Origin of the sequence: Variovorax rhizosphaerae (genome assembly GCF_037889975.1) — a bacterium.
Taxonomy (GTDB): Bacteria; Pseudomonadota; Gammaproteobacteria; order Burkholderiales; family Burkholderiaceae_C; genus Variovorax; species Variovorax rhizosphaerae.
Window position 1 is genome coordinate 56,644 of the sequence record NZ_JBBKZT010000004.1, and the last position, 112,695, is coordinate 169,338.

At 65.6% G+C, this 112,695-nt stretch carries 104 protein-coding genes (2 of these 104 cut by a window edge); 51 read left to right on the top strand and 53 right to left on the bottom strand.

From position 1 onward, the window contains the following. The 7 genes from WKW82_RS09475 to WKW82_RS09505 form a co-directional block, all read right to left on the bottom strand. Window positions 1-112: the start of a phenylacetate--CoA ligase family protein gene (locus WKW82_RS09475; protein WP_340342032.1), read on the bottom strand. Its footprint begins 1,133 nt before the window's first position; only the first 112 of its 1,245 coding nucleotides appear in the window; its start codon is at window positions 110-112; its stop codon lies beyond the left edge, outside the window. 30 nt (window positions 113-142) lie between these two features. Next, a complete protein-coding gene (locus tag WKW82_RS09480; protein ID WP_340342033.1) occupies window positions 143-955 on the bottom strand; it encodes an ABC transporter ATP-binding protein in 813 nt (270 codons plus the stop codon). Window positions 956-957: 2 nt separating this feature from the next. Continuing rightward, the gene (locus WKW82_RS09485) at window positions 958-2,274 is read right to left on the bottom strand and encodes an ABC transporter substrate-binding protein (protein ID WP_340342034.1); all 1,317 of its coding nucleotides are present in this window, start codon (window positions 2,272-2,274) and stop codon (window positions 958-960) included. Window positions 2,275-2,317: 43 nt separating this feature from the next. After that, window positions 2,318-3,382, bottom strand: coding sequence for a branched-chain amino acid ABC transporter permease (locus WKW82_RS09490; protein WP_340342035.1), 1,065 nt, complete (start codon window positions 3,380-3,382; stop codon window positions 2,318-2,320). 140 nt (window positions 3,383-3,522) lie between these two features. Further along, the gene (locus tag WKW82_RS09495) at window positions 3,523-4,452 is read right to left on the bottom strand and encodes a branched-chain amino acid ABC transporter permease (protein ID WP_340342036.1); all 930 of its coding nucleotides are present in this window, start codon (window positions 4,450-4,452) and stop codon (window positions 3,523-3,525) included. A 168-nt stretch (window positions 4,453-4,620) separates the two neighbouring features. After that, a complete protein-coding gene (locus WKW82_RS09500) occupies window positions 4,621-5,406 on the bottom strand; it encodes an ABC transporter ATP-binding protein (RefSeq protein ID WP_340342037.1) in 786 nt (261 codons plus the stop codon). Continuing rightward, the gene (locus WKW82_RS09505) at window positions 5,403-7,370 is read right to left on the bottom strand and encodes an AMP-dependent synthetase/ligase (protein WP_340342038.1); all 1,968 of its coding nucleotides are present in this window, start codon (window positions 7,368-7,370) and stop codon (window positions 5,403-5,405) included. The genes WKW82_RS09500 and WKW82_RS09505 overlap by 4 nt, the downstream gene beginning before the upstream one ends. A gap of 275 nt (window positions 7,371-7,645) precedes the next feature. Between WKW82_RS09505 and WKW82_RS09510 the strand changes: the two genes are divergently transcribed. From WKW82_RS09510 to WKW82_RS09550, 9 genes are all read left to right on the top strand, one after another. Further along, a complete protein-coding gene (locus WKW82_RS09510; RefSeq protein ID WP_340342039.1) occupies window positions 7,646-8,395 on the top strand; it encodes a Crp/Fnr family transcriptional regulator in 750 nt (249 codons plus the stop codon). Between the two features lie 27 nt (window positions 8,396-8,422). Continuing rightward, window positions 8,423-9,625, top strand: coding sequence for a PDDEXK nuclease domain-containing protein (locus tag WKW82_RS09515; RefSeq protein ID WP_340342040.1), 1,203 nt, complete (start codon window positions 8,423-8,425; stop codon window positions 9,623-9,625). A 2-nt stretch (window positions 9,626-9,627) separates the two neighbouring features. Beyond that, the gene (locus WKW82_RS09520) at window positions 9,628-10,236 is read left to right on the top strand and encodes a hypothetical protein (RefSeq protein ID WP_340342041.1); all 609 of its coding nucleotides are present in this window, start codon (window positions 9,628-9,630) and stop codon (window positions 10,234-10,236) included. Between the two features lie 377 nt (window positions 10,237-10,613). After that, the gene (locus WKW82_RS09525; protein WP_340342042.1) at window positions 10,614-11,036 is read left to right on the top strand and encodes a hypothetical protein; all 423 of its coding nucleotides are present in this window, start codon (window positions 10,614-10,616) and stop codon (window positions 11,034-11,036) included. 39 nt (window positions 11,037-11,075) lie between these two features. Beyond that, window positions 11,076-11,333, top strand: a complete 258-nt coding sequence (locus WKW82_RS09530; protein WP_340342043.1) for a hypothetical protein — start codon at window positions 11,076-11,078, stop codon at window positions 11,331-11,333. A gap of 180 nt (window positions 11,334-11,513) precedes the next feature. Further along, window positions 11,514-12,416: an SDR family oxidoreductase gene (locus tag WKW82_RS09535; protein WP_340342044.1), complete on the top strand. Its 903-nt coding sequence runs from the start codon at window positions 11,514-11,516 to the stop codon at window positions 12,414-12,416. Window positions 12,417-12,500: 84 nt separating this feature from the next. Then, window positions 12,501-13,658: a Fic family protein gene (locus WKW82_RS09540; RefSeq protein WP_340342045.1), complete on the top strand. Its 1,158-nt coding sequence runs from the start codon at window positions 12,501-12,503 to the stop codon at window positions 13,656-13,658. Window positions 13,659-13,975: 317 nt separating this feature from the next. Next, entirely contained in the window at window positions 13,976-14,581 is a 606-nt protein-coding gene (locus tag WKW82_RS09545; RefSeq protein ID WP_340342046.1) for a hypothetical protein, read from the top strand. Window positions 14,582-14,700: 119 nt separating this feature from the next. Then, window positions 14,701-14,925 (top strand): hypothetical protein, encoded by a 225-nt coding sequence (locus tag WKW82_RS09550; protein ID WP_340342047.1) that lies wholly within the window; start codon window positions 14,701-14,703, stop codon window positions 14,923-14,925. 459 nt (window positions 14,926-15,384) lie between these two features. Here WKW82_RS09550 and WKW82_RS09555 read toward each other — a convergent pair whose 3' ends face one another. Genes WKW82_RS09555 through WKW82_RS09575 form a run of 5 tightly spaced genes read right to left on the bottom strand, consistent with a single transcriptional unit; the run spans window position 15,385 to window position 20,005 of the window. After that, on the bottom strand, window positions 15,385-16,596 hold the full coding sequence (locus tag WKW82_RS09555) for an ABC transporter substrate-binding protein (protein WP_422823451.1): 1,212 nt from the start codon (window positions 16,594-16,596) through the stop codon (window positions 15,385-15,387). Beyond that, entirely contained in the window at window positions 16,593-17,624 is a 1,032-nt protein-coding gene (locus WKW82_RS09560; RefSeq protein WP_340342048.1) for a branched-chain amino acid ABC transporter permease, read from the bottom strand. The genes WKW82_RS09555 and WKW82_RS09560 overlap by 4 nt, the downstream gene beginning before the upstream one ends. Continuing rightward, a complete protein-coding gene (locus WKW82_RS09565) occupies window positions 17,621-18,493 on the bottom strand; it encodes a branched-chain amino acid ABC transporter permease (RefSeq protein WP_340342049.1) in 873 nt (290 codons plus the stop codon). Before WKW82_RS09565 ends, WKW82_RS09560 begins: the two co-directional genes overlap by 4 nt. Continuing rightward, on the bottom strand, window positions 18,493-19,209 hold the full coding sequence (locus WKW82_RS09570) for an ABC transporter ATP-binding protein (protein WP_340342050.1): 717 nt from the start codon (window positions 19,207-19,209) through the stop codon (window positions 18,493-18,495). The genes WKW82_RS09565 and WKW82_RS09570 overlap by 1 nt, the downstream gene beginning before the upstream one ends. Continuing rightward, window positions 19,193-20,005 carry an ABC transporter ATP-binding protein gene (locus WKW82_RS09575; protein ID WP_422823452.1) on the bottom strand — a complete coding sequence of 271 codons (813 nt, stop codon included), beginning with the start codon at window positions 20,003-20,005 and terminating at the stop codon, window positions 19,193-19,195. The genes WKW82_RS09570 and WKW82_RS09575 overlap by 17 nt, the downstream gene beginning before the upstream one ends. A 56-nt stretch (window positions 20,006-20,061) precedes the next feature. On the opposite strand from WKW82_RS09575, the gene WKW82_RS09580 reads away from it, so the two are divergent. Continuing rightward, window positions 20,062-20,373, top strand: a complete 312-nt coding sequence (locus WKW82_RS09580) for a hypothetical protein (RefSeq protein ID WP_340342051.1) — start codon at window positions 20,062-20,064, stop codon at window positions 20,371-20,373. Between the two features lie 86 nt (window positions 20,374-20,459). On the opposite strand, the gene WKW82_RS09585 is transcribed toward WKW82_RS09580, so the two are convergent. From WKW82_RS09585 to WKW82_RS09600, 4 genes are all read right to left on the bottom strand, one after another. Next, entirely contained in the window at window positions 20,460-21,599 is a 1,140-nt protein-coding gene (locus WKW82_RS09585; protein WP_340342052.1) for a hypothetical protein, read from the bottom strand. A gap of 350 nt (window positions 21,600-21,949) precedes the next feature. Beyond that, window positions 21,950-23,770 carry an ATP-dependent DNA helicase gene (locus WKW82_RS09590; RefSeq protein WP_340342053.1) on the bottom strand — a complete coding sequence of 607 codons (1,821 nt, stop codon included), beginning with the start codon at window positions 23,768-23,770 and terminating at the stop codon, window positions 21,950-21,952. A gap of 206 nt (window positions 23,771-23,976) precedes the next feature. Continuing rightward, complete coding sequence (locus WKW82_RS09595) at window positions 23,977-25,494, bottom strand: FAD-dependent oxidoreductase (RefSeq protein WP_340342054.1); 1,518 nt, start codon at window positions 25,492-25,494, stop codon at window positions 23,977-23,979. A 49-nt stretch (window positions 25,495-25,543) separates the two neighbouring features. Continuing rightward, entirely contained in the window at window positions 25,544-26,203 is a 660-nt protein-coding gene (locus tag WKW82_RS09600; RefSeq protein WP_340342055.1) for a hypothetical protein, read from the bottom strand. A 291-nt stretch (window positions 26,204-26,494) separates the two neighbouring features. Here WKW82_RS09600 and kdpF point away from each other — a divergent pair, with 291 nt between their 5' ends. From kdpF to WKW82_RS09675, 15 genes are all read left to right on the top strand, one after another. Then, complete coding sequence (gene kdpF, locus WKW82_RS09605) at window positions 26,495-26,593, top strand: K(+)-transporting ATPase subunit F (protein ID WP_340342056.1); 99 nt, start codon at window positions 26,495-26,497, stop codon at window positions 26,591-26,593. A gap of 1 nt (window position 26,594) precedes the next feature. Then, the gene (kdpA, locus tag WKW82_RS09610) at window positions 26,595-28,397 is read left to right on the top strand and encodes a potassium-transporting ATPase subunit KdpA (protein ID WP_340342057.1); all 1,803 of its coding nucleotides are present in this window, start codon (window positions 26,595-26,597) and stop codon (window positions 28,395-28,397) included. A 4-nt stretch (window positions 28,398-28,401) separates the two neighbouring features. After that, a complete protein-coding gene (gene kdpB / locus WKW82_RS09615; protein ID WP_422823453.1) occupies window positions 28,402-30,684 on the top strand; it encodes a potassium-transporting ATPase subunit KdpB in 2,283 nt (760 codons plus the stop codon). Between the two features lie 19 nt (window positions 30,685-30,703). Next, window positions 30,704-31,279, top strand: a complete 576-nt coding sequence (gene kdpC, locus WKW82_RS09620; protein WP_340342058.1) for a potassium-transporting ATPase subunit KdpC — start codon at window positions 30,704-30,706, stop codon at window positions 31,277-31,279. A 251-nt stretch (window positions 31,280-31,530) separates the two neighbouring features. Next, complete coding sequence (locus WKW82_RS09625; RefSeq protein ID WP_340342059.1) at window positions 31,531-34,254, top strand: DUF4118 domain-containing protein; 2,724 nt, start codon at window positions 31,531-31,533, stop codon at window positions 34,252-34,254. A 4-nt stretch (window positions 34,255-34,258) separates the two neighbouring features. After that, entirely contained in the window at window positions 34,259-34,954 is a 696-nt protein-coding gene (kdpE, locus tag WKW82_RS09630; protein WP_340342060.1) for a two-component system response regulator KdpE, read from the top strand. A gap of 119 nt (window positions 34,955-35,073) precedes the next feature. Beyond that, a complete protein-coding gene (locus WKW82_RS09635) occupies window positions 35,074-36,315 on the top strand; it encodes an MGDG synthase family glycosyltransferase (protein ID WP_340342061.1) in 1,242 nt (413 codons plus the stop codon). Between the two features lie 85 nt (window positions 36,316-36,400). Then, window positions 36,401-37,012 carry a GspH/FimT family pseudopilin gene (locus WKW82_RS09640; protein WP_340342062.1) on the top strand — a complete coding sequence of 204 codons (612 nt, stop codon included), beginning with the start codon at window positions 36,401-36,403 and terminating at the stop codon, window positions 37,010-37,012. Beyond that, window positions 37,009-37,593, top strand: coding sequence for a type IV pilus modification protein PilV (gene pilV / locus WKW82_RS09645; protein ID WP_340342063.1), 585 nt, complete (start codon window positions 37,009-37,011; stop codon window positions 37,591-37,593). The genes WKW82_RS09640 and pilV overlap by 4 nt, the downstream gene beginning before the upstream one ends. Before the next feature lie 10 nt (window positions 37,594-37,603). Then, on the top strand, window positions 37,604-38,380 hold the full coding sequence (locus WKW82_RS09650) for a PilW family protein (protein WP_340342064.1): 777 nt from the start codon (window positions 37,604-37,606) through the stop codon (window positions 38,378-38,380). Next, on the top strand, window positions 38,377-38,982 hold the full coding sequence (locus WKW82_RS09655; protein WP_340342065.1) for a pilus assembly PilX family protein: 606 nt from the start codon (window positions 38,377-38,379) through the stop codon (window positions 38,980-38,982). Before WKW82_RS09650 ends, WKW82_RS09655 begins: the two co-directional genes overlap by 4 nt. Continuing rightward, window positions 38,979-42,296 carry a pilus assembly protein gene (locus tag WKW82_RS09660; RefSeq protein WP_340342066.1) on the top strand — a complete coding sequence of 1,106 codons (3,318 nt, stop codon included), beginning with the start codon at window positions 38,979-38,981 and terminating at the stop codon, window positions 42,294-42,296. Before WKW82_RS09655 ends, WKW82_RS09660 begins: the two co-directional genes overlap by 4 nt. Window positions 42,297-42,354: 58 nt before the next feature. Then, a complete protein-coding gene (locus tag WKW82_RS09665; RefSeq protein ID WP_340342067.1) occupies window positions 42,355-42,843 on the top strand; it encodes a type IV pilin protein in 489 nt (162 codons plus the stop codon). 47 nt (window positions 42,844-42,890) lie between these two features. Next, window positions 42,891-43,322, top strand: a complete 432-nt coding sequence (locus WKW82_RS09670) for a hypothetical protein (protein WP_340342068.1) — start codon at window positions 42,891-42,893, stop codon at window positions 43,320-43,322. Then, the gene (locus tag WKW82_RS09675; protein WP_340342069.1) at window positions 43,319-43,891 is read left to right on the top strand and encodes a tyrosine-protein phosphatase; all 573 of its coding nucleotides are present in this window, start codon (window positions 43,319-43,321) and stop codon (window positions 43,889-43,891) included. The genes WKW82_RS09670 and WKW82_RS09675 overlap by 4 nt, the downstream gene beginning before the upstream one ends. Window positions 43,892-43,945: 54 nt before the next feature. On the opposite strand, the gene WKW82_RS09680 is transcribed toward WKW82_RS09675, so the two are convergent. After that, the gene (locus WKW82_RS09680; RefSeq protein WP_340342070.1) at window positions 43,946-44,263 is read right to left on the bottom strand and encodes a plasmid stabilization protein; all 318 of its coding nucleotides are present in this window, start codon (window positions 44,261-44,263) and stop codon (window positions 43,946-43,948) included. Window positions 44,264-44,477: 214 nt separating this feature from the next. Between WKW82_RS09680 and WKW82_RS09685 the strand changes: the two genes are divergently transcribed. The 4 genes from WKW82_RS09685 (at window position 44,478) to WKW82_RS09700 (ending at window position 47,932) form a co-directional block, all read left to right on the top strand. Further along, window positions 44,478-45,290 (top strand): pseudouridine synthase, encoded by an 813-nt coding sequence (locus WKW82_RS09685; protein WP_340342071.1) that lies wholly within the window; start codon window positions 44,478-44,480, stop codon window positions 45,288-45,290. A gap of 165 nt (window positions 45,291-45,455) precedes the next feature. Next, entirely contained in the window at window positions 45,456-46,118 is a 663-nt protein-coding gene (locus tag WKW82_RS09690; RefSeq protein ID WP_340342072.1) for a response regulator, read from the top strand. Continuing rightward, the gene (locus WKW82_RS09695; protein WP_340342073.1) at window positions 46,115-47,494 is read left to right on the top strand and encodes a sensor histidine kinase; all 1,380 of its coding nucleotides are present in this window, start codon (window positions 46,115-46,117) and stop codon (window positions 47,492-47,494) included. Before WKW82_RS09690 ends, WKW82_RS09695 begins: the two co-directional genes overlap by 4 nt. Before the next feature lie 63 nt (window positions 47,495-47,557). Beyond that, complete coding sequence (locus WKW82_RS09700) at window positions 47,558-47,932, top strand: hypothetical protein (protein ID WP_340342074.1); 375 nt, start codon at window positions 47,558-47,560, stop codon at window positions 47,930-47,932. 118 nt (window positions 47,933-48,050) lie between these two features. On the opposite strand, the gene aqpZ is transcribed toward WKW82_RS09700, so the two are convergent. Continuing rightward, a complete protein-coding gene (gene aqpZ, locus WKW82_RS09705; protein ID WP_340342075.1) occupies window positions 48,051-48,749 on the bottom strand; it encodes an aquaporin Z in 699 nt (232 codons plus the stop codon). Window positions 48,750-49,095: 346 nt separating this feature from the next. Between aqpZ and WKW82_RS09710 the strand changes: the two genes are divergently transcribed. After that, on the top strand, window positions 49,096-50,070 hold the full coding sequence (locus tag WKW82_RS09710) for an ABC transporter substrate-binding protein (protein ID WP_340342076.1): 975 nt from the start codon (window positions 49,096-49,098) through the stop codon (window positions 50,068-50,070). 25 nt (window positions 50,071-50,095) lie between these two features. On the opposite strand, the gene WKW82_RS09715 is transcribed toward WKW82_RS09710, so the two are convergent. From WKW82_RS09715 to WKW82_RS09740, 6 genes are read right to left on the bottom strand one after another with little or no spacing between them, the layout of a single operon-like run. Beyond that, on the bottom strand, window positions 50,096-52,183 hold the full coding sequence (locus WKW82_RS09715) for an SdrD B-like domain-containing protein (protein WP_340342077.1): 2,088 nt from the start codon (window positions 52,181-52,183) through the stop codon (window positions 50,096-50,098). Next, on the bottom strand, window positions 52,180-53,004 hold the full coding sequence (locus tag WKW82_RS09720) for a fimbrial biogenesis chaperone (protein ID WP_340342078.1): 825 nt from the start codon (window positions 53,002-53,004) through the stop codon (window positions 52,180-52,182). Before WKW82_RS09720 ends, WKW82_RS09715 begins: the two co-directional genes overlap by 4 nt. After that, entirely contained in the window at window positions 53,001-53,468 is a 468-nt protein-coding gene (locus tag WKW82_RS09725) for a hypothetical protein (RefSeq protein WP_340342079.1), read from the bottom strand. The genes WKW82_RS09720 and WKW82_RS09725 overlap by 4 nt, the downstream gene beginning before the upstream one ends. Beyond that, window positions 53,465-54,121 carry a hypothetical protein gene (locus WKW82_RS09730; RefSeq protein ID WP_340342080.1) on the bottom strand — a complete coding sequence of 219 codons (657 nt, stop codon included), beginning with the start codon at window positions 54,119-54,121 and terminating at the stop codon, window positions 53,465-53,467. Before WKW82_RS09730 ends, WKW82_RS09725 begins: the two co-directional genes overlap by 4 nt. A gap of 33 nt (window positions 54,122-54,154) precedes the next feature. Further along, the gene (locus tag WKW82_RS09735) at window positions 54,155-54,805 is read right to left on the bottom strand and encodes a hypothetical protein (RefSeq protein ID WP_340342081.1); all 651 of its coding nucleotides are present in this window, start codon (window positions 54,803-54,805) and stop codon (window positions 54,155-54,157) included. A 20-nt stretch (window positions 54,806-54,825) separates the two neighbouring features. Beyond that, window positions 54,826-55,470, bottom strand: coding sequence for a hypothetical protein (locus tag WKW82_RS09740; RefSeq protein WP_340342082.1), 645 nt, complete (start codon window positions 55,468-55,470; stop codon window positions 54,826-54,828). 285 nt (window positions 55,471-55,755) lie between these two features. On the opposite strand from WKW82_RS09740, the gene htpG reads away from it, so the two are divergent. After that, on the top strand, window positions 55,756-57,801 hold the full coding sequence (htpG, locus tag WKW82_RS09745; protein ID WP_340342083.1) for a molecular chaperone HtpG: 2,046 nt from the start codon (window positions 55,756-55,758) through the stop codon (window positions 57,799-57,801). Window positions 57,802-57,922: 121 nt separating this feature from the next. Continuing rightward, the gene (locus tag WKW82_RS09750) at window positions 57,923-58,321 is read left to right on the top strand and encodes a hypothetical protein (protein ID WP_340342084.1); all 399 of its coding nucleotides are present in this window, start codon (window positions 57,923-57,925) and stop codon (window positions 58,319-58,321) included. 72 nt (window positions 58,322-58,393) lie between these two features. On the opposite strand, the gene WKW82_RS09755 is transcribed toward WKW82_RS09750, so the two are convergent. The 5 genes from WKW82_RS09755 to WKW82_RS09775 form a co-directional block, all read right to left on the bottom strand. Next, entirely contained in the window at window positions 58,394-59,410 is a 1,017-nt protein-coding gene (locus WKW82_RS09755; RefSeq protein WP_340342085.1) for a glycosyltransferase family 2 protein, read from the bottom strand. Between the two features lie 158 nt (window positions 59,411-59,568). Beyond that, window positions 59,569-62,343 carry a M16 family metallopeptidase gene (locus tag WKW82_RS09760; RefSeq protein ID WP_340342086.1) on the bottom strand — a complete coding sequence of 925 codons (2,775 nt, stop codon included), beginning with the start codon at window positions 62,341-62,343 and terminating at the stop codon, window positions 59,569-59,571. Between the two features lie 168 nt (window positions 62,344-62,511). Next, window positions 62,512-63,660, bottom strand: a complete 1,149-nt coding sequence (locus WKW82_RS09765) for a CaiB/BaiF CoA transferase family protein (protein WP_340342087.1) — start codon at window positions 63,658-63,660, stop codon at window positions 62,512-62,514. A 68-nt stretch (window positions 63,661-63,728) separates the two neighbouring features. Then, a complete protein-coding gene (locus tag WKW82_RS09770; RefSeq protein ID WP_340342088.1) occupies window positions 63,729-64,709 on the bottom strand; it encodes a Bug family tripartite tricarboxylate transporter substrate binding protein in 981 nt (326 codons plus the stop codon). 31 nt (window positions 64,710-64,740) lie between these two features. Continuing rightward, window positions 64,741-66,450 carry an acyl-CoA dehydrogenase family protein gene (locus WKW82_RS09775; protein ID WP_340342089.1) on the bottom strand — a complete coding sequence of 570 codons (1,710 nt, stop codon included), beginning with the start codon at window positions 66,448-66,450 and terminating at the stop codon, window positions 64,741-64,743. A gap of 91 nt (window positions 66,451-66,541) precedes the next feature. Between WKW82_RS09775 and WKW82_RS09780 the strand changes: the two genes are divergently transcribed. Continuing rightward, window positions 66,542-67,420, top strand: coding sequence for a LysR family transcriptional regulator (locus WKW82_RS09780; protein WP_340342090.1), 879 nt, complete (start codon window positions 66,542-66,544; stop codon window positions 67,418-67,420). Between the two features lie 90 nt (window positions 67,421-67,510). Beyond that, complete coding sequence (locus WKW82_RS09785; RefSeq protein WP_340342091.1) at window positions 67,511-68,905, top strand: M20/M25/M40 family metallo-hydrolase; 1,395 nt, start codon at window positions 67,511-67,513, stop codon at window positions 68,903-68,905. Between the two features lie 147 nt (window positions 68,906-69,052). Here the strand turns inward: WKW82_RS09785 and WKW82_RS09790 are convergent, their stop codons facing one another. Continuing rightward, the gene (locus WKW82_RS09790) at window positions 69,053-70,069 is read right to left on the bottom strand and encodes a 1-aminocyclopropane-1-carboxylate deaminase (protein WP_340342092.1); all 1,017 of its coding nucleotides are present in this window, start codon (window positions 70,067-70,069) and stop codon (window positions 69,053-69,055) included. A gap of 137 nt (window positions 70,070-70,206) precedes the next feature. On the opposite strand from WKW82_RS09790, the gene WKW82_RS09795 reads away from it, so the two are divergent. Then, entirely contained in the window at window positions 70,207-70,698 is a 492-nt protein-coding gene (locus tag WKW82_RS09795; RefSeq protein WP_340342093.1) for an Lrp/AsnC family transcriptional regulator, read from the top strand. Here WKW82_RS09795 and WKW82_RS09800 read toward each other — a convergent pair whose 3' ends face one another. Continuing rightward, window positions 70,699-71,727, bottom strand: a complete 1,029-nt coding sequence (locus tag WKW82_RS09800; RefSeq protein WP_340342094.1) for a serine/threonine protein kinase — start codon at window positions 71,725-71,727, stop codon at window positions 70,699-70,701. A gap of 113 nt (window positions 71,728-71,840) precedes the next feature. Here WKW82_RS09800 and WKW82_RS09805 point away from each other — a divergent pair, with 113 nt between their 5' ends. From WKW82_RS09805 to WKW82_RS09825, 5 genes are read left to right on the top strand one after another with little or no spacing between them, the layout of a single operon-like run. After that, the gene (locus WKW82_RS09805; RefSeq protein WP_340342095.1) at window positions 71,841-72,755 is read left to right on the top strand and encodes an amidohydrolase family protein; all 915 of its coding nucleotides are present in this window, start codon (window positions 71,841-71,843) and stop codon (window positions 72,753-72,755) included. Then, window positions 72,752-74,266 carry a sugar ABC transporter ATP-binding protein gene (locus WKW82_RS09810; protein WP_340342096.1) on the top strand — a complete coding sequence of 505 codons (1,515 nt, stop codon included), beginning with the start codon at window positions 72,752-72,754 and terminating at the stop codon, window positions 74,264-74,266. The genes WKW82_RS09805 and WKW82_RS09810 overlap by 4 nt, the downstream gene beginning before the upstream one ends. Before the next feature lie 9 nt (window positions 74,267-74,275). Continuing rightward, window positions 74,276-75,307 carry an ABC transporter permease gene (locus tag WKW82_RS09815; protein ID WP_340342097.1) on the top strand — a complete coding sequence of 344 codons (1,032 nt, stop codon included), beginning with the start codon at window positions 74,276-74,278 and terminating at the stop codon, window positions 75,305-75,307. A 37-nt stretch (window positions 75,308-75,344) separates the two neighbouring features. Further along, the gene (locus tag WKW82_RS09820; RefSeq protein ID WP_340342098.1) at window positions 75,345-76,283 is read left to right on the top strand and encodes an ABC transporter substrate-binding protein; all 939 of its coding nucleotides are present in this window, start codon (window positions 75,345-75,347) and stop codon (window positions 76,281-76,283) included. Between the two features lie 6 nt (window positions 76,284-76,289). Next, entirely contained in the window at window positions 76,290-76,634 is a 345-nt protein-coding gene (locus WKW82_RS09825; RefSeq protein WP_340342099.1) for an L-rhamnose mutarotase, read from the top strand. Between the two features lie 7 nt (window positions 76,635-76,641). On the opposite strand, the gene WKW82_RS09830 is transcribed toward WKW82_RS09825, so the two are convergent. From WKW82_RS09830 to WKW82_RS09860, 7 genes are all read right to left on the bottom strand, one after another. Next, window positions 76,642-77,736, bottom strand: coding sequence for a DUF2855 family protein (locus WKW82_RS09830; RefSeq protein ID WP_340342100.1), 1,095 nt, complete (start codon window positions 77,734-77,736; stop codon window positions 76,642-76,644). Between the two features lie 124 nt (window positions 77,737-77,860). Then, window positions 77,861-78,286: an organic hydroperoxide resistance protein gene (locus tag WKW82_RS09835; RefSeq protein ID WP_340342101.1), complete on the bottom strand. Its 426-nt coding sequence runs from the start codon at window positions 78,284-78,286 to the stop codon at window positions 77,861-77,863. A 61-nt stretch (window positions 78,287-78,347) separates the two neighbouring features. Beyond that, entirely contained in the window at window positions 78,348-78,800 is a 453-nt protein-coding gene (locus tag WKW82_RS09840) for a MarR family winged helix-turn-helix transcriptional regulator (RefSeq protein ID WP_340342102.1), read from the bottom strand. Window positions 78,801-78,938: 138 nt separating this feature from the next. Continuing rightward, window positions 78,939-80,513, bottom strand: coding sequence for a phospholipase D family protein (locus WKW82_RS09845; RefSeq protein ID WP_340342422.1), 1,575 nt, complete (start codon window positions 80,511-80,513; stop codon window positions 78,939-78,941). A gap of 70 nt (window positions 80,514-80,583) precedes the next feature. Next, complete coding sequence (locus WKW82_RS09850) at window positions 80,584-81,213, bottom strand: hypothetical protein (protein WP_340342103.1); 630 nt, start codon at window positions 81,211-81,213, stop codon at window positions 80,584-80,586. Window positions 81,214-81,264: 51 nt separating this feature from the next. Continuing rightward, window positions 81,265-82,080, bottom strand: coding sequence for a crotonase/enoyl-CoA hydratase family protein (locus WKW82_RS09855; protein WP_340342104.1), 816 nt, complete (start codon window positions 82,078-82,080; stop codon window positions 81,265-81,267). Window positions 82,081-82,113: 33 nt separating this feature from the next. Continuing rightward, a complete protein-coding gene (locus WKW82_RS09860; protein ID WP_340342105.1) occupies window positions 82,114-82,962 on the bottom strand; it encodes a 3-hydroxybutyryl-CoA dehydrogenase in 849 nt (282 codons plus the stop codon). A gap of 97 nt (window positions 82,963-83,059) precedes the next feature. Here WKW82_RS09860 and purT point away from each other — a divergent pair, with 97 nt between their 5' ends. The 9 genes from purT (at window position 83,060) to WKW82_RS09905 (ending at window position 94,018) form a co-directional block, all read left to right on the top strand. Beyond that, a complete protein-coding gene (gene purT, locus WKW82_RS09865; RefSeq protein ID WP_340342106.1) occupies window positions 83,060-84,265 on the top strand; it encodes a formate-dependent phosphoribosylglycinamide formyltransferase in 1,206 nt (401 codons plus the stop codon). Window positions 84,266-84,473: 208 nt separating this feature from the next. Beyond that, window positions 84,474-85,415: an alpha/beta hydrolase gene (locus WKW82_RS09870; protein WP_340342107.1), complete on the top strand. Its 942-nt coding sequence runs from the start codon at window positions 84,474-84,476 to the stop codon at window positions 85,413-85,415. A gap of 170 nt (window positions 85,416-85,585) precedes the next feature. Beyond that, the gene (locus tag WKW82_RS09875; RefSeq protein ID WP_340342108.1) at window positions 85,586-86,404 is read left to right on the top strand and encodes a helix-turn-helix domain-containing protein; all 819 of its coding nucleotides are present in this window, start codon (window positions 85,586-85,588) and stop codon (window positions 86,402-86,404) included. 16 nt (window positions 86,405-86,420) lie between these two features. Beyond that, window positions 86,421-87,296 carry a branched-chain amino acid ABC transporter permease gene (locus tag WKW82_RS09880; protein WP_340342109.1) on the top strand — a complete coding sequence of 292 codons (876 nt, stop codon included), beginning with the start codon at window positions 86,421-86,423 and terminating at the stop codon, window positions 87,294-87,296. A gap of 154 nt (window positions 87,297-87,450) precedes the next feature. Then, entirely contained in the window at window positions 87,451-88,527 is a 1,077-nt protein-coding gene (locus WKW82_RS09885; RefSeq protein ID WP_340342110.1) for a branched-chain amino acid ABC transporter permease, read from the top strand. Window positions 88,528-88,668: 141 nt separating this feature from the next. Continuing rightward, window positions 88,669-89,481: an ABC transporter ATP-binding protein gene (locus WKW82_RS09890; RefSeq protein ID WP_340342111.1), complete on the top strand. Its 813-nt coding sequence runs from the start codon at window positions 88,669-88,671 to the stop codon at window positions 89,479-89,481. A gap of 694 nt (window positions 89,482-90,175) precedes the next feature. Next, on the top strand, window positions 90,176-90,955 hold the full coding sequence (locus tag WKW82_RS09895; RefSeq protein ID WP_340342112.1) for an ABC transporter ATP-binding protein: 780 nt from the start codon (window positions 90,176-90,178) through the stop codon (window positions 90,953-90,955). Window positions 90,956-90,960: 5 nt separating this feature from the next. Continuing rightward, the gene (locus WKW82_RS09900; RefSeq protein ID WP_340342113.1) at window positions 90,961-92,817 is read left to right on the top strand and encodes an AMP-dependent synthetase/ligase; all 1,857 of its coding nucleotides are present in this window, start codon (window positions 90,961-90,963) and stop codon (window positions 92,815-92,817) included. A gap of 34 nt (window positions 92,818-92,851) precedes the next feature. Continuing rightward, entirely contained in the window at window positions 92,852-94,018 is a 1,167-nt protein-coding gene (locus WKW82_RS09905) for an ABC transporter substrate-binding protein (protein ID WP_340342114.1), read from the top strand. 111 nt (window positions 94,019-94,129) lie between these two features. Here WKW82_RS09905 and WKW82_RS09910 read toward each other — a convergent pair whose 3' ends face one another. Together WKW82_RS09910 and WKW82_RS09915 are read right to left on the bottom strand one after the other, a co-directional pair. After that, a complete protein-coding gene (locus WKW82_RS09910) occupies window positions 94,130-96,103 on the bottom strand; it encodes an alkyl/aryl-sulfatase (RefSeq protein WP_340342115.1) in 1,974 nt (657 codons plus the stop codon). A gap of 31 nt (window positions 96,104-96,134) precedes the next feature. Further along, a complete protein-coding gene (locus WKW82_RS09915; RefSeq protein WP_340342116.1) occupies window positions 96,135-97,745 on the bottom strand; it encodes a GMC family oxidoreductase in 1,611 nt (536 codons plus the stop codon). A 147-nt stretch (window positions 97,746-97,892) separates the two neighbouring features. On the opposite strand from WKW82_RS09915, the gene WKW82_RS09920 reads away from it, so the two are divergent. Further along, a complete protein-coding gene (locus WKW82_RS09920; RefSeq protein WP_340342117.1) occupies window positions 97,893-98,813 on the top strand; it encodes a LysR family transcriptional regulator in 921 nt (306 codons plus the stop codon). A gap of 87 nt (window positions 98,814-98,900) precedes the next feature. On the opposite strand, the gene WKW82_RS09925 is transcribed toward WKW82_RS09920, so the two are convergent. The 8 genes from WKW82_RS09925 to WKW82_RS09960 all read right to left on the bottom strand — a co-directional run bounded on the left by WKW82_RS09925 (window position 98,901) and on the right by WKW82_RS09960 (window position 108,036). Then, window positions 98,901-100,352 carry an NAD-dependent succinate-semialdehyde dehydrogenase gene (locus tag WKW82_RS09925; RefSeq protein WP_340342118.1) on the bottom strand — a complete coding sequence of 484 codons (1,452 nt, stop codon included), beginning with the start codon at window positions 100,350-100,352 and terminating at the stop codon, window positions 98,901-98,903. Between the two features lie 138 nt (window positions 100,353-100,490). Beyond that, window positions 100,491-101,141 (bottom strand): TetR/AcrR family transcriptional regulator, encoded by a 651-nt coding sequence (locus WKW82_RS09930; protein ID WP_340342119.1) that lies wholly within the window; start codon window positions 101,139-101,141, stop codon window positions 100,491-100,493. A 79-nt stretch (window positions 101,142-101,220) separates the two neighbouring features. Further along, window positions 101,221-102,162, bottom strand: coding sequence for an ABC transporter permease (locus WKW82_RS09935; protein ID WP_340342120.1), 942 nt, complete (start codon window positions 102,160-102,162; stop codon window positions 101,221-101,223). 10 nt (window positions 102,163-102,172) lie between these two features. Beyond that, the gene (locus WKW82_RS09940; protein WP_340342121.1) at window positions 102,173-103,675 is read right to left on the bottom strand and encodes a sugar ABC transporter ATP-binding protein; all 1,503 of its coding nucleotides are present in this window, start codon (window positions 103,673-103,675) and stop codon (window positions 102,173-102,175) included. Between the two features lie 7 nt (window positions 103,676-103,682). Beyond that, window positions 103,683-104,720, bottom strand: a complete 1,038-nt coding sequence (locus tag WKW82_RS09945) for an ABC transporter permease (RefSeq protein WP_340342122.1) — start codon at window positions 104,718-104,720, stop codon at window positions 103,683-103,685. Further along, on the bottom strand, window positions 104,717-105,829 hold the full coding sequence (locus tag WKW82_RS09950; RefSeq protein WP_340342123.1) for a sugar ABC transporter substrate-binding protein: 1,113 nt from the start codon (window positions 105,827-105,829) through the stop codon (window positions 104,717-104,719). The genes WKW82_RS09945 and WKW82_RS09950 overlap by 4 nt, the downstream gene beginning before the upstream one ends. Window positions 105,830-106,236: 407 nt before the next feature. Continuing rightward, the gene (locus tag WKW82_RS09955) at window positions 106,237-107,439 is read right to left on the bottom strand and encodes an ammonium transporter (RefSeq protein WP_340342124.1); all 1,203 of its coding nucleotides are present in this window, start codon (window positions 107,437-107,439) and stop codon (window positions 106,237-106,239) included. Between the two features lie 189 nt (window positions 107,440-107,628). Next, window positions 107,629-108,036 (bottom strand): nuclear transport factor 2 family protein, encoded by a 408-nt coding sequence (locus WKW82_RS09960; RefSeq protein ID WP_340342125.1) that lies wholly within the window; start codon window positions 108,034-108,036, stop codon window positions 107,629-107,631. A gap of 231 nt (window positions 108,037-108,267) precedes the next feature. Between WKW82_RS09960 and WKW82_RS09965 the strand changes: the two genes are divergently transcribed. Further along, window positions 108,268-108,438 carry a hypothetical protein gene (locus WKW82_RS09965; RefSeq protein WP_340342126.1) on the top strand — a complete coding sequence of 57 codons (171 nt, stop codon included), beginning with the start codon at window positions 108,268-108,270 and terminating at the stop codon, window positions 108,436-108,438. A 19-nt stretch (window positions 108,439-108,457) separates the two neighbouring features. On the opposite strand, the gene WKW82_RS09970 is transcribed toward WKW82_RS09965, so the two are convergent. The 5 genes from WKW82_RS09970 to WKW82_RS09990 form a co-directional block, all read right to left on the bottom strand. Then, window positions 108,458-109,393 (bottom strand): uroporphyrinogen decarboxylase family protein, encoded by a 936-nt coding sequence (locus tag WKW82_RS09970; RefSeq protein ID WP_340342127.1) that lies wholly within the window; start codon window positions 109,391-109,393, stop codon window positions 108,458-108,460. A 58-nt stretch (window positions 109,394-109,451) separates the two neighbouring features. Continuing rightward, entirely contained in the window at window positions 109,452-110,426 is a 975-nt protein-coding gene (locus WKW82_RS09975; RefSeq protein ID WP_340342128.1) for a Bug family tripartite tricarboxylate transporter substrate binding protein, read from the bottom strand. 96 nt (window positions 110,427-110,522) lie between these two features. After that, window positions 110,523-111,719 carry a cystathionine beta-lyase gene (gene metC / locus WKW82_RS09980; RefSeq protein WP_340342129.1) on the bottom strand — a complete coding sequence of 399 codons (1,197 nt, stop codon included), beginning with the start codon at window positions 111,717-111,719 and terminating at the stop codon, window positions 110,523-110,525. 142 nt (window positions 111,720-111,861) lie between these two features. Beyond that, a complete protein-coding gene (locus tag WKW82_RS09985) occupies window positions 111,862-112,320 on the bottom strand; it encodes an Lrp/AsnC family transcriptional regulator (protein ID WP_340342130.1) in 459 nt (152 codons plus the stop codon). 209 nt (window positions 112,321-112,529) lie between these two features. Next, window positions 112,530-112,695, bottom strand: the 3' end of a protein-coding gene (locus WKW82_RS09990) for an aldo/keto reductase (protein WP_340342131.1). The gene runs 854 nt beyond the window's last position; 166 of the gene's 1,020 nt are visible here — the last part of the coding sequence; the start codon falls outside the window, past its right edge; its stop codon occupies window positions 112,530-112,532.

Below are 112,695 nucleotides of genomic sequence, written 5' to 3' on the forward strand. Positions count from 1 at the left end.
AGGCAGGCGCCGCGGCTTGCGCATGCGCGACCTGGCGCGGCAAGGCCATGAGCAAATCGGCTTCACGTTGCGCAGGGTCGCGCAACTCCAGTGCGTCGTAGTGTTCGGACATGGTGTGTGTCGCCTCAGGGGCTGATGAGAGTCAGGCCAGCCAGCGCTTGCGTCTCTTGTAGCTCTTCACATCGCGAAAGCTCTTGCGCTCCGCACCGCCGACGCCGAGGTAGAACTCCTTGACGTCCTCGTTGTTCGCCAGGTCGCTGGCCTTGCCGTCCATGACGATGCGGCCGCTTTCCAGGATGTAGCCGTAGTCGGCGTAGCGCAGCGCCATGTTGGTGTTCTGCTCGGCGAGCAGGAAGGTCACGCGCTCCTTGTCGTTCAGGTCCTTCACGATGCCAAAGACCTCGTCGACGATCTGCGGCGCGAGGCCCATCGAGGGCTCGTCCAGCAGCACCATGCTCGGATTGGCCATCAGCGCGCGGCCGATGGCGCACATCTGCTGCTCGCCACCCGAGGTGTAGGCTGCCTGCGACGTGCGCCGGGTCTTCAGCCGCGGGAAGTACGCATAGACCTTCTCCAGCGTCGCAGCGATGGCGGCCTTGCCATCGCTGCGCGTGTAGGCGCCGGTCATCAGGTTCTCCTCGATGGTCAGGTGCGCGAAGCAGTGCCGCCCCTCCATCACCTGCACCAGCCCGCGCCGCACCAGTTCCGCCGGCGACAGCGCCTCGATGCGCTCGCCGCGCAGCTCGATCGTGCCCTTGGTCACCGCGCCACGCTCGCCCGCGAGCAGGTTGCTCACGGCGCGCAGCGTGGTCGTCTTGCCCGCGCCGTTGCCGCCGAGCAGCGCCACGATCCCGCCCTCGGGCACGACCAGCGACACGCCCTTCAGCACGAGGATCACGTGGTTGTAGATGACCTCGATGCCGTTGACATCGAGGAAGGGCTTGCTGTCGGACATGTTCAGCAGGTGCGCGCCTTGACGTTCTTGTCCTTCGCGTACTTCTCCGCGAACTCCTTCACCAGCGCGTTGATGTGCGTCTTGTCGGACTGGTACCAGTCGGAGGTGATGTTCCACTTGCCGCCGTCCCACTGGATGATCTTGGCCCAGTCGTTGCCCATGTGGTTGGCGCACGATGTCTTCACCGGTCGCATCATTTCGCCGAAGCCCAGCGCCTTGAGCTTGTCGGCCGTCAGGTCCAGGTTCTCGAAGCCCCAGCGCACCTGCTCGGACGTGAGTGCCTTGCCCTTGCCGTACTTCTCCTGCGCTGCGCGGATGGCCTCCACCTGCAGCATGGAGATCATGATGCCGCGGTTGTAGGCGATGCTGCCGACGCCATTGGCCTGGCCGGTGCCCTGGCCCTTGTCGTAGACGAACTTCTTGATGTCGTCGAGCACCTTGTCCTTGGCTGCGCTGTTCTGCAGCGTGATGGCGTTGTAGCCCTTGGCGCCGTCGCCGATATCCTTCACGTCATGGTCGGAGCCGGCCCACCAGATGCCGTAGATCTTGTCGCGCGGATAGCCGCTGGCCTGCGCCTCACGGATGCCGGCCGGCGTCATCACGCCTGCGGACCAGAACAGCACGTAGTCAGGCTTGGCCTGGCGGATCTGCAGCCAGGTCGACTTCTGCTCGACACCGGGCGGCGTGACGGGGTAGAGCTGCACCTCGAAGCCCTCGGCCGCGGCACGTTTCTGCAGCAGCGGGATCGGCTCCTTGCCATAGGGCGAGTCGTGGTACACGAGCGCGATCTTCTTGCCCTTGAGGCTGCCCTTTTCCTTCTTCGCGATGTCCTGCAACATCACGTCGGTGGCGGTCCAGTAGGTGCCCATCAGCGGGAAGTTCCACTCGAACACCGTGCCGTCGACCGACTGCGACAAGCCATAGCCGGCCGTCTCTACCGACACCTTGTCGACGAAGGCCTTGTCGGTGACGGCGAAGGTGATGCCGGTGGATTGCGTGTCGAAGCCCGAGGCGCCCGAGCCCTTGCCCTTCAGGCGCTCGTAGCACTCCACGCCCTTGGCCGCGTCATAGGCCGTTTCGCATTCCTCGTACGCGAGCTTCACGCCGTTGACGCCGCCGTCGCGCGCGTTGATGAGCTTGAGGTAGTCCTGCTTGCCATCGGCCCATGGAATGCCCAGCGGCGCGAACTGGCCGGTGCGGTAGACCAGCAGCGGAATGAACTGCTCGGCGGCTTGGGCCTGCGCGAGCGTGCTGGCTGTGACCATCGACAACCCGGCAGCGGCGAGTGCGGCAGCGCGGGCGAGATTCCTGAGTTGCATGCTTGTCTCCTTCTTGATTGAAATGCGGAACGTGTGAGTGAAATCAGTGCGGGAAGGGCCACAGGCGAAGCTTCTGCCTTGCGGTCGACCACAGACGCGCAAGCCCATGCGGCTCGACGATGAGGAAGAACACGATCAGCGCGCCGAAGATCATGTGCTCCAGGTGCGATGCAGTGCCCGTGGAGATCGACAGCCCCAGCCAGTGCGGAACGTAGTTGAGGAACAGCGGCAGCAGCACCACGAAGGCCGCGCCGAAGAAGCTGCCCGCGATCGAACCCAGCCCGCCAATGATGATCATGAACAGCAGCTGCAGCGACTTGTCGATGCTGAAAGCCGAAGGCTCCCACGCACCCAGATGCACGAAGCCCCACAGCGCCCCCGCCACGCCGACGATGAAGCTGCTCACCGCAAAGGCCGACAACTTGGCATACACCGGCCGGATGCCGATGACTGCCGCTGCCACGTCCATGTCGCGCATCGCCATCCATTCGCGACCGATGGCGCCGCGCACGAGGTTCTTGGCCAGCAGCCCGAAGACGACGACCAGCGTGAGGCACAGCAGGTACTTCTGCATCGGCGTCGTGAACTCGAAGCCCAGCATCTGCAAGGTGCGCACGCTGACCGAGCCCGACGAGGAATCGTTGGTCACCCACTTCACGCGGTTGGTGAACCAGTCGACGAAGAACTGCGCGGCCAGTGTCGCGACCGCAAGATACAGCCCGCGAATCCGCAGGCTCGGGATGCCGAACAGCACGCCGAACACCGTCGCGCACAAGCCGCCGCCGATGAGCGCGACGAGCAGCGGCATGCCGTCGATGCGCACCTGCAGGTTGTAGGCCGCATACGCGCCCACGGCCATGAAGGCGCCGGTGCCCAGCGAGATCTGACCGCAGTAGCCGACGAGGATGTTGAGCCCGATGGCCGCGAGCGAGAGGATCAGGAAGGGGATGAAGATCGCGCGGAAGGCATAGTCGCTGGCGAACATCGGCAGCGCGATGAAAGCGATGGCCGCGAGTGCGAGCATGGCCCAGCGGTCCTGCGCGACGGGGAACAGCGCGAGGTCTGCGCTGTAGCTGCTCTTGAATTGGCCGTTTTCTCTATAGAACATTCAGCGTCCCTTCGCCTGCTGGAAGTGAACGATGCCAGGCGCGGTGCGGAAGTGGGTCGGCTTGGCCGCGGTGTCTGCCCGCTGCGACGCGGTTGGCGAAGCGACGCGAAGTGCGCAAAAACTGGACGTGCGCTTCATGTTCATACCCGGTCGATGATCTTGTCGCCGAACAAACCCTGCGGGCGAACCAGCAACACGGCCAGCGCGAGCACATACGCAAACCAGTTCTCGATGCCGCCACCGAGATACGGGCCGAGATAGATCTCCGACAACTTCTCCCCCACACCGATGATCAGCCCGCCCAGGATCGCGCCAGGCACCGAGGTCAAGCCACCCAGGATCACCACCGGAAACGCTTTCAGCGCCACCAGCGAGATCGAGTACTGCACGCCCAGCTTGCTGCCCCAGATCACGCCCGCGACGAGCGCCACGAAGCCGCCGATCGACCACACGATGACCCAGATGCGCGCCAGCGGAATGCCGACGGACTGCGCGGCCTGGTGGTCATCGGCGACAGCACGCAATGCGCGGCCAGTCGCGGTCTTCTGGAAGAACAGCGTGAGCATCGTCACCAGCGCCGCGGCGAGCACGGCCGCATAGAGGTCTTCCTTGCTCAGCAGCAGGCCGCCCTGGAACACGTTCTCCAGCACGATCATCGGGTCCTTCGGCATGCCGATGTCGATCTTGTAGGTGGCGCTGCCGAACAGCAACTGGCCCGCGCTGTCGAGGATGTTGGCAATGCCCAGCGTGGCCATCAGGAGCGTGATGCCTTCTTGATTCACGAGGCGGCGCAACGCCAACCGCTCGACCAGCCAGGCCACGACGACCATGCAAAGCGCCGCGGCGACGAAGGCCAGCAGGTTGGCGAGGAGGGCGCTCTGGAAGCCGAGCCACTGCGGGATCCACTCGGCGAAGCGTGCCATCGCCAGGGCCGCGAACAGCACCATCGCGCCCTGCGCGAAGTTGAACACGCCGGAGGCCTTGAAGATCAGCACGAAGCCGAGCGCGACGAGGGCGTAGAGCATGCCGGCCATGAGGCCGCCGAACAATGTTTCGAGAAAGAACCCCATGTCAGCGTCTTTGCATTGCTCCCTCTCCCGCATGCGGGAGAGGGTTGGGGTGAGGGTGCCGTGCGGTGGAAAAGTCGTGGGCGTTGCGAAGGCCCAGTACCCTCACCCCAGCCCTCTCCCGCGTGCGGGAGAGGGACCAAGAAGCAGAGCGGTCGCGATGTGTCGTCATCAATGCTCCGTCCCCAGGTAAGCCCGAATCACCTCGGGATTCGCCCGCACTTCATCCGGCGTCCCATCCCCGATCTTCTTGCCATAGTCCAGCACGACGACGCGATCGCTGATGTCCATCACCACCCCCATGTCATGCTCGATCAGCACGATGGTCGCGCCGAACTCGTCGTTCACATCGAGGATGAAGCGGCTCATGTCCTGCTTCTCCTCCACGTTCATGCCTGCCATCGGCTCGTCGAGCAGCAGCACCTGCGGCTCCATCGCCAGCGCACGGCCAAGATCGACGCGCTTTTGCAATCCATAAGGCAGGCGACCGACAGGCGTCTTGCGATGCGCCTGGATCTCGAGAAAGTCGATGATGTGCTCGACGAACTCGCGGTGCCGCAACTCCTCGCGTTCCGCCGGGCCCCAGCGCAGGGCCTGCGCGAGCAAGCCGCACTTCATCTTCAGGTTGCGTCCCGACATGATGTTGTCGAGCACGCTCATCCCCTTGAACAGCGCCAGGTTCTGGAAGGTGCGCGCCACGCCCATCTCCGCCACCTGCCGCGAGTTCATGTGCTTGAAGGTCTTGCCCCGAAAGGTGATCGACCCTTGCTGCGGCTGGTACACGCCGTTGATGCAGTTGAGCATCGAACTCTTGCCCGCACCATTCGGCCCGATGATGGCCCGCACCTCGTGCTCGCGCACGTTGAAGCTGATGTCCGTCAGCGCCTTCACGCCGCCAAAGCCGAGCGAGATGTTCTGCACATCCAGGATCACGTCGCCGACTTTCCGACCGTTCATGCCGCCACCTTCACTGCCGGGAAGCGCTTGGCTTCGACAATCTTCAACGTCGCGCTGACGGCGCCCGTACGCCCATCCTCGAACTTCACTTGCGTCTCGATGAACTGTTCCGCCTTGCCGCCGTACAGCGCATCCACCAGCACCGCGTACTTCTCGGCGACGAAGCCGCGCCGCACCTTGCGCGTGCGCGTCATCTCGTCGTCATCCGGGTCCAGTTCCTTGTGCAGCACCAGGAAGCGCGCGACCTGCGTGTCGGCCATGCCTTCCTCGGCGGCCAGGTCGGCGTTGACCTTGCTGACGCACTCGGCGATCAGCGCCAGTACCTCGGGCTTGCCGGCCAGGTCGACGTACCCGCCATAGGGCAGTCCACGCCGCTCGGCCCAGTTGCCCACGGCCTCGAAGTCGATGTTGATGAACGCGCAAACCTCGTCGCGCCCGTTGCCGAAGCACACCGCTTCCTTGATCTGCGGAAAGAACTTGAGCTTGTTCTCGATGTAGTTGGGCGCAAAGATCGCGCCGGTCTTCATGCGGCCCACGTCCTTCGCGCGGTCGATGATCCGCAGGTGACCTTCAGCATCGAGCACGCCCGCATCGCCGGTGTGGAAGTAGCCGTCGACGTCGAGCACTTCGGCCGTCGCATCGGGCCGCTTGTAGTACTCCTTGAGCACCGACACGCCACGCACCAGTACCTCGCCGTTGTCCGCGATGCGCAGTTCCATGCCGGGCGCCGCGGTGCCCACGGTCTGCAGCTTCACCTTGCCATCCTGCTGCAGGCAGACATACGCGCAGGTCTCGGTCTGCCCATAGAACTGCTTGAGGTTGACGCCGATCGAGCGATAGAAGCGGAACAGGTCCGGCCCGATCGCCGCGCCCGCGGTGTAGGCCACGCGAATGCGGCTCATGCCCAGCACGTTGCGCAGCGGCCCGTAGACCAGCGCGTTGCCGATGCCGTACATGAAGCGATCGCCAAAGCCCACCGGCGCGCCGTTGAGGATGTCCGCGCCCACGCGCTGCGCCAGCGCCATGAACTTCGCATACAGCCAGCGCTTGGGAGCAGCTGCGTCTTCCATGCGGATCGACACGGCGGTAAGCAGCCCCTCGAAGGTGCGCGGTGGCCCGAAGTAGTAGCTCGGGCCGATCTCGCGCATGTCGTTCATCACCGTCTCGGCCGACTCGGGGCAGTTGAGCGTGAAGCCGCCGACCAGCCATTGCGCCACCGAGAACAGATGGTCGCCGACCCAGGCCATCGGCAGGTAGCTCATGATGTTGTCGCCGGGGCCGAGCTTGTCGGTGACCACGCCGCCATGCCCCGCCGCGATGAAGCTCGCATGCGTCTGGCACACGCCCTTGGGCCGGCCGGTGGTGCCGGAGGTGTAGAGGATCACGGCCACGTCGGAGGCCACGCCGCTTGCCACGCCCGCGTCGAAATGGCCGCCGTCCGCGGCATCGAAGGCGCGGCCGAGTTCGCGCAACTGGTCGTAGCTGATCACGCCAGGCTGGTCGTAGTGGCGCAGGCCTTTCGGATCGTCGTAGATGATGTGGCGCAGGCCCTGGTGTCCGTCCGCCGTCAGCAGGTCGCGGCATTCGAGCAGCTTGTCGACCTGCTCCTGGTCTTCCGCGATGACGAAGTCGATGGACGCGTCCTGCAGCATGAACACCATCTCGCCTGCCACCGCATCCTGGTACAGCGGCACCGGCACGCCGCGCAGGCTTTGCGCCGCGATGACGGCCATGTACAGATGCGGCCGGTTGGCGCCGACGATGGCCAGGTTGCCGAAAGGCCGGAAGCCCAGGCTTGCCAGCCCGCAGGCGATCTCGCGCACCTCCTTGGCCACGCCGGACCAGGCCCAGGTCTGCCAGATCCCCAGGTCCTTTTCGCGAACGGCAGGCGCGTCCGGTTGCCGTGCCGCATGCGCGGCCAGCAGGCGTGGAAAGGTGTCGGCGGGGAGGGGAGGGAGGGTCACGTTGCGCCGGATCGTAGGCCGCACTTTGACGCCGGCTTGTCGTTCCAACGACAATCCTAGGGACACTACTCCCCGGAGTTTCCCGATGAGCGCAGCGCTGAACCGCTTCAAGCAAGCTCGCGCCCCCTCGGGGGGTAGCGAGGACACGAAGTGCCGAGCGTGGGGGCTCAAGGATTCAGCGCCGGATCGCTTCAAGCAGGCTCACATCCCCTCGGGGAGCTGCGAGGACGCGACAGTGCCGAGCGTGGGGGCCTCATGACTTCCGTGCCGAACCGATGACCTCCCCCGCTGGCGCCTCCATCCGCGACCGCGCCCGTCCGGCCACCGCCGACGAACTGGCCAACATTCCCTGGCTGCACACGCTATCGGCCGCCGAGCGCAAGCGCGCCGAGTCCGCCATCGCCGTCGCCGAGGCCGACCCCGGCGACCTGGTCTGCCGCATTGGCCGCGCACCGACCTTCTGGTTCGGCGTGGTCGAGGGCCTGCTCAAGATGAGCAACGACAACGCCGACGGCACCTCGCTTACCTACAGCGGCCTGCCGCCCGGCGGCTGGTTTGGCGAAGGCACGGCGCTCAAGCGCGAGCCTTATCGCTACAACATCCAGGCCCTGCGCCGCAGCCTTGTCGCCGGCCTGCCGGTCGACGACTTCCACTGGCTGCTGGACCATTCGATCGGTTTCAACCGCTTCGTCATGAACCAGCTCAACGAGCGGCTCGGCCAGTTCATCGCGGCGCGCGAGGCCGACCGGCTCAACGACCCCGATGCGCGCGTGGCCCGCAACCTGGCGGCATTGTTCAACCCGGTGCTGTTCCCCGGCGTGGGCCAGTTGCTGCGCATCACGCAGCAGGAGTTGGCGTACCTCATCGGCCTGTCGCGCCAGCGCGTGAACCAGGCGCTGCGTACGCTGGAGACGCAAGGCGCGCTGCGGGTGGAGTACGGAGGTATTCGTGTGCTGGATTTGCCAGCGCTGCGGGGTGGGAAGGTGGTGAGCGGGCGTGGTCTGCACCAGCCCCTGACCCGATAATCGCGCGCAGCCACCGAGAGAACAAGATTGGCAACCCGCCTCAGCCGTACCCCATCCCAAAAGAAAGCCATCGCAACCGCTGCCCCGCTTTACGCGCGGGTGCGGGAGATCCTTGACGTTGCGCGCGCCAGTGTGGCGCGGACGGTTAACACCTCGCAAGTCGCAGCCAACTGGCTGATCGGGCGGGAGATTGTTGAAGAGGAGCAGAAGGGGAATCTCCGTGCCGGCTATGGCGCGAAGATCCTGTCCGATCTGTCGACGAGATTGAACCTGGAGTTCGGGCGCGGCTATTCGGTTGATAACCTGGAGGCGTTCCGGCAGTTCTATGTCGACTATCCGCGGCTGATTTCCGTGACGGCGTCTCGGATTTCCTCTGTCGTTCCGGTTTTGCTCGCTGACTCAAATTCCGAGACACCGTCTCGGAAATCGGATGAGGAGGGCGAATGGCAGCCAGGCTTGCTTCATCCCACGCTGTCATGGAGCCACTACCGCCAACTCTTGCGTGCAGGGCGAGTCGAGGCACGTGCCTTCTACGAGATCGAGACCATCCGCAATTCATGGTCAGTCCGCGAACTGTCGCGGCAGATGGCCACCTTGCTTTATGACCGCCTGGGCAAAAGCAAGGACAAGAAGGGCCTGATGCGCCTCGCAACGCATGGACACGAGGTGATGCAACCGCTCGATGCCCTGAAAGATCCGCTCGTGATCGAGTTCCTCGGACTGCCGGAATCTCCCCGCCTGGTGGAGTCCACGCTGGAGCAAGCGCTCATCGACAACTTGCAGACTTTCCTGCTGGAACTCGGCAAAGGCTTTGCGTTTGTCTCGCGACAGGAGCGCATCACCGTCGACGGCGATCACTTCTATATCGACCTGGTTTTCTATCACACGGTCTTGAAATGCTACGTGCTGATCGACCTCAAAGTGGGAAAGCTCGCGCATGGAGACCTCGGCCAGATCCAGTTCTATGTCAACTTCTACGACCGAGAGCGAAGAACCGCAGGGGACAACCCGACTTTGGGCTTGATACTTTGCCCCGACAAGAACGACGCGGTCGTGCGATACACCTTGGGCGAGCAGCAGGAGCGCAACATCTTCACGAGCCGCTACCAATTGCACTTGCCGACTGAGCAGGAGTTGGAAAAGGAACTGCGCCGAGAGCTTCGGCAATTGAGCGTGACGGCGCCATCGTTGATACAGCCCGCCAGGATCGCGAAAAGAGGCAAAGCCTAAGCATGGAAACCATCCTCCTCCTCGTACTCCTCTGCGGCGTCGCCTTCGTCCTCAAGTCGCGCGACCAGCGCCGCCGCATCGCGCTGCTCGGCAGCCACCTCGGCAACTACGAGATCGAGAAGCTCATGGAGAAGCTGACCGACGGCTACATGCGTTGCCTCGGCGAGCCCGACGCGGAGCGTCGCGCCCAGATCTGGAGCATGCTGACCACCACCGAGCAGGACCTCTCCGCGCAGTTCACCCGCTTTGCCGCCGGCTTTGCGCGCGTCGACGATGCGGACGCCCGGGTCAGCAAGATTCCGCTGGCCTTGCCGCTGGCCAACACGCTGTTCCCCGCCGCCACCTTCGACGTGCGCAAGGCCTTTGCCATCCACGCCCAAGGCATCGCCGATGCCGCGGCCAACACGCTCGATCAGCCGCCCAAGGCCAAGGCCTTCATGATGTCCGCGGAGCTGTTCCTGATGCAGCACACCTGCCATTGGTTCTGCAAGTCGAAGATCGTCGCCTCGGCGCGAATGATGGCCAGGCACCAGACCTCCTACCAGCTCGCGCTCGAATCGGTGGCGCCGGCCACACGCGCGGCCTATCGGCAGTTGCTTCAGGGTAGATAAAAACCTCAGCTTTCACGGTGATTGATATTTGTAACGAATAGATAATAATCTCGTTACAAATAACCCGAGTTGCCGATGCTGAAATCCCTCGTCCTGTTGCTTGCGCCCTTCCTGACCGTCGGCCTGATCTACTGGATTGGCTGGTGACTGTGGCTCGCTAGCCGCGCCCCGCGGCCTGTTCATTGGCGCCTTGCATGCGCAATGGCACTGGCGAAGACATGTCTCGCTGCGGCGCCCGCCAGACTTGCTTCGGCACGCCGACCACGTTCAGGGCCCAGCCCAAGTAGGCCGGGCTTTCGCGAAAGCGGCGCGCCGTTGCGGCGCCGCGCCACAATTGCTGATCGGCCGATGTTCCATCCAGGCCTCTCCAGCAACCCATGCCTCTATCCGACAAGCCATCCACGGCCGGCGCCCCCATCGCGGACGCCGGCGACGCCCTGCTGGCCGCGCAGGCGCAATCCGAAGCCATGGCCGAGCAACTCGACGCACTGAACGACCTGCTCGCCAAACCGCTCAACGAAATCCTCGCTGAGCGCGACAAGTTCAAGGAAGCGGCTGCCGCATGGGATGCCTTCGGCGCGATGTGGTTGCTCTCCCAGCGCGCGATGAAGCGCGTCGCGCTCGACTTGGCCGCGCAGCAAGGCGTGAGCGAGGCCGAGGTGGTGAATCGCGCCATGGCCTATGCCAACGACGTGCTCAACGGCGACGGCGTCGACTTGGGCGGCACCATCGCGGAGCCGCAGATGGCGCACATCGCCCGACATCGCGCACTCTTGCGCAAGCAGTTCCGCCAAGGCTGAGCCGCGGTCAGCCATACACAGGAACACAGGGAACCCGCCATGGCCGTCGCCAGATCTTTCGACACCGCCGACTACAAGCTCTTTCCGTCGCCGCGCAACGTGCACCGCACGGTGTTCGCGCACCAGGTCTTCGTGCCGCATCCGTACGCGCTGATCGACCTGCCGAGCTACTACCTCAAGGGCAAGTACAGCCTGTTTGCCGCGTGCCGCCTGTCGGACGGCAAGATGGGGCAGCTGGTCACGCTCGAATTGGCCGAAGACGAGGTCAAGTTCAAGGCCAACTTCGTCCCCGATTGAAAAAGGGCATGAAGCTTTCTACTGCGGCCACCGATCTCGGGCCTGCGGTGCTCACCGTACGGGTGTACGGTTCCGCTCCGCGAACCGACCTCCCGGCAGGCGCCCTCGCTACGAAATCTTCATACCTTTTTTGATTGTTTGATCGATCAACCACTGCAACAACAGAAGGAGACAGCAACCATGTTCCAACCCACCCTCATGACCGGCCAGCGCATCCTCGTGACCGGCGGCGGCACCGGGCTCGGCAAATCGATGGCCGAGCGCTTCCTGAGCCTCGGCGCGGACGTGGCCATCTGCGGCCGGCGCCAGTCGGTGGTGGAGGAGACGGCGGCCGAATGGCGCAAGCAGTTCCCGGAGCGGCGCATCGACACCTTTGGCGTCGACATCCGCAATGCGCAGGCCGTGGACGAGATGGTCGAGTCGCTGTTCGCCAGTGGCGGCCTCACCGGGCTGATCAACAACGCGGCCGGCAACTTCGTCTCGCCGACCGAGGCGCTCTCGCCACGCGCCTTCGATGCGGTGGCCAACATCGTGTTCCACGGCAGCTTCTACGTCACGCAGGCGGTGGGCAAGCGCTGGGTGGCGCAGGCCAAGTCGGGCGAGTGGAAGCCGGGCAGCCCGTTCCGCAGCGTGATGAGCATCATCGTCACCTGGGTCGACAACGGCAGTCCCTACGTCGTGCCCTCGGCCATGAGCAAGGCCGGCATCGAAGTCATGACCAAGTCGCTGGCGCTGGAATGGGCGCGCTTCGGCATCCGCCTCAACGCGGTGGGCCCCGGCGAGATCCCGACCGAAGGCATGAGCAAGCGCCTGAACCCCGGTGAGGAGCCCGGCGCGCGCAGCAAGAAGACCAACCCGATGGGCCGCGTCGGCGAAATGAGCGAGTTGCAGAACCTCGCGGCCTTCCTCATGGCGCCGGGCCAATGCGACTGGCTCACCGGGCAGTCGATCATGATGGACGGCGGGCAGGCCGCGGCGACCGGCGGCAATTTCTACGAACTGCGCCAGTGGAGCGATGCGGACTGGATGGCGGCGCGGGAACGCATCGAGGCACAGAACGCGAAGGACAAGACGCAGCGGTGAGGCGAGGGGGCGCGGATTGGTGCCTGAGCCGCAATGCCAAATTTACGGCTCATATCATGAGCCGAATTGACGTACTATCGGCTCATGAGCCCCAAGCGCACCCCCTATATATGGCAGAAGCCGGGCTGGCCTGACCTCCATTTCGACATGGCCACCGTGGGCCAGGACCTGACCGATGCACACCGCATGCTCGGCGAGATCGAGGGCAAGGCCGCAGCGCTGGGGCTGGGGAACACCAGCGACGTCGCGCTGGAAGTCTTTTCGGGCGAAGTGATCGCGACGGCCGCCATCGAGGGCGAGGCACTGTCTGCAGATGCCGTCAAGTCCTCGGTGATGCGCCGGCTGGGCATGGAATCCGCAGGGCCATCGAACCGCCATGTGGACGGCCTCGTCGAGGTGATCAACGACGCGACCACCTGGTTCGAGCTTCCGCTGGACGAGGACCGGCTCTGTCGCTGGCAATCGGCCTTGTTCCCGGGCGGTACCTCCGGGATCCAGCGGATCGCGGTTGGGCGGTACCGGGATGACGAAGAGCCGATGCAAATCGTGGGCGGCAAGCTGGGCAGGGAGACGATCTACTACGTGGCGCCTCCCTCGCACACGGTGCGCGCGGAAATGGATCGCTTCCTGGTCTGGTTCGCCGACACGGCGCCGACCGCTGGCGGGAAAGTCGATGGCGTGGCACGGGCCGCGATCGCGCACCTGTGGTTCGAAAGCATCCATCCGTTCGAGGACGGCAATGGCCGCATCGGCAGGGCCATCATGGACATGGCCATCGCCCAGCACCAGCGCAAACCGGTGCGGCTCTATAGCCTGTCTCGTCAACTGCTGTCATCCCGGAAGGACTACTACGATTCGCTCAACCTGGCACAGCGCGGCGATGTCGATGTGTCTGCCTGGGTGCAATGGCTGGCCAGGCAATTCTCGGCCGCGTGCCGGCATACGAGCACGGTCATCGACCAGGCGATCGCCAAGCGGCGCTTCTGGGACCAGCATGGCGCGCGCGTCAACGACAGGCAACGCATGGTCCTGCAACGGCTGCTGGACGATGGCGACGGAGGCTTCGACGGCGGCATGAACGCCGAGAAATACATGAAGATCACCAAGGCGTCGAAGCCGACGGCGACGCGTGATCTCGCCGCAATGGTCGAGGCCGGGCAGATGTGGTCCGTCGGCATGGGGCGGGCCGTGCGGTACTACGTCAACATGCCGGGATGGACGCATGGGGTGGAGCGCAGCTGAACTTCAACTCGCGACCATCACAGCGCTGTTCGGTCGCCCAGCTGTATGGACTTCTTCGCTCCGTAGGCAGCTCTCCACCATGCGTTCGCGCCCGTTACTGGCATGTCCGTAGCCATCCGTTGTCGCGCATCGTTGAGTTGCTGCCGCTTCGCTGCAGGGAACTGGGTGGCTGCCTCCGCCCTCACTCGATCGCGGCGGGCGCATAGCGCTTCAGACTCAGTGGTCAGTGGAAACGTAGATCCGCCGGACGTCACTAAGACCCGTCAATTTTCTTGCTTCACTTTGCATATTCGGGCAGAGTTGATGATGGAGGTGATATGAATTTCAGGCCTATTACCCTGGTTCTTTATTCTTTTTTCGCTTCGATCGCTCACGCTCAAGACGCAACAAAAGTCGAACAAGCGATCGCCTTTTTGAGATCCGCTTGTGTGACTTCAGGTTCTACGCTTGAGATCAATGGGTCTGGCAATGGTGCTTTGCAATTGCGTGGCACGTTACCATCAGGCATCCAAGGCTCTGTTCAGCTTTCTAAGCGCGAGGTTGAAGGGCTTGCTGATGCGGCATCGCAAGTTAGCGCGGCACAAGCAACGGAAATGAGAAACTGCATGAAGCCGTATATCGACAAGATATTGACTGTCATGTTGACCGGGGGCGCAGTCGTTGGGCCGGATCAAATGACTATCGGCACAAATGGGTATTATTTTTTGCTCGATGAGTTTGATCGTTTTATGGCTGCTGTTGCTGAGAAGACCGGACACACAAAGTACATTGAACTATCAAAGGCGACGCAATTGCATGTGGCAAAAATAAGGCATTATGCAGGTATCGCGAGGTCAAATGATCTTGGTTACGATGGGGGGGACTCATTTTCCCTCAACACTAAAGGTGTGGCGTATGTGTTGGGTAAGGGCTTGGTAAAGTAAAAGGAGAATCATGCGCAATCTTGTTGTGTTAATTCTTGTGCTTGCGTCTCCAATGCTTAGTGCGCAGCCAAGCGAAAAAAAAGGTCGACCAAGCAATAGCGTTTCTTCGAGCTGCATGCGTGACCTCAGGGTCATCGCTGGATATTCAAGCAACGGGAGCGGGATCCCTTCAACTCCGGAGCATTTTAGGATCGGGTGTCAAAGGTTCTGTGACCTTATCCAAAAAAGAGGTGGAAGGATTTGCCGATGCCGCCTCTAAGATCAGCGCGGAACAGGCAACTGAAATGAGAAATTGCATGAAACCCTATATTGATAAGGTGCTCACTGCGCTGTTGGCCGGATAGATCTCGTGCCACTTGGCGGCAAAGCCGGAGAATGGAATATGGTCTATCTAGTGACCGTGGTCTTCGGGTAAATATCCGTCCAATCCTCCGGATCACGGGCGCCTCCATTCCGTCCACCCGTCTTTCGCCGTGCGGCGTGCTCGTAGGCATAAACAATCAGACCCCGCGGGGCCCGGTTGGAGGATGCCCTCGAGCCTTTCGGCTTCGATATCGATGTCGTATCAACGAGCATCGCACCGTGCTGACAAAGGCGTGTTTGCGGGAGAGAATTTTGAAAAAAAGCACGCCACGGAGAGAGGTCCACTGATTTGGTGCTGTCGTAACAGCATTGGGCATCCTCTTCTTCCGCAACTATTCAACGCACTAGCGTCTGCACGCCGCAGCGGAACCGAAACAGCAAATGGCGGAAGTTTCATAGGCCAGATCGCCGTATCGGGACCGTGCCCACGCTCCCCTGCATCAACGCCCGTAAACCTTCCCAAACAACACCCAAGTCTTCCCATCGAACTTCGCCAGCTGCTCCCTCTCAATCGGATAGAAGTCATCCGGCCCGGTCTTGATGTTGATGCCCGGCAGCGACATCGGCAGCGTGATGTCCAGGCTGGCTGCCTGCTTCATCACGTTCTCATGCGTGAGGTTGTCGCCGCACTGCTTGAGCACCTGCACCATCGTCTGCGCCACGCCGTAGCCGTACACGCTGTTGGCATCGGTCAGGCTGCCGGCCGGGTAGAACTTCTTCATGAAGGCGAGCCAGTCCTTCATGCCGGCGTCGTTGGCCCATTGCGGATCGGTCGGGTCCTTGCCGTACAGCGCGGTCAGGATGCCCGTGCCGTTCTGCAATCCGGCGGGCTCCATCACGGAGCTGACCGAGATCGACACGTTGGTCAGGTAGTGGGTCGGCTTCCAGCCGATCTCGGCGGCCTTCTTGATGGCCATGGCGGCGAACTTCGGCGTCGTGACGTTGAAGAACACGGTCGCGCCTGATGACTTCATGCTCAGCATCTGGCTGTCGATCGTCGGGTCGGTGACCTCATACGTCAGCTTGGAGACGATCATCGTCTTGGCCTTGTCGCCCAGCCCTTCCTCGAAGCCCTGCAGGTAGTCCTTGCCGAAGTCGTCGTTCTGGTAGAGGACCGCGACCCTCGCGTTCGGCTGCGACTCGAGCAAATGTTGCGCATAGATGCGCGCCTCGGCCGCATAGGGCGGCTGCCAGCCCATCGTGTAGGGGAAGCTCTTCGGGTCGCCGAACTTGGTCGCGCCGGTGGCGACGAAGAGTTGCGGCACCTTCTTGTCGTTCAGGTATTTGCGGATCGCGGTGTTGGTCGCGGTGCCGAGTGGATTGAAGACCAGCAGCACTTCTTCTTCCTCGACCAGCTTGCGCGCCATCTCGACCGTCTTGGCCGGGTTGTAGCCATCGTCGAGCGGCAGGTACTTGATCTTGCGGCCGTTGATGCCGCCTTCGGCATTGACCTTGTCGAAGTACGCGCCGATGGTCTTGCCGATGGTGCCGTAGGCGGATGCGGGCCCGGAGTACGGGCCGATCTGGCCGATCTTGATCTCCTTGTCGTCGGCGCCGGGGTCGTACTTTTTCTGCGCCAATGCCGTCGTGCCGAGCATTGCGGTGGCGAGGCCGAATGCGAGGGAAAGGGTCCACGCTTTCATGAGCTTCATGTCGGATGTCTCCTGGGGGTCAGAGCCGGGTTGGGGGATTTCGTGTCGGGCGCGGCTGCCGGCCGCAAACGTGCCCACGCACCCTTGAGCAAGCCCATCGCGCCGGTGGGCATCAGGTACATCATCCCGATCAGCAGCACGCCATAGATCGCCCAAGGCGCCGACTTCGACAGTTCGTCGGCGACGTTCGGCACGAACTGGATGAACAGCGCGCCGAAGATCGCGCCAGGGATCGATGCAAGGCCGCCGACGACGAGCCCGACCAGCAGCGTGATGGACAACAGCACGGAGAAACTGTCCGGCGCGACGAAGGCCACGCAGATCGCGCCGAGCGCACCCGCGACACCCGTGTAGGCGGCCGAGATGCCGAAGGCCGTCGACTTCACGATCGGCAGGTTGATGCCCATCGCCGTCGCCGCGATCGGATGGTCACGGATCGCAACCAGCGCGCGACCCGTCCGGCCGCGCAGCAGGTTGTACGCGAGCAGGAACATGATCGCCGTCACCGCGCAGGTGAAGAAGAACAACCAGCGGTCCGCGTTCAACGGTTGCCCGAGAAAGCGGAAGGTGAAGGGCGGCTCGGGCTTGCTGAGCACGATGCCCTGCACGCCGCCGGTCCAGTGTTCGATGAGCTTCCACTTCAGCAGCTGCGGCACCGCCAGCGCGAAGGCATAGGTGGCCAGCGCGAGGTAGTGCCCGCCCAATCGCAGGGCAGGAAAGCCCATCAGGAAGCCGATGCCGAAGCACAGCACACCAGCCACCGGCAGCGTGGACCAGTAGGGCAGGCCGAAGCGATCCATCATGATCGCCGCCGCATACCCGCCCATCGCGAAGAAGGCCCCATGGCCCAGCGAGATCTGGCCGTTGAAGCCGGTCAGGATGTTCAGCCCGAGGATCGCGATGGCGTAGACCAGCACCAGGTTGAACTGGAACACCCGGTAGTTCTTGACCATGAAGGGCAGCACGCAGAGCGCGACCAGCAGCAGCGCCCCGAGGATCCACGCGAGCTTTCGTTGCCTGGTGTTCATACGCGCGTCACCACACTGCGGCCGAACAGGCCATTGGGAAACAGCGTCAGCGTGCCGACGATCAGCAGCAGCGCGACGGTGAGCTTGAGTTCAGTCCCGATCACATAGGCGCCGAGCAGGTTCTCGAGCACGCCGACGATGAAGCCGCCGGCCACCGCACCTGCGGGGTTGTCGATGCCGCCGAGCAGCGCCGCCGCGAAGCCGTAGATCAGGATGCCGGTCATCATGTTCGGATCGAGGAACACGGTCGGCGCGATCATCATGCCGGCCACCGCGCCGATGGCCGACGCCAGGCCCCAGCCCATCGCCAGCATCCAGGACACGCGGATGCCGACGAGTCGGGCGGACTCCGGGTTCTGCGCCGCCGCACGCATCGCGAGGCCGATCGGCGTGAAGCGGAAGAAGGCCCACAGGCCCAGCAGCACACACAGCATCACCCCCACCGTGCCCAGCTCATGCGCCGAGAAGAAGCGCGTGGCCAGCGCGGAGTCCTGCGCGAAGGGGCTCGGGAAGGCCTTGATCGTGTGGTCGAAGATCCAGCCCGAGAGCGAGTTGAAGATCACCAGCAGGCCGATGAAGACGATGACGTTGGTCAGCACCGGCGCGCGCTCGACCGGGCGCACGATCAGCCGCTGGATCGCCAGTCCGCCAGCGAACGAGAGGGCGACGGTGACGAAGAAAACCGCCCAGTAGGGCCAGCCCTTCTGCAGCAGCGACCATGCGATGAAGGTCGAGAAGGTCGCGATCTCGCCCTGCGCGAAATTGATGTGATGCGTGGCCTGGTAGATCATCACCAGCGCCAGTCCGATCGAGCCGTAGATGCAGCCTGTCGCCAGCCCGGAGAAGATTTGATGCAGCAGTGCGTCCATCAGTACCCCAGGTAGGCGCGGCGCAGCGCTTCGTCACGCCGGATGTCGTCGGCCCGCCCGGCGATCGCGACGCGGCCAGTTTCCAGCAGCACTACCGCGTCGGCCAGGTCGAGCGCCTGGGTCGCGTTCTGCTCGACCAGCAGGATGCTGACGCCGTCCTCGGTGTTGATGCGCCGCATGATCGAGAAGATCTCGCGCACGATCAGCGGCGCCAGCCCGAAGGAGGGTTCATCGAGCAGCAGCAGCTTGGGTCGGAGCATCAGGGCGCGCGAGATCGCGAGCATCTGCTGTTCGCCGCCCGAGAGCGTGCCGGCCTGTTGCATGCGGCGCTCGCGCAGGCGCGGAAAGCGCGCGTAAATGCGATCGATGTCCTGCGCCACCGAGGTCTTGTCGCGCCGCAGGTAGGCGCCCAGGCGCAGGTTCTCCTCGACCGTGAGCGCGGTGAAGGTGCCGCGGCCATCGGGCACGTGCGCGACGCCGAGTCGGACCACATCCTCGGTGCCGAGGCCCGCCAGCGCGCGGCCTTCGAAGGACAGCGTGCCGCTGGTGCGCACCATCATCTGGCAGATCGCGCGCAGGGTCGTGGTCTTGCCCGCACCGTTGGCGCCGAGCAAAGCGGTGATGCGGCCCTGCTCGACGGTGAAGTCGATGCCGTGCAGCACCTGCGTCGCGCCATACGACGCGGTGAGACCGCGCGCTTCAAGCAGGCTGTGCATGTCGCTTCTCCGCCGGGGCGCCGAGGTAGGCCTCGATGACGGCCGGGTCGTTGCGGACCTCGGCGGGGGTGCCGTCCGCGATCTTGCGGCCGAAGTTCAGCGCGACGATGCGGTCGGACACGCCCATCACCAGGCCCATGTGATGCTCGACCAGCAGCACCGTGACGCCGAGGCGGTCGCGGATCTCGCGGATCAGGCGGGCCAGGTCATCGAGCTCCTCGTGGTTCAGGCCGGCGGCCGGCTCGTCGAGCAGCAGCAGCTTCGGCTTTGCGGCCAGCGCGCGGCCGAGCTCGACGCGCTTCTGGGTCGCGAAGGGCAGCGTGCCCACCGGCCGCGCTGCGACGGGCGTGAGCGCGAGGAAGGCCATGATTTCCTCGGCATGCTCGCGCAGTTCACGCTCCTCGGCCCGCACCTGCGGCAGTTGCAGCGCGCTGGCGAGAAAGCCCGCCGACGAACGCGAGTGGGCACCCACCATGACGTTCTGGCGCACCGACAGCGTGCGGAACATCGCGAGGTTCTGGAAGGTGCGGCCGATGCCCAGGCCCGCGATGCTGTGCGTGGGCAGATTGGTGATCGAGCGGCCCTCGAAAAGGATGTCGCCTTCCTGGTAACGGTACAGGCGGCTGAGACAGTTGAAGAGGGTGGTCTTGCCGGCGCCGTTGGGGCCGATCAACCCGCAGACATGGCCGCGGGCGACATCGAAACTGACCGCGTCAAGGGCGACGATGCCGCCGAAGCGCACGGTCAAGCCCAGCACGCCGAGCAAGGGCTCGGCGCTCGATGCCACATCGTCCATCGGGTGTCTCCGCGAGGGAAGTTAATTGTTATAGATTGTTATAAGGAAGAACGGTGGTGACTGCAATGCTCGGTTGCCCGTGGCGCGCCGTCGCGAGCCGAGCGCGCGCGAATCCTTGGCGAATGCCGTGGCTGGTGCGGGCCAACTGCATCGCCACAGGCGACTTTCTCCTCTGCGTCGGCAAGGACTTCAAGCCCAGCCAGATGCTGACGAGAAAGAGCTCTTTTCCGCGCGCGTTGCGATCTCTCGATGAAAGCGGACGACCTGCAACCAGGGGATTTCACGGCCACGACGATTTGAGTATGCGATTCCATGTTCAGTTATCAGCGCCGGTTGAACGTTTACCCACCCTACCGATTGAACTCTGACCCGGGGATAGACGCCGGCATCGTGGCAGCCCTGAACGCGGCAACGTATCCTCAGTTGCGGTGCGTTCACCACACTGCGAGCATCGTCATCGCGGCACTTGACTCTGCGGAACTTCGAACGACGTGCCGTGAGCGAGGTTCTTGCCTATGTATGTCCTCAGCCGCGCGATTCGGGCTTCTTCAATCAGTTGGCGCTTCTGAGCTTTGCTCAGCGTGTCAAGTGCTTGCTGGCGTTCAGCGGACAAACGAGCGCGCGCGGCGGCAATCGCGAGCACGGCGGGCACCGTCTGCTTGAAGTCGACACCACCAATCTTGACAACTGCGAACAACCCTAGCGCAATCCAACCAACCGGACCGGTAACCGCTGCAAGTGCACTGCTCATACCTGTATATGCTGCGAAAGGCAGTGTTAGCCCGATCGCGCCGGTGATCCCCGCCAAGGCACTCGATGCGGCCGTATACAGCGCAAAGCCGCTCAGGTTCGCGAGCACCAATCCGCCGGCGGCTGTTGCCACAGATGCGCCGCCACGACTGCCGCCGAATTGCGCCAGAATTTCCTCTCGCTCCTTGGGACTCGCTTTGGACAATCGCTTGTTGAACAACGCTTCTACTGCCAGTCGTTCAACGACCTCCACGGACTCGCCTGTTTTGATATTGCGAACTCCCATCTTCTTCGCGACATCACGTGCGACTTCCTCGTAGTCCACGCTCGCGCCTCGCCACCATGAGGCGGCAGAGTGACTTCCTGCTCTGCGTACAGCGTCCTCCATCACCTCCGCGTTGACGTTGCGAGGCAGGCCCAGAACGGCCGCGAGATTCGCGCGCTCATGCTCGCTCGCGTGTGTCAGTAGCTTTCTCGGATCCATTCGAAGGTAGTCAAGCTGACTCAGTTTGACTTCCTCGATCTGAAGACGCTCTCGCTCTTGCGTCCAAGCAGCTGATCGATGTTCAAGTTCCTCATGCAGCTTTCCTACCGTCATCATTGGGACAACAGGCGGACTGATGCGCCCGGCCGGTAGCGCATCCACGCTCACGATGCGCGGCGCGGCTCGGGATGCCAGATCCTCGCGACCAATTCGCCAAAGGAAGATTCCGATTGCGGCTGCGATGACAGCAAAGCCTATCCACACCAGAGCTTCCGAATCAAAACTGGACATTTGAAATGCATGAGGATTGTTGTGACCCGCAATCACCAGGACTGCGCCGACCAAGCCAATGCTTGGCATCCTCCCTTGCTGAACCTCGTATCCGTCGCTTTGCACAGCGAATTGTGCGCCGGAGTATTGCTGATATAGCGGCGCTCTTTCAAGCTGTGGGTGGGATGTGGCGAATTAATGTCGCGACACTTGGCGTAACTCGGACTGCCTGCATACAGTGCGAAAACGTGCGAGCGCTTTTCAGTCACCAACCCCGGGCGGACCACATCCGTGATGTTTACGAGTTGTGCCCTCTTGGGCTCCAAGCTGGGGGGCACAAAGCGGGCTCGTGGCCTCCGAGCATCGGGCATGCGGGCAACGGTGCGGTTACTGACAGCCTTGGACATACCGATAGCGGCAGTGAAGGCTTCGGCCCCAAGCTATTCGCAAGCCAGCGGCTCCAGCGGGCTCCAAGTCATCAGGCACGCCGGATCTTGACACGTGAAACGTGGGCGCCAGTCCCTGCTTGGGTAGCGCCGCTGGCAGGAGGGGCATGCAAACCACGCAGATTGCCCGGGTGCCGGGCTGACATCGCCGGTTTCAGCGGCGCTGGCGGAGCCTGCAGTCAATTTGTCAGAACCGACCAGGTCAACAACCTTCGTCCTAAGGGCGGACTGCACTTCAGTGGGGATGATCTCGGTGCGCAGTCCGTCGTCGGGGTTGGGCGCATTCTCGCGGTCGCCATATGGTTGCCCCATCTTTCGCGCCATGGCCTCGGGCGGCACGGTCCGCATCAGCTCGCGCAGCTTCCGGTAGAACTTTCTCGATTCGGCATCGACCAAGACATCAGCCTCGCTAAGCGGTCGCGACAGTGTCAAGGTATCGAGCGATCGGCATCGACTCAGCGCCACGTAGGTCTGGCCGGTCTCAAACGCGCCAGCGCCTAAGTCAATATGGACGCGCTCGATCGTCTTGCCTTGGCTCTTATGGATGGTTAGTGACCAAGCGAGCATCAACGGGATCTGGAGGTATTCGCCCACAACAGCGCGTTCGACTTGGCGGGTGTCAGGATTGAGCTTGTAGTCGAACTGCTCCCAGGACATCGGGCTCACATCGACGACCGTGCCAGTCTCGTGCACGCGCACCTCCACGCGTCCGTCAAGCATCGCGACCACAACAGCGATGGTGCCGTTGACCCAGCGCGCACTGTTCTTGGTGAACATCACCTGCGCACCCACGCGCAGTTCCAGATTCTGTGGTGAGGGCAAGCGATCGCCCTTGAACTTGCCGGTCAGCGTGCCGATGTAGAGGCGTGAGGGTCCATTCAACTTGGACAACTCGACCCGGTTGCGCTCGTCTACTTCCTGATTTCGTGGTGATAGCCAGACCGCGGTTGCCGGCGGGTTGCTGGTGGTGACGCATAGGCGGTTCAGTTCGGCAATGCTGGCCGCCACCTCAACGCCCTCGCGCAACTTGGCCAGCAAGTCGACAAAGACCTGGTCGACTTGGCGGAACGCCTTGCGAAGTTCGATCGCGTAGTAGGGCGCCTTCTGCAACAGGTGTGCCCCGAAAAATTTGGGCGTTGGGTACTCTGCAGCAAAGAGGTGCCGTGTCTGGTTGGTGACGATCGGCGGCAGCTGAAAAAGGTCGCCCACCAGCACCGCTGGCAAGCCTCCAAAAGGTTCGCTGGAGTTCCGGCTCATACGGAAGAAGGCGCTGACGCCGTCCAACAAGTTGGCGTTGACCATCGAGATCTCGTCGATGATCAAGAGCTTGGCTTGCAATGCGATCTCGGGCTTGAAGTGCCGAATGTCTTTTTTTACGATCCAGGCTGGTGGCAGCTTGCAAAGCGAATGCAAGGTCTTGCCGTTGATGTTGAGCGCGGCAATGCCTGTCGGCGCGGCCAGAAGCACATTGCCGTCGAACTCCTTGGTCAGCCAGTGAACGAACGTGCTCTTGCCAGTGCCAGCGCCGCCCGTGACAAAGGTAACGGGAAAGCCTGCCCGCACCAAGTCGCGAACCAGGGTGTATTCCGGCAGCACCTCGATTGCTTCGTCGCCTCCCTTGAACCTCGTTGCCTTGACTGGGACGCTTACCCTATCCGGGCTTGGCCGATGCTCGGCGACCGGCGCCGCTGCTGGAGAAGACTCGCGCCATGTAGCTGACTTGTCGGGCGGTGGTTTGGGCTTGTTGTCTTCATTGAGCTTGCCGAATAGCCAGCCGGCACCGACAACCAGTGCAACGATTCCAAAAGGGTCCATGTTTCAGACTCCGCTGTAGCGCTCGCTCTGCGCGGCGCTGCCACTTGGCCAAGCGGCGGCAATGTAGCATGGCGACGTCGATCCTCAACAGCCGCCACCGTACATTCAACGAGCCCCTTCAGCGCGCCACGACTCACCTGGTCGCGAAAGACGTGGCAGGCTGTTCGAGGGGAAAGCGCCGCATCGGGCGGATTTTCGATCGCAGGCTACCTCGTCACATCGCTCTCCAACGCCCACTCGGCCCGCAAGCTCTCCAGGTCCCGCCCGATCGTCACCACAGCCAGCACCCGCCCGCCCAGCCGATAGCGCACGCTGCAATCGCGCCCCTCCAGCGACCCATCGATCTCGATCGCATCCCACCGCTCCGCATGCCCCACGTACTGCAGCGTCACGTCGTAGTGCTGGCTCCAGAAGAAGGGGCTGATGTCGAAGCGCTGTTGCCGGCCGAGCATGTTCAGCGCGGCGACCTGGCCTTGACGCTCCGCGAGCGCCCAGTGCTCGACGCGGATGCGTTCGCCCGAATGCGGATCGGGCCAGCGTGCGATGTCGCCGGCCGCGAAGATGCCGGGCGCGCTGGTCTGCAGGTACGCATCGACGCTGACGCCGCGGTCCATCGTGAGCCCGGCTTGCTCCGCCAGCGCAACCGAGGGCCGTACGCCGACGCCTGCGACGATGAGGTCGGCCTCGACCGTCGTGCCGTCGGCGAGCGTCGCGCGTCGGCCGTCCACGCTGGTCACCTTCGTACCCAAGTGAAAGATCACCCCATGCGACGCATGCAGATCGCGCACGAACGCGCCGAGCTCCGGGCCGAGTACGCGCTGCATCGGCACCGCGTCGGGCGCCACGACATGCACCTCCACGCCACGCGTGCGCAGCGATGCGGCAACCTCCAGGCCGATGAAGCTCGCGCCGATCACCAGTGCAGAGCGGGCCTCAGCAGCGCGCGCCACGATCGCGCGGCTGTCGGCGAAGCTGCGCAGGCTCAGCACCTGCCCCGGCGTCGCGCCCGGTACTTCGAGCTGCACCGGGTCGGCGCCGGTCGCGAGCAGCAGCGCGTCGAAGGGCAGTGATTCGCCGCTGGCCAGGCGCAGCTTGCGTGCGGCTACGTCGATCGCCTCGGCGCGCGTGTTCAGCCGCAGGTCGATGCGCTGCCCGCGGTACCAGTCGTCCGGCTTCAGCGGGATCCAGGCGGGCTCCGCTGTGCCCGCGAGGAAGTCCTTCGACAGGTTCGGCCGGTCGCAGGGCGGATCGGCATCGGCGCTGAGCATCGTCAGGCGGCCCTCGTAGCCTTCGCGCCGCAACCGGTCGGCAGCGGCCAGTCCGGCCGCGCCGCCGCCGACGATGACCACGTCGTCCAGCGGCGCATCGCTGGCCTTGCGCGAACGCGGAGCGGCGACGATGCGCTCGCGGGCGAACACGCGTCCGTCGGCCTGCTCGACGCGCCAGCTTGGCAGGTCGTCGAAGGCCGGTGCGCACAGCGCCGCACCGCTGCGGATGTCGAACTGCGCGTGGTGCATCGGGCAATGCAGCACATGCCCGCAAAGCAGTCCGTCGGCGAGCGCCGCGTGGTAGTGGGTGCACTGCGCGCCGATGGCGTAGAAGGCATCGCCCTGGCGTAGCAGCAGCGCGTCTTCGCCGTCGATCCGCCCGGACAGCATCGCGCCGTCGGCGATGTCATCGAGCGCGATGCCGGCCTTGAGGTCGGGTGGAGTGGTGTCGGTCATGGCCCGCACACTACTCGCGTGGCGCGGGGTCTGCAAACCCGTCTGGCCATCAAGCAAAGATGGCAGCGGCAACAGCAAGGTCGATCGTCAACGCCAGCAGGAACACCCACAGTGCGAGCAGGAATGCGCGGCCTCGGGACAGGCCAAGGCGCATGTGGAACCAGCGTGTCTGGACGCTGAAATACCAGGCGATCGTGGTGAGGGCGACCACGCCCGACGCGATCGCAAAGTCGAGCCGGCCCAGCGCCGTGGCGATCGCGATGCCCGCGGTGAACGGCGATGCGAAGAGGCATTGCAGGAAGAACGGCCGGCGCAGCGTCTCCCGATCCACGACACGCCCTTGCTTCACCAGCAGGGCCCAGGCCATAAGCAGCGGGAAGAAACTCCATGCGATGGCGCGAAAGATCAGCAGGTTGGTTTCCGATGCCATCAGGGCGCGCGACAAGTCCGACCTGGTCGTGACGCTGTTCTGATGCAGCGCGATCTCGAGCGCATGCGCCAACAAGATCGTCAGCATCAGGAACAGCGGTGGACTGACGAGGTCGACGAACTGCTTCTCCGGTGGTTCATCCATCTCGGCCTCTGCCTTGGCCGCCACGGTCAAGGGGTGCCGAACCACGCGCCACAGCGTCCTTGGATAGAACAGGAGCCACGTCATCACCTCGTAGAGAAGCTCTTCGAGGGACCGAATGAATTTGAGGAATTCCATTGAACAGAGCAGTGGCCTGGCGGTTCCTCTTGCGGGCGAGCAAGGTGGTCGGATTATGTGCACCGGTGCTCGTTCGACGATAGCGGGTCGGCTTTTTTACGGCTTATTTACACCCCACGCCTCACTCCATTCCCCGTTTTTACGCGCCGTTTCCGAGACTGCCTGCATGTCTGGAAACCGGAGTGTCTGAATGGACCTGATATGGATTGCCACCCTGGCCGTGCTGTGGCTTGGGGTGGTGCGAATGGTGGCGGGGCTGCACGAGCTGCAGTCGTCCGAATGGGAGCGGCCGTGATCAGCCTCGACGTGCTCTATGGCTTCGGTGCGTTCATCTCGATCGCGCTGTTTGCCTACCTGGTCTACGCGCTGCTTCGCGCGGAGGAGTTCTGAAATGAACGCCTCTGCCTGGACCTTGCTCGCGGTCTTCCTTGCCGTGCTGGGCCTGCTGGCCTGGCCGGTCGGGCGCTTCCTGGCGGCCTTGTGCGATGGTCGCTTGCCGCACTGGATGGCGCGTGTCGAAGCACCGCTCTACAGACTTGCTGGCATCTCGCCCGACGACTCGATGCACTGGCGAACCTACGCGTTGGCGGTGCTCGCGTTCAACGCGCTGGGCGCGCTCGTCGTCTATGGCTTGCAGCGCCTGCAAGGCCTGCTGCCGCTCAACCCGGCCGGCATGGCGGCGGTGTCGCCCGACTCGTCCTTCAACACCGCGGTCGCCTTCGTCACCAACACCAACTGGCAGGGCTATGCCGGTGAGTCGACGATGAGCTATCTCACGCAGATGCTCGGGCTCACGGTGCAGAACTTCCTCTCGGCCGCGACGGGCATCGCCGTCGCGTTCGCGTTAGCCCGTGGCTTTGCGGCGCGTCGCACGGATGGCAAGGGCTCAGTCGGCAATTTCTGGGTCGATGTCACACGCATCACCACATGGCTGTTGTTGCCGTTGTCCTTCGTCATCGCCGTGTTCTTCGCAGGGCAGGGCGTGATCCAGAACTTCGACAGCTACAAGACCATCGACACCGTCGAAACGCAAAGCTGGCAGCAGCCGAAGAACGGCCCCGACGGTCAGCCGCTGAAGGACGCCGCCGGCAACCCGGTGATGGAAGACGCGAGCAGCAAGACGCAGACATTGGCGATGGGCCCGGTCGCATCGCAGGAGGCGATCAAGATGCTCGGCACCAACGGCGGCGGCTTCTTCAATGCCAATTCGGCGCACCCTTACGAGAACCCGAGCGCGCTCGCGAACTTCGTGCAGATGCTGGCGATCTTCCTGATCCCTGCCGCCCTATGCTTCGCCTTCGGCCGCGTCGTGGGCGACCTGCGGCAGGGTTGGGCGGTGCTGGCTGCGATGACGGTGATGTTCGTGATCGCGGTGGTGGCGCTGGTGCCGGCGGAGCAGGCGGGCAACCCCTTGCTGGCGTCGATGGGCGTCGACCAGCTGCACAGCGCCTTGCAGGCCGGTGGCAACATGGAGGGAAAGGAAGTGCGCTTCGGCATCGACGCGTCCACATTGTTCGCGGCCGTGACCACGGCCGCTTCGTGTGGCGCCGTCAACGCGATGCACGACTCGCTCACGCCCATCGGCGGCATGGTGCCGATGGTATTGATGCAGCTCGGCGAGGTGGTGTTCGGCGGCGTCGGCAGCGGGCTCTACGGCATGCTGATCTTCGCGATCCTCGCAGTGTTCATCGCGGGCCTGATGATCGGCCGCACGCCGGAATACCTCGGCAAGAAGATCGAGACGCACGAGATGAAGCTGACCTCGATCGCGATCCTGGTGACGCCGATCCTGGTGCTGGCCGGCACCGCGCTCGCGGTGAGCCTGGCGGACGGCAAGGCGGGCATTGCCAATCCGGGCGCGCATGGCTTTTCCGAGATCCTTTATGCGCTGACATCGGCCGGCAACAACAACGGCAGCGCCTTCGCCGGGCTCTCGGCCAACACGCCGTTCTACAACGGCTTGCTGGGCTTGGTGATGTGGCTCGGTCGCTTCGGCGTGATCGTGCCGGTGCTGGCGATCGCCGGCGCGCTGGCCGCGAAGAAGCGCTTGCCTGAAACGGCCGGGACCATGCCGACGCACGGCCCGCTGTTCGTGTCCCTGCTGATCGGCACGGTGTTGCTGGTCGGCTTGCTCAACTACGTTCCGGCCCTGGCGTTGGGCCCCGTCGTCGAGCATTTGATGCTCTGGAAGTGATCCCATGAAATCCGAAAACCTTGCTGTCGTCCCGATGCCGAAGCTGTCGACGCGCTCGTCGCTGTCGCTGTTCGACTCGTCGCTGATCGTGCCCGCGCTGCGCGGCGCCTTCGCCAAGCTGAGCCCGCGCGTGCAGTGGCGCAACCCTGTGATGTTCGTCGTCTACATCGGCAGCATCCTCACCACCTTGCTGTGGCTGCATGCGATCGGTTTCGAGGGCGGCACCGGCATGGCGCCCGGCTTCGTGCTGGCCATCTCGGTGTGGCTCTGGTTCACCGTGCTGTTCGCGAACTTTGCGGAAGCGCTGGCCGAAGGGCGCAGCAAGGCGCAGGCCGCATCGCTGCGCGGGCTGCGCAAGGACACCTGGGCCAAGAAGTTGAAGGGCGGCCATCGCGATGCCGGCCTTCACGGCGCGCTGACCCAAGACCAGGCAACTCTCCATTCAGCACGCGCAACGGCAGACGGGGGCACATGGCTGCCCGAGCAGGCGCCGAACCTGCGCAAGGGCGATGTCGTGCTGGTGGAAACGGGCGATGTGATCCCGCTCGACGGCGAAGTCATCGAAGGCGTGGCCTCGGTCGACGAGAGCGCCATCACCGGCGAATCCGCGCCCGTGGTGCGCGAGTCGGGCGGTGACTTTTCGGCAGTGACCGGCGGCACGCGCGTGCTCTCGGACTGGCTGGTTGTGCGCATCACGGTGAACCCCGGCGAGTCCTTCCTGGACCGCATGATCGGCATGGTCGAGGCGGCCAAGCGCTACAAGACGCCGAACGAGATCGCGCTGACCATCCTGCTGGTTGCGCTGACGCTGGTGTTCCTGATGGTGACCGTGACGCTGCTGCCGTATTCGATCTTCAGCGTGGGCGCGGTGGGCGCGGGCACCGTGGTGTCGCTGACCGCGTTGGTCGCGCTGCTGGTGTGCCTGATCCCGACCACCATCGGCGGGCTGCTGTCGGCGGTCGGCGTGGCGGGCATGAGCCGCATGATGCAGGCCAATGTGATCGCGACCTCGGGCCGCGCGGTGGAGGCTGCGGGCGACGTCGACGTGCTGCTGCTCGACAAGACCGGCACCATCACGCATGGCAATCGGCAGGCCAGTGCGTTCCTGCCCGGGCCGGGCATTGCGCAGCAGCGGTTGATCCATGCGGCGGTCATTGCTTCGCTGGCGGATGAGACGCCCGAGGGTCGCAGCATCGTCGAACTGGCGCGTCGCATGGGTGTGAGCGACTCGGCCAATGCCGGCGCGATGGGAGGCGACGGAAAGCCTGACGCAGTGAAGACGCTGGCCGGTGGCAGCGCGGCACACGCAGTCGCCAGCGCGGGCGGCCGGTTTGTCGCGTTCACCGCGCAGACACGCATGAGCGGCGCGGACCTGCCCGTCGTTGGCCACACCGTCGAGACCGGCGCCGTCATGCTGCGCAAGGGCGCGGTCGAAGCTGTGCGCAAGCATGTCGAGGCGCTGGGCGGTTCGATGGCCCCAGAGCTGCTTCGCACGGCCGACGACGTGGCCCGCCGCGGCAGTACGCCGCTCGCCGTATCGGAGGGCAATCGCGTGCTCGGCATCGTCGAGCTGAAGGACATCGTCAAGGCCGACATCAAGGAGCGCTTCGCCGAACTGCGCCGCATGGGCATCAAGACCGTGATGATCACCGGCGACAACAAGCTCACGGCCGCAGCCATCGCGGCCGAGGCAGGCGTCGACGACTTCCTTGCCGAGGCCACGCCCGAAGACAAGCTCGCGCTGATCCGCCAGTACCAGGCCGAAGGCCGCCTCGTCGCGATGACCGGCGACGGCACCAACGACGCGCCCGCGCTCGCGCAGGCCGACGTGGCCGTGGCCATGGGCAGCGGCACGCAGGCCGCAAAGGAGGCCGGCAACATGGTCGACCTCGACTCCAACCCGACCAAGCTGCTCGAAGTGGTCGAGACCGGCAAGGCGCTGCTGATGACGCGCGGCTCGCTCACCACCTTCTCGATCGCCAACGACGTGGCGAAGTACTTCGCGATCATCCCGGCGATCTTCGTGTCGACCTATCCGCAACTGGGTGCGCTCAACGTGATGAAGCTCGCGAGCCCGTCATCGGCCATCCTGTCGGCGGTGATCTTCAACGCGCTGGTGATCGTGTTCCTGATCCCGCTGGCGTTGAAGGGCGTGCGCTATCGGGCGGTGGGCGCCGCGGCGCTGCTGCGTCGCAATCTCGCGATCTACGGGCTGGGTGGACTGATCGTCCCGTTCATCGGCATCAAGGCCATCGACTGGCTGCTGGCCCTCGTCGGCTGGGTGTGAACTCTCTGCAGGAATTCCAATGACAAAGCAAATCATTCGCCCCGCGCTCGTGATCTTCACGGCACTCACGCTGATCACCGGCGTGCTCTATCCACTGGCCGTCACCGGTGTCGCGCAAGTGGCGTTTCCCGCGCAAGCGGAAGGCAGCCTGGTGATGCGCGACGGCAAGGCGGTCGGCTCGACGCTGATCGGCCAGAACTTCAGCGACCCGAGGCACTTCTGGGGTCGCCCCTCGGCCACCGCGCCGATGCCCTACAACGCTGCCGCTTCCGGTGGCGCCAATCAAGGGCCGTTGAACCCGGCACTGGCCGACGCGGTCAAGGCCCGCATCGACGCCTTGCGCGCCGCCGATCCGAACAACACCGCGCCGGTGCCGGTCGACTTGGTCACGGCATCCGCCAGCGGCCTTGATCCGCACATCAGCCCAGCCGCCGCGCGCTACCAGGCGCTCCGAGTTGCACGCGCTCGCAACATGCAGGCCGCGCAAGTCGAGGAACTGATCACCCGCCATACCGAAGGCGCGTTGTGGGGCTTGCTCGGCGAGCCACGCGTCAACGTGTTGGCGTTGAATCTCGCTTTGGATCAGCCAAGGTAGATGACGACGCATCGCCATGACGCCTCTTTCTCCCTCTCCCCCTGGGAGAGGGTTGGGGTGAGGGCTCCGGGCCTTGGCGAGGGCGGCAACCTTGCCACCGCCGCTGCCCTCACCCCCGCCCTCTCCCAGAGGGAGAGGGAGTAAGTCCAAATCGCCGTGTCGTGGTATTCCTTTCGCGTCCTTCGCGTCCTCTGCGTCCTCTGCGTCCGGCTGTCCGCCCGCGTATTTGGTCGTAAGCTGAGCACCGCCAAATGAACGACGCCCTCCGCCCCGACCCCGACGCGTTGCTCGCCCAACTGCGCAACGACGAGGCACGCGCACAGCGCGGCAAGCTGCGCATCTACTTCGGCGCAAGCGCTGGCGTCGGCAAGACCTGGGCGATGCTGAGCGCCGCGCAACGCGAACGCGCTGCGGGCCGCGACGTGCTCATCGGCGTCATCGAGACCCACGGCCGCGCCGAGACCGCTGCCTTGCTCACCGGCCTCGAACAACTGCCGCTGCGCCAGGTTTCCTACCGCGACCGCACGTTGCCCGAGTTCGACCTCGACGCCGCCTTGACGAGAAAGCCTGCCGTCCTACTGGTCGACGAACTCGCCCACACCAACGCCCCGGGCTCACGCCATGCCAAGCGCTGGCAGGACGTTCAGGAGTTGTTGGCAGAAGGCATCGAAGTCTGGTCCGCCCTCAACGTGCAGCACCTCGAAAGCCTCAACGGCACGGTCGGCGCCATCACCGGCGTGCGCGTGCACGAGACCGTGCCCGACACCGTGCTCGACGAGGCCGACGAGGTGGTGCTGGTCGATGTCACGCCCGACGAACTCACCGCGCGCCTGGCAGCAGGCAAGGTCTACCTGCCGCAGCAAGCCGAACGCGCCGCGCAGAACTTCTTCCGCAAGGGCAACCTCATGGCGCTGCGCGAGATCGCGCTGCGCCGCACCGCCGAGCATGTGGAAGACGACATGCGCGGCTGGCGCATCGAACAGTCCGGCGCTCCGGCATTGCAGGCCTGGAACACCTCGGGCGCGATCCTCGCCTGCGTCGGCCCGCTCGAGGATGCGGCCCAGGCCGTGCGCACCGCCGCACGCCTCGCAGGCCAACTCAACGTCCGCTGGCATGCGGCCTATGTCGAGACGCCGCCGCTGCAGCGACTGCCAGCGTCCAGGCGCGACCGCATCCTGTCCGTGCTCAAGCTCGCAGAAGAACTCGGTGCGCAGACCGCGGTGCTCACCGGCGCAGACGTGGCGCAGCAGCTCGCCCTGCAGGCTCGCAAGCTCAACTGCGCGATGCTGGTCATGGGCCGGCGCGCAGCGCCCCAAGGCTGGTACCGATGGTGGCCATGGCGCACATCGCTCGCGCGCCGTCTGGCACAGCAAGCACCCGCGCTGGACATCGTCGCGGTCGGCCATGTCGAAGTCACGCGCCGCCTCGCACGCGCACCGCTGGATGCGCGGGGCCATGGTGCGACGGACGTGGCCGATCACCAGCCACCCTCACGCTGGCGCAGCTTTGTCGCAGCCGCCGCGAGCAGCCTGGCGGTCACATTGCTCGCCACCCCGCTGACCGGCGTGCTGGAGCCGGCCAACATCGTGATGCTGTTCCTGCTCGGCGTGGTCATCGTGGCCGCGCGCTACGGGGCCCGCGCCGCGGCCTTCGCGGCCTTGCTCAACGTGGGGGCCTTCGACTTCTTCTTCGTACCACCGCGCATGTCGTTCTCGATCAGCGATGTGCAGTACCTCGTGACCTTCGCCGTCATGCTGGTCGTTGGGCTGCTGGTGGGGCAACTGACCGCGGCGCTGACCTTTTCAGTGAACGTGTCGAACAGCCGCGAGCGCCGCGCGCAATCGCTGTTCGAACTCGCGCGCGACCTGTCCGCGGCGCTGGAGAGCACCCGGGTTGTCGAACTCGGCACCGCCGCCGTGCAACGCTACTTCGGCGGCCAGGCCCGCGTGCTCATCACCAATGAGGCCGACCAACTGCTGCCGCCCGATCCAGCGCCCGAAGGCTTCGACTTCAGCGTCGCCGACTGGGCCTTTCGCCAGGCCCAGCCCGCAGGCCTGGGCACCGCCACGCTGGCCGCTCAGCGCTGGCACTACATCCCCTTGCAAGCGCCGATGCGCGTGCGTGGCGTGCTCGCATTGGAACCCGCGCAGGCGCGCTGGCTGCTGATCCCCGAGCAGGCGCAGCAACTCGAGACGCTGGCGCGGCAGATCGCCATCGCACTCGAGCGCGTGCACTACGTCAACGTGGCGCAGACGGCAGTCGTCGAAATGGAATCGGAGCGCCTTCGCAACGCCTTGCTCGGTGCCATCTCGCACGACGTGCGCACGCCGCTCACCGCGCTGATCGCCTTGGCCGAATCGCTGCGCACACTGCCACCGGACCAGCATGCCGAGGCGGCCCAGGCGATCGTGTCGCAGGCGCGTGCGTTGAATGCGCTGGTCGACAACCTGCTCGACATGGCGCGGCTCGAAAGCGGCATGGGCAACGGCACGGTGAACCTGCGTCGTGACTGGCAATCGACCGAGGAGGTGGTGGGTTCCGCGATCCGCGCCGCACGTCCTGCGCTCGGCGACCACGTTGTGCAAACCGAACTCGCACCCGAGCTTCCATTGGTCGAGTTCGACGCGGTTCTGATCGAGCGCGTGCTCGTCAACCTGCTGGAGAACGCCGCGAAGTACGGCGCGCCGCCGATCGTTCTCGGCGCGAGGGTCACGCCATCCACGCTGGTGCTCACCGTGCGCGACCACGGTCCCGGATTGCCCCCGGCATTGAAAGGCCGCGAGCAGACGCTCTTCGACAAGTTCACGCGCGGCCAGCCCGAGTCCGCGACGCCGGGCGTGGGCCTCGGCCTGGCCATCTGCAAGGCCGTGGTGAGCGCGCACGGAGGCACCATCGCCGCGGCCAACGCCGAACGCGGCGGGGCAGAATTCACTGTCACCCTGCCAAGGCGAGAGCCGCCGTATTCGATTTCCTGAGCCCATGCCCCAACCCACCGCCATCGTGATCGAGGACGAGCCCCAGATCCGCCGCTTCGTGCGTGGCGCGCTGGAGGCCGAAGGCTGGCAGGTGCACGAAGCGGCCAACCTGCGCGATGGGCTCGCCGCAGCCGGCACACGCCAGCCCGACCTGCTGGTGCTCGACCTCGGCCTGCCCGATGGCGATGGCGTCACGCTGATCCGGGACGTGCGTGGCTGGTCGGCGGTGCCGATCATCGTGCTGTCGGCGCGCACCGACGAAGCCGACAAGATCGAAGCGCTCGATGCCGGTGCGGACGACTACCTCACCAAGCCCTTCGGCACCGGCGAGTTGCTGGCCCGTGTGCGCGCCAACCTGCGCCGGCCACGCACCGCGAGTTGTGGCACCGATGAAGCCGAGGCCATCTTCCGCTTTGGAGAGATCGAACTGGACCGCGCCGCGCGCATCGTGCGCCGCGCCGGCCAGGAAGTGCACCTCACCCCCACCGAATACCGCCTGCTCACCACGCTCGCCGCCAACCCCGGCCGCGTGCTCACGCAGCGGCAACTGTTGCGCGAGGTCTGGGGTCCATCGCACGCCGAACAGAGCCACTACCTGCGCATCTACATGGGGCATCTGCGCCAGAAACTGGAACGCGACCCGGCGCAGCCGAAGCACCTGCTGACCGAGACGGCGGTCGGCTACCGTCTGCTAATCTAGCGTGCTGTCCCTCGACGGGAACTCCAAAAAATCAGGTTGCGGTGCCCGCAGGGAGGGCGCAGCATGCGGCGCCAAAGGTGCTGCAAGCCGACATGACGGCCGCGACCGCTTCAACGCCCATGACAAGCCAACAACTCCTCATCCTCAGTGTCAGCGCCGGCAACGGCCACGTCCGCGCCGCCCAGGCACTCGCCGCCACCGCCCAAGCCATGGCACCCCCTTGCGACGCGACCCACATCGACGCCATGGCCCACTTCCCGAGCGGCTTCCGCAAGGTTTATACCGACTGGTATATCAAGCTCGTCAACCGCGCGCCCGAGGTCTGGTCGTACCTGCACCAGAAGACCGACACCACCCCCCACAGCGCCACCTCGCAGCGCCTGCGCCGCGGCATCGAGCGCGTGAGCGCCGGCGCGTTGCTGCGCGAGGTGCACCGCGTCGACCCCAAGGCCATCGTCTGCACCCACTTCCTGCCGGCCGAGTTGCTGATGCGCGAGCAGAACAAGGGCCGGCTCGACTGCCCGGTGTGGCTGCAGGTCACCGACTACGACCTGCACAACATGTGGATCGTCCCGGGCATGGCCGGCTACCTCGCTGCCACCGACGAAGTGGCGATGCGCATGCGGGCGCGCGGCCTGGCATCCGACCGCATCCACGTCACCGGCATCCCGGTGATGCCGGCGTTCTCGCAGCCCGACGCACCTGATCTGGCTCGCGATGCCTGCATCACGCGCCTGGGCCTCGACCCGGCGCGCAAGGTGATCCTCATGGTCTCCGGCGGCGCCGGCGTGGGCGACCTGCCGAGCATGGTCGAACGCGTGCTGGCGCTCCAAGGCCCGGGCTGCGACTTCCAGGTCATCGCTGTCGCGGGCCGCAACGAAGCCGCGCACGAAGCGCTGAAGCGGGTGAGCGAACGCGCAGCCGGCCGGCTGGTCGCCATCGGCTTCACCAATGAGATGGAACGCCTCATGGCCGCGGCCGACCTGGTCGTCACCAAGCCCGGCGGCCTGACGATTTCCGAATGCCTCGCGCTCGGCAAGCCGATGCTGCTGGTGTCGCCCATCCCCGGTCAGGAAGAGCACAACGCCGGCTTCCTGATGGAGGAGGGCGCGGCCTGGCTGGCCTACGACAGCATCGGCCTGGAATACAAGATCGCGCGGTTGATGGCCGCACCGGCGCAACTCGCCCGCATGGCAGGGATCAGCCGCGGCCTGGGCAAGCCCGATGCCGCGCACCGCGTGCTCGGCCGCGTGTTGTACGCCTCAAGTTGTAGTCCCGCCGCCCATCGTCGTCCGGGCGCCGTTTGTCGGAGGGGTGCGTGCGCACTCGCTCGAGCGGCTTCAAAAACGTGCAAGCTATAGGCTTACTTCCCGTCGCACCTGCAGCGCGGAAGGCAGGCCAGGGAGCAACAGGTGAAGAACGCCGCCAGCACCCTGTACCTGATCGATGACTTGCACGATCCGCTTCGTTGCCGTTGCCCGAACGGTCTCTCGCTCGACCTCCCGCACGAGCCCCCGTGAAGCGCGCTGCCAGCGCGGCGTGACCGCCATCGAATTGATGGTGGTCCTCGCGGTGCTCGCCATCCTTGTCACCGTCGCGGCTCCTTCCTTCATCGACCTGACCCAGCGCAACCGCGTCGCCACGGAGATCAATGGCTTCGTCGGCGACCTGCAGTTCGCGCGTGCCGAAGCCATCCGTCGCGGCCAGAACGTGACCCTGTGTGCAAGCACCAACGGCACCAGCTGCGGTGGAACCACGTGGAACAACGGCTGGCTCATCTTCAACAATGGCGATCCACCGGACACCACCATCGACACCGGCATCGGTGAAACGGTGATTCGCAAGCAGGCCAAGTGGAGCAGCACCGACACCTTCACCGCAACCGACGGCTTGGCTGTCATCACTTATAGCCGCGATGGATTTGCGCTGGGCCTGCCGAGCGGCGCAGTCCAGTTGACGCTGAACACCAGCCCGGCCAATGCCAAGGCCACGCGCTGCGTGCTCCTGAACCTCGCCGGACGGCAGCAGGTTCTCACGGCTGGGGGCACCTGTTCATGAAACGCACTGCACCGTCGCGGCCCCATCGTCCATGGCAAGGCGGCTTCACCTTGCTGGAGGTGATGGTCGCCGTGCTGCTGCTCACCATCGGCATCTTCGGCTTTGCCAAGATGCAGGCGCTGGCCATCTCCAGCACGCACACCGCCAGCAGCCGGTCGATCGTGGCGATGCAGGCCAACAGCCTGGCCGCGGCCATGCATGGCAACCGGGAGTTCTGGGGCGACAAGACCCTGGCGCCGGCGACCTTCAGCACCACCGGCGCCACGGTCACTGACGCGACCGCGGTCCTGAGCACCATCCCGACGGGCAATTGCGTATCCGCCACGAAGCCAGCGGCGGCCACGTGCACCCCGCAGCAGATGGCGGCGCTCGAGGTCGGCCTCTGGGCGAGCAACCTCAACAGCCTGCTTCCCGCGACGACTTCGGTCGTCAACTGCACCAGCACTGCCACCACACCCGTGAGTTGTGTCCTCACGATCAACTGGAACGACAGGTACATCAATGCCACTCGCTTGACGGCGGCCGAAAGCGGTGTCGGCACCGGTGGAGCGCGCTCGTACACCCTCTACATCGAACCCTGAGGTGTCGTCCATGCGAAGAAGTCAACCCATCCTGCGCGCAGCCCGACAAGCCGGCTTCACGCTGATCGAGCTGATGGTGGCGATCGCCATCGCGTTGTTCCTGCTCGCGGCGGTGCTCAACGTCTACCTGAACATGAAAAGCACCTTCAACGCGCAGGACGATCTCGCGCAGCTGCAGGACAGCCAGCGACTCGCGCTCACCATGCTGACCACCACCATCCAGTCGACCGGCTACTACGTTGACCCGGTCGTCAATACGCGGGCCTCGGAGCTGCCGCAGGTGCCTGTGGTGACCCGCGCCGATGGCTCCAGCTACGCCTTCGCGCCCGCACAGGGGATCGTTGGCACCGGCGACGGCTCTGGCACCGGGGTGTTGTCCGATACCGTCACGGTGCGTTACCAGCGCGCGAACGGCGATGGACTGTTGAATTGCCAGGGAGTTGGCAACACCGCGGGTGCCGTCGGCAGCGTGGCCGTGACGGTCAACACCTTCAGGGTCAATGCCAACAACGAACTCACCTGCACGCTGGACGACGGCACGGGTGCCGGCGCGCCCGTGGCGCTGGCGAGCAACGTCAAGTCATTCAGCGTGATGTATGGCGTCGACACCGATGGCGATGCCAAGCGCGCCGTCGACACCTACATGCCGGCCTCGGGCATCACGGCGGCGCTCTGGAGCAACGTCTACACCGCCCGGGTCACGCTCGAATTCATTCGAAAGAAGGTCGACGGCTCGGCTGGATCCGTCAAGGTGGTCCAGGTCATCAACCTCATGAATATCAAATGAAGCAGAACTTTCGCTCTTCCCCAGGCCGCGCGCAACGCGGTGTCGCGCTTCTGACCAGCCTGCTCATCCTGGTCATCGTCTCGCTGGTGGCGGTGAGCATGTACCGCAGCTTCGGCACGCAGGAGTCGATTGCCGGCAACACGCTGGAGAAGCAGCGCTCCCTTCAGGCGGCCGAGAGCGCGGTGCGCTATGGCGAGTGGTGGCTGGGCGAAGAAGGCAATGCCGGATCTGGCGGCGCCTGCAGCGGCACTGTCGATGGAAACGTCCTGAGCAACATGCGGATCTGCGGCATCGGCAGCCAGTTGGTGAATCCCGGAACGCTGCCCTGGAGCAGCAGCATCACCTACCAGCCGCCACAGATGCCGGTGCTCGCCACGGGCAAGGTCAATACCGACCCGACGAAAGGCACCGTCGGCGATGTCAACTATGCCGCAACGCCCGCCCTGCACATTGCGCTGCTGGAGGATGGGACGGGCCGCAAGGTCTACCAGGTCACCGGCGTCGGCTACGGCGGGCGCGATTCGACCGTCAGCGTGGTGCAGAGCGTCTACGCCTACACCTGGTCCACCACCAAGGACCTCAGCGGGGAACCCACACAATGACCTCCCGATTCTTCCGTTGGCTCCTGACGCTGTTGGCGCTCGGGCCCTGGGCCCTGGGCGCGCAGGCTGAGGTCATCAGCGACACGCTGACCGGCGCCTCGTCGGCATATCGTTGGCAGAGCCTTGGCGGCGCCTGCCTCACGGCTGGCGATGGCTCAGGCTCCATTCCCAAGTGCGTCGGGCATCCGTACTACGTGAGCAGGGGATCAACGTTGGTGGGCGGCGTCACGGGACAACTCGCTACCACCGCCGATCCGGTCGGCGCTGGTGCGCTGCGCCTGACCAATGGGGGTTCCAACAGCACAGGCCAGACCGGCGCCGTTTATTCGAAGTTCGACTTTCAATCCAACCAGGGGGTGGAGGTGACCTTCAAGACGGTGACCTATGGAGGAAATGGCGCCAATGGGACGGGGGCGGACGGGATTGCCTTCTTCCTGGTGAATGGGGACAAGGTTACGAACGTCGATGCCACCACGAAGACCGGCGCGGACGGCGGCAGCCTGGGCTACAGCTGTGCCAACGCGAAGGGCAACAACGATGGCCTGTATGGCGGATACGTGGGCCTGGGGATCGACGAGTTCGGCAACTTCGCGAACCCGGGCGACAACACCGCCACCGGGCCGGGATTCGTCCCCGGTGGGGTCACGCTGCGTGGCGCGGGCAATGTCAACTGGGCCGGGCTCAGCAGTGACTCCGCAAGCGCAAACAATTACCCGACGAGCCTGACCGCGGCCCAGCAGCAGGAAGCCGTCGGCAACACATGTCGCACCGGGAAGCTCTGGAATTACAGCAACCCCTCGGCGCCCGTCGCGACCTTGAACCCGGTCCTTGACTACAACCACATCGCCACCAGCACGCTGCCGGCCACGTCCCCCATCGCCAATCAGCAAGGCATCGCGAATCCGACGCGGGGCAATGCGAAGCCCATCACCTATGGCTTGAAGATCACGCAGGACGGCTTTCTGAGCCTGAACTACAGCTATGACGGCGGGGCAGCGCAGAGCGTGATCAACAACAAGCTGATCACCGCCGACAATGGGCCGCTGCCCACCAAGTTCCGTTTCGGATTCGTTGCCGGCACCGGCAGCGGCACCAACGTGCACGAGATCGTCTGTTTCAAGGCGGCGCCGGTCAACGTGGCCTCGAGTTCCGCTGGCATCAACGCGGCGCAGGTTCGGGTCGGGACGCAGCTCTACCTGGCCAGCTACCATCCCGTGAACTGGTGGGGGCAGCTCACCGCGACGAACCTGGGGATCGATGCGACTGGCGCGGTGTCGATCAGTGCGAAGGCCAATTGGGATGGGAGCTGTGTGCTCACGGGCGGTGTCTGCGACAGCACCGGCGTCGCCACCCCCACGCAAGCTTCCGACGACCGCAACATCCTCACTTCGGACAATTCGATCGGTGTTCCTTTTCGGTGGGGTGCCACCGGTTTCCCGGGAATCAGCGACGCGCAGAAGAACGCGTTGAACGCCGAGGACCGGCTCAAGTACCTGCGCGGGGACCGCACCAACGAACTGCCAGCGAACCCGGTGGCCGGCAAGACGTACTACCGGGTGCGCGACAGCGTGTTGGGCGACATCATCAACTCGAGCCCGACCTGGGTCGGCCCGCCGCGAGCCCCATTCACGGCGTCCTGGAAAGATCTGCTGTCGCGGACTGCCGTGCAGGAAGGCTCGAGCTACAGCGCCTTCGCGCTGGCCCAGGCCACCCGGACCAACGTGGTGTACGCGGGAGCCAACGACGGCATGCTGCACGGGTTTCGGGCGGGTGCGTACGACGCCGCAGGCGCCTTCAACGCGGCCAACAACGACGGCAAGGAGGTCCTTGCCTACATGCCCGCGCAGGCCCTCAACACCATTTACTCCACCACGCCGGCGCTCGACTTCTCGTCGCCGCAATATGGCCACAATTCCTTCGTCGACGCCACGCCGGGCACGGGTGACCTGTACTACAACGGTCAGTGGCACACATGGCTGGTGGGCGGGCTCGGCGCCGGCGGCAACGCGGCTGGGGTGATCGGCGACAACACCAACATCGCCACCGGCGCGATCTACGCACTCGACGTCACCACCCCCAACGACTTTTCGGAAGGCAATGCGGGCACCTTGGTCGTGGGCGAATGGAGCTCGAGCAACTTGTCCTGCCTGGCGACCTTGAACTGCAACGAAAACCTGGGCAGCACCTACGGCACGCCGATCATCCGGCGCATGCATGACGGCAACTGGGCCGTCATTTTCGGCAACGGCCTCAACAGCAAGAACGGCGGCGCCGGCATCTTCATCATGACGGTCGACCAGCTCACCGGCGTCAAGACCTTCCGCTACCTGGCGGCGGGCACCGGCTCGGCCCGCAAGACCACGGGCGAGCGCAACGGCATCGCCTACGTCACCTCGGCGGACCTGGACGGCGACAACGTCATCGACTACCTCTACGCGGGCGACGTGTTCGGCAATGTCTGGCGCTACGACGTGACCAGCGCGATTCCGACCAACTGGGGCGTCCGCTTGGACCCGATCTTCTCCACCGGCGGCCTGCCGATCACCTCCCGCATGACCGTGACATCGGTTATGGCCGGGTCCACGGCGCCGCGCCTGATGGTGAGCTTCGGCACCGGCCAGATCTATCCGCAAACCCTGAGCGCCGCCGCCAAGCCCGCCACGGGCGCGCAGCAGATGTTCGGCGTATGGGATTGGGACATGGACGGCACCGTCGCTGCCCCCGGCTGGAACACCAAGGGCTCGACGCAGTACACCAGCCTGGCTGCCCCCCAGACGGTGAACGTGTCGACACTGCAGGCGCAGACGGTGATCACGGAAGCCAGCTATTCCAGCGGCCAGATCTCGGGCGCGCGCGTCGTGAGCCGAAACCCGATCTGCTGGGCGGGCTCGACCGCCTGCGCCAGCGGCAACGACAAGTTCGGATGGTCGGTGCCATTGGATCCCACCGAGCAGATCGTCTACAACCCGATCATTACCGACGGGCTGTTCCTGGTGAACACCACGTTGCCAGCGGTGAACCAGGTGTTGAGTTGCGACCAGCAACCAGCCTCGGGCTTCACCATGGTGATCGATCCGGGCACGGGCGCGCCGCCTCCGACAACCTACTTCGTCAATGCAGCGCGCAGCCTCGTGGCCGCCCCGGGACAGGTCATAGCGGGCATCGGCCTGAGTGGCGTGGGCTCCCCTTCGGTCGTGAGCGTCGGCACCCGGAGGTTCGGGGTCATGCAGACGGTGGGCGGCGTGGCGAAGGCGGAGGAGGTCGTGCCCCCCAAGGGCAGCGGCGCGCGGCTGACCTGGATCAAGCGGCGCTGATGTGCCTTTGTCGACAACGCAGCGCAACTGCCAACCCATGCCACGAGAGGACGCCGCTATGATCAAGGCCACTTTTTCTTGTCAAGCCGGCCCGGTGTCGCGACGCAAGCATGTGCGAGGCTTCACGCTGATCGAACTGATGATCGTGGTGGCCGTGATCGGGATCCTGAGCGCCATCGCTTATCCGTCCTACCAGTCGTACATCCTCAAGTCGCGCAGGGCCGACGCCAAGAATGCGTTGTTGGAATTGGCAGCAAGGGAGGAACGCGTGTTCAGCAATACCAATGCATATTCACTTGATCCTGTGGAGCTCGGCTATGGTCCCGCCGGGACGACGTGGCCGTTGGACATCAGCTCGAGCGGGTCGGCCTCTTACCAGCTCACGGTAGCCGCCGATGCCACGGGATATGTCGCCAAGGCGAAGCCCAAGGCAGGCACCCCGCAAACCGCAGACCGCGACTGCCTCGAATTCCGCATCAAGGCCGATGGATCCAAGTCCAACTACGACCTGGCCAACAATGAACTGACCTTGGCGAACTGCTGGTAGGGATGAGCGTTCGTCGGACTGCGGGGTACCTCGCGTGGGTACTCCTGATGGCGTTCTTCTTCGCCAATGTTGAAATCCAGATCGAAGGCAGCGCCGGCTGGGCCGCCAACCTGCCGACCTGGCGCATCGAGAAGCATTGGCTGCTCGACATCTTCTGGGGCGGCCGCGCGATGACCGGCTATCACGCGTGGGTGTTCTCGTTCATGGCATTGGTTTTTTTCTCGCCGCTCGCCTTCAACGGCAAGTGGGAGTGGCGCGATGCCGCGCTCGCGCTGGCCGGCGTCATGACCTTCTGGATGGTCGAGGACTTCGTCTGGTTCGTGGCCAACCCGGCGTATGGCTGGGCCAAGTTCGATCCGGTGCATGTCGCGTGGCATCCGCATTGGTTCCTGGGGGCGCCGGTCGACTACTGGATCGGGCTGGGCGGTGCCGTGCTGATCGTCTGGCTGCTGCATCGTTCCGGCCGCGTCCGACGATGAGACGCTATTCGCGGCGGCGCTACGCTGTGCTCGATGTGCGGCCCGATCACTGGGCCGAGCCGCTGCCAGGCGACCTGACCGCCTTGCCCGAGAACCTGCATCGCGTCACGCCCACGTTGTACCGCAGCGGCCAGCCGCGCCGCGAGGAGGTGCCGGCGCTTGAAGCGCTCGGCATCCGCACGGTGCTGAGCTTCCGCTCCTTCAACAGCGACGAGCGCGCGTTTCGCAACCACCCGGGCATCGAACGCCAGCGCGTGCGCATCGACACCTGGTCGATCAACGACGACGAGGTGTTGCGGGCGCTCATCGCGATCCGCGAAGCGGAGAAGAAGGGCCCGGTGCTGGTCCACTGCTGGCATGGCGCCGACCGCACCGGCGTGGTGATCGCGCTCTACCGCATGGTGGTGCAGAGGTGGAGCAAGGATGCGGCGCGGTACGAGATGTTTCGTGGCGGCTATGGCTATCACACGCTCTGGCGCAACATCCCGCGCTACCTGGAGCGCGTGGACGTGGACGCGATGCGCGACGCGCTTGCTGCGGCGGAAGCCTCGGCCTCGCCGAGCGCCTGAGGTTTCCCCGCGCGTCGCGCGTGTGGCCGGCACTTGCGGATCGGCTGGGGCAGGCTATTTGTGCTGGCCTGCCGCCGCGTTGCGCTTGCGCGTCGCGGCAGCTTTCTTCGCAGAGGCTGAGCGCTCTTCCGCCGTGCGCGAAGCGGACGCAGCGCCCCCCAGCCGGCCGCCCTTGCGCGAGGGCGCATGGTTCTCCGGCTTGCCCCGACCCGAGCCGCTTTTCTTGCCGCCACCGGTTTCCTTGTTCACCGTGGCCCAGGCGCGGCGCTCGGCCTCACCCTCGCTCAGGCCGCGCTGCTCGTAACCCTTCTCGATGTGCTCGGCCTGGCGTTTCTGCTTGTCCGTGTACGACGATTTGTCACCTCTTGGCATGGTGGACTCCTTTGTCCGCAGGGGAAGGAAGCTCAGCGTGCGACTGCGGCGCGTCCGACGTGTAGGAATGGCAAGTCAACGCGCGTCGGCCAGCACTGAGCCCCGTTCCCCACGGCGTCCGTCCAGTCACCACCTGAGACCACCGACATGGAAGGCCACTTCGGCCCATCGGCCGGAGAGCGCGATGGCGCGCTTCGGGATAATCGCCGGCACCATGACCGACGCTCCATCCCCGTCCGCCCCCGGCGCCGTGCGCCTCAACAAGCGCATGGCCGAGCTGGGCCTGTGTTCGCGCCGCGAGGCTGATCTCTGGATCGACCAGGGGTGGGTCAAGGTGAACGGCCAGGTCGCGCCGATGGGCGTCAAGGTGACGCCGGCCGACCGCGTCGAGGTCGACAAGAAGGCGCACGGCCACCAGGCCACGCAGGTCACCATCCTGCTGCACAAGCCGATGGGCTATGTCAGCGGCCAGGCCGAGGACGGCCACGAGCCCGCGGTCATGTTGATCAACCCGCGCACCCATTGGCGCGAGGACCCCAGCACGAATCGCTTCTCGCCGCCGCAACTGCGCGGCCTCGCGCCGGCCGGCCGGCTCGACATCGACTCCGTCGGCCTGCTCGTGCTGACGCAGGACGGCCGCGTGGCGCGCCAGTTGATTGGCGAGGACTCCGGCATCGAGAAGGAATACCTGGTGCGCGTGACCTGGTTGCCGCCCGGCAGCGGCCCCGGCGACAAGGGCGACATCGCGACCGACGTGCAGAAGGTCTTTCCCCCCGCGCAACTGGCGCGCCTGCGCCACGGCCTGAGCCTTGACGGCCAGCCACTGAAGCCCGCGCGCGTCGACTGGCAGAACCCCGAGCAGCTGCGCTTCGTGCTCACCGAAGGCAAGAAGCGCCAGATCCGCCGCATGTGCGAGCAGGTCGGCCTGAAGGTCGTCGGCTTGAAGCGCATCCGCATAGGCCGTGTGGTGCTGGGCAACCTGCCGGCGGGCCAGTGGCGCTACCTGGGCCCGCACGAAAAATTTTGAACCCCCAGGGCCGGGCCGAGCCCGGCCCGCTCCCCCGGGGGCATCAAGTCAAGCTGGCAAAGCCACATCGACTTGAGAGCCCCTGGGCGCGTCGGCCCCTCCTCATGCACGCCTAACAATTCAGGCGTAGCCTCCCGCCTGGGTTTTCGCAGACCGAGGACAACCGTGCGCGCATTGCTGGTGGAAGACGACGAGATGATCGGGCGCAGCCTGCGCCAGGCCCTGGAAGGCGCGGGCTGGTCGGTCGACTGGGTGCGCGACGGACCGCTGGCGCAAAGCGCGCTCGATGACGGCGACTACACCTGCGTCCTGCTCGACCTGGGCCTGCCCGGCCGGGACGGCGCCGAAGTCTTGCGCCGCGCACGTGAAAGTGGCGATGCCACGCCCGTGCTGGTGCTCACGGCGCGCGGCGACATCGAGGACCGCATCCACGTGCTCGACCTCGGCGCGGACGACTACCTGCAGAAGCCCTTTGCCTTTCGCGAACTCCTCGCCCGCATGCGCGCCATCGTGCGCCGGCGCGACGGGGCCGCGCATTCGCTGATCGGCTCCGGCGCGCTGCAACTCGACCTGACCACGCGCGAGGTGCTGCAGAACGGCGTGCGCGAGATGCTCACCGCCCGCGAGTTCGCGCTGTTGCATGCGTTGCTGGAACGCCCCGGCGCCATCCTCTCGCGCGAGCAACTGGAGAACCGCATCTACGGCTGGGGCGAGGAAGTCACCAGCAACGCCGTCGACGTGCTGATCCACGGCATGCGCCGCAAGATCGGGCCCGATGCGATCCGCAACGTGCGAGGGCTGGGCTGGCGCGTCGCGGTGCCGGCATGAGCTCGCGGGACAGGGGCCGCTGGCGCCCGCGCTCGCTGCGCACGCGCCTCTTGCTGTGGCTGATCACGCTGCATGTGATCGCCGCGGTCGCCACCGCCTGGTTCTCTTTCGGCGCCTACGGGCGCATGGTGCACACCTTCATGGACGACCAGATGCGGCTGGTGGCCGAGTCCCGTGCCGGCAACCGCAAGCCCGGTCCCTTGCAGGCGCTGGATGCCGCCGACGTGCAGGTGCATGGCGCGGTCGTGGTGCAGGAGTGGTCGGCCGACGGCGCCGTGCCGCTCGCGAGCGGCTATCCGGTGGCTGCCGTCCCGCTGCAGCAGACGCCGGGCTTTGCCGACGTGCGATCGGGGCCGGGCGAGGGACAGAGCTGGCGCGTCTTCACGGTGCCCGAGGATGCGGAGCAGCCCGATCGTCCGCGCGTGCAGGTCCTCCAGAGTGAAGCCTTCCGGCAAAAGCGCATCGCCAAGCGCGCGCTGTACGAAGGCTTGCCGCTGGCGCTGATGCTGCCGGCCACGCTGCTGATGCTGTGGCTCATCGTCAGCGCCACCTCGCGCGCGCTGCGCGGCGTGGCGCGCGAAGTGGCGGCGCAGGACGAGCGCAGCGTGGCCGAGTTGCCGCTGGCGCGCGTGCCAGATGAGATCGGCCCGCTGGTCGCGGCCTTCAACACCTTGCTGGCCCGACTGCGCAATGCCTTCGTCGCGCAACGCCGCTTCGTGCAGGATGCCGCGCATGAATTGCGCACGCCGATGGCCGCCATCGGCCTGCAACTGGAGAACCTGCGAGGCCATGTGCCGCGGGGCGAGGCGAGCGAGCGCTTTTCGCAACTCGAGGCCGGCGTCACCCGCGCCCAGCACCTGATCGAGCAACTGTTGCAACTCTCGCGGCAGGAGGGTGCGATCAACGATGCCCGCGCGCCAGTGGACGTGGCCGCGCTGCTGCGCGAGAGCCTCGGCCAACGCATGATGCTGGCCGACCAGCGCAGCGTCGATGTCGGCTTCGACGGTCGCATTGCGCCGGTGCTCGATGCATCACGCACCGACCTGCACAGCGTGTTCGACAACCTCGTGGACAACGCCCTGCGCCATACGCCCGAGGGTGGCGTGGTCGACGTGCGGCTGCATGCGATCGACGGCCGCGCCGTGGTCGATGTGGTCGACGATGGACCTGGCATCGCGCCCCAGTGGCGCGACCAGGTGTTCGATCGATTCTTCAGGGTGCCGGGCACGCCGCCCGGCGGCAGCGGGCTGGGCCTGGCCATCGCGCAGGCTGCGGCGGCTCGCCAGGGCCTGCGCATCGAGTTGCGCGACAGGATGGAAGACGGCGAGGGCACCAACGGCCTCATCGCCCGGGTGCACCTGCTCACGCCCGCCTAAGACTTTGCTCATGGAGCGCTCACTCTGCTTGCCTAGAGTGAAGCTTTTCAGGAGACACCCACCATGCAAGCATTCACCCGTCACGTCGTGACCGCCGCCATCACCGCATTCGCAGCGCTGGGCGTTGCATCGGCTTTCGCGCAGGCGCAGGTGCAGGACGAACGCGAAGCCAACGGCACCGAGGCCATCGGCCAGTCCACCAGCCCGAGGGCGATGAACTCGACGGTCAGGTCAGAGGACGTGCAGCGCGAAGCCATTGCCGCAGCCCATGCCGGCGGCAGCAGCGAGGCCGTCGGCCAGTCGACCGCCGCGCCGGCCTTGAACTCCAGCATGTCGGCCGACGAGGCCTACAAGGGCGCCGTGGCCGCGGCGCACACCACCGGCAGCGAATCCGTCGGAGAGACCATGGCGCATCGGCTGCCGGGCTCGGGAGGCTGAAATTTGGCCCACCCCCGAGCGCCTGCGGCGCTCCCCCTTCAAGGGGGCGCACCCAGCGGCCCGGCAAAGCCGGTTCCGCGAGTGCCCACGAACAGGCAGGTGACTGATACGCCGATCTTCAGTCTTCCTTGAGCAGCACGTTGTAGATCACCGCACCAAGGATGGCGCCAACGATCGGCGCGACCCAGAACAACCACAGCTCCGACATCGCATAGCCGGGGCCGAACAGCGCGACACCGGTGCTGCGCGCCGGGTTCACCGAGGTGTTGGTCACGGGGATCGACACCAGGTGGATCAGCGTCAGGCACAGGCCGATCGCCATTCCGCCGAAGCCGGCGGCGGCGCGCTTGGCCGTCGAGCCGAGGATGACGATCAGGAAGATGGCCGTCAGCACGACCTCGGTGACGAGCGCGGCGGTCATGTTGAACTTGCCCGGCGAATGCTCGCCGAAGCCGTTGGTCGCGAAGCCGCCGACGTCCGCGCCGGCCTTGCCGGTGGCGATCACGTAGAGCACACCCGCCGCCGCGATGGCGCCCAGCACTTGCGAGATGACATAGCCCGCGAGTTCCGATCCGCGGAAGCGCCCGCCGACCACGAGGCCCACCGACACGGCCGGGTTGAAGTGGCCGCCCGAGATCGGGCCGAAGGCATAGGCGCCGGTCAGCACCGTCAGCCCGAAGGCCAGCGACACGCCGAGAAAACCAATGCCCAGTTGAGGAAACGCGGCCGCCAGGACGGCGCTGCCGCAGCCGCCGAAGACGAGCCAGAAAGTACCGGCGAACTCGGCTGACCACTTCTTGAAAGTGCTGTGTTCCATATCCCTGAAGTCCTTGTTGTGAAGTCGAAAAAACGCCCGAACGGAGTCGGGCTGGGCGGATTGTGGGAGCGATAGCGAAGCTTGGGCGAGGTCTTACGACCTGTGCGCATCGCTTGCGCGGAACCTGTTCACGAATCCACCGGCTTTCCGGCGGCGCGCGGCTATCCTGCGGTTTCGTCTCTTTTCATGGGGTTGCCGCATGTCTCCAGTTGCCATCAAGGCCGTCGCAGTTCGTTCCCGCACCGGTGTGGCTTCGCCATACCGGCTGGATCCACCGCGGAGGACGGGCCGGACGCGCCGCGTCACCACGTCTTGGGTCGTGGCCGCCGCCGCAGGCGTCTTCTGCATGAACGCCTGGGCGCAGCAGGGCACGGTCAACGCGTTGTGCAGCACCGATGCGGGCTGGTGCGAGGCGGCCGCGGCCGAGTTCACGCGCGCCACCGGCATCAAGGTCAACCAGGCGCACAAGGGCACCGGCGAGATCGGCGCGCAGCTTCGGGCCGAGGCGGCCAATCCCAAGACCGACATCTGGTGGGGCGGCACCGGCGACCCCTTCCTGCAAGCCGCCGAGCAGGGCCTGCTCGATGCCTATCGGCCGACCTACCTCAACGACCTGTTCGACTGGTCCGTGCGCCAGTACGCGATGAGCAGCAACCAGGTCGGCGGCTTCTACACCAGCACCATCGGCTTCGGCTTCAACACCGACGTGCTGAAGAAAAAGAAGCTGCCCGAGCCGAAGTGCTGGGCCGACCTGGTCAAGCCCGACTACAAGGGCGAGATCGAGATCTCGCATCCCGCGACCAGCGGCACCGCCTACACCATCATCGCGGGCCTGGTGCAGCTGATGGGCGAGGACGCCGCCTTCGACTACATGAAGAAGCTGCACAAGAACGTCACCAGCTACACCCGCAGCGGCCAGGCGCAGGCGCCCAACGTGGCCAAGGGCGAAGTGGCGATCGGCGTGAGCTTCCTGTTCGGCTTCGAACGCTGGCGCTACGACAAATTCCCGGTGAAGACCGCATCGCCCTGTGAAGGCGCAGGCTACGAGATCGGCGGCATCGCGCTGGTGAAGGGCGCGCGCAACAAGGCCAACGCGGTCAAGTACTACGACTGGCTCATGAGCCCGGCGGGCCAGTCCATCGGCGCCAAGGCCGGCAGCTTCCAGACCCCCGCCAACAAGACCTTCAAGCCCGACCCGCGCATCCCCTCATCGGATGGCGTCAAGCTCATCAAGTACGACTTCGAGAAGTACGGCAAGGCGGCCGAGCGCAAGCGGCTGATCGACAAGTGGACGCGGGAAGTGGAATCCCTGCCTCGGTGACAGCGCGCGTGCCCGGGCCGGGTGATCATCTCTCGCGCTGCACCGCGAAGTCCGCCACGGCGGTGCTGCGCACGTAGACCTGCGCCATGACCCCGTCGCGCGACACGACGGCCCAGGGCAGCGGCACGTTGTCGGGCACCACCTCGATCCGGTAGCTGCCGGTGGCCACGGCCGGAAAGGCGTAGTAGCCCTGCGCATCGGTGCGTGCCACATAGCGGCGATCCAGCGTCACCGTCACGTTGGGCACGCCGCCTTCGCCGGCCTCGCGCTGGCCGTTGTTGTTCGGGTCGAAGTAGACATGGCCTTCGAGCCGGCCCGAGCCCATGCCCGGCGCGCCGCCGATGGGCGCAAGGTTGACGCCCGCACTGGCCTCCCAGCGCAGCGCGACCTGCATCGACCGGTTCGATGGCGCTTTGAAGACCGGCGCCTGCATGGCGGTGGTCAGCGCCGACACCACGGCCGGGTTGAACGGTTCCCGCCCGCGCGCCGCCGTGTATTGCGCGACCACCGACCAGCCCGCGCCCAACGGCCACATCACGCGTGCGTTGGCATCGAGGTAGCGGCTGGTGTTGTCGCCCATGCCGTTGCTGCCGCGCGCACTCAGGTCGAGCCGCCCGCCGGCCAGGAAGGGCAGGCTGCCCAGCACGCCCCAGATCACCGAACGCGTCGAGAAGCCGTACTGCCGCGACTGCTCGAAGGCCAGCGTGGTCGACAGCGAACTCGATTCGCCAACCCGCCATTGGTGATCCACGCCGATGCGCGCCAGCCGCTGGCGCTCGCCATGCGCGAAGTCGGCGCGCCACTGGCTCTGGCCCCATCGCGGCGAGATGCGCTCCCAGCTCAGTTGCAAGGATTGCGCGGCCTGCCTGCCGCTGCGGGCCGCCAGCGTGACAGCCAGCGCATCGCGCGAGTCGAAGCGGTAGCGTCCGTACAGGTTGCCGAACACCGACCGCCCCTGCATCCCGCTCACGCTGTCGCTCGCTTCGACATTGGCGCTGAGTTGCCACTGGCGTGTCGACAAGTCGCCGCGCCATGACGCGCCGCGCAGGTCGCCCGCGAGCGGATTGCTGCCCCAGCGCAGCGCCGGATCGAAGCTGAAGACGCTGACGCCCTGCTGCAGCCAATCGCCGCGCCACAAGGCATCGACCCAGAGGCCGTTGGCCGAATCACGCGGCGCGAGCGAGCCTCGGACCGAAGGCTGGCCCGTGCTGTGCGCATAGTTGGCCTGCACCCGCAAGCCGCCTGGGCGCTCCTGCACCGGCCCGATGCCCGGACCGATCGCCTCGGCCCACGGCGCCACCCCTTGCCATGACACGGCACCCCAGAGCGAGCGCGTGTCCTGCGCGAAGCCGGGCAGGCCGTTCAAGTTGGCGTTGCGCGTCTCCACCCATTGGAAGGCGGCGTCGCTGCGGCCGATGCCGAGCGGGTTGTCGCCGCCGCCGATCTGTCGTTGCGCGCCCAGCGTCACGGTGTTCCCGCGTCCCAGCGCAAAGCCCTGCGAATCAAGGCCCTCGAAGAAGCCAAGCCGGCCGGCCGACAGGTTGAGCGTGGTGCGTGTGCCCTGCTCCAGGCTCGAGGAAAAGCCTTCGATCGGCAGGGACGGCAGGTAGACCCGGCCCATCCCGCGCGACATCGGCGTGGCCGCGGTGTTGATGTTGCCGATGCTGTTGTTGGCGAACCAGCCATTGCCGAAGGGCATGCCACGCTGGTCGATGCGGCCGGTGCTGCCGTCGCGGTAGGAGAGGCTGTAGAAGAGGTTGCCGGCGCGACCGCCCAGCGAGTCCACGGTGATGCGGTTGCGGTAGCGGTTGATGTGCAGGTCGGCGGAGAAGGTGCCGTGGTTGGGCGTGTCGAGGTAGCCGTCGATCTGCAGTGTCTCGTTGCGGATCCGGTTCGCCCCGCCCTGGCGCAGCGATTGCAGTTCCACGCTGCCGCCGCGGCGCCAGCCGGTGTCCGGCGCGGCCGGTTCCGTCTCCTGCACGGCCTGCGGCGCCTCGTCCAGCACGCGGTCCTCGTAGGGCGCGCGGTCCGCGTCAGGCACGCGCACAGGCTCGGCCGCATGACCGCCCGCGCCGAGCAAGCCCAGCGCAACCCAGGGCCAGCGCGGCATCATGGGCCGAAGCGCTCGTCGATTTCCGTCGTCCCCGCTTCACCCCATTCGAGCTTGCCCCGCACCGTCACCGGAAAGCGCACCTGCACCTGTGCGTCGGCGTTGCCAGGGCGCGTCGCTGCGAGGGCGATATCGCGTGTTTCCCCCGGCAGGATCGGTGCACTGGCCGCAGTGAATTCGAGCGCCGTGCCGCTGGCGTCCGTGCCAGCCAGGAAGCCGGCCAGGCGCCCATGCGCATTGCCGTCGTTGCGCACCTTGAGAATGGGCGTGCGCTGGCCGTTGACCTGCTGCACCGCGCTGCCGACGATCGCAAGCGCCGGCTGCACCTTGCCCACCGCGACGTAGACGATCACGCCGATGCGCCCGGCCAGGCCGACCGGCACGCCCGGCCCGGCCGCCTGCTCCTTGCCTTCGATGAGCACTGCGAAGCGGCACTCCATCGGCGGCGTGTCCGCAGGCGGCATGACTTCGATGCGGTAGCGGTAGGGGCGACCGGGCGACACCACGACCTCCCTGCGCTCGATGGCCACCCACGGCCGGCAGCTGCCTGGCGCCAGTTCTTCCTTGAAGTCGACGGAACCATCGGCCTGCAGCCGCCAATCGGCGGTGCGGACGCTGTAGCCACCGGGTCGGGCGTCGACCTGCGAGAGCTCGATGACCTGGCGTGCCGCCTTGCCCGGCTCCGCACGGATCTCGAAGCGCGGCGGCGACACGGCCAGCGCGAACTGCGCGAGGGCTGCGGGACAGGCCGCGCCGAAGACCGACGCCAGCAGCAACTGGCGCGCCGACACGCGGAGGGCAAAGGAGCACGGAAGGGCGGTCAAGGCGAAACCTCGATCTCGAAATGGAAATGAAGCGACTGCATGCGCGTCAACAGCCGGCCGTCGGCCATGAGGCTGAGCTCCAGGGTCTCGGTCAGGAAGGCATCGCGCACCAGGCCGTCGAACACCACGGCTCGATCGCCGCCGCGCAAGGCGCCGGGCAGCAGCCGGCCCTGCGTGCGCCACGTGGCGCTGAGCCGTTGCCCTTCGGTCGGCGCCAGCACCATGTAGATGCGGGCCGGCCGGTTCACCCATGCCGAGAGCTTGAGCCGCAGCGCAACGTTGAGCCGGCCTTCCACCGTGTGGTCCGCATTGCGCGAAGGCACCAGCTGGCGCCAGCGCATCGGCGTGACCGGCTGGCTGACCACCGTGCCGGTGTCGTCCACGCGAAAGGTCGCAGCCATCGTGCCCGCGCAGCCCAGCGCAAGAAGAGTCGCGAATGCGATGCCGCGCATCCACCGGGTCATGGCGCAGCCAACTGGTAGGTGGCCCGGCCGGTGAACGTGCCGGCCGGCTGCATCTGGTCGTTGGCGTAAGTGAAAGTCAGGCAACCCTCGAACCAGGTGTTGCGGGGGATCGAATTGGCGATGGTCTGGGTGCCGCTCGTGAAAGTGCCGCTCCGGATCGCCGGAGCGCCGGTGTCGTCCTGGCCGCCGGAGACCCATGAGATCGTGCTGAACGGGATCGTCGCGCCGCCCGTACCCACGAGGCTTGGCGGCGTGTTGACCGTCAAGCTGGCCGCACTGCCTGCGGCGCCCGGCGTCCGGTAGAACCCGCCCACGTAGACCGCCCCAGCGCCGGAGTCGCAATAGTTGAAACCGTCGTACGGGCTGTTGTTGACGCTGCTGTTGGTGCTCATCCTCAGCGGGCCGCTGCCAAGCGTGTCGGCGGTGACGGTGGCCGTCACGCTATTGATGGAGGCGTTGTTGCCAGGCGTGCCGCCGTCTTCGTACCGACCTGACATCCCGCCGGTGCCCACCTGCAGGTAGAGCGCCCGCGAGCCGGTCGAGATGGTCACTTCATACCCGCGGGCCTGATCGCAGCCCAGTAGCACGGCGAGTCCCAGGAGCGCGGGTGCCGGCAGGCCGGCGGCGTATCGGCGATGAAGCTTGGTGGGCATGGCGATCGGAGTGAGGTGGAGTCAGGAGAGGTGTCACGGCATGGCCGCCGTGTAGGTCACGCGACCGTTGTTGGCGCCGATGCCGCCGTAGCTGCCCGCAGCCACTACGTCGACGTTGGCATAGCCGTAGGTCCACCGGCCTTCGCGCTGGACCAGCCTGTTGGTGCTTCCCAGCAGCACGGCGGTACCCGGCCCGCCTGCGGCATTGAAGGCCGGGTGCGTGATGGCGCCGTTGTTGAACCCGTTCGTCGTCGCCGCCAGCGGCCCCGGTGTCACGGTGATGCGGTTCCAGCCGATTTGCTGGGCGGCCACGCCGTTGTTGAGCGGGCCGGAGGTGATCGAATTGAGCGTGATGTCGCCGCCGTTGCCGCGGACACGCACGGTCACGGCGCCGGCGCTCAAGTCGCCGCCGGTCGCGGCCACCGGCGTGCCGTTGCCGACCGACGCAGCCGGCACCGTGAAGCTGATGAGGTCGACGGAGCCTACGCTCGCGTAGTCAGTGCCGGTGCCCACGCGCAGGTACAGCACGCGGGGAATCGTCACGATGAAATCCAGGTGCGCCGTGGCGCTCATGGCGCCCGACGGCACCCCGACATAGTTCGATTCGGCTTGCGCCGACGCCGTCCAGGCGGCCAGGCCGGCAACAAGCCAAGCCCAGGGCCGCCACTGCGCGATCAGGCGCATGGCTGCTGAACGTCAGTCGTTCAGGGCATGGTGGCGGTGTAGGTCACGCGGCCGCCCTGGGTGTTCACGCCACCGTAGGTGCCTGCCGCCAGGACGTCCTGGTTCAGGTAGGTGAAGGTCCACTTGCCCTCCTCGCGCACCGTGCCGTTGACGGCGGCGATATTGGTGGGTTGCCCATTGCCGGTGTTGCTCGGGGCGAAGGTTGGATGGGCGATTCCGGTGTTGTTGTAGCCGGCCGTCATGCCCGCCGTGAGCGGTGCGCTCGCCACCGCGATTCGGTCCCAGCCGACGTTGCTGCCCGATCCGTTGTTGAGCGGCGTGACGGCAGAGTTCAGGGAAACCGTGCTGGCGCCGTTGGCCATGAGTCGCACCGTCACTGCGCCGGTGCCGAGGTCGCCACTGGGGGCGGTCGCCGCCACCACCGTGCCATTGCCGACGTTGCCCGCCGGGACCGTGAAGTCGATGAGATCGACGGTGGTGTTGTTGGCGAATTTGGTGCCGGTACCGACTTGCAGGAACAGCACGCGCGGCACGGTGATGCGGAAGTCGAGCTTGGCGGCGGCCGTGGCCCCCGCTGCTGCGGGTGAGACGTAATTTGATTCGGCCAGCGCGGCGAGCGGCGTCGCAACCATGGCCATGACAGGAATCAAGTAATACTTTTTCATGATCCATCCCCTAACAAAAACAAAGTTGAATGGAGGGTGACAAGGCCTCGGAGACAAATGTATGGCACCGGCTATCAATGGTGGGGCGGTCGTACGTGCGAACCTGCATTTCGATGAAAACATCACGAATCGGCGTTGCAAAAGCGCCGCGCGGTTCCGGTGATGTCGGTGATTTGACTTACATGTCCGACGCCTCGCGGCAGTTGAAAATGCGAGACCCGTGACCAACTGAGGTCCGGGCCGGCACCGCGCCGGCTTTCGACCATCCAAACCCGTTTTTTCCCAATGACCAGCGCCAGCACCAAACTCCCGTTCCAGGCCGAAGTCGCCCAGCTGCTTCACCTCGTCACCCACTCGCTCTACTCCAACAAGGAAATCTTCCTGCGCGAGCTGATCTCGAATGCGTCGGACGCGTGCGACAAGCTGCGCTTCGAAGCCATCAACGACGGCGGCCTGTACGAAGACCAGCCCAACCTGGAAGTGCGCGTGACCTTCGACAAGGCCGCCCGCACCCTGACCATCGCCGACAACGGCATCGGCCTCAGCAAGCAGGAAGCCATCGACAACTTGGGCACGATCGCCAAGAGCGGCACCAAGGACTTCATGAGCAAGTTGAGCGGCGACCAGAAGGCCGACGCACAGCTCATCGGCCAGTTCGGCGTGGGCTTCTATTCGGGCTTCATCGTGGCCGACAAGATCACCGTCGAATCGCGCCGCGCCGGCATGGTGGCGGGCGAGGGCGTGCGCTGGGTCAGCGGCGGCGCCGGCGACTTCGAAGTGGAAACCATCGATCGCCCGCAGCGCGGCACCAGCGTCACGCTGCACCTGCGCGAGGATGCGGAGGACTACCTCAACGCCTGGAAGCTCAAGCAGGTCATCGGCAAGTACTCCGACCACATCTCGCTGCCCATCCTCATGGAAAAAGAGGAATGGAAGGAAGGCGAGAACGACCAGCCCGGCGACATGGTGAAGACTGGCGAATGGGAGCCGGTCAACAAGGCCAGCGCCCTCTGGACGCGCGCCAAGAAGGACATCACGCCCGAGCAGTACAGCGAGTTCTACAAGACCATCAGCCACGACTACGAGGCGCCGCTGGCCTGGAGCCACAACCGCGTCGAAGGCAGCACCGAATACACGCAGCTGCTCTTCATCCCGTCGAAGGCGCCGATGGACCTGTGGAACCGCGACAAGAGCGCGGGCCTCAAGCTCTACGTCAAGCGCGTCTTCATCATGGACGATGCCGAGGCGCTGCTGCCGAGCTACCTGCGCTTCGTCAAGGGCGTGATCGACTCGGCCGACCTGCCGCTCAACGTGAGCCGCGAACTGCTGCAGGAAAGCCGCGACGTGAAGGCGATCCGCGAAGGCAGCACGAAGCGCGTGCTGGCGATGCTGGAGGACCTGGCGAACAAGGCGGCGGCCGCTGCGAGCGCCAAGGCTGCGGAAGACGCCCAGCCTGCGGATGAGGCCAAGACTGCGGAAGACGCCAAGCCCGCGGATGAGGCCAATGCCGACGACGAAGTCACCGATGTCGTCGACAAGAAGGAAGACGCCGCCGAGACCCACAGCGAGGACGCCGGCAAGTACGCCAAGTTCTACGCCGAGTTCGGCGCCGTGCTGAAGGAAGGCCTGGGCGAGGACCACGGCAACCGCGACCGCATCGCCAAGCTGCTGCGCTTCGCGTCCAGCGCCAGCGACACCGTGAGCGTGAGCCTGGCCGACTACAAGGCCCGCATGAAGGAAGGCCAGGAGGCGATCTACTACATCACGGCCGACACGCTCGCCGCCGCCAAGAACAGCCCGCAGCTCGAACTCTTCAAGAAGAAGGGCATCGAGGTGCTGCTGATGACCGACCGCGTCGACGAATGGGCGCTGAGCTACCTGCACGAATTCGACGGCACGCCGCTGCAGAGCGTAGCCAAGGGCGCGGTCGATCTCGGCTCGCTGCAGGACGAGGAAGAGAAGAAGGCCGCGGAAGCCGCTGCCGAGACCTTCAAGCCCGTGCTGGAGCGCCTGAAGGAAGCGCTCAAGGACAAGGCCGAGGACGTGCGCGTCACCACGCGCCTGGTCGACTCACCGGCCTGCCTGGTGGTGAAGGACGGCGGCATGAGCACGCAGCTCGCGCGCATGCTCAAGCAGGCCGGCCAGCCCGCACCGGAACTGAAGCCGGTGCTGGAAGTCAACGCCGACCATGCGCTGGTGAAGAAGCTGGAGACTTCGGCACATTTCGACGACCTGGCCAACATCCTGTTCGACCAGGCCTTGCTGGCCGAGGGTGGGATGCCGCAAGATCCGGCTGCCTATGTGCGCCGCGTCAATGCGCTCTTGATTTAGGCAATGCTGAATGCCAACGCGCGCCGCCGCCTGCGTGCGACGGCGTAGCGTTCAGGCGTTGCAATCGGGTCGGACGCGGAAGGCCGGGCACGCAGTCCGGCCATTTTTGTGAAGGAGCCACTTGACCACTTCCAACTCGCCTCAGGGCACTCTGGTCCGCGCCACGCGGCGCTTGGTCGCGGGCGCTGCCGTCTTCGCGGCCGGCGTTGCACTGGCCGGCTGCGCCGTGGGGGCGGGCATCGGCGTGCCGATCGTTCCGGGCCTCTCGCTGAATCTGGGCGTGGGCCCGGGCGGCCCCGTCATCGGCGTCAGCACGGGCTGGGGCCCGCTGGGCGCAGGTGTCAGCTTGAATCACCGGGGCCAGCTCTATGCCAGTGCCGGAGCCAGCGCAGGCATTGGTGGCGTCGGCGTTGGTGTAGGCAAGAGCGTCATGCTGCACGATCCGTTGCTGCCCTCGGCTTCCGGCCCGGTGCTCGGGACCGCGGCCTTGGGATCGCCTGGGAATCCGGTTGCGCCTTGAGGACAGCGAGTCTCGGCGGCGATGACGCCCGGCCCGCTTCCGGCCAAGCCACACGGACGCATCCGCGTCGGTTCAACCGTGGTACGAGAGGGCCTGCACGTGCGCCTTGGAGTGCCTGGGCGTGTGCACGCCAAGGCTGCGAAACAGCGCGCCAGTCATGTCGATTGCCGAATACGCCAGCACCAGCGCGGCGGCGCCAAGCCACCGCACGCCGCGCACGGGCGGAAGGTCCTGGTGGTTGATGGCGCGCAGGCTGAACACCAGCCGTGACGCGAGCACGCACAGCGGGCCGATGGGGCCGCTGTGGGCCAGCCACTGCATGGGTGCGGGCATGTAGGTCTTGACCAGCAGTGGCGTCAGGCCGTGGCTGTCCTGCCCGCGCAGCCACCGCAGCTTGAACCATTCACGGCGCGTGTCCGGCAGGCGGTGCTGGGTATGGGCACGGGCCTCGTAGCAGACCGGCACGCCCTCCGCCTGCAGCCGCAGGCCCAGCACCTGGCAATCCAGCCGGTAGACGCCGTCCAGCGCCTGGTAGCTGTAGCGCTCGAACACGTCGCGGCGGAACACCACGTTGTTCGCATAGAAATTGCGCGTGCCGCCCGGGCGCAGCGGGCTTGGGAAGTACATGAAGTCCAGCGTGGTCAGCGCGATGCCGGTCAGGCTGGTGTCGTAGCTGGTGCGGCCGGCCACGACGGAGGGGCCGTCGGGGCCGTCGAGCGGCTCGAGCAGGCGCTCGAGCCAGTCGGCCGCCGGCAGGCAGTCGGCATCGGCAAAGGCGACATAGTCACAGCGGGCCGCATCGGTTGCGTCGAAACCCACGTTCTTGGCGTAGTAGTAGCCGGTGTAGTCCTCGATCTCGACAAAGTCGATTTGCCGGTGCGCCAGTCGCTCGATGCTCTTGCAGATATGGGGTGGAAGGCCGTCGTGCAAGATGACGACTTGCCCGAGCGCCGTGAGCGGCAGTGTCTGCTGGCCCAGCAGCAGGACCAGGCGCTGCAGGCTTGCGGAGACGAATTCCATGCCGGGGCCGCCTCGCAGGTTGTTGGTTTCGAGCACCAGCGCTGTACGCGCCGCGACCGCAGTTGACATGATGATTCCTCGAATTTGCGAGGCATTGTTCCTTGCTTTGGCGAAAATGTACTCGTATTTGCATTTGCGAACGACCCGGGGCCGAGCGGTTTCAGTCCGGGCGTTGGCTGCGAAGCCTGTATTTGCGTGAGGGCGGTGCTGCGCGCTGCGCGGGAAGGTCAAGGAAAGGTGCCAGCCATGATCTCGACCATGCGGTCCGGGCGCAGGTACTTGCGCAGGGCTGCGTTTACCGCGTTGGCGTCGAGCTTCCTGTAGGCCTCATCGAAGGCCGCATGGCGCTGCATGCCGTGGCCATGGCGCAGAAGATTGGCAAGCGTTGCGGCCAGCGTGGCAGGTTGGGCCAGGTCGTCCACGCGTGCGCTGAGGATGGCTCGCGTCGAGACGATGACTTCGCGGTCGCTGTAGCCAGCGGTGGCGCGCTGGGTCAGTTCATCACGGACGATGGCTTGCAGCCGAGTTCGGTTCTGCGGGGCAAAGCTGGCGGCGAGGTTGATGGACGCCGCATGGCCGCCAGTCAGTTCCTTGCTGGCAGATGGCGCGCTCAGCGAAGCCTCGATGCTGTAGCTCAGCCCCTCGTCTTCGCGCACGCGCTTGGCCAGCGAGCCTCGCAGGATCCGGATGCCGGCAAAGAGCGCGGGGTAGTCCGGGGACTCGGAATTCATGGCCAGCGGTATGCGTGCGACATAGCTGGCGTTGGCCTTGTCCGGGATCCAGAGGGGCGGGGAGGGTGGCATGCGGTCCAGGTCGGTCGGCCATTCAGCGGACCATCCGTGCCGCGGCTCCTGGCTGGCCCATTCCCCGAGTTCCTTCTGCCATTGCGCCGTGACCTCGTTGGGCTGTACCGGCCCGACCAGTGCCAGCTCACCGTCGCGGGCGCCGCCAAAGCGCGCCCAGAAGAGGTGCAATTGGGCGGGGGTGAGGGCTCGCATCTGCGCAATCTGCTCGTCGAGGGTACGCAGGGTGCGGGGGTCGCCGGGCGGATAGCGGCCCGCATCCCGTCCGGCCTGGTCGGTCGCTGGCGCGGAAAAGACCTGATGCAACGCGAGGCTCGCGACGACGGCAGGATCGGACCCTGAGCTCGCCAAGCCGGCCAGCGAGAGCGCTTGCACCTGCTGGAACGCGGCATCGCCGAATCGCGGCCTGCGCAGGATCTCCGACAGCAGCGCATCGAAGCTGGCGAGGTGGCGGGCCGGCACTTCGAAGTTGGCGGTCAGCGCGCCGGCATTCGCACCGATGCGAAGGGTGGCGTCCAGTGCGAGCAGCGACTTCGAGATGTCATCGGCGCTTCGCGCTTGTGTCCCCATCATCAGCATGCGGCCCGCCATTTCCGCGACGGCGACTTGGCCATTGAGGCTTTCGGCGCTGCCCCAGCGAAGGCGCAGCGTGCCGGTCACGCGATCGCCCTTGGTGGGGCGCGGCAGCATGACCAGCTTGAGCCCGGGTTCGCCGCCCACGGTCAACTGCCGATAGACGGCATGCGCCTCGATGTTCGACACGGTCGATGGGAAGTCGTCGGCCGGTGCCGCCGACGCAGTGCCGCCCTTGTAGTCGGCCAGTTCGCTGGCGACATCCACCGGCGCCATCAGGGGTGCGCGCGGCGGAAGTTCGTGGGCGGGCAGGTAGGTGCCGAGGGTACGGTTCGATGGCAGCAGCCAGGTGTCGGCCACGCGTTGCACTTCCGGCAGCGTGACACTGGCGATCCAGTCGCGCATCGCGAACCAGAGACGCCAATCGCCACGCGCGATCGCTTCGCTCAGGGCCGGGCTCAGGCTCTCCGGATTGCGCGTGATGTCGTTGAGGCTCTTGAGCGCTCGACTGCGCGCTTGCTCGACTTGGGATTCGGTCAGGCGGAGCGATTCCATGGTGCGCGCCAGTGCCTGGCCGGCTCGCAGCGCCTCGGCCTCGCTGGTGCCTTCGGCAAGGGTGAGACCGGCCGTGAGATAGCCTGGCTCGCCGAGAAAAGGGACAAAGCTGGCTTGCGCTGTACCGACGCCGCGGCGAATCAGCGCCTCGCTGAGGGGCCCGCCATCCATGCCGATGGATTGCGCCAGCACCGCCAAGGGTGCGAACGCGCGCGACGTGGCGGGCATCACGTGGTACAGCACGGCCACCTTCGCACTGCCACCGACACGGCGCAGGACGACGCTGCGCTCGCCGTCCTGCGCGGGTTCCACCGTGTAAGGCGCCGGCATTCGTTCCATGGGCCTCGGGATCGGTCCGAAGGTTTTCTCGACCTGGGCCCGGACCGCCGCCGCGTCGAACGTCCCGCCGATCACCAGCACTGCGTTGTCGGGGCGGTAGTTGCGCTCATAGAAAGAGCGCAGCCGCTCGATCGGGATGTGCTCGACGTCGGACCGCGCGCCCAGCGGCCTGTGGCCGTAGCCGTGCCAGTCGTAGGCGGTCGCCAGCATGCGACTGCCGAGCACGCCGGTGGCGTCGTTCTCCGCGCGCTCCATTTCATTGCGCACGACCGTGAGTTCGCTGCTGAATTCGCCCTTGCGGATGTTGGCCCGCGTCATGGCCTCGGCCAGCCAGGCGAGGGTCCAATCCAGGGTCTCCGGGTTGTTGCGGAAAAACGCGAGGTAGTTGGTGCGATCCTGTGCGGTGGTGCCGTTCCAGCGCACGCCGCGGAGGTTCAGTTCAGCCTTGGGGTCGGCAATGGTGGCGGTGGACCGGAACAGCATGTGTTCGAGCAAGTGCGCCGCACCGGTCTCGCCATGGCCCTCATGCGCGCTGCCGACGCGGTAGGTCAGGTTGACCGTGGTGGTTGGCGTGGAGGCGTCCGGCGCCAGCAGCAGGCTGAAGCCGTTGGGCAAGGCGTACTCGGTGATGCCCTCGAGTTGACGGACTTCCTTCAGCGCCTGTGCGCAGGCCATGTTCGCCATCAACGCGAGCGCCAGCGCGGCGCCGAGCATTCTTGCCAGCCTGGTCATGTTTGCCTCCCTGGGGGCAATTTACACCAGGGGCAGACGCATGCGGCGGTGCGGTTCTCGCCTTGTACGACTTCGCAATCAAGCGCGTGACTGCGTTGGATCGCCGTGCCGTGCTACGGCACTGTCTGCGGCGCTCCGCCTTGCTCTGCGATGGATTGCAAAGTCGTATCAGGTGTCGGACTGGGCGGGCATGTCCAGGAAGCCGTCGCCCGGTGTCAGCGGCGCATGGCGATAGCTGGCCGGCGTGCGGCTCAGCTTCACCGGCGCGCCGATGCCGCGATAGCCGCCGGGCATCTCGACCACCATCTCGCGGTGCGCCGTGTGCGGATGGTTGAGCGCCGCGTCGACGGGCAGCACCGGTGCTGCGGGCACGCCGGCGGCCATCAGTTGGTCGACCAGCGTGCGGCGGTCGAACGAGGCCAGTGTTGCTTCCAGCGTTTGCTTGAGCGACGCACGGTTCACGGACCGCCCGCCGGCATCGCGGTACATCGGGTCCTCGGCCAGTTCCGCCCGGCCGATGACGCGGCAGAAGCTCGCGAACTGGCGGTCGTTGCCCACCGCCAGGAAGATCGGATCGGTGCCGGTGTTGAGCGCGTCGTAGGGGTAGATGTTCGGGTGCGCATTGCCGGTGCGCTTCGGCGTGCGGCCGTCCATGAACCAGTTGGCGGCATGCGGGTGCAACAGGGAGAGGCCGCTGTCGTACAAGGCCGCTTCCACGAACTGGCCGCGGCCGCTGCGTTGGCGCTCCTGCAGCGCGAGCAGCACGCCGATCACCGCATTGAGCCCGGTCACCATGTCCACAACCGGCAGGCCGACACGCAGCGCATCGCCGGAGGCTTCGCCGTTGACGCTCATGATGCCGGTCATGGCCTGCACCGCGGCGTCGTAGCCCGGCAACGCGCCGAGTGGACCATCCGTGCCGAAGCCCGACACGCGGCACCAGATCAGCCCGGGAAAGCGCTTCGACAACTCGTCGTAGCCGATGCCCCAGCGCTCCATCGTGCCGGTCTTGAAGTTCTCGATCAGCACGTCGGCCTCGGCCACCAGGGACAGCAAGGCTTCGCGGCCTTCTTCGCTGCCGAGATCCAGCGCCATGGTGCGCTTGTTGCGGTTGAGCCCGTGGTAGTACGAGGCGACGCCGTCGCGGAAGGGCGGGCCCCAGGTGCGGGTGTCATCGCCCTGCGGCGGCTCGACCTTCAGCACGTCGGCGCCGTGGTCGCCGAGGATCTGGCCGCAGTAGGGGCCGCCGAGGATGCGCGAGATGTCGAGCACGCGGATGCCCGCGAGTGCGCCGGTGTTGGGGATGCTGTTGTTCATTGCGGGCGTAGAAGGTGTGAAGATTTCGTAGCGAGATCGGTGGCCGCAGTAGAAAGATTCATACCTTCTCAATCCAGTTGCGCGCCGGACTGCTTCACGACGCCGGCCCACTTGGTCATCTGCGTGCCGATGAACTTGCCGAGTTGATCCGGCGCATTCGACGGCGCGGGCTCCAGTCCTTGCGACGCAAAGAGTTCCTTGACCCTGGGCGTGGCCAGCACTTCGACAAAGGCCTTGTTGAGCTTGGCGATGCGATCGGGCGGCGTGCCGGCCGGCGCGACGATGCCGAAGAACACGCTCACGTCGTAGCCGGGCACGCCCTGCTCGGCCACGGTCGGCACGTCGGGCAAGGCCTGCGAGCGCGTCGCGGTGGTCACGCCGAGCGCGCGTAGCTTGCCGGACTTGACGTAGGGCAGGGCGGTGAGCACGTCGGTGAAGCTCATGCTGACCTGGCCGCCGAGCAGGTCGGTCAGCGCCGGGCCGGTGCCCTTGTACGGAATGTGTTGCAGGTCGACGCCGGCCAGGGTGTTGAACATCACGCCGGCCAGGTGCGACGAAGCGCCATTGCCGGACGATGCATAGCTCAGCTTGCCCGGATTGGCCTTGGCATAGGCGATCAGTTCCTTCACGTTCTTCGCGGGCACGCTCGGGTTCACGACCAGGATGTTCGGCAGGTGGCCGACCTGGATGACGGGCGCGAAGCTCTTGACCGGGTCGTAGTTGACCTTGCGGTAGAGGCTCGAATTGATGGCCAGCGGGCCCGAGGTGCCGAACAGCAGCGTCTGCCCATCGGGCGCGGCGCGCGACACGTACTCGGCGCCGATGTTCCCGCCAGCACCCGCGCGGTTCTCCACGATCATCGGTTGGCCGAGGCGGTCCTTCATCTCGGCGGCGAGCGTGCGCGCCATGGCGTCGGTCGGGCCGCCGGGCGGGAAAGGGATGACCAGCATGATGGGCTTGTCGGGATAGGCGTCCGCATGCGCGGTCGTGGCGAGCGGCAGGGCGGTGGTGAAGGCCAGCGCGATGGCGACGGTCTGGATCAGTTTCATTTCTTGTCTCTCTCTTGGGGTGTCCGGTCGTTCAGGCGGCGACGGTGGCGGCGATGGGTGCGGGAGCGGTCCAGTCGGCAGGGATGCCCGTCGGCGCCAACGGGTCGCGCGGCAGCACGCGGTGCAGCAGCACGAGTTGCGCCCACTCGATGCGTTGGGCCGAGTCGGCGCGCGCGCCCTCCCAGGCCATCGCGATGGCGCTGGCGCAGTGGTACAGGGCCGAGGCAGCCTGACGAGCGATGACATCGCCGTCCTTGGCGGCTGCAGATGCGCTGGCAGCGAGTGCGCAGGCGCGGTCCAGCGCGCCTCGCAACGCCTTCGAGAAAGCAGGCGCCAACGGCGCATCGTCGAGCAGCGCGCCGAAGTGCGCCTGCAAGGCGGGCAGCGAGTTCTCGCGCGTCACGGCGCGGATCACGTCGAGCGCGACGATGTTGCTGGTGCCTTCCCAGATCGAGCCCAGGTGCGCATCGCGCACGAGCCGCGGGTCGGCCCATTCCTCGATGTAGCCGCAGCCGCCGCGCACTTCCATCGCGTCGCCCGTGACCTTGCGCGCGTCGCGGCAGGCGCGGAACTTGATGAGCGGCGTGAGGATGCGCAGCAGCGGGTAGGCCGCCGCTTCACCGCCGTCGGAACGCATCAGCGCCTGCGCCGTCTGGAACACCATCGTGCGGGCCTGCTCGGCCGGCAGGCGCAGCTTCTGCAACTGCTTCTGCATCAGCGGCATGTCGGCCAAGCGCTTGCCGAAAGCGCGGCGCTCGCTCGCGATGTACTCGGCTTCGGCGCAGGCGCGGCGCATGAGGCCGGCGGCGCGCACGCCGTTCGACAGGCGCGAGTTGTTGACCATGTCGGCCATCTGCACGAAGCCGCGGCCCTGTTCGCCGACCAGGTAGGCGATGGCGCCCTCGAGCCGGATCTCGCCGCTGGCCATCGAGCGGGTGCCGAGCTTGTCCTTGAGGCGGATGATGCGGTAGTGGTTGTGCGCGCCGTCCTCGAGTTCGCGCGGCAGCAGGAACAGCGACACGCCCTTCATGCCGGCGGCCGAGCCCTCGACACGCGCCAGCACCATCGCGAAGTCGGCATCGGGGTTGGAGCAGAACCACTTGTCGCCGGTCAGGCGCCACTGGCCCTGGTCGTCCTGCGTGGCGCGGGTCTGCGTGGCCGCGATGTCGGAGCCTGCGGCCTGCTCGGTCATGAACATCGCGCCCTGCGCCAGTTCATCGAAGTCGAGCGACTGGAAGCGCGGCAGGTAGCGCTCGACCAGTTCGGGGCTGCCGAACTTCTTCAATGTGCGTGCGAGCGAATCGGTCATCGAGACGGGGCAGCACAGGCCGAACTCGGCCTGCACGAACAGGTAGGTCAGCACGTACTTGACGAGCGGCGGCATGCGGCCCTTCCAGCCCAGCGTCTCGTCGCGATGCGACATGGCGGCCAGGCCGAATTCGCTCAGCGCGATGCGCTCCATCTCGACGTAGGCGGGGTGCTTGTTGATGCGCTGTTGGTCGATGCCGGTGCGCGTGCGCAGCGCCAGCGTCGGCGGGTGGATGTCGGCCGTGTGCGCGAGTTCGTCGAGCGGTCCGCCGGCCAGTGCGCCGAGGCGCTCGAAGTGCGGCTGCATGTGGCGCAGCAGGTCATGTGGGAGGTAGAGCGCGAGCAGCTTGTGCAGTTCGCTGTCGGTGGTGAAGAGGTTCTGGCCGTGGCGGTCGGGCACGGGATGGGCGGCGTCTGCGGCGGTGGGGGCCATGCGTTGTCTCCTTGTCTGGCGCGGATTGTTGGCGCGGCGACGATATCTGTCTAATATCGAATTTGACTGGTCTGATTTGATTGGGCTATCGATGGAATTGCGCCACCTGCGTTACTTCACGGTGCTGGCCGAGGAACTGCACTTCGGCCGCGCCGCGCGGCGGCTGTCGATCTCGCAGCCGCCGCTGAGCGTGGCGATCCGGCAGCTGGAGGAGTCGGTCGGCGCGCGGCTGTTCGAGCGCAACAGCAAGGAGGTGCGGCTTACGCCGGCGGGCGATGCGCTGCGTGCCTCGGCGCAGACCCTGCTGCGACAGGCCGAGGAGGCCGCACTTGAGGCACGCGACGTGTCGAAGGGCTCGGCCGGGCGCCTGCGCATCGGCTTCGTCGGCGCGATGCTTTACCGGGGCTTGCCGCAGGCGCTGGCGAGCTTCCAGGCGGCGCATCCTGCGGTGCGCGTGTCGCTGTCGGAGTTGAACTCGGGCCAGCAGATCACCGAGCTGCTGCACGATCGCATGGACGTCGGCTTTGTGCACACGAGCCGCATGCCGGCAGAGTTGCAGCAGGTGCTGTTGCTGTCGGAGCCCTTCATGGTGTGCGTGCCGGCATCGCATCGGCTGGCGCGGCGCCGCAGCGTGGGCCTCGCGAGCCTTCGTGACGAGCCCTTCGTGCTGTTCTCGCGCGAGGCTTCGCCGGACTATCACGAGCGCATTCTTTCGATCTGCGCGGGCGCGGGCTTCCGGCCCGAGGTGCGGCATGAGGTGCGGCACTGGCTGTCGGTGGTGTCGCTGGTCTCGCAGGGCATGGGTGTCGCGCTGGTGCCGAGTGCGTTGCAGCATGCGGCGCTGCGCGGGGCGGTGTTTCGGCCGTTGGAGGAAGACGTGGCCGGGTCGGATGCGTTTTGCGTGTGGCGCAGCGGGCCGGACAACGCGGTGGTGCAGAACTTCCTGAAGGCGGTGAAGGACGGGCGCTGAGGCGCGGTCTCGCAGCCAACTGCGGGACAGCGCGCAAGGCTTGCACTCCGCTATCCTCCACGCCCCGGATCACAAGGAGGAGAGATCGCCATGAAGTTCAGATTGCTGGCCTTGCCGCTGGCCATGCTCGGCTGCTGCGCCGGCTTGGCGCAAGCAGCGCCCGAGGTCGATGAGGCCAGTTGGTTCACCGACACCTACAAGGAACTCATCGAGATCAACACGACCTATTCGGTCGGCAACACCACCGATGCCGCCAAGGCGATGCAGAAGCGCCTGCTCGATGCAGGCCTGCCCGCGGCGGACATCGAGGTGCTCGAGCCCTTCCCGAAGCGCGGCAACCTGCTCGCGCGCTACCGCGGCACCGGTGCGAAGAAGCCCTTGCTGCTGCTGGCGCACATCGACGTGGTGGAGGCGAAGAAGGAGGAGTGGAAGACCGATCCCTTCAAGCTGCAGGAGCAGAACGGGTACTACATCGCCCGCGGTGCCATCGATGACAAGGCCATGGCCTCCGCCTACGTGTCGGCGCTGGGCCAGTTGAAGCGCGAGGGCTTCGTGCCCAACCGCGACATCGTGCTGGCGCTCACGTCCGACGAGGAACGCGACGTGCCTTCCAACGGCGCCGCCTGGCTGATCAAGAACCGCCGTTCGGATGTGGACGCGGAGCTGGGCATCAACGAGGGCGGACGCGGTGAACTGAAGGGCGGCAAGCCCTCGGTCCATGTGATGCAGATCGGCGAGAAGACCTACCTCGACTACGCGTTCGAAGCGACCGGCCCAGGCGGCCACAGCGCGCGACCCACGCCCGACAACACGATCTACGACCTGGCCGACGCCTTGACGCGCCTGCGGCAGTACCGCTTCCCGGTGCAGTTGAGCGAGGCGACGCGCGTGTACTTCGAGCGTTCCGCACCCTTCCAGGAGCATGCGCTGGCCGCGGATTTCCGCGAGGTGGCAACCGGCAAGCCTTCGCAGGCAGCGATCGACCGGCTGTCGAATCGTTCATCCATCGTCGGGCTGCTGCGCAGCACCTGCGTGGCCACGCAAGTAGAGGCGGGCCATGCGCCGAATGCGCTGGCGCAACGCGCGAAGGCGACGGTCAACTGCCGCGCGCTGCCGGGTGACGACATCGCCGCCATCAAGGCGAAGCTCGACGAGATTGCCGGGCCGAAGGTCAAGGTGTCGCCGATCGAACTCAGCGACTCGGCGCCGGCTTCGCCGCTGAACCCGGCTTTCATGGGCGTGGTCGAGCGCATCAGCGAAGCCATGTGGCCCGGCGTGCCGGTGATCCCGACGATGGGCGTCAGCACGACCGACAGCTACCGCTTTCGCGCGGCCGGGATTCCGATGTATGGCGTCTCGGGGCTGTTCGTGGACCCGGAGAAGACGGGCGTGCATGGGCTCAACGAGAACATCGGCGTCCAGCAGTTGAAGGATGGGCGCGAGTTCATGTACCGGCTGATCAAGGGGCTGGCCTCGAATCCATAACAAGACTTGGTTTGGGCTCGGGGCAGAAGGTGTGAAAGATTTCGTAGCGAGGGCGCCGAGGTCGGGTCGCGGAGCGGAACCGCACTCTCGTGCGGTGAGCACCACAGGCCCGAGATCGGCGTCCGCAGTAGAAAGATTCACACCTTCTCAGCCGTTGCGGAAGATGAAGCTGTAGGCGTTGAGCGCCGGCACGCCGCCCAGGTGCGCATAGAGCACCTTTGAGCCTGCCGGAAACTCACCGAGCCGTACCTTCTCGATCATCCCGTGCATCGACTTGCCCTCGTACACGGGGTCGGTCAGCATGCCTTCCATGCGCGCGCACAGGCGGATGGCTTCCAGCGTTCCCTCGTTCGGCAGTCCGTACTCGGGGCCGCCGAAGCGCGCGTCGAGCACCACGTCCGTGTCGGCGATCTCGTGGCCGAGTTCGACCAGTTCGGCCGTGTTCCGCGCGATGCGCAGGATCTGGTCGTAGGTCTTCTCCGGCTTGGCCGATGCATCGATGCCGATCACGCGATCGGCCCGACCGTCGGCCGCGAAGCCCACCACCATGCCGGCCTGCGTGCTGCCCGTCACCGAGCAGACCACGATGTAGTCGAACTTGAAGCCCAGCTCGGCTTCCTGCTGCCGCACCTCCTCGGCGAAGCCCACGAAGCCGAGGCCACCCTTCGGATGCTCCGAGCAGCCGGCAGGGATCGGGAAGGGCTTGCCACCCGACTGGCGCACGCTCTCCATCGCGTCCTCCCAGCTCTTGCGGATGCCGATGTCGAAGCCGGCCGCGTCGAGGCGCACATCCGCACCCAGGATGCGCGACATTTCGATGTTGCCGACCCGGTCGTACACCGCATCCGAATAGTTGACCCAGTTCTCCTGCACCAGCACGCACTTCAGGCCCAGGTGTGCAGCCACCGCTGCCACCTGGCGCGTCTGGTTGGACTGGATGCCGCCGATCGACACCAGCGTGTCGTAGCCGCCTTCGAGCGCCTCGGGGATCAGGTACTCCAGCTTGCGTGTCTTGTTGCCGCCGAAGGCCAGGCCGCTGTTGCAGTCCTCGCGCTTGGCAAAGAGCTCGACCTTGCCGCCGAGATGGGCGCTGAGTCGCCGCAAGGGCTGGATCGGCGTGGGGCCGAAGGTCAGGGGATGGCGTTGGAATTTCTGCAGGTTCACTTGGCGATTCCTTGTTGAAGACGTGGGAGGAATCGTAGGAAGAATCGGCTGATCGATGGTTGCAAAGATGGGGCGGTTGGCGATACTCACGTGGACGGAAAGATGAATCGGCAGCTGATTATTTTGAGAGAGCTTGAATGCGCACAACAAAATTGCAAGCCAAGGGCGAGCTTGACCGCACCGATCGCGCCATCCTCCGCGCGCTGCAACGCGACGCCTCGGTGTCGAACGTGGCGCTCGCCGCCAAGGTCAACCTGAGCGCGCCCGCGTGCCTGCGCCGCGTCGAGCGACTCAAGTCGATGGGGCTGATCAAGAAAGTGGTGGCACTGCTCGATCCAACGGCGATGGACGCCGGCACGCTCGTGATGATCGGCGTGGTGCTCGACCGCTCGACGCCCGAGTCCTTCGCTGCGTTCGAGAAGGCGGTGCAGAAGGTGTCGGGCTGTCTGGAATGCCACTGCGTGACCGGCGAGTTCGACTACTTCATGATGGTGCGCACGCGGGACAACGAGAGCTACAACCGGCTGCATGCCGAGCAGCTGCTCTACCTGCCGGGCGTGCGGCAGGTGCGGACCTTCATGGCGTTGAAGCAGGTGCTGTCGACGACGCAACTGCCGATCGCGGCGTGATCAGGCGTACAGCGGCTCTTCCGCCATCGCCTCGCACTGGTCCTGCAGCATCTGCACCTGTCCCATCCAGTAGTCGCTGCTGCCGAACCATGGGAAGTTGATCGGGAAGATCGGGTCTTCCCAGCGGCGCGCGAGCCAGGCGCTGTAGTGGATGAGGCGCAGCGTGCGCAGGGGTTCGATGAGCGCCAGTTCGCGCCGGTCGAATTCGCGGAACTGTTCGTAGCCTTCGAGCAGACCGCTCAGTTGGCCGGTGCGCTGGCCGCGATCGCCGGATAGCAGCATCCACAGGTCCTGCACCGCGAAACCGGTGCGGGCGTCATCGAGGTCGACGAAGTGCGGGCCGCCGTCGGGGCGGTCGGTCGGGGTCCAGAGGATGTTGCCGGGGTGGCAGTCGCCGTGCAGGCGCAGGCTCTTGAACTCGTTGCCGAAGGCGCCCTTGGCATCCGTCGCGAGCGCGGTCTTGGCGATCATGTCGAGCGCCTCGGTGCAGTGCTTTTCCCACAGGCCTTGCACGTCGAGCGGAACCTTGTCGTGCTTCAGCAGCCAGTCGCGGGAAGCGGTGCCGAAGCTTTTCAAGTCCAAAGCCGGCCGTGCCACGAACGGCTTCTTCGCGCCCACCGTGTGGATGCGCGCAAGGAAGCGGCCGACCCATTCGAGCACCTCGAAATCGTCCAGCTCCGGCGGTCGGCCGCCGCGATAGGGGCTAACGCTGAAGGCAAAGCCGGCATGCTCGTGCAGCGTCCCGCCCTTGAGTTCCAGCGGCGCGACGGCGGGCACTTCGGCCGCGGTGAGCTCGGCCGAGAAGCCATGTTCCTCCATGATCTGCGCCTCGCTCCAGCGGCCCGGCCGGTAGAACTTGGCGACCACCACGCTGCGGTCTTCCAGGTGGATTTGATAGACACGGTTCTCGTAGGAACTGAGCGCCTGCAGGCGACCGTCGCCGTGCAGGTCGAGCGTCGCGAGGGCGTCGAGCACCACGTCCGGCGTGAGTGACTCGTAGGGGTGCGCGAGCGCGTTGGATGCAGACATGGGGTCGATTGTCGCCTTGGGCCTTGAACCGGCCCTACCGACGTATCGGCGCGGGTAAGTCCTAGCGCAACTCGCCACCGCGCAGAGGAGCGTTCCTCAATAATTTGCCGGCCATGACGATCCAGCGGATTGACGCGCATCAACACTTCTGGCGACCTGCAAGGGGCGACTATGGATGGCTGCGTGCGGACGACCCAGGGCTTGCGCCCCTGTACCGGGACTTCATGCCGACGGACTTGCAACCCACCTTGCAGACCCATCAGGTTGCGCAGACCGTGCTGGTGCAAGCCGCCGAGAGCGAGGCGGAGACCGAGTTCATGTTGAGCCTCGCCGAGTCCACGACCTTCATCGGCGGCGTGGTGGGCTGGGTCGACCTGAGCCGTGCGGAATCGACGTCGACGCTGGCGCGCTGGGCCGAGCGGCATCCGCACCTGAAGGGCGTGCGGCCGATGCTGCAGGACCTTGCCGACGCCGACTGGATCGCCCATGCGCCGTATGCAGACACGGTTCGCACGATGCAGCGCCTGGGCCTGCGCTTCGATGCGCTGGTGAAGCCGCAGCATTTGAGTGGGTTGCTGCGTTTCGTGCAGGCGTGGCCCGACTTGCCGGTGGTCATCGACCATGCCGCCAAGCCGCAACTTCGCGCGGGCTGGAATGCCGATTGGGCTGGCTCGTGGCGCCGCCAGATGGCCGAACTGGCCGCGCATCCGCAGGTGGTCTGCAAGTTCTCCGGGCTGCTCACCGAAGCGCCCGAAGCGGCAGGCGCGGCGGAATTGCGTCCGGTGTGGAGTCATTTGCTCGAATGCTTCGGACCCGACCGCCTGCTGTGGGGAAGCGACTGGCCCGTGCTCAACCTGGCGAGCGACTATGTGAACTGGATCGGCGTGGCCGACAGCCTGATCGGTGAACTGTCGGTCGATGAACAGGCCAGCGTCTGGCACGACACCGCCGCGCGCTTCTATGGCCTGGAGACTCGACTGCCTGAAGACGCTCTCACACCGGCACGCAGCACGGAGCTTCCCTCATGACGCCGAACGTCGTCATCCGCAACCTCAGCAAGTCCTTCCCCGGCGTGCGCGCGCTGGACCGTGCGCAATTCGAACTGCTGCCCGGCGAGGTGCACGCGCTCATGGGCGAAAACGGCGCGGGCAAGTCGACGCTGATGAAAGTGCTGGCCGGCGTCTACCAGAAAGACGAAGGCGAGATCCTCGTCGATGGCCGACCGGTCGACATCGACAGCCCGCGCGCCGCGCAGGCCTTGGGCATCGGCATCGTGCATCAGGAACTCAACCTGATGAACCACCTGAGCGCCGCGCAGAACATCTTCATCGGCCGCGAGCCGCGCGGGCGCTTCGGCGTCTTCCTCGACGAGGATGCGCTCAACGCGAAGGCCGACGTGATCTTCCAGCGGCTGCACCTGAAGCTGGACCCGCGCACGCTGGTCGGCGACCTCACGGTGGCGAAGCAGCAGATGGTCGAGATTGCCAAGGCGCTGTCCTTCGACTCGCGCGTGCTGATCATGGACGAGCCCACCGCCGCGCTCAACAACGCCGAGATCGAGGAGCTGTTCCGTGTCGTGCGGCAGTTGCAAGGCGAAGGCGTAGGCGTGGTCTACATCTCGCACAAGATGGACGAGCTGCGCCAGATCGCCAACCGCGTCACGGTCATGCGTGACGGCCAGTACATCGCGACCGTGCCGATGGCCAGCACGCCGATGCAGTCCATCATCAGCATGATGGTCGGCCGCGAGCTGAACCAGGAGGTGCCGGACATTCCGGACACTTCAGCGAATCCGGTCGTGCTGACGGTCAGGGGCCTGCGGCGCGGCGCGGTCATCAAGAACGTGGGCTTCACATTGCGCAAGGGCGAGATTCTCGGCTTTGCCGGCTTGATGGGCGCGGGCCGCACGGAGGTGGCACGCGCGGTGTTCGGCGCCGACCCCATCGAGGCGGGCGAGATCGAGGTGCATGGAAAGCGCGTGACGATCCGTTCGCCGCAGGACGCGGTGGGCCACGGCATCGGCTACCTCTCGGAGGACCGCAAGCACTTCGGCCTGGCCACGGGCCTGGATGTCGAGACCAACGTGGTGCTGTCGAGCCTCAATCGCTTCACCAAGGCCGGCATGTTCCTGGACCAGGTTGCGATCGAGAAGACCGCGGGGGACTACATCCGGCAGCTCAGCATCAAGACGCCGTCGGCGCAGCAGCTGGTGCGGCTGCTCTCGGGCGGCAACCAGCAGAAGATCGTGATTGCCAAGTGGCTGCTGCGCGACTGCGACATCCTGTTCTTCGACGAGCCCACGCGCGGCATCGACGTTGGCGCCAAGAGCGAGATATACAAGCTGCTGAACGCGCTGGCCGCGCAAGGCAAGGCCATCGTGATGATCTCCTCCGAGCTGCCCGAGGTGCTGCGCATGAGCCACCGCATCCTGGTGATGTGCGAGGGCCGCATCACCGGCGAGCTGAAGGCCCACGAGGCGACACAGGAAAAGATCATGCACCTGGCCACCCTGCGCGAGAGCGCCACAACCCCCGCCTGAAGCGCCCAGATGGCCAACCCAACGACCACCACCACTGCATCGACGACCACCGCCGCGCCTTCCTCGGGCATCGCGGCGCGCCTGTTCCGCCCGGCCACGCGCCAGAAGCTGCTGGCCTTCGCGAGCCTGCTGGTGCTGATGATCTTCTTCAGCTTCGCCTCGTCGAACTTCATGCAGACCGACAACATGGTCGCGATCCTGCAGGCCACGGCGGTGAACGGCGTGCTGGCGATTGCCTGCACCTTCGTGATCGTCACCGGCGGCATCGACCTGTCGGTGGGCACGATGATGACCTTCTGTGCGGTGATGGCCGGCGTGGTGCTCACGCATTGGGGCATGCCGCTGTGGCTCGGCGTCGCGGCGGCGATCCTGTTCGGCGCGCTGTGCGGCTTCGTGTCGGGTGTGCTGATCGCCAAGCTCAAGGTGCCGCCGTTCATCGCGACGCTCGGCATGATGATGTTGCTCAAGGGCCTGTCGCTGGTCATCTCGGGCACGAAGCCGATCTACTTCAACGACACGCCGGGCTTCACCTACATCTCGCAGGAATCGCTGATCGGCGACCTGATCCCGGCGCTGCCGATTCCGAATGCGGTGCTGATCCTGTTCATCGTGGCCGTCGTCGCGAGCATCGTGCTGAACAAGTCGGTGCTCGGCCGCTACACCTTCGCGCTGGGCAGCAACGAGGAGGCGGTGCGCTTGTCGGGCGTGAACGTGGACTTCTGGAAGATCGTGGTGTATTCGGTGAGCGGTGCGATCTGCGGCATCGCCGGCCTGCTGATCGCCTCGCGCCTCAACTCGGCGCAGCCGGCGCTGGGGCAGGGCTACGAGCTGGATGCGATCGCGGCGGTGGTCATCGGCGGCACCTCGCTGAGCGGCGGTACGGGCACGATCATCGGCACCATCATCGGCGCGTTCATCATGAGCGTGCTGACCAACGGGCTGCGCATCATGTCGGTGGCGCAGGAGTGGCAAACCGTCGTGACCGGCGTCATCATCATCCTCGCTGTGTACATGGACATCCTGCGCCGCAAGAAGCAGTAGCCGGCGCGTTTTCTTTCATCACCTGGAGACACGAAGCATGAAGAGAAGAGCAGTGAACATCGCCGCGGTGCTGGCCGCATCGCTGGGCCTGAGCGGCGTCGCATTCGCACAGGAAACGTACATCCCGCTGATTTCCAAGGGCTTCCAGCACCAGTTCTGGCAAGCGGTGAAGCAGGGCGCCGACCAGGCCGCGAAGGACTACAAGGTCAAGGTCACCTTCGAAGGCCCGGAGACCGAGGCCATGGTCGACAAGCAGATCGACATGCTCTCTGCCGCGCTCGCCAAGAAGCCGCAGGCACTGGGCTTTGCCGCGCTCGACAGCAAGGCCGCGATCCCGCTGCTGAAGAAGGCGCAGGCCGCGAAGATCCCGGTGGTGGCTTTCGACTCGGGCGTGGACAGCGACATCCCGGTGACCACCGCGACGACGGACAACAAGGCCGCCGCCGCGCTGGCGGCCGACAAGATGGCCGAACTGATCGGCAAGTCCGGCGAGGTGGCGCTGGTGGTGCACGACCAGACCAGCCGCACCGGCGTCGACCGGCGCGACGGCTTCCTCGAACGCATGAAGTCGACGTATCCCAATATCAAGATCGTCAGCGTGCAATACGGCGGCGGCGACCAGTTGAAGTCCACCGAGATCGCCAAGTCGATCCTGCAGGCCTCGCCCAACCTCAAGGGCATGTTCGGCGCGAACGAAGGCTCGGCCATCGGCGTGGTGAATGCGGCCAAGGAGACCAAGCGCAAGATCGTGATCGTCGGCTACGACTCGGGCAAGCAGCAGAAGGACGCGATCAAGGACGGCACCATGGCCGGCGCGATCACGCAGAACCCGGTGGGTATCGGCTACAAGACGGTCGAGGCGGCGGTGAAGGCGCTCAAGGGCGAGACGCTGCCAAAGGTGATCGACACGGGCTTCTACTGGTACGACAAGAGCAACATCGCGGATCCGAAGATCGCGGCTGTCCTGTACGACTGATCACGAATGCAACACGTCCTCGCGCTCGACCTTAAGGACGACCCGGCCCTGATCGCCGAGTACGAGGCTCATCACCGCGCGGTGTGGCCCGAGGTGCAGGCGCACCTGCGGCGCCACGGCGTGACGGAGATGAAGATCTACCGGCTCGGCACCCGCATGGTGATGGTGATGCACACCGACGACACGGTCTACGACGCGGCGCGCATGCAGGCCGCGAGCGAGTCCGATCCGGTGCTGGTCGAGTGGGAGGCGCTGATGTGGAAGTTCCAGGCGCCCACGCCGTGGACGCCGAAGGGCAGCAAGTGGATCGAGCTGCAGAAGGTGTTCGACTTCAGGTCGCCGCCGGTTTAGCGCTGCGTCAGGCCGTCTTGATCATCGACAGCATGTGCCCCACGCGCGGGTGGCTCTTGCCGCCCAGCACTTCGAGATAAGCCGCATGCACGGCCTCCGGCCCGCGATGGTGGTCGACCACCAGCCAGGGCGCGGCCTCGTCGGTGACCTGCGCGGTGAAGTCGCGCCACCCTTCCAGCAGCTTGCGGTTGAGTTCCGCGGCACCCCACTCCTCGCTGCGTTTCTTGACCTGTGCCGGTGCGAAGAACAGCGTCGCCTTCGGCCCCGGCAGGTTCTTCGCGCCGCCCAGTTGCTCCACGTGCGTGCCGCCGATCGAACTGCTGAACTTCAGGTTGACGAAGCGCGTGTGGACCTCCAGCCGGAAGGCCGCGTTGCCGGCGAAGTCGACGTACACGCAGGCCGCGTCGGTCGGGATCTGGTCCAGTTCGTCGTAGCCGACCACGCGGCTGTAGCAGCCCAGGCTTTCGCAGAACAGCTTGTTGCCGGGCGAGGTCAGGCCGATCACCTCGATGCCCTCGCGCTGCGCCAGCATGAAGGCCGTGCCATAGGCCGTCTTGCTCGATGCGCTGGACAGCAGCACCGTGTCGGCGCCGAAGAACTTGTTCTCCGCGAGGAAGTCGTCGATCAGCCAGGAGGTCATGAACAGCGGGCGCATCAGCGCCTGCACATCCTCGGTGTCTGCCGTGTAGAGCGGGTCGGCGCTGCAACGCATGTAGCGGTTGTAGACGCCGTGCAGTTCGGCGCGGTGCGGGGCCGCGTCGACGAAGCTGTCGGGCTTGAGCCGGTCGGCCTGCAGCACGACCTGGTCGGCCATCGGGAAGTAGCCGTACAGGCGCTCGCCCACTGCCACGCCAGGGTTCAGCGACTGCACCACGGTGCCGAAGCCCCACACCGGGATCACGCCCCAGCCCTCTTCACCGCTCGGGAAGAAGTTCCAGTAGCTCATCGCCGCGCCGAAGGCGGCGTAGGTGATGTTGTTGGCGGTGAGCGCGAAGGTGTCGATGCGTACGCGCACTTGCCCGGGGGCCAGGGGCGCATCCGCGCTGGTGCGCAGGCGTGCGGTGGGCAGGGCGTCCTTGCGGGCGAGCAGGGTGGTGGTCATGAGGTAGGTCTCCGGGCCTGAACCTTAGCGCACCCCGACGGCGCGCGCACGAAAAAAAGCCCCGGCCGCCTCGAGGGCGACGGCCGGGGCTCCGAAATCCTGCGGCTTTGCCGCAGCGGCTGGATCAGACGATTTCGAGGTTCACGTCGATGTTGCCACGGGTGGCATTCGAATAGGGGCAGACCTTGTGCGCGGTCTCGACCAGCAGCTTCTTCTGCGCGTCGTCCAGGCCCGGCAGCGTGATGGCCAGCGTGACCGCGATGCCGTAGGCGGCGCCGCCGTTGATCGGGCCGAGCGAGACCTTGGAGTCGATCGCCACGTCGTCCGGCACCTTGACGCTGATCTTCGGGCCGACGGCCTTCATGGCGCCGATGAAGCAGGCGGCGTAGCCGACGGCGAAGAGCTGCTCGGGGTTGGTGCCGGCCTTGCCCGAACCGGGTGAGCTCAGCTTGACGTCGATCGCTCCATCGCTGGATTTGCCGGCGCCGTCGCGGCCGCCGGTGGTGTGGGCTTCAGCGGTGTAGAGAACCTTGTCGAGTGCGGTGGTCATGTCTGTCGTTCCTTGGGTGGGTGGGTGAAAAATGCTTCTCTGGCGAAGCGGTGAAGAAATCCTATGCAGCGGCCTTGATGCGATCCCGCAATGTCTGGAGCTGGCGCGTGAGGCCGACCAGTTCGTCGATCGAGCATTCGCTCGCCGCCATCAGGCACGCCGGCACGCTCGCGGCCTTGGCCTTGAGCTTTCGGCCAGCCGCCGTCAGCGTGATGTGCACGCGCCGTTCGTCCGCCACGTCGCGCAGCCGCGTGACGAGTCCGTTGGCTTCGAGCCGCTTGAGCAGGGGCGTCAGCGTGCCGGAGTCGAGCGAGAGCTGCGTGCCCAGTTCCGACACCATCAGCCCGTCGCGCTCCCAGAGCGCCAGCATGACGAGGTATTGCGGATAGGTGAGGTGGAGCTTGTCGAGCAGCGGCTTGTAGAGCCGGGTCATGGCGAGCGACGCGGAGTACACCGCGAAGCAGAGCTGGTTGTCCAGCTTCAGCATTTCGTCGGTGGTAGGGGCGTTGCGCATGGGTTGAATTCTAGGGTCCAATTGAATTGCGTGCAATTTAATTGGATTGCCCACGCCCGGGACAGGGATTCGCAGCGCGGCTTGCGCGCGAAAGAACCGGCACGGCTATCAGGCGGTTGATCCGTCTTTCGACAGCAACTACAGCATCCACTCGATCGGCAGGATCCGCAGGAAGTCGACCCAGCCGCGGCGCATGGCGGTGGATCCCGGCTCGGTCGTGTAGCGCGTCTCGCCTTGCGCGCCGCGTTCGACCCATTCGAGGCTGTCGCCATCGGGCAGCAGGCGCACCTCGTAGGCTTCGTTGGGCAGCAGTCCGTCGAGCTTGGTCGACAGCGCATTGGCAAGCACCGGGCTGTCGATGACCATGCCCATCTCGGTGTTGAGCCGGGCCGAGCGCGGGTCGAGATTGAAGGAGCCGACGAAGACACGGTTGCGGTCCTTCGAGAAGGTCTTCGCATGCAGCGCCGCCGCTTTGGTCGTGCCGCTGCCGCTGCCGGGCAGCCCACGCGGCACGTCGTCGTTGTCCTTGACCGATGGCAGCGCTGCGCCGGGCTTGAGTTCGTAGAGGATGACGCCGGCCTTGAGCAGGTCCTTGCGGTACTTGGTGTAGCCGGCGTGCACCGGCGACACATCCGTCGCCGAGAGCGAATTGGTCAGCACGCGCACCTTCACGCCGCGCCGGGCCAGCGCCATCAGTCCTTCGGAGCCCTCCTTGCCCGGCACGAAGTAGGGCGAGACCAGGTCGAGCTGGCGGTCCGGCCGGCCCATGGCCTTCTCGAGCTGCGGCAGGAGCTGGAACTCGGTGCGATCGGAGGTCGACAGCGTCTTGGCCGGGTCGTCGTTGATCACGTGCGCCGTGGTCCATTCGAAGGGAATTCGGTCCTCCACGATCTGCGTCACCAGCGCCGTCTTCTGGACGACTTCCAGGTAGCGCTTGGCTTCCTCGCTCTCGTGGACCTTCTGCCAGCCGGCCCGCAGCAGCGCCGGGCCGCCGGCGTCGGACGGCGGGATCACGCTGGCCGCGGGGTACGCGGAGGGGCTGTTCCAGAACAGGTCGAACTCGTTCGACACCTCCTGCACCACCGCGCCGATCGCCAACACGTCCAGGTCCTGGAAGCCGACCTGGGTGTTGGCGCCGAAGTATTCGTCGCCGATGTTGCGCCCTCCCACGATCGCCGCCTGGTTGTCGGCGGTGAAGGACTTGTTGTGCATGCGGTGGTTGACGCGCGTGAAGTCGAAGGTGAAGTCAGCCAGCCGCGCCTTGCGGTTGGCGAAGGGGTTGTAGAGGCGGACCTCGATGTTGGGATGCGCGTCCAGCGCGGCCAGCGTCGGGTCGAGGCCCTTGGTGTTGGCATCGTCGATCAGCATGCGAACGCGCACGCCGCGCTCCGCCGCCTCCCACAAGGCTTGCCAGAGGAGTTGGCCGGTGGTGTCGGAATGCCAGATGTAGTACTGAACGTCGATGCTGCGTTGCGCCGCGCGTGCCAGCGCGATGCGGGCCGCGAAGGCCTCGGGCGCCACCGGCAGCGGATGGATGCCGGACTGGTTCGGATGCGCGGCGACGCGTTGTCGCAGGGCCTGGCCGAGCCGGGTGTCCGCGGTTTGCGTGAGGGCCGAGGTGGGTGTGCGCTCGACCTTGCCGGGCAATGAAGAGCAGGCCGAAACAAGGAGGGCGACGCACAAGACTGCGAAAGCGCGAAAGGCGGGCGACATCGTGATCACGGCGGCTCCTTGGTGGCAGAGCCGCATTCTAGGCACGGGGCCTTTTTGTGAACTGATGTTTCTACGACTTGCCCGGCAGCATCCACATGGGTGCGGAACTCTTGCCAGTCCTGGCCACTTCGCCGCAATAGTCCTTCGCGGCGAACTTGGCCTGGGCGCGCGGGGCAGGGATGCCGACCCAGTGCATGGTGAGGCTCTCCTGCAGCGTCCCGTCCTTCGACACCTTGGTACGCGTGTCGTCGCGCTCGGCAAAGCCGATGCTGACGGGGCCGGCGGCGTGGCGCTGGTCGTCGAGTGGCCAGGAACAGACCATGAGGTAGCGCGGGCCCTGCTCGCCGGTCATCGGCGGCTTGGGCGTATCGAATTCGCGGCGCACCGTGGACAGGCCCTGGGTGGGCTGGTAGGCGGTCTGGCCGACTGCGGTGACCTTGCCGTCGTCATCGACGGCGAAGGCCGCCGAGGCGCCTGGGTTGGAGGGATTGCCCGGCACCACGACGTTGGCGTTCAGGGTGTAGTGCTGGCCCTTGTTCTTGCCCCGATAGGACATGTGGCCGATGATCCAGGCGGAGGCCGCTGGCACCGGCGCGGGCGGTGTCTGGGCAAAGGCCGTGACCATTGCGCTCCATGCGGCGACGCCCAGGAAGGAACGCGAAAAAGCGCGGGCGCGCGGCCCGCGGCGGGTGGTGTTCATGGCGGTGGGGCTCCTCGTGTCGGGAACGAACCGCCACTCTGTCACACAGTCCTATCGCCCGGTGAATTTCGACGGCCGACGCTCCACAAAAGAGCGTATGCCTTCCGCCGCGTCCTCGCTGTTGGACAGGCGCTTCTGCGTCTCGATGAACTCGGCCACCGCCACCAGCGGCCCCTGCTCTACGGCCTTGATGATGTTGAGGCGTGTGGCCACCACCGCCAGCGGCGCTTGTGCGGCGATGCGCTGCGCAATCGCCAGCGCCGCATCGAGTTCCTGCCCGGCCGGCACCACCTTCTGCACGAAGTTGAGGCGATAGGCCTCGGCGCTGTCGAACTCGTCGGCCGTCAGCAGGTGCAGCATCGCATTGCCCACGCCGGCGCGCTCGGCCATGCGCAGCGTGGCGCCGCCCGTGGCCATGATCCCGCGCTGCACTTCCAGTTGGGAGAAGCGGCAGTTGTCCGCCGCGACCACGATGTCGGCGCCCAGCATCAGCTCGATGCCGACCGTGAAGCAGATGCCCTTGACCGCCACCACCATCGGCTTGGTGCGGCGGCGGTAGTCCGGCAGGCCGAAGTCGTGCGGCTCCACCAGCCCGGCCGGAATCGCCTTCTCGCCGCGCCGCATGTATTCGGCCACCGCCGGCAGGTCGAGCCCCGCGGTGAAGTGGTCGCCGAAGGCATGCAGCACGCCCACGCGCAATTCGGGGTCGTCATCGAGCCTCGTGTAGGCCTCGGCCAGTTGCTTGAACATCGGCGGCGTCCAGCCGTTGCGCTTGGCCGGGCGGTTGATGCCGATCAAGAGCACGTGGCCGAGCACCTGGGTGTCGATGCAGCCTTCTGCGGGCGGGGTGGTGGGGGTGGCGGTCATTGGGTGCTTGTCTCCTTGTTGGTAGGGTCGATCTCAGTACGAGTAGACGCCGCGCTTCGTCTTGCGCCCCAGTTGCCCTGCCGCGACCATCTCCTTGAGCAGCGGGCACGGGCGGTACTTCGAATCGCCGAACTGCTCGAGGTACACCTCCATCACGGCCAGGCAGACGTCCAGGCCGATCATGTCGGCCAGCGCCAGCGGGCCGATCGGCTGGTTGCAGCCGAGCTTCATGCCGTCGTCGATGTCCTGCGCGGTGGCGATGCCTTCGGACAGCACGAAGAAGGCCTCGTTGATCATCGGGATCAGGATGCGGTTGACGACGAAGCCCGGTGCGTTCTTGACGGTGATCGGCGACTTGCCGAGCTTTACGGCCAGTTCCTTCACCGCATCGTGCGTGGCATCGCTGGTGAGGTAGCCGCGAATGATCTCGACCAGCGCCATCATCGGCACCGGGTTGAAGAAATGCATGCCGATGAAGCGGTCGGCGCGCGAGGTGGCGGCGGCCAGTTGCGTGATCGAGATGGAGGAGGTGTTCGACGCGATGATGACCTCGGGCGCGACCAGTTCGTCGACCTGCTTGAGGATCTTGAGCTTGAGCGCGTGGTTCTCGGTCGCGGCCTCGATCACGAGTTGTGCGGACTTGAGGTCTTCGTAGTTGGTCGAGCCCTTGATCAGGCCCAGCGCGGTCGCCTTCTGCGCCTCGGTCAGCTTTTCCTTCTTGATCAGGCGGTCGAGGCTGCCCGAGACCGTGGCCAGCCCCTTGTCGACCGCCGCCTGTGCGACGTCGACCATCACGACGTTGACGCCCACCACCGCGCATGCCTGCGCGATGCCGTTGCCCATGGTGCCGGCGCCGATGATGCCGACCGTTTGAATAGCCATTTGGAAAGCTCCTGGAGTTGCTGTGAAAAGGGGAGGCGGACGTGCGCCCGCAAAAGTCCGCCATTTTGGGCCACGCGGTGCACTAAAGTCCGTCCCCATGACGACGATCGGCACCCCCCTTTCCCCCTCCGCAACCCGCGTGTTGCTCCTCGGCTCCGGCGAACTCGGCAAGGAGGTGCTGATCGCCCTCCAGCGCCTCGGCGTCGAAACCATCGCGGTCGACCGCTACGAGAACGCGCCCGGCCAACAGGTGGCGCACCATGCGCGCACCATCACGATGAGCGACCCCGCCGCGCTCAAGGCGCTGATCGAGGCGGAAAGGCCGATGCTCGTGGTACCCGAGATCGAGGCCATCGCCACGCCGATGCTGCAGGAGCTGGAAGACGCTGGCGTGGTGCGCGTGATCCCCACCGCACGCGCCGCCCGCCTCACGATGGACCGAGAAGGCATCCGCCGCCTGGCGGCAGAGACCTTGAGCCTGCCCACCAGCCCGTACAAGTTCTGCGACTCGCTGGCCGAGCTGCAGGCCGCGATCGATGGCGGCATCGGTTACCCCTGCGTGGTCAAGCCCGTGATGAGCAGCTCCGGCAAGGGCCAGAGCAAGATCGACGGCCCGGCCGACGTGCAGAAGGCCTGGGACTACGCCATGGCCGGCGGCCGCGTGAGCCACGGCCGCGTGATCGTCGAAGGCTTCATCGACTTCGACTACGAAATCACGCTGCTGACGGTGCGCTCCGTCGGAGCCGATGGCCAGGTGCAAACCTCCTTCTGCGAACCGATCGGGCACTTGCAGGTGAGCGGCGATTACGTCGAAAGCTGGCAGCCGCATCCGATGTCTACGGTGGCGTTGCAAAAGGCGCAGCAGATCGCGCAGGCCGTGACGGCGGACCTGGGCGGTCAGGGACTCTTTGGCGTCGAACTGTTCGTCAAGGGCAATGAAGTCTGGTTCAGCGAAGTCAGCCCGCGCCCGCACGACACCGGCATGGTGACGATGGCGACGCAATGGCAGAACGAGTTCGAACTGCATGCGCGCGCCATCCTCGGCCTGCCGGTGGACACCACGCTCAAGAGCGCGGGTGCGAGCGCGGTGATCTATGGCGGCGTCGATGCGAAGGGCATCGTGTTCGATGGCGTGGCCGAGGCGATGCGCGTGCCGGGCGCGGACGTGCGGCTGTTCGGCAAGCCGGAGAGCTTCGTCAAGCGGCGCATGGGCGTGGCGCTCGTGCACGCGGAAGACGTTGATACGGCGCGCAGCCGGGCACGCGAGGCGGCGGCTTGCGTCAAGCCCCGCGTGGCGGGCTGACAGGCTCCATCAGGATCGCGCCGAACGGGTCTCGGCCGTCGTCCGGGCGGTGCCTGTTCCGGCGTGCGCGGCGCCATCGCATGTCGCCTGCGCGACGCGGCATGCGTGCCAGCGGTCGCCACACGCGCATGGATTCGGGTGCCTGCTGATACCCGAACGTCGGTCCACGCCCCACACTGGGCGTTTCCACCGACCCCAAGGGAACCTCATGCTCCACCCCCAAGCCCGCGGCCTGCTCGACTTCATCGCATCGCGCAACGTACCTCCCACGCACACGCTGCCGGCCGTCGAAGCCCGCGCCTTCTACCGCGAGCGCCGTGCCGTCACGCAACCCGAGCCCTCCGCGGTCGCCGAAGTCCGCGAACTCAGCGCCCCGGGCCCGGCCGGCGCCATCCCGCTGCGCATGTACCGCCCCATGGGCAGCCAGCCCGCCGACGTGCTGCCCGTGCTCGTCTACTACCACGGGGGTGGCTGGGTCATCGGCGACCTCGACACGCATGACGTGCTGTGCCGCGAACTCAGCAACGGCTCCGGCTGCGCGGTCATCGCGGTCGACTACCGGCTTGCTCCGGAACACCGCTTCCCCGCCGCCGTCGACGACTCGTGGGCGGCCACGCGCTGGATCCGCCAGGAAGCAGCCTCGCTCGGCATCGACGCCAGCCGCCTCGCCGTCGGCGGCGACAGCGCAGGCGGCAATCTCGCGGCGGTGATGTCGATCATGGCGCGCGATGCGGGCGACCTGCCGATCGCCTTCCAACTGTTGATCTACCCCGGCACCGACATGCGCCGCGGCCATGCCTCGCACACCACCAACGGCAAGGGCTACCTGCTCGAGGCCGACACCATCACCTACTTCCACGACCACTACATCACCGACGTGGCGCAGGACCTCGACTGGCGCGCGTCACCGCTCTTGCACAAGGATTTGTCGAAGCTGCCGCCGGCCCTCGTGATCACCGCCGGCTTCGACCCCTTGCGCGATGAAGGCCTCGACTATGCCGACGCGCTGGCCACCGCCGGCAACCGCGCGACGTACGTCTGCTTCGAGCGCCAGATCCACGGCTTCATCACGATGGGCAAGGTGCTCGACGAAGCGAATGCCGCGGTCGCGCTTTGCGCCGCCGAATTGCGACGCGCCTTGAAAGCCTAGGGAGCGCCCCTAGGGGAAAGTCCCGGCGCAAATCAGCCGCGCGCGTCGATTTGCGCCGCTACCATGCCCCGATCGCGAAACGGTCGGCGCGGCGAGAGCAGCAACTGCAATCACTACAACAACACATGCGGCAGCCAACCGATTCCACACACGCAGGAGGCAACCAGGGCATGCAGGACTCAACCCGCAGCGCACGACCTGTGAAGAGGGGCGAGCGACTCATGTGGATCACGACGCAGCGCGTCTTTTACGCCGGGCTTCTTGGTGCGGCCGGCGAGCGCACCTTCGGTGGGCATGCGGTGTACGTGACGCCTGCTGGTGCACCACCCAACCGCATCTGCATCGGCGGCGGCGCATGGCAAGAGGGCGAGCTCCTGGTGGTGCCGCCACAGGTGCCGCACCAGGTGCAAAGCGCAAGCCCGCTGATCCTCAACCTGCTCATCGAGGCCGACTCGGTCGATGCCGGTGCCTTGCCTTCGTTCATGCACCATTGCGGACCGGTCGATGACGCACCGGCCTTCGTGCAGCGCGTGCGCGATGGCCATGCGCGACTGCTGGCCGCATCGGGCCGCGAATGCTTCAACAGCTTCGACTTCGACACCTTGTTCTTCGGCGCGGTGCTGAAGCCGCGTGCCTTCGATGCACGCATTCGCGAAGTCGTCGACCGCATCAACGCCGACCCGGCCGGCCCCGCATCGGCCGAGTCCTGCGCCGCCTTGGTGCATCTTTCCTTCTCGCGCTTCCTGCATCTGTTCAAGCAGGAGACCGGCGTGCCGTTCCGTGCGTTCCGCGCCTGGAAGCGTGCACGCAGCCTGCTGCGCCATGTGCGCGAATCGTCGACGCTGACCGACATCGCACTCGACACCGGCTATCCGGATTCCACGCACTTCAGTCATTCGATCCGGCAGGTCTACGGCCTGCGTCCGAGCGACATATTTGCCGGTTCACGTCGCCTCGCGTTGCACGACGCCGGGCGCGTGGTGCTGTGAAACCGGGAGGCCTGTCTTGCAAGTCGTCCAACTGCTGATTTCCGGCATCGCGCAGGGCTGCATCTACGGCCTGATCGCGCTCGGCTTCGTGCTGATCTACAAGGCCACCGAGACGGTGAGCTTCGCCCAGGGCGAGCTGATGATGCTCGGCGCCTTCGCGGCCTTCGTCGGCATCTCCATGATGGGCATGCCCTTCTGGATGGCGGCCGTGCTGGCGGTCGTGGCGATGGCCGCTTTCGGCGTGCTGCTGGAACTGGTGGTGATCCGCCCGATCCTCGGGCAGCCGCAGTTCTCGATCGTGATGCTGACCATCGGCATCGCCTATGTGGCGCGCGGCGTCATCACGATGCTGCCGGTTATCGGCACCGAGACCAACACATTGCCCGTGCCGTACAAGGACGAGATCTGGAAGCTCGGTGCGCTGGTGCTCAATGTCGAGCAGATGGTGATCATCGTGGCGACGGCGATCCTGTGCGGCTTGCTGTTCGCGATGTTCCGCTACAGCAAGCTCGGCATCGCGATGCAGGCCTCGTCGCAGAACCAGCTGGCAGCCTACTACATGGGCATTCCGGTGAAGCGGCTCAATGGCCTGGTGTGGGGGCTCGCCGCCGCGGTGGCGGCCATCGCGGGCATGCTGCTCGCGCCCATCACCTTCGTGCACGCGAACATGGGCTTCATCGGGCTCAAGGCCTTTCCTGCCGCGGTGGTCGGCGGCTTCGGCAGCCTGCCGGGCGCAATCGTCGGCGGGTTGGTGATCGGCGTGGTGGAGTCGTTCTCGGGCTTCTACCTGCCCGATGGCTTCAAGGACACGGCGCCGTACATCGTTGTGCTGCTGATGCTGATGTTCAAGCCCAACGGTCTGTTCGGCGAAAAGCTGCGGAAGAAGGTCTAGTCATGTCGCTCGCCCCCAGGATCCGCGCACTTCGTGTCGCTCCTCCAACCCCCGACCGGGGGCAACACCAACGGCCCGGCAAAGGCGGTTCCGTGGTGTTTCCGGAATTGGCGTTGCGGTGCTTTGATGCCCGGCGTGTCGGGTAGCGAGGCCTATGCGATTCCTTTTCAAAACCTCCTACGCGCAAGACGTTGCCCTGGCCAAGCATGGCGGGCACACCTTCTGGTACGGGCTGCTGTGCGTGGCGTTGCTCGTCGCACCGTGGGTGGTGCCCGAGTACTGGATGGCACAGCTGACCTTCGTGCTGATCTACGGCATCGTCGGGCTGGGGCTGATGCTGCTGGCGGGCTTCACCGGACAGTTCTCGATCGGGCATGCGGCCTTCCTCGGCACAGGCGCCTACACGCAGGCGGTGCTGAGCAACATGGGCGTGCCCTTGCCGATCGCGCTGCTGGGCGCGGCGGCGTTGTCGGCGGCAGTGGGCGTGGTGGTGGCGATGCCGGCGCTGCGCGTGAAGGGCATCTACCTCGGCATCGCGACCTTGTCCTTCGGCTTCATCGTCGAGGAAGTGTTCGCGCGATGGGAGAGCGTGACGGGTGGCAACTCGGGCCTGCATGTGAAGACGGCGACCTTGTTCGGGCTGGAACTGGGGTCGGGGGACGGCTTCTACTACCTGTGCCTGGTGATCGCAGTGCTGGCCACGCTGGGCATCCTGAACCTGCTGCGCTCGCCGACGGGGCGGGCCTTCGTGGCGATCCGCGATTCGGAGATCTCGGCGCAGAGCATGGGCATCCACCTGGCGCGCTACAAGACGATGTCCTTCGCCATCTCTGCCGCGCTCGCGGGTGTGGGCGGCGGGTTGTATGCGCACAAGCTGAGCTTCATCTCGCCGGACCAGTTCAACATCATCCAGTCGATCGACCTGCTGCTGATGGTGGTGATAGGCGGGCTGGGCTCGGTGCATGGTGCCTTCCTCGGCGCGATCTTCCTGATCGCGATGCCGCAGTTGATCTCGATGGGCAAGGACTACCTGCCCGCGATGGTCGGGCAGGCGCCCGGCTTGCAAGGGCTGGTCTATGGCCTGGTGCTGATTGCGTTCGTGATGTTCGAGCCGCTGGGGCTGTATGGCCGCTGGCTGAAGATCCGGACTTGGCTGCAGCTCTTTCCGTTCTACCGGCGCGGGCTGTTCAAACGGCAGAAGTCGTTCACCAAGTCGGATCGCCTCAGATGAAAGGAAGGCCCACCCCCGAACGCGCCTGCGGCGCCTCCCCCTCGAGGGGGCGCACCCAGCGGCCCGGCAAAGCCGGTTCCGCGGGTGCCCGCGAATCGGCTTCTCCGGTGCAAGCGGCGAGCGGCGTCATGGAAGCCTGAAATGAGCAGCGATATTCTTCTTTCTGCCAGAGACTTGAGCGTGCGCTTCGGCGGTGTGCTCGCGGTGAACAAGGTGAGCTTCGACGTGCGGCGCGGCGAGGTGTTCACCTTGATCGGCCCCAACGGTGCGGGCAAGACGACGGTGTTCAACCTGATCAGCCGCATCTACACGCCGACCTCGGGCGAGATCATGTGGCACGGCGAGGCCGCGCCGCTGGCCTTGACGCAGCAGGCGCCGCATTCGATTGCCGCGCTGGGCATCGCGCGCACCTTCCAGAACATCGAGTTGTTCGAGTACGCGACGGTGTTGCAGAACCTGCTGATCGGCCGGCACACGCATCGCCAGACGGGCTTCTGGAGCGAGGTGTTCTTCACGCCGGCGACGCGTCGCGCGGAGATTGCGGCGCGCGAGAAAGCGGAGCAGGTGATCGACTTGCTCGACTTGCAGCATCACCGGGATTCGATGGTCGCAGGCCTGCCGTATGGCGTGCGCAAGGTGGTGGAACTGGCGCGTGCCTTGTGCACGGAGCCGAAGCTGCTGTTGCTGGACGAGCCGTCGTCGGGGTTGAACGTCGAGGAGACGGCGGACATGGCGTTCTGGATCCAGGACATCCAGCAGGAGTTGGGCGTGTCGGTGCTGATGGTGGAGCACGACATGTCGCTGGTGTCGAAGGTGTCGGATCGCGTGCTGGCGATGAACCAGGGCGAGGAAATTGCGACCGGGACGCCGCGCGAGGTGCAGTCGAACGCGAAGGTCATCGAGGCGTATCTGGGGACTGTGGATGATGTGAGCAGTTTGCGGAGGGTGGCGTGACTGAGCGTGTGTTGTCGTCGCGGAGAGCGCCCGGCATGCGATGCGCGCCGGTCGCTTTCACTGTGCCGGTCGCTTCGCGACTCCCCTGCGCTGCTCGCCTTTCGCGGGGTCTGGCTCGAACTCGCTTCGCTCAGACAATCGCCAGCCCTGATCCGCGAAAGGCTGCGCTGCTCGGCGGCACAGAGGCGGCGCCCGGCGCGCATCGCATGCCGGGCTTGGGGGTGACCGATGTCCACGTCCCCTTGGGGAGGCGGCGGCCCTCACCCCAGCCCTCTCCCAGAGGGAGAGGGGGCAATACCGGGAACGAGTGCAATGCCGGAAGCCGGCGCGATATTGGCAGGGCGAGCAATGCCGGAAGCGGGCGCAATCGATGCAGAGGGAGTGACGAAACCGGCGCAGCCTTTCCTCGTCGGTGGGCGGTGTGCGGTGCGGTGTGGGCGACCCTTCTGCGCCGCCGAGCAGCGCAGCGTTTGGCGGATCAGGGCCACATGCTGTTTGAGCGAAGCGAGTTCATGTGGACCCCGCCAAACGTGAGCAGCGCAGGGGAGTCGCGCAGCGACCGGCGGAGTAGGGTCGCACGCGCCGTACCGCATGCCGCTCGCCGACGCACCCCAGACCTGACCGCTAACACAACTGCAACTGAAACAAGCATCGTGACCGACGCCGCTTGCGCGACACAGCACGAAGGACAAGCATGAGCGAAGACCAACCCGTCCTCCAGTTGCTCAATGTCGAAAGCGCCTACGGTCCTATCAAGGCCATCCGCGGCGTGAGTCTGAAGGTCAGATCCGGCGAGATCGCAACGGTCCTGGGCTCCAACGGCGCCGGCAAGACGACGATCCTCAAGACCATCTCCGGCATCATCGATCCGCGCAAGGGCAGCATCGAGTTCAAAGGCCAGAACATCACCGCCAAGGACCCGGCCTTCATCGTGCAGCAGGGCCTGAGCCATGTGCCGGAAGGGCGCGAAGTGTTCCCGCTGCTGTCGGTCAAGGACAACCTGCTCATGGGCGCCTACACCCGCAAGGATCGCGACGGCGTGGGGCGCGACATGGAGACAGTGTTCAACTACTTCCCGATCCTGCGCGAGCGCGCGACGCAGGACGCCGGCCTGCTCTCCGGCGGCCAGCAACAGATGCTCGCCATCTCGCGCGCCATCATGGCCGCGCCCGCGCTGATCCTGCTCGACGAGCCGAGCCTGGGCCTGTCGCCCAAGCTCACCAAGGAAATCTTCGAGATCGTCGTGCGCATCAACCGTGAGCGCGGCACCACCATTTTGCTGGTCGAGCAGAACGCCAACATGGCGCTCAACGCCTCCGACTACGGCTACGTGCTCGAGAACGGCCGCATCGTCATGGAAGACACCTGCGAGCGGCTGCGCGAGAAGGACGACATCAAGGAGTTCTACCTCGGACTCAAGGACGACGGCGTGCGCGGCGAGCGGCGCTGGAAGAAAAAGAAGACCTGGAGATAACGGCCATGCAAGGACTCTGGGACACCGCCGCCATCCAGCCGAAGTTCGACATCGTCGTGCCCGGCGACACCATTCCCGCCGTGTTCTGGAACGCGGTGCGGCAACGCGGAGACACCGTGTGGATGCGGCAGAAGCAACTGGGTATCTGGCGCAGCTGGAGCTGGAACCAGACCGCCGCCGCGGTCAAGGAAATCGCGGGTGGCCTGATGGCCATCGGCTTCGGGGCGGGGCAGTGCGCGTCGATCCTGTCCAACACCGTGATCGAGTGGGTGCTGTGCGACCTGGCCGTGCTGAGCTGCGGTGGCGTGGCCAACGGCATCTATCCGACCGATGCCGCCTCCCAGGTGCACTACCTCTGCGAGGACTCGCGCACTACCGTGCTGTTCGTCGAGGATGACGAGCAGCTCGACAAGGCGCTCGAAGTGCGCGCAGGGCTGCCGCTCTTGCGCAAGATCATCGTGGCCGACATGGAGGGACTACGCGACCTCAATGACCCGGACGTGATGAGTCTCGATGCCTTGCGTGCGCTCGGTCGCGAGTACCTCAAGACGCATCCCAACGCGGTGGAAACCGCGGTGGCCGCATGCAAGCCCGAGGACCTTGCGATCCTCGTCTACACCTCCGGCACCACCGGCAAGCCCAAGGGCGCGATGCACAGTCACGGCGGACTGGTCTTCACCGCGCGCGGCTACAACACGCTGATCGCGCAGGACGAGCGCGACGAGCGCATGTGCTTCCTGCCGTTGTGCCACATCGCCGAGCGCATGGGCGGCGAGTACTTCGCGATGTACACCGGATCCATCCTCAACTTCGTCGAGAACCCCGAGACCGTGCCGGAGAACGTGCGCGAGATCGCACCGACCGTGTTCACCGCCGTGCCGCGCGTGTGGGAGAAGTTCTATTCCGGCGTGATGATCGCGCTGAAGGAAGCGAGCCCGCTGCAGCAGGCCGCGTACAAGTGGAGCATCGGCATTGGCGAGGCCATCGCGGCGAAGGTGCTGGCCGGCGAGGAAGTCAGTGGCGCGCTCAAGTTCAAGTTCCGCATCGCCCGCTTGCTGGCGCTCGACAACGCGCGGAAGCTCATCGGCATCCATCGCGCGCGCTTCCTTGTAACGGGTGCGGCGCCGATCTCGCCCGAGCTGGTCAAGTGGTACCTCGCGCTCGGCGTGCCGATGCTGGAGGTCTGGGGCATGACCGAGTCCTGCGGCGCATCGACCGCAGTGCCGGCCACGCGCATCAAGCCCGGTTCGATCGGCCCGGCGACCGTCTACAACGAGGTGCGCATCGACCCGCAGACGGGCGAGATCCTGGTGCGCGGACAGAACGTGTTCATGGGCTACCTCAACCAGCCTGAGAAGACGGCCGAGACCATCGATGCCGAAGGCTGGCTGCACACCGGCGACGTGGGTTCGATGGACGAGGACGGCTTCTTCCGCATCACCGACCGGATGAAGGACATCATCATCACGGCCGGCGGCAAGAACGTGACGCCGAGCGAGCTTGAGAACGAACTCAAGTTCAGCCCCTACATCACCGATGCCGTGGTGATCGGCGACAAGCGGCCCTACCTCACGGTGATCATCATGATCGACCAGGAGAACGTCGAGAAGTTCGCGCAGGACAACGACGTGCCCTTCAGCAACTACCAGAGCCTGACACGTGCCAAGGAAGTGCTGGACCTGATCCAGTCGGAGCTGGAACGCGTCAACACCAAGTTCGCGCGCGTGGAGCAGATCAAGAAGTTCTTCCTGCTGGAGACGCAGCTCAGCGCGGAAGACGAAGAACTCACGCCGACGATGAAGCTCAAGCGCAAGCTGGTGCAGACCAAGTACGCCGAGCGCATCGACGCCATGTACGCCTGAGGCAACAACCGTTTATTGACCCAAGGAGACAGTGATGAAGACTTTGACAGCAATAGCCCTGGCTGCTTCGCTCGCGCTGGGCACCGGCGCCGCGTTCGCGCAATCGCAAGGCGTGAGCAAGGACGAGATCCGCATCGGCACGATCCAGGACTTGTCGGGGCCGGTGGCAGGCTTCGGCAAGCAAGCCCGCAACGGCATGCAATTGCGCGTGGATGAAATCAACGAGCAAGGCGGCGTGAACGGCCGCAAGCTCAAGCTCTTCGTCGAAGACTCCGGCTTCGACCCGAAGAGGGCCGTGCTGGCTGCGCAGAAGCTGGTCAACCAGGACAAGATCTTCATCATGGCCGGCCACATCGGCACGCCGCACAACATGGCGGCGATGCCCGTGCAGTTCGAGAAGAACGTGATCAACTTCTTCCCGATCACGGCGGCGCGTGAAATGTACGAGCCGTTCCACAAGCTCAAGTACTCGTTTGCCGCCACCTACTACGACCAGATCCGGATGGCCCTGCCGAAAATGGTCAAGGACAAGGGCGCAAAGAAGGTGTGCAGCATGTACCAGGACGACGAGTTCGGCCTTGAGGTGGAGCGCGGCGCCGAAGCCGGCCTGAAGACCATCGGCATGGAAGTGGCTGAAAAGACTTCCTACAAGCGCGGCGCGACCGACTTCAGTTCGCAAGTCGCCAAGCTCAAGGCCGCGAACTGCGACCTGGTCGTGCTGGGCACCATCATTCGCGAAACCATCGGTGCGGTGGGGGAAGCGCGCAAGACTGGGTTCAATCCGACCTTCCTGGGCTCCAGCGCGGCATATACCGACCTGATCCACAAGCTCGGCGGAAAGCCCATGGACGGTGTCTACGCCACGATGACGGTGCAGAACCCCTACACCGACGACCAGTCGCAACCGGTGCGCTTCTGGGCCAACAAGTACAAGACGAAGTTCAACGAGGATCCGACGGTGTTCAGCGCCTACGGCTACGAGATCGTCGACGCCTTCATCCAGGTTGCGCAAAAAGCGGGGAACAACCTCACGACGGACAGCTTCATCAAGGTGATGGACAGCACCACCTTCGAGCCTGACATGTTCGGCTCGCCGAAGCAGACCTTCACCGCGACCAAGCGCCTTGGCAATGACCAGTCGCGCCTGTCGCAGATCGTGGATGGGAAGTGGAAAGTGGTCTCCGACTACCTCGCGCCCTGAGCTGCCCTATTCCCTCTCCCCGCTGGGGAGAGGGTCAGGGTGAGGGGCGCGGCGGTCGCTCAACCGCCAGACCCCCATCGATCCGGCGCCATGTAGCCGCCGGATCAGCGCTCAAGGCGTCACGATGTCGAAGTAAGGATCGAAGGTCTCCACGTTGGCGAACACGCTCGCCAGCACCTTCGGATCGCCATCGACCGCCACCATCTCGGCCTGGACCAATTCCGGCAGCTTCTTGCCCTGCAGCAGCATCGCCAGGAAAGCCGGTCGCGTCAGCGTGAGCTTGACGTCCGGATTCTTCAGCACGCGGCCCTTGGTGTTGTTGAGTACCGAGTTCGACAGTTCCAGCGCCCACGTCTCCTTCAGGTCGGTGAACTCCATCTGGATGCTGGCCTTCATGCCGTCGGTCTTCTCGTGGTCCAGGCGCAGGGCGATGAAGTCGAACAGCAGTTCGTTGTCCATGCCGCGCACCACGTCCGGACCTTGCGTGTTGACCGGCGGCTTGATCACGCCCTGGCGCAGTTCACGCGCGCCCACCAGGTAGGCATTGCGCCAGGTGCCGGCCTCGGACTGGTAGCCCAGTTGCTCGAGCGTGTCGGCCTGCAGGGCCTTGGCGGCCGTGTTGCGGGGGTTGGCAAACACGATGCGGTTGCCCACCTCGGCGGCCCACCGGTAGTCGCCGTCGTCGAAGGCCTTGCGCGCAACCTCGAGTGCCTTCGCTTCGCCGCCCATGGCCGCGACGTAGCGCTTGGCAAGATCGGCGGGCGGCAGGCGGTTCAGCGTGGCCGGATTGGCGTCATAGAAGCCGAGGTAGTACTGGTACACCGCGCGCAGGTTGTGGCTCAGCGTGCCGTAGTAGCCATGCGTGCTGGAATCGGCGGCCAGGCCCTTCGGGAAGAAGGTGGCGTTGCTGATCTCTTCCATCGTCTCGCCCTTGTTGGCCAGGTTCAGCGCCTGGTCGTGGAGGAAGCGGTAGGTGTCGCGCTGGTCGACGAGGAACTTGCGGATGTTGTCCTTGCCGAAGGTGGGCCAGTGATGGCTGCCGAACACCACTTCGGCGTCCGGATACATGTCCAGCGTCGAGTTGATGTACTTGCTCCACGACAACGCATCGCGCACCTTGGCACCCCGGATGGTGTAGAGGTTGTGCATGGTCTTGCTGATGACTTCCGAGGCACAGAGGGTCTTCTTGTCCGGGAAATAGAACATCATCTCCGACGGTGCCTCGGAGTTCTGCGCCATCTGGAAGACGATGCGCACGCCATCGATGGTCGCTTCCTGGCCCGTCTTCGTGATGAGGTCGGTCGGCGGCAGCATGCCGGTGCTGCCGAAGCTCAGCGCCTTGCCCAGCCCGCCGCCCACGGCCTGGCGGTCGTTCTGGTCCAGGCCCACACCGAACTGATAGGTCGCGCGGCGCGACATGGCATTGCCGGCCAGCACGTTCTCGGCGATGGCGTTGTCCATGAAGCCTTCGGGTGCATAGATCTTCACCTTGCCGGCCTTCACATCGGCTTCATCGACCACGCCGCGCACGCCGCCGAAATGGTCGACGTGGCTGTGCGTGTAGATCACGGCCACCACGGGCTTGGTGCTGCCCAACTTCTGCATCGCGAAAGCCAGCGTCGTGCGGGCCATCTCGGCGGTGAAGATCGGGTCGATGACGATCCAGCCGGTCTTGCCTTCGACCAGCGTCATGTTGGCCAGGTCGAGGCCGCGGATCTGGTAGATGCCGTCCGTGACCTTGAACAGGCCGCTGTGGTTGTTGAGCTTTTCCTGGCGCCACAGGCTGGGGTTGACGGTGGCCGGCGCGTTGCCCTTCATGAAGGACGAGAAGCGGTTCGCGTCCCAGACGGTCTTGCCGCTGGCGTCCTTGACGACCGGATCAGGCAACTGTGCGACGAAGCCGCGCGTGGCCTCGTCGTTGTCGGTCTTGTCGTCCATCGTCATGGCTTGCGCGGCGGCCTGGTTGGCGCGGAGGGTGGCTTGCGTCGCGGGCTTGGGCGCCACGTCCTGTTGCTGCGCAAAGGTGTGCGGGATGAAGGCCGTGGCGATGAGCGAGGCGATGAGGGTTCTGTGAATGGTTTTCATGTCCGGGGATGTCTTGTTGCGGGATGTCTTGTCAGGCTTGTGCGCGGATCATGTCGGCGGCCTTCTCGCCGATCATCACGGTGGGTGCGTTGGTGTTGCCGCCGCAGACGGTCGGCATGATCGAGGCGTCAACCACGCGCAGGCCGTGGACGCCGCGCACGCGCAGTTGCGCATCGACGACCGCCATGCGGTCGCTGTCGGGGCCCATCTTGCAGGTGCCTACAGGGTGGTATTGGGTGTCGGCGCGGTTGCGGATGTCCTGCGCGATCGCAGCCGTATCGTTGCGGTCGACCTGGTAGAGCATCTTGCCGCGATAGGGGTCGAAGGGACTGGCTTCCAGGATGTCCATCTGCAGTTGCACGCCCTTGACCAGCAGGTTCAGGTCACGCTCGTCGTCCAGGAATTTCGGGTCGATCAACGGCGCGGCGCGCGGGTCCGGGCTGGCCAGCTTCACATGGCCACGGCTGTACGGGCGCAGCACCTCGATGTGGCACGAGTAGCCATGGCCCAGGTGGAGCTTGCGGCTGTGATCGTCGACCACGGCAACGACGAAGACCATCTGAAGGTCCGGCACCTTGATGTCGGGCGACGAACGCACGAACGCGCCGGACTCCGCGAAATTCGTGGTGACCAGGCCGGTGCGCTCGGTCTTCCACTCGGGTATCGCGGCAGCCATGCGCAGGCCCCCACGGGCCGAGACGCCGAAGGTCTCGTGCTTCGAACTGGTGCGATAGCTCTGCACATGGTCGATGTGGTCCTGCAGGTTCTCGCCAACGCCAGGCAGGTCGTGGACCACGGCGATGCCCATGCGTTGCAAGTCGGCGGCGGGGCCCACACCCGACAGCATCAGCAGTTGCGGCGAGCCGAAGGCACCGGAGGACAGGATGACTTCCCGACGCGCACGCACCTGCTTCTCGACGCCGCCGACCGCGTAGGCGACGCCCACCGCGCGCTTGCCTTCGAACAGGACGCGCGACGTCAAGGCCTTTGTCCGCACCGTCAGGTTCGCACGTGAGAGGTTCGGCGTGATGTAGCCCTTGGCCGCGCTGTGGCGCTCACCGTTCTTCTGCGTCACCTGGTACATGAAAGCGCCGAATTGCTCGGCGCCGTTGTAGTCCGGGTTGTGGGGCACGCCCCGCATCGCCGCGGCGGCGAGAAAGGCCTTGTTGATCGAACTCGGCGTGCGCTGCGCGGCGACGTTGAACGGGCCGCCCTTGCCGTGATAGTCGACGTCGTCGCCGAAGGTCTCGTTGTTTTCCGCGCGCTTGAAGTAAGGGAGGACCTCGTCGTAGGACCATCCCGCGTTGCCGAGCGATGCCCAGTGGTCGTAGTCCCAGCGGTGGCCGCGCACGTACAGCATGGCATTGGTCGAGCTCGAGCCACCCATCACCTTGCCGCGGGGCTGGTAACCCTGGCGGCCATTGAGGCCCTTTTGCGGAACGGTCTTGAATGCCCAGTTGTTGAACGGGATCGGCATCATCGCGACCACGCCGGCAGGTGCGTGGATGAACACGCTCTTGTCCGGGCCGCCCGCTTCGAGCAGGCAAACGGTGGCGGTGGTGTCCTCGCTCAGGCGCGAGGCGACGACGCAGCCGGCAGAGCCGCCGCCGACGACGACATAGTCAAATTCTTCAATGCTCATGGGTGTCTCGGTTGGAGGGGCGCACGGCATTCACTGGTGCGCAACAGTCAGAAAAGGAGATTGTTCCGGTTGCTGACGATTGAGTCCAATGCATAGTTGATGGAAAATCGATGCCTTCAAGGCATCGGAACTCAAAAGGGGATCGCCATGGAACTGAGGCGCTGGAACCAGATCGTGGCGGTGGCGGAACACCGCAGCTTCGCGCGTGCCGCCGGGCATGTGCATGTGACGCAGCCCGCGCTCACGCGCAGCATCCAGGCGGCAGAGGCCGAACTGGGGCTTCGCCTGTTCGACCGCGGCACACAGGAAGTCGTGCCCACGCCGGCCGGGGAATTCGTCATCGAGCGCGCGCGGCAACTGCTCTACAACAGCCGTTGCCTGGAGCGCGACGTGGACCTCTACCGCAGCCGTGCGCTGGGCGACACGGCCTTCGGTGTCGGGCCCTTTCCGGTGGCGACTTTCATACCGGCATTGCTGGCATCGATCCGGCGCGAGTTTCCGGGCATCAATGTTCGCGTCGAGGTCAACAACTGGAAGCTGCTGGTGACGCGGCTGCGCGAGGAAGACATCGAATTCTTCGTCGCTGACATCTCCGACCTGCCGCCGGATCCGAGCCTGCATGTGCGCTCGTTGCGACGTGAGCCGGGCAGCTTCTACGTGCGTAAAGGCCACCCGCTGGCGGGACTTGTTTCGGTGACCTTCAGGCAGGCGTGGGCCTTCGGTCTGCTGTCGATCCGCCTGCCTCCCCGAGTTCTCGAAGCATTGGCCCGGATGCTCGAACTGCCGTCGCCGGAGTCGTTGAAGCTGGCGCTGGAATGCGACGACGTGGGCATCCTGAAGGGCATCGCACTGGCCAGCGATTCCGTGCTGCTGGGACCGGATGCGGCGTTTGTGCAGGATGTGGCCGAAGGACGGCTTGTGCCCGTGAACGTCGTCGGTCTGCCGCCACTGAGCGCGGAGATGGGTTTGGTCAGTCTCTGGGGCCGCACGCCGTCGCCGATGGCGGAACTGATCATGGAGCGCCTGCCGCTGGGGGAGGCCAAGTCCAAGGCGGGTCGGCGACGGTAGATGGCTCGCGGTATCGGCGCCCCGGCGCCGCCAACAAAAAAGCGCGAGGGCGTTGCCGCCCCCGCGCTTGCCAGGTTCTCAGGCTTGTCAGGCCGCCATGATCGACACGGCCTTGGTCACCACATAGCCTTCCATCGCTTCCGGCCCACCTTCCGAGCCGTAGCCCGAATCCTTCATGCCGCCAAACGGCATTTCAGGCGTGGGCGCGGCGGGCTGGTTGATCCACAGCATGCCGACTTCCACCTGCTGCGCCAGGATGTGCGCGTTCTTGATCGACTGCGTGAACGCGTAGCCGGCCAGGCCGAAGGGCAGGCGGTTGGCTTCGGCGATGGCTTCCTCGAGCGAATCGAAGCCGCGGATGGCAGCGATCGGGCCGAAGGGCTCGTTGTTGAACACGTCGGCTTCCAGCGGCACTTCGTCCAGCACGGTCGGTGCAAAGAAGTTGCCGTCCGTGCCCACGCGTTCGCCGCCGGTCAGCACCTTGGCGCCGGACTTGCGGGCGTCGGCCAGGATCTTATCCATCGCGGTGATGCGGCGGGCATTGGCGAGCGGGCCGAGCGTGGTGCCTTCCAGCAGGCCGTCGCCGAGCTTGAGGCGTTCGGTCTGCGTGGCAAGCGCCTTGGCGAATTCGGCGCGGATGCTGTTGTGCACGAGGAAGCGCGTCGGCGAGATGCAGACCTGGCCGGCGTTGCGGAACTTGGCGCCGCCGGCGGCCTTCACGGCCAATGTGATGTCCGCGTCGGCCGCGACGATCACCGGTGCGTGGCCGCCCAGTTCCATCGTCGCGCGCTTCATGTGCAGGCCGGCCAGCGAGGCCAGCTGCTTGCCCACGGGCGTCGAGCCGGTGAAGGTCACCTTGCGGATGATCGGGTGCGGGATCAGGTAGCCGGAGATCTCGGCCGGATCGCCGTACACCAGGCCGACCACGCCGGGCGGAATGCCCGCGTCGACGAAGCACTGCATCAGCGCGGCGGGCGAGGCGGGCGTTTCTTCCGGCGCCTTGCAGAGGAAGGAGCAGCCGCTGGCCAGCGCAGCGCCGATCTTGCGCACGATCTGGTTGATCGGGAAGTTCCACGGCGTGAAGGCGGCGACGGGGCCGATGGCTTCCTTCATCACCAGTTGCGAGGCATTGAGGTTGCGCGAGGGCACGATGCGGCCATAGAGGCGGCGGCCTTCGTCGGCGAACCATTCGATGATGTCGGCGCCGGCGGTGGCTTCGCCGCGCGCTTCGACATAGGGCTTGCCTTGTTCCTGCGTCAGGATGCGGCCGATGTCGCCGGCGCGCTCGCGCAACAGGCCTGCGGCCTTGCGCATGATGATGGCGCGTTCGTTGGCGGGGGTCTTGCGCCACTTTTCGAAGCCGCTCTGCGCGGCGGCCAGGGCGCGGTCCAGGTCGGCGATGCCGGCGTGGGCGACCTTGCCGATGGGCTTGCCGGTGGCCGGGTTGATGACGTCGATGGTCTTGCCGCTGGCGGCGTCGACCCATTCGTTGGCGATCAGGAGGCGGGTGTCGGGGTAGCTGGTGGTGGTGGATGTCATGCGGAGTCCTCAGATGAGCCCGCGATGATAGGCCGCGCCGGAAGGGGCGTCGTGACCGGCCGTTTCAAGCCCGCGGGCGGTGGGGTCTGGCAGACAGTGGACGTCGCCGCCAATCCTGAATCGTGCTGCGGCAGCTCGCTACGCCTTGTCCGGGTTGACGAGCACCAGCCGAAGGATCGTGTCCATGTTGAACTTGAAGCGCGTGGCCAGCGAATCGCGGCTCACGAAGTTGAAGCCGAACAGCACCTGCCCGGTGTGGCGGTTGTTGAGGTAGTAGAAGGCGATCGCGGCGATGGTGATGCACAACTGCGTGGCGTCGATGTCGCGGCGGAACACGCCCTCGGCGATGCCGCGCTGCAGGATCTCGTCGACGCTGTCGACGTACGCCTTCTGCAGTTTGCGGAGTTGCTTGTTGCCGGCGATGTGTTTCGCCTCGTGCAGGTTGGCGCTGTTGACCAGTGTGATGAACTCGGGGTTGTCGAGGTAGTACTGCCAGGTGAATTCGACCAGCTTCTTCAGCGCCTCGACCGGCGGCGTGGCCTCCAGCCCCAGGCCCTGCTCGCTGCCGCGGATGCCGACGTACGCCTCTTCCAGCACGGCCTCGAACAGTTGCTCCTTGCCACCGAAGTAGTGGTAGATCATCCGCTTGTTGGCGCCCGACATCTCCGCAATCACGTCGACCCGTGCACCGCCCAGGCCGAGCTTCGCGAACTCGACTTTTGCGGCCGCCAGGATGTCGGCCCTGGTGGCCTCCGGGTCGCGTGCGCGGAATGGCATCTTTTCGCCCATGGATCGTCGCCTTGTCGCTTGTTCGTGTGTGGAAGAGGGTGCGATGTTAGGGCAAGGCCGGCCCGAATGCACGCGGCGGTTACTTGACGGTCGCCAGCTTGCTGCGGTCGATGGTCAGCGCGATCGCCACGGTCAGCACGATGCCGAACACGATCTGCTGCGCCGTCGCGGGCACTTCCAGGTAGACCATGCCGGTGCGGATCACCGCCACGATCAGTGCGCCGATCAATGTGTTGAGCACCCCGCCGACACCCCCCGTGAGTGGCGTGCCGCCGATCAGCACCGCGACGATGGCCGGCAGCAGGAAGCCCTCGGCCAGGTTGGGCGCGCCGCCCGCCAGCTTCACCGAGAACAGCAGCCCCGCGAAAGCCGCGATCAGCCCTGACAGCGTGTAGACCGCGATCTTGTAGCGGTCCACGTTGAGCCCCGAAGCCGCCGCCGCGGGCTCGCCGGCACCGATCGCCTTCAGCGCACGGCCGAAGGTGGTGCGGCGTTCGACGAACAGCATCACCGCCAACAGCGCACCCGCAATCAGCACCTCATGCGGCACACCCGCCGTGCTCGCGGTGACCCAGCCGAAAGCCTGCTCGCGCATCCCCGCGTCCATGAAGATCGCGCGCTGCCCGGAGGCGTATTGCGCAATCGACAGCGCGATGCCGCCGATCGCCAGCGTCGAGATGAAGGAAGGCACCTTCAGCCGCGTCGAGGCATAGCCCGACACGAAGCCCATCAGCGCACCCGCCACCACCACGCCGATGGCCGACCACACGCCGAGGAAGGGCAGCGACAGCGTCGCCAGCACCGTCGTCATGTTCGCCACCGACTGCGCCGACAGGTCGATGCCGCCGATGAAGATCACCAGCGTGATGCCCAGCGCCATCACGAACAGCGTCGACACGTCGGCCGTCATCTGCAACAGGTTGGACGGCAGCAGGAAGCCGGGGTTGATGGCGCTCACCGCCAGCGTGAGCGCCAGCAGCGTCAGCCAAGGCAGGTGAGGGCGGAGTTTTTCGAGGTTCATGGCGGGCTCTTCAGGTCATGTGATGGACGAGGTCGAACAGGGAAGGCTTTTGGCCCGGCACGCAGTCGAACCACTGCTGCACCTTGCCATCGCGCAGCACGGCGATGGTGTGGGAGAGGCCGATCGCCTCTTCCAGCGTGTCGGCCATCAGCAGCACGCCGCAGCCGTCGTCGCACATCTCGCGGATGACGTCGTAGATGTGCTCCTTGGCGCCGATGTCGACGCCGCGCGTGGGATGGTCGAGCAGGATCACGTCCGAGCCGCTGCTGCGCCACTTGGAGATCACCACTTTCTGCTGGTTGCCGCCCGAGAGCTTGCCCGCATTGGCATCGACCGATGGCGTCTTGATCTCCAGCCGCTTCACCCACTGCTGCGCGGTGGCGCGTTCGGCAGCGCGCTTGAGCACGCCGCCGCGGCTGTAGTTGCGCATCTGCGAAAGCGTCATGTTCTCGAACACCGACATGCCGCCCACGATGCCTTCGATCTTGCGTTCGCGCGGGATGTAGCCGATGCCATGCCTCACCGCGTTGGCCGCGTTGAAGCGCCGCACCGCCTTGCCCTTGATGCGCAGCGTGCCGCCGGTCGGCTTCTCCAGGCCGAACACCGTGCGCATGATCTCCTCGCCACCCGAGCCTTCCACGCCGACCAGGCTCAGCACCTCCCCGCGACGCAGCCGGAAGCTGATGTCCTCGTACTTGCCGGCGTGGCAGAGACCCTCGGCCTCGACCAGCACGTCGTCGGTGCAAGGCTTCTGCTTTTCCTCGCGGTAGTAGGCCGTGCTGATCTCGCGGCCGACCATCTTTTCCTGGATGCTGCTGGCCACCGCGGTGCTGCCGTCGACCACATCGACCACTGCGCCGTCCTTCATCACGTAGATACGGTCGGAGATGTCGATGACCTCGTCCATGCGGTGCGAGACGAAGATGAACGATGCCCGCGCACGCAGCCGACGGATCAGGCGGAACAGCAGTTGCACTTCATCCTTCGCGAGCACCGATGTCGGCTCGTCCAGCAGGATCACCAGGTCGCCTTCGACGCGTTCCTCCAGCGCCATCACCTTGGCCAGTTCGACCAGCTGGCGCTGCGCGAAAGACAGCTTGGCCAGCGGCATGGCCGGATCGATGTCCAGTTCCACCTTGGCCAGTTGCACGCGCGCCGCCGCGGCCATCTTCTTCCAGTTGACGACGCCCCAGCGCACGAAGCGCTGCTCGAAGCCGAGGAAGATGTTCTCCATCACCGAGAGGTTCGGGATCAGCGATTGTTCCTGGAACACCATGCCGATGCCCTTCAGCATCGCCTCGCGCGGGTTGGCGAAGGCAACCGGCTTGCCGTCGATGAGCACCTCGCCGCCGTCGTGCTGGTAGGCGCCGTAGAGCACCTTCATCAGCGTTGACTTGCCCGCGCCGTTCTCGCCCACGAGCCCCACGATCTCGCCGCGCTCGATCCGGAAGTCGATGCCCTTGAGCGCATGCACACCCGGGAAGCGCTTCTCCACTTTCTTGAATTCAAGCATGGCGTTCTCACTTCACGAGGGTTTGCGACTTGCGGTTGATCGCCAGTGCGACCGAGAGGATGACCAGCACGCCGAGCACGCCGTCCTGCAGGTAGTTGGGCAGGCCCACGACCACCATGCCGTTGTTGATGACGCTGACGATCAGCACGCCGACGACCGCGTTCCACACGCCGCCGCTGCCACCCATCAGCGAGGTGCCGCCGATGACCACCGCCGTGATGGACGCGAACATGAAGTTCGACCCCGTCAGCGATTCCGCCATGCCGCCCTTGGCCACCGCGAAGATCGCGGCCAGCGCATAGAACACACCCGCCAGCATGAAGCCCATGATGCGCACGCGCTTGACGTGGAGGCCACTCGCATGCGCCAGGTCCTCGCCGCCGCCCACCGCATAGAAGTGCCGCCCGAGGATCGTCTTGCGCTGGATGAACCAGGCCACGAACACCAGCGCGATGGCGACGAACACCATCAGCGGAAAGCCGCCGATGCGCACGAAGATCAGCGCGCGGAACAGGTCGTCGTCCACGCGCAGGATGTCGCCACCCGTCAGCACCACCGACAGGCCCATGCCGACAAAGCCGATCGCCAGCGTCGACATGAAGGACGGGATACTGAGCTTGACGTGCACCAGCCCGTTGACCAGGCCGATCGCCGCGCCCACTGCGAGTGCACCCAGGATCGCCAGCCAGCCCCAGCCGGCCATCTCACCGCCCAGGGCCTTGAACATCAGCGCGAACAGCACCGCGGCGGTGGAGATGGTGCCTTCCATCGACAGGTCGATGGAGCCCATCACGATGATGAAGGTCACACCCACGGCGACCATCAGCGCCGGTGCGGCCGAGATCGCGATGCGTGCGAAGTTGGCCAGCGTCATGAACTTCGGGTTGGCCACCGCGAAGCCCAGCACCAGCGCGACGAGCACCAGGGCCGGCGCCCATTGCATCCACGACACGGAGCGCGTCGCTTTCACAGGACGCGCAGGCGTCGTGGCGGCATCCTTGGCGCCCGCGCGCGGCGGCCCCGAGGCGTCGAGTTGCGCGATCACGCCTTGGCCCCGTACTTGATCTGGCCGCCCGAGGTGCCCCAGAAGTTGGTCCAGTCGTACTTCGGCGTGCTGCTGATGTACTTCTTCTTGAAGTCGGCCGCGTCCTTCTGCGTGACGACGATCGAGGGGCCGTAGAACTCGCGATGTTCCTTGGGCTCTGCCGAGGGCTTGAATTTGCCGATGGCCGCGTAGTAGGCGAGCGCCGCGGTGATGCCACCGCCCCAATGCGGGTTGGTGAACACGGTGGCGAGCAGGTCGCCCTTGACGACCAGGTCGATCGCTTCCGGGCTGCCGTCGTAGCCGACCACCGGCACCTTGCGGCCCTCGGCCTTGAGCGCTTCCAGCACGCCGTAGGCCATCGAGTCGTTGGCGCAGAACACGCCGCCGATCTTGTCGCCGAAGCGGGTGAGAAAGCCCGACATGACCTGGTTGGCCTTCTGCGTGGACCAGTCGCCCGGCTGGTAGTCGAGCAGCGTGATGCCAGGGAAATCCTTCAGCGCCTTCTTCATGCCGTTCAGGCGCTCGATGGCCGGGTTGTTGGCAGCGATGCCACCCACGCCGACGACGCCGCCCTTGCCGCCCATGGCGGTGAACAGGGCGCGGGCGGTCTGCTCGGCCGGGCCTTCGTCGGACCAGGTCATGTGCGAGACCCAGGCATCGCCGAAGTCCCAGGGATGCAGGTCGTCCGGCTTGTTCCAGATGGTCGAGACGAAAGCGCCGGCCTTCTTCACCGCCTCGACGATGGGGCGGCAGTTGGGCGCATCGTTGGCATCGCAAGCGATCGCGGCCTTGCCACCGGACTTCGACAGGAAGGCCTGGATGTCCGACAGCGACTTCTGCGAGCTGCCGTTGTTGAGCAGGTGGACCATCTCGGACTTCTTCATGCCGACGCTCTCGACGAAGGATTCGCCGCCGGAGGCAATGGCGCGCCAGTACGGGTTGTTGCGGTCGCGGTAGCTCCAGGCGACGGCCGGCTTGCCTTGCGCCTGGGCGAAGGCCGCGAGCGGGTTGCTGGCGGCGGCCACGCCGACTAGGCCGTAGGCGCTGGCCAACAGGAAGTCGCGGCGGCGCGTGATTTGCTGGTCGATGTAGTTCTTGATGAAGGCCATGCTGGTGTCTCCTTGAAGTTAGAGGGTGTTCACTTGGGATGTAACTAACTGGATGGTTATTGTTCTACTGTGGAAGGGCTTCGTCCATAGGGTTTAGCCTAGTAACCTGTTGGTTATTTGAAGTGGGGCGCGCTTTTGCAGTTGCTTCCGTCCGCAAGTCGATGTGCGGGGCGGCGCCGGGTCTCTAAGCGGGCTTGGGAGGCCCAGCCCGCGGCATTTGGCGTCGTAGCGCCGAGCGGGCGGTGCGCTGGCGCGGGTTTGTTGATCAGGTCAGCATCGGCAGCCGCCGGGACTGAGGCGACTTCGCTGCGTGACGGCCGACCTGGCTTGCCCCGGCCCACGAGGCGAAATGGCGCTCGGCCATGAGGCGGCAGCCGCCGAACAAGCGCGACAACGACGTCGCGCCGTCACCAGTTGACTTCGCGCTCCGGCGTGGCGCTGATGTGGTGGATCGACAGGTCGGCGCCGTCGTATTCCTCTTCCTGCGACATCCGCAGGCCCATCGTGCGCTTCAGCGCGCCGTAGACGACCACGCCGGCCCCGAAGGCCCAGGCGACGCCGATCGCCACGCCGATCAGTTGCGCGACCAGGCTGACACCGCCGATCCCGCCCAGCGCCTGCTGGCCGAAGATGCCGGCCGCGATGCCGCCCCAAGTGCCGCACAGGCCATGCAGAGGCCAGACGCCCAGCACGTCGTCGACCTTCCACTTGTTCTGCGTCAGCGTGAACATGTAGACGAAGATCGCACCCGCCACGCCGCCGACCACGAGGGCACCGATGGGGTGCATCAGGTCGGAGCCCGCGCACACGGCGACCAGCCCGGCCAGCGGCCCGTTGTAGACGAAGCCCGGGTCGTTCCTGCCCATGGCCAGCGCCACCAGCGTGCCGCCCACCATCGCCATCAGCGAGTTGACCGCCACCAGTCCGGAGATCTTGTCGATGCTCTGCGCGCTCATCACGTTGAAGCCGAACCAGCCGACGCACAGCACCCATGCACCGAGTGCCAGGAAGGGGATGTTCGATGGCGGATGCGCGCTGAGCGATCCGTCGCCGCGATAGCGGTTGCGGCGGGCGCCGAGCAGCAGCACCGCCGGCAGCGCGAGCCACCCGCCCACCGCATGCACGACCACGGAGCCCGCGAAGTCATGGAACGCGTGCCCGGTCGTCGATTCGATCCAGCCCTGGATGCCGAACGCCTTGTTCCAGGCGATGCCTTCGTACAAGGGGTACACCAGCCCGACGATGACCGCCGTCGCGATGAGTTGCGGCCAGAACTTCGCACGTTCCGCGATGCCGCCCGAAATGATCGCGGGAATGGCGGCGGCGAAGGTCAGCAGGAAGAAGAACTTCACCAGCTCATAGCCGTTCTGCTTCGCCAGATCCTCGGCACCGACGAAGAAGTGCGCGCCATAGGCGACCCCGTAGCCGACCAGGAAGTACACGACGGTCGACACGGAGAAGTCGACCAGGATCTTGACCAGCGCATTGACCTGGTTCTTCTTGCGGACCGTGCCGAGTTCCAGGAAGGCAAAGCCCGCGTGCATCGCCAGGACCATGATCGCGCCGAGAAGAATGAACAGCGCGTCCGCGCCCCGATGTAGTGCATCCATGAAAGTTTGGTACCGATACTGCTTGAGAGTGGTGCATTGCCAGCCTTCCGCCGGCGCATGGACCATGCCGAAAGCAATAACGGTGCCCAATTGGCTTCTTCCTGGTGCGGCAGCCGCAGTTTGGTGCGCGCACCACGCACGCGCTGGTGCGCAACTCGCTGCGGCAATGGCGTGCACCGTGCCCTGAACTCAGGCCGTGCTGCCGAAGGCCATCGCGAGGGTGTGGGTGTCTTCGTACGACTGGAACGAAGTCACCTTGCCGTCATGGAGCGTCCAGGCCATCGCCCACTCGCTGGCGTAGGGCTTGCCGGTCGGCTTCGCCAGTCCTGCCCATGCACCCAGCACGACGACGCGGTCACCGCTGGCGAAGAACTCCTTGGGTTCGAAGGATTGAACCTCGACGCTGGCGCCCAGCGTGACAAAGAAGGACGCCACGGCCTCCACGCCCTTGCGCCGACGCGCATAGGGCACCGATTCGTGCCCGGCGTTGATCCAGCTGACGTCCTCGCTCAGGCGACCGAGGATGCCTGGAACGTTGCCTTGGCCGAAGTCGGCGTAGATCTGCTGCACCGTCTGGATGTTGTCTGCCTCGCTCATGTTTGCTCCTCGGGAGATTGGATGTCGGGCGAATCGGCGGTGGGAGCAACGTGCCCGCAAGCGTTGCAACAGTTGCAATACGCGCCTTCATGGCACCTGGATGCAGGCGGTTCGAACGATGGCCCCTCCTGACGATGGAGAGCGACCGCGTCGCGGACTCGGACACATCGCCTCCGTGCGGCGAAATTCCCGCAGTCGTATGATTCGCCCCCGCACCCTCCGGAGGCACCCATGCCCGACGACAACGCGAAGTTCGACAAGGAAGCCATCTCCCTGATCGAGTCTCTCAAGGGCCGGCGCAAGCCTGCCAAGCGAGCGCCGCGGGCGGGGTCGACGGCCAGGGGCGAGAAGCCGCCCGCCAAGACGCCGGTGGTGGTTCGGCGGGCCGCGGGGCGGTTCTAGCGGGCCCTTGCGTGCGCCCCTACACGCGCAGGCATTCCTCGCGAAACCGCTGCAGAAGATGGGCCGGCACCCAGGCTGGAATCGTGCAACCCGGGGAAAGGATGAGCTTGCGACGACCCACCTGCGCAATCGCCTGGTGAACTTGGGCACGCACCTCGCCAGGCGTCATCTGCCACATCTGGCTCTCGTCGATGCCGCCCATGAGGCACTTGTCGGTGAGTTCGCGCAACTGCGCCAAACCCGGGTTGCCAGGCAGGCGGTCGCTGACGCAGAAGGCGTCACAGGGGTAGTCGATCACCCTCTGCATATCGATGCCCGCACCATGCGGATGAATGATGCGCACCATGCCTTCCATGGCATCCAGCATTCGAAGCTCATAGGGCTTGACGAACTCCTCGTAGCTGCGGTCATCGAATCCGAAAGGGTTTGGCGGGCGCAGCGCACTGTTCGTCGCGAAGTGAATGCCATCACAGCCGGCCTTGCGCAATCCGTCCATGTACCGGCACATGGTGTCGGTCACGGCTTCCAGCATGCGATGCGCCTCACGGGCGTTTCCAAGAATCAACGGCATCGTGCTCATGCCGGCACGCCTGACCACTTGACGCAGCGGATCGAAGGTTGTCATCAGGATGGGCATGTCAGGCCCGAACTCGGCTCGCAAGATGCGGATCGCCTTGATCTCTTCGGCAAAGCTGGGCTCGTCCAGCGACATCGGCTCGAAGCGAAGCATGTCTTGCGCCGACTCCAGCGTTTCCAGGCCCGCCGGAAACGGGTAGTGGAAATCGTTGACCACCTTGCAGATGTCCCAATTGCAATCGCGCACCCAGCGCGCGTGACGCATGGCGTGCTCCGTACCGCCGAGCGTCTCGGTCACGTAGTGCATCCAGGCCGTGCAAGGCACATGGTCAACGTCGTCGTCCCGGAGTGCTGCGTGGAATCGCTGCATTTTTGTCATGGATGCGGTCTGGGTCATGATGGTCTGGCCGTGTGTGGGTAATGGTTCGGGGCGCACTTCAGTTCTGGGGAGGAATGTCGGCGGTACGAATGATTTCGCCCCAGCGCTTGTAGTCGTCGCGCACCACCTTCTCGAACTCCTTGGCATTTCCACAGACGGCGACTTCCTTGAACTTTTCCTGTGTCTCGGGAAGTTTGCAGATCGCGAGAAATTCGGCGGCGAGCTTGTCCAGCAACTGGGGTGAGGTCTGTGAATTCGCCATCACCCCCAACCACACGGGAAGATCCAGCCCACGGATGCCCGTGGCCTTGGAGACCGTCGGCGCCATGCCCGAACTGGCGAGGCGCTCACGCGTGAACGTACCGAGCGCTCGCACTTTCCTGGATGCGACGAATGGCTCCAGGCCAATCGAGCTGGTCATGACCAGATCCACCTGGCCGCCCATCAAATCCTGGAACTGCTGGGTGGGGCCCTGGTAAGGAACGTGCAGGAAGCTCGCCCCGACGGCCTGACCGAAGAGCTCCGCCGTCAGGTGCGTGATTGATCCAACGCCAGTGTTGGCCATCGAAACCTTGCCTGGGCGCGCCTTGGCGTCCTTGATCACATCCGCCAGCGTCTGATAGGGGCTGTCGCTTCGAACCGAGATGGACATCGGCAGGTCGGCGATCATGCCGATGAATGCAAAGTCGGTGAGCGGGTTGTATTTCAGCCCAGGGCGCAGATGCGGCGCAATCGAAATGGCAGCGCCCGTGGTGAGCATGAGTTGCTTGCCGTCGGAAGGCCCCTTTGCAACCAGCGTCGCCGCGATGGTGCCCGCGGCACCAGGCTTGTTGTCAACATAGAAGGGGGTGCCCATGCGAGCGCTGAGATGCTCGGCAAAGTGCCGCCCCATCGCGTCGATCAGCCCGCCAGCCGCCCAGGGCGAGACCAGGCGTGTGGGTTGGCTGCTGGGGGCCTGTGCCCAGGCGGCCGGCATCGTGATGCCAATCATTGCCAGGGCACAAAGCAAATTGAGCAAGCGCAGTCGAATCATGTGGATCTCCTCTTGATATGAATTTTGGGAACAGGGGCGGGATGTGGGCAGGGATTGCTTGCGAAGGCCGATGGATGGACAGCGTCGGACGGATCCTCAGATGGCAAGGACATGGTCCAGCGCATGGGTGATGTCTTCAATCAAGTCGTCGACGTTCTCGAGTCCGGCATGAATCCGCACGATCGACTCCTCCGGATGGAACTTGCGCAGCTTCCGTGGCGGCGTGTCCACCGGCAGCGCGAGGCTTTCGTAGCCGCCCCAGGAAAGACCGATACCGAAGAGCTCCAGGCGAGAGAAGAAGCAGGACTTTTGCGCGTGTGACAGCGGCTTCAGGACGAGGCCGAAAAGGCCGCTTGCGCCACTGAAATCGCGCTTCCAGAGCGCATGACCGGGGTCCGTCGCGAGCCCTGGATGCAGCACGCGCGCAACGCCTCGATGGGATGCGAGCGCTTCGGCCAGGCGAAGTCCGTTGTGGTGATGCTGCCGGAGTCGAATGGCCAGGCTTCGCAGGCCGCGCAGCGCCAGGTTGATGTCGTCGGGGCCCGCCGTCTGCCCGAAGTCGTGGGCACCCTCGCGCAGCAGGTCCCAGGCCCGCGCATTGGCCGTTGCAACACCCAGCAGCGCGTCCGAGTGGCCGACGATGTACTTCGTGGCCGCCTGGATCGAAATGTCGGCGCCGTGCTGCAGGGGCTTGAAGAAGATCGGGGAGGCCCAGGTGTTGTCCATGACGACGAAGGCATCGCGCAGCCTGGCTTCGTGCGCGATTGCGCTGACGTCCTGCACCTCGAAGGTCATCGAACCTGGTGATTCGAGAAAGATCACCCGGGTTCGAGGGCGCATCAGGTGACGGATTTCCCCGCCGATGAGAGGGTCGAAGAACTCGATCTCGATGCCCATTCGCGTGAGTACGCGCTCGGCGAACTGACGCGTCGGCCCGTAGACGCTGTCGGTGATGAGCACATGATCGCCAGGCCGCGTCAGGCAGAGCAATGCATTCGTGCAAGCAGCCAGGCCGGACGGATAGACGATGGCCGCACGCCCGCCCTCCAGCTCCGAGATCGCAGCCTCAAAGGCGCGTGTGGTGGCCGTTCCGAAGCGGCCATAGCTGGCCATCGGATTGCCCGGCTGCTTGCGCTCGATCCATTCCTCCAGGGAGGTGGACAGGATCGTCGATCCGCGGCAGATCGGGATGTTCACCAGGCCGCCGAATGCGGAAGGGTCGCGCCCCGCATGCACCAGTCGGGTGTCGACTTCGCAGGCATTTTTTCGAGGGGCAAGAGTGGGTGATGTCATGCAAACAATTCTGGATTTGCATCGAGGGAAGCAACTTGCAAAGTGAGGCGGGAGATGCCTGCCATGCGCAAGTGAATTCCACTTTTCAGCCTTTTCGCAGTTGAATCCCGACTTGCGCATTCGATCGGCACAAGACGCGCGACTACGCGTAGTCCAGGGGAAGCTTGGTGGTCGACTTGATCTTCTCCATCGCGAAGCTCGACGTCACGTCCGCAAGCTCGGAGCCACTGATCAGTCGCTTGTAGACGCGGTCGTAGGCTGCGATATCCGGGACCACAACGCGCAGCAGGTAGTCGGCCTGTCCGGCCAGTCGGTAGAAGTCGACGACTTCCGGAATGGCTGAGACCAGCCCGTGAAATGCAGCAAGCCACTTCATGTCGTGGGAATTGGTCCTGATCGAAACGAACACCGTGACACCGAGGTTCAGGTGCATCGGATTCAGGAGCGCGACCCGTTTGCTGATCCATCCCTTCTCTTCCAGGCGCTGCACGCGACGCCAGCAAGGCGTGGCAGTCAAGCCGACGCGATCCGCCAGTTCAGCCAGCGGTATGGAGGCATCCTCCTGAAGCGCTTCAAGAATTTTTCGATCTGACTTGTCCATGGTGCTCGGAACTCCAACGACTCTGGGAAAGCTGTCCTGCCTTGGTGAACATCGCGCTCGCGATGGCCAGAATGGCAACCGACTCTTCGTGGCTGCCGCTCTGGCCAATCCGTGCACGGTGCGCAGGGCGCTGCTGGCGATGCCAAGGCGTAGTGCACCCGCACGCCGCTCAGGGCGTCAGGTGTTCACGCGATGTGCAGTGCCTGGATTCAGGCGGCAGGCACGGGGGCGTCTTCGCGCAGCAACCCCTTGCGCTTCAAGTCGCGCCAGAGCTCGGGAGGAATCGGATGCGAGAACCAGCGCAGGTTCTGCTCCAGCTGCTCGACGGTGCGCGTGCCGGCAATGAAGGACGGAATGGCCGGATGCGCCACCACG

What these genes read in the sequence shown, in the direction of transcription:
- WKW82_RS09480 (WP_340342033.1), bottom strand. Translation starts at nt 955, where the DNA reads ATGTCCGACAGCAAGCCCTTCCTCGATGTCAACGGCATCGAGGTCATC.
- WKW82_RS09485 (WP_340342034.1), bottom strand. Translation starts at nt 2,274, where the DNA reads ATGCAACTCAGGAATCTCGCCCGCGCTGCCGCACTCGCCGCTGCCGGG.
- WKW82_RS09490 (WP_340342035.1), bottom strand. Translation starts at nt 3,382, where the DNA reads ATGTTCTATAGAGAAAACGGCCAATTCAAGAGCAGCTACAGCGCAGAC.
- WKW82_RS09495 (WP_340342036.1), bottom strand. Translation starts at nt 4,452, where the DNA reads ATGGGGTTCTTTCTCGAAACATTGTTCGGCGGCCTCATGGCCGGCATG.
- WKW82_RS09500 (WP_340342037.1), bottom strand. Translation starts at nt 5,406, where the DNA reads ATGAACGGTCGGAAAGTCGGCGACGTGATCCTGGATGTGCAGAACATC.
- WKW82_RS09510 (WP_340342039.1), top strand. Translation starts at nt 7,646, where the DNA reads ATGACCTCCCCCGCTGGCGCCTCCATCCGCGACCGCGCCCGTCCGGCC.
- WKW82_RS09520 (WP_340342041.1), top strand. Translation starts at nt 9,628, where the DNA reads ATGGAAACCATCCTCCTCCTCGTACTCCTCTGCGGCGTCGCCTTCGTC.
- WKW82_RS09525 (WP_340342042.1), top strand. Translation starts at nt 10,614, where the DNA reads ATGCCTCTATCCGACAAGCCATCCACGGCCGGCGCCCCCATCGCGGAC.
- WKW82_RS09530 (WP_340342043.1), top strand. Translation starts at nt 11,076, where the DNA reads ATGGCCGTCGCCAGATCTTTCGACACCGCCGACTACAAGCTCTTTCCG.
- WKW82_RS09535 (WP_340342044.1), top strand. Translation starts at nt 11,514, where the DNA reads ATGTTCCAACCCACCCTCATGACCGGCCAGCGCATCCTCGTGACCGGC.
- WKW82_RS09540 (WP_340342045.1), top strand. Translation starts at nt 12,501, where the DNA reads ATGAGCCCCAAGCGCACCCCCTATATATGGCAGAAGCCGGGCTGGCCT.
- WKW82_RS09545 (WP_340342046.1), top strand. Translation starts at nt 13,976, where the DNA reads ATGAATTTCAGGCCTATTACCCTGGTTCTTTATTCTTTTTTCGCTTCG.
- WKW82_RS09555 (WP_422823451.1), bottom strand. Translation starts at nt 16,596, where the DNA reads ATGAAGCTCATGAAAGCGTGGACCCTTTCCCTCGCATTCGGCCTCGCC.
- WKW82_RS09560 (WP_340342048.1), bottom strand. Translation starts at nt 17,624, where the DNA reads ATGAACACCAGGCAACGAAAGCTCGCGTGGATCCTCGGGGCGCTGCTG.
- WKW82_RS09565 (WP_340342049.1), bottom strand. Translation starts at nt 18,493, where the DNA reads ATGGACGCACTGCTGCATCAAATCTTCTCCGGGCTGGCGACAGGCTGC.
- WKW82_RS09570 (WP_340342050.1), bottom strand. Translation starts at nt 19,209, where the DNA reads ATGCACAGCCTGCTTGAAGCGCGCGGTCTCACCGCGTCGTATGGCGCG.
- WKW82_RS09575 (WP_422823452.1), bottom strand. Translation starts at nt 20,005, where the DNA reads ATGGACGATGTGGCATCGAGCGCCGAGCCCTTGCTCGGCGTGCTGGGC.
- WKW82_RS09585 (WP_340342052.1), bottom strand. Translation starts at nt 21,599, where the DNA reads ATGCCAAGCATTGGCTTGGTCGGCGCAGTCCTGGTGATTGCGGGTCAC.
- WKW82_RS09590 (WP_340342053.1), bottom strand. Translation starts at nt 23,770, where the DNA reads ATGGACCCTTTTGGAATCGTTGCACTGGTTGTCGGTGCCGGCTGGCTA.
- WKW82_RS09595 (WP_340342054.1), bottom strand. Translation starts at nt 25,494, where the DNA reads ATGACCGACACCACTCCACCCGACCTCAAGGCCGGCATCGCGCTCGAT.
- WKW82_RS09600 (WP_340342055.1), bottom strand. Translation starts at nt 26,203, where the DNA reads ATGGAATTCCTCAAATTCATTCGGTCCCTCGAAGAGCTTCTCTACGAG.
- kdpA (WP_340342057.1), top strand. Translation starts at nt 26,595, where the DNA reads ATGAACGCCTCTGCCTGGACCTTGCTCGCGGTCTTCCTTGCCGTGCTG.
- kdpB (WP_422823453.1), top strand. Translation starts at nt 28,402, where the DNA reads ATGAAATCCGAAAACCTTGCTGTCGTCCCGATGCCGAAGCTGTCGACG.
- kdpC (WP_340342058.1), top strand. Translation starts at nt 30,704, where the DNA reads ATGACAAAGCAAATCATTCGCCCCGCGCTCGTGATCTTCACGGCACTC.
- WKW82_RS09625 (WP_340342059.1), top strand. Translation starts at nt 31,531, where the DNA reads ATGAACGACGCCCTCCGCCCCGACCCCGACGCGTTGCTCGCCCAACTG.
- kdpE (WP_340342060.1), top strand. Translation starts at nt 34,259, where the DNA reads ATGCCCCAACCCACCGCCATCGTGATCGAGGACGAGCCCCAGATCCGC.
- WKW82_RS09635 (WP_340342061.1), top strand. Translation starts at nt 35,074, where the DNA reads ATGACAAGCCAACAACTCCTCATCCTCAGTGTCAGCGCCGGCAACGGC.
- WKW82_RS09640 (WP_340342062.1), top strand. Translation starts at nt 36,401, where the DNA reads ATGACTTGCACGATCCGCTTCGTTGCCGTTGCCCGAACGGTCTCTCGC.
- pilV (WP_340342063.1), top strand. Translation starts at nt 37,009, where the DNA reads ATGAAACGCACTGCACCGTCGCGGCCCCATCGTCCATGGCAAGGCGGC.
- WKW82_RS09650 (WP_340342064.1), top strand. Translation starts at nt 37,604, where the DNA reads ATGCGAAGAAGTCAACCCATCCTGCGCGCAGCCCGACAAGCCGGCTTC.
- WKW82_RS09655 (WP_340342065.1), top strand. Translation starts at nt 38,377, where the DNA reads ATGAAGCAGAACTTTCGCTCTTCCCCAGGCCGCGCGCAACGCGGTGTC.
- WKW82_RS09660 (WP_340342066.1), top strand. Translation starts at nt 38,979, where the DNA reads ATGACCTCCCGATTCTTCCGTTGGCTCCTGACGCTGTTGGCGCTCGGG.
- WKW82_RS09665 (WP_340342067.1), top strand. Translation starts at nt 42,355, where the DNA reads ATGATCAAGGCCACTTTTTCTTGTCAAGCCGGCCCGGTGTCGCGACGC.
- WKW82_RS09670 (WP_340342068.1), top strand. Translation starts at nt 42,891, where the DNA reads ATGGCGTTCTTCTTCGCCAATGTTGAAATCCAGATCGAAGGCAGCGCC.
- WKW82_RS09675 (WP_340342069.1), top strand. Translation starts at nt 43,319, where the DNA reads ATGAGACGCTATTCGCGGCGGCGCTACGCTGTGCTCGATGTGCGGCCC.
- WKW82_RS09680 (WP_340342070.1), bottom strand. Translation starts at nt 44,263, where the DNA reads ATGCCAAGAGGTGACAAATCGTCGTACACGGACAAGCAGAAACGCCAG.
- WKW82_RS09685 (WP_340342071.1), top strand. Translation starts at nt 44,478, where the DNA reads ATGACCGACGCTCCATCCCCGTCCGCCCCCGGCGCCGTGCGCCTCAAC.
- WKW82_RS09695 (WP_340342073.1), top strand. Translation starts at nt 46,115, where the DNA reads ATGAGCTCGCGGGACAGGGGCCGCTGGCGCCCGCGCTCGCTGCGCACG.
- WKW82_RS09700 (WP_340342074.1), top strand. Translation starts at nt 47,558, where the DNA reads ATGCAAGCATTCACCCGTCACGTCGTGACCGCCGCCATCACCGCATTC.
- aqpZ (WP_340342075.1), bottom strand. Translation starts at nt 48,749, where the DNA reads ATGGAACACAGCACTTTCAAGAAGTGGTCAGCCGAGTTCGCCGGTACT.
- WKW82_RS09710 (WP_340342076.1), top strand. Translation starts at nt 49,096, where the DNA reads ATGAACGCCTGGGCGCAGCAGGGCACGGTCAACGCGTTGTGCAGCACC.
- WKW82_RS09715 (WP_340342077.1), bottom strand. Translation starts at nt 52,183, where the DNA reads ATGATGCCGCGCTGGCCCTGGGTTGCGCTGGGCTTGCTCGGCGCGGGC.
- WKW82_RS09725 (WP_340342079.1), bottom strand. Translation starts at nt 53,468, where the DNA reads ATGACCCGGTGGATGCGCGGCATCGCATTCGCGACTCTTCTTGCGCTG.
- WKW82_RS09730 (WP_340342080.1), bottom strand. Translation starts at nt 54,121, where the DNA reads ATGCCCACCAAGCTTCATCGCCGATACGCCGCCGGCCTGCCGGCACCC.
- WKW82_RS09735 (WP_340342081.1), bottom strand. Translation starts at nt 54,805, where the DNA reads ATGCGCCTGATCGCGCAGTGGCGGCCCTGGGCTTGGCTTGTTGCCGGC.
- WKW82_RS09740 (WP_340342082.1), bottom strand. Translation starts at nt 55,470, where the DNA reads ATGAAAAAGTATTACTTGATTCCTGTCATGGCCATGGTTGCGACGCCG.
- htpG (WP_340342083.1), top strand. Translation starts at nt 55,756, where the DNA reads ATGACCAGCGCCAGCACCAAACTCCCGTTCCAGGCCGAAGTCGCCCAG.
- WKW82_RS09755 (WP_340342085.1), bottom strand. Translation starts at nt 59,410, where the DNA reads ATGTCAACTGCGGTCGCGGCGCGTACAGCGCTGGTGCTCGAAACCAAC.
- WKW82_RS09760 (WP_340342086.1), bottom strand. Translation starts at nt 62,343, where the DNA reads ATGACCAGGCTGGCAAGAATGCTCGGCGCCGCGCTGGCGCTCGCGTTG.
- WKW82_RS09765 (WP_340342087.1), bottom strand. Translation starts at nt 63,660, where the DNA reads ATGAACAACAGCATCCCCAACACCGGCGCACTCGCGGGCATCCGCGTG.
- WKW82_RS09770 (WP_340342088.1), bottom strand. Translation starts at nt 64,709, where the DNA reads ATGAAACTGATCCAGACCGTCGCCATCGCGCTGGCCTTCACCACCGCC.
- WKW82_RS09775 (WP_340342089.1), bottom strand. Translation starts at nt 66,450, where the DNA reads ATGGCCCCCACCGCCGCAGACGCCGCCCATCCCGTGCCCGACCGCCAC.
- WKW82_RS09780 (WP_340342090.1), top strand. Translation starts at nt 66,542, where the DNA reads ATGGAATTGCGCCACCTGCGTTACTTCACGGTGCTGGCCGAGGAACTG.
- WKW82_RS09785 (WP_340342091.1), top strand. Translation starts at nt 67,511, where the DNA reads ATGAAGTTCAGATTGCTGGCCTTGCCGCTGGCCATGCTCGGCTGCTGC.
- WKW82_RS09795 (WP_340342093.1), top strand. Translation starts at nt 70,207, where the DNA reads ATGCGCACAACAAAATTGCAAGCCAAGGGCGAGCTTGACCGCACCGAT.
- WKW82_RS09800 (WP_340342094.1), bottom strand. Translation starts at nt 71,727, where the DNA reads ATGTCTGCATCCAACGCGCTCGCGCACCCCTACGAGTCACTCACGCCG.
- WKW82_RS09805 (WP_340342095.1), top strand. Translation starts at nt 71,841, where the DNA reads ATGACGATCCAGCGGATTGACGCGCATCAACACTTCTGGCGACCTGCA.
- WKW82_RS09810 (WP_340342096.1), top strand. Translation starts at nt 72,752, where the DNA reads ATGACGCCGAACGTCGTCATCCGCAACCTCAGCAAGTCCTTCCCCGGC.
- WKW82_RS09815 (WP_340342097.1), top strand. Translation starts at nt 74,276, where the DNA reads ATGGCCAACCCAACGACCACCACCACTGCATCGACGACCACCGCCGCG.
- WKW82_RS09820 (WP_340342098.1), top strand. Translation starts at nt 75,345, where the DNA reads ATGAAGAGAAGAGCAGTGAACATCGCCGCGGTGCTGGCCGCATCGCTG.
- WKW82_RS09825 (WP_340342099.1), top strand. Translation starts at nt 76,290, where the DNA reads ATGCAACACGTCCTCGCGCTCGACCTTAAGGACGACCCGGCCCTGATC.
- WKW82_RS09830 (WP_340342100.1), bottom strand. Translation starts at nt 77,736, where the DNA reads ATGACCACCACCCTGCTCGCCCGCAAGGACGCCCTGCCCACCGCACGC.
- WKW82_RS09835 (WP_340342101.1), bottom strand. Translation starts at nt 78,286, where the DNA reads ATGACCACCGCACTCGACAAGGTTCTCTACACCGCTGAAGCCCACACC.
- WKW82_RS09840 (WP_340342102.1), bottom strand. Translation starts at nt 78,800, where the DNA reads ATGCGCAACGCCCCTACCACCGACGAAATGCTGAAGCTGGACAACCAG.
- WKW82_RS09845 (WP_340342422.1), bottom strand. Translation starts at nt 80,513, where the DNA reads ATGTCGCCCGCCTTTCGCGCTTTCGCAGTCTTGTGCGTCGCCCTCCTT.
- WKW82_RS09850 (WP_340342103.1), bottom strand. Translation starts at nt 81,213, where the DNA reads ATGAACACCACCCGCCGCGGGCCGCGCGCCCGCGCTTTTTCGCGTTCC.
- WKW82_RS09855 (WP_340342104.1), bottom strand. Translation starts at nt 82,080, where the DNA reads ATGACCGCCACCCCCACCACCCCGCCCGCAGAAGGCTGCATCGACACC.
- WKW82_RS09860 (WP_340342105.1), bottom strand. Translation starts at nt 82,962, where the DNA reads ATGGCTATTCAAACGGTCGGCATCATCGGCGCCGGCACCATGGGCAAC.
- purT (WP_340342106.1), top strand. Translation starts at nt 83,060, where the DNA reads ATGACGACGATCGGCACCCCCCTTTCCCCCTCCGCAACCCGCGTGTTG.
- WKW82_RS09870 (WP_340342107.1), top strand. Translation starts at nt 84,474, where the DNA reads ATGCTCCACCCCCAAGCCCGCGGCCTGCTCGACTTCATCGCATCGCGC.
- WKW82_RS09875 (WP_340342108.1), top strand. Translation starts at nt 85,586, where the DNA reads ATGCAGGACTCAACCCGCAGCGCACGACCTGTGAAGAGGGGCGAGCGA.
- WKW82_RS09885 (WP_340342110.1), top strand. Translation starts at nt 87,451, where the DNA reads ATGCGATTCCTTTTCAAAACCTCCTACGCGCAAGACGTTGCCCTGGCC.
- WKW82_RS09890 (WP_340342111.1), top strand. Translation starts at nt 88,669, where the DNA reads ATGAGCAGCGATATTCTTCTTTCTGCCAGAGACTTGAGCGTGCGCTTC.
- WKW82_RS09895 (WP_340342112.1), top strand. Translation starts at nt 90,176, where the DNA reads ATGAGCGAAGACCAACCCGTCCTCCAGTTGCTCAATGTCGAAAGCGCC.
- WKW82_RS09900 (WP_340342113.1), top strand. Translation starts at nt 90,961, where the DNA reads ATGCAAGGACTCTGGGACACCGCCGCCATCCAGCCGAAGTTCGACATC.
- WKW82_RS09905 (WP_340342114.1), top strand. Translation starts at nt 92,852, where the DNA reads ATGAAGACTTTGACAGCAATAGCCCTGGCTGCTTCGCTCGCGCTGGGC.
- WKW82_RS09910 (WP_340342115.1), bottom strand. Translation starts at nt 96,103, where the DNA reads ATGAAAACCATTCACAGAACCCTCATCGCCTCGCTCATCGCCACGGCC.
- WKW82_RS09915 (WP_340342116.1), bottom strand. Translation starts at nt 97,745, where the DNA reads ATGAGCATTGAAGAATTTGACTATGTCGTCGTCGGCGGCGGCTCTGCC.
- WKW82_RS09920 (WP_340342117.1), top strand. Translation starts at nt 97,893, where the DNA reads ATGGAACTGAGGCGCTGGAACCAGATCGTGGCGGTGGCGGAACACCGC.
- WKW82_RS09925 (WP_340342118.1), bottom strand. Translation starts at nt 100,352, where the DNA reads ATGACATCCACCACCACCAGCTACCCCGACACCCGCCTCCTGATCGCC.
- WKW82_RS09930 (WP_340342119.1), bottom strand. Translation starts at nt 101,141, where the DNA reads ATGGGCGAAAAGATGCCATTCCGCGCACGCGACCCGGAGGCCACCAGG.
- WKW82_RS09935 (WP_340342120.1), bottom strand. Translation starts at nt 102,162, where the DNA reads ATGAACCTCGAAAAACTCCGCCCTCACCTGCCTTGGCTGACGCTGCTG.
- WKW82_RS09940 (WP_340342121.1), bottom strand. Translation starts at nt 103,675, where the DNA reads ATGCTTGAATTCAAGAAAGTGGAGAAGCGCTTCCCGGGTGTGCATGCG.
- WKW82_RS09950 (WP_340342123.1), bottom strand. Translation starts at nt 105,829, where the DNA reads ATGGCCTTCATCAAGAACTACATCGACCAGCAAATCACGCGCCGCCGC.
- WKW82_RS09955 (WP_340342124.1), bottom strand. Translation starts at nt 107,439, where the DNA reads ATGGATGCACTACATCGGGGCGCGGACGCGCTGTTCATTCTTCTCGGC.
- WKW82_RS09960 (WP_340342125.1), bottom strand. Translation starts at nt 108,036, where the DNA reads ATGAGCGAGGCAGACAACATCCAGACGGTGCAGCAGATCTACGCCGAC.
- WKW82_RS09965 (WP_340342126.1), top strand. Translation starts at nt 108,268, where the DNA reads ATGCCCGACGACAACGCGAAGTTCGACAAGGAAGCCATCTCCCTGATC.
- WKW82_RS09970 (WP_340342127.1), bottom strand. Translation starts at nt 109,393, where the DNA reads ATGACAAAAATGCAGCGATTCCACGCAGCACTCCGGGACGACGACGTT.
- WKW82_RS09975 (WP_340342128.1), bottom strand. Translation starts at nt 110,426, where the DNA reads ATGATTCGACTGCGCTTGCTCAATTTGCTTTGTGCCCTGGCAATGATT.
- metC (WP_340342129.1), bottom strand. Translation starts at nt 111,719, where the DNA reads ATGACATCACCCACTCTTGCCCCTCGAAAAAATGCCTGCGAAGTCGAC.
- WKW82_RS09985 (WP_340342130.1), bottom strand. Translation starts at nt 112,320, where the DNA reads ATGGACAAGTCAGATCGAAAAATTCTTGAAGCGCTTCAGGAGGATGCC.